The organism is Sphingopyxis sp., from assembly GCF_035944815.1.
In the GTDB taxonomy this organism is placed as follows: domain Bacteria; phylum Pseudomonadota; class Alphaproteobacteria; order Sphingomonadales; family Sphingomonadaceae; genus Sphingopyxis.
In genome coordinates this window covers 166,308-281,650 of sequence record NZ_DASZAU010000002.1, presented here as the reverse complement: position 1 = coordinate 281,650, position 115,343 = coordinate 166,308, and the positions used below count along the sequence as shown (strand labels likewise).

Below are 115,343 nucleotides of genomic sequence, written 5' to 3'. Positions count from 1 at the left end.
CTTGTCGCGGAATTGTCCGACGGGACGCATATCGGGCGCGGCGAGGGCGCCGGGGTCTATTATCTCGGCGACGATATCGAACATATGCTCGCCGAGGCGACGAGCGTCCGCGAGCATATCGAGCGCGGTGCGCTGCGCGAGGATTTGCAGCATCTGCTTCCCCCCGGCGGCGCGCGCAACGCGCTCGACTGCGCCTTCTGGGATCTCGAGGCGCGGCAGGCAGGGTGTCCGGTCTGGCAATTGGCGGGCCTCGAACCACCGAAGCCGCTGCGATCGACGCTGACGCTCGGCGCCGACGGCGCGGACGTCATGGCAAAGGCGGCGCGGGCGATCGACCCGGACGCGCCGATCAAGGTCAAGCTGACCGGCGACCTTGTCGACGACGTCGCACGCGTCGAGGCAATCCGATCCGCGCGTCCCGGCGCATGGATCGGCGTCGACGCCAACCAGGGTTATGATATCGGCACGCTCGCCGAATTGCTGCCGGTGCTGGTGTCGGCCGGCGTGGCGCAACTCGAGCAGCCGCTGAAACGCGGCTGCGAGGCCGATCTCGACGGCTTGAAGCGCCCCCTGCCTTTCGCTGCCGACGAAAGCGCGCTTTCGCTCGCCGATACCGCCTCGCTCGTCGGGCGCTTCGATATCGTCAATATCAAGCTCGACAAGTGCGGCGGCCTGACCGAAGGTCTCGCGATCGCGCGGCAGGCAAAGAAGCTCGGCCTCGATGTAATGGTCGGCAACATGATGGGGACCAGCCTTTCGATGGCGCCGTCCTTCGTCCTCGGCCAACTCTGCGACATCGTCGATCTCGATGGCCCGACCTTCCTCGCGCGCGATCGCTCGCCCGGCGTCCGATACGAAGGCGGGAAGATCCATTGCCCCGCGGAAATATGGGGTGGATGACAGTTTTGTGTCCTAAACGGGTTGACAATTTTCCGATTAGGACAATAGTCTGCAGATGAAACGATAAAAGGGAGCTTGGAATGACGGGGTCATTTCCAATGACGCGCCGCGCGGCACTCGCGGGCGCGATGGGGGCCGCTTTGTCCGCGCCGATGATCAATCGCGGCGCTTTTGCTTTCGCGGCCTCGCCGGCGAAATCCTATTCGCGCCGCGCGGTCGACCTTGTCGCCTCGTCGCTTGTCATCGACATGCTCGCGCCGCTGAAGATCACGCTCGATGCGAATTATGTCGCGCACCGGCTGACCGATGCCGAAGCCGCCGAGTTCAAGGCCAGCGGTATCACCGGCTTTCACAACGCCTACGGCCTTGGTGGACCCGACGCGAAACAGCAGGCGCTCGAATTCCTTGCCGGCTGGCAGGGGTTCGCGGGACGCAACAGCCATGTCTTCACGCTCGTCGACGGGGTCGCCGATCTCGATCGCGCGAAGGCGGAAAAGAAATGCGCCGTCATCATGGGCATCCAGAACGCCGAGCATTTCGAAAAGATCGAGGATGTGGCGTTGTTCCGGCGTCTTGGCCTTCGCTGTGCGCAGCTGACCTATAACAGTCAGAACCTGATCGGATCGGGCAGCACCGAGCGGGTCGACGGCGGCGTCAGCGATTATGGCGCGGCGATCATCGCCGAGATGGAAAAGCAGAAGATGCTGATCGACGTCTCGCACTGCGGCGACAAGACGACGTTGGACGCGATCGAGATCGCCAAGGGGCCGATCGCGATCACCCATAGCAACGCCCGCGCAATCGTCGATCATCCGCGCGTCAAGACCGACGCGGCGATCCGGGCGCTGGCGGCAAAGGGCGGGGTGATGGGCATCACCGGGGTGCGCATGTTCGTGCGCACGAGCGACCCGACCAATGTCGGGCATATGGCCGATCATATCGACCATGTCGCCAAGCTCGTCGGCATCGATCATGTCGGCATCGGATCGGACGCCGACCTGCACGGCTATGACGACATGAAACCCGACGAATATGCGCTGCTCAAGGGCAGCTACAAGGGCAGCTACGCCTTTCGCGACAAGATCGATATCGACGGTTTCGACCATCCGCTCAAGACCTTCGACCTCACCGAGGAACTCATTCGCCGGGGATATTCCGATGAAAACATCCGGGCGGTGCTCGGCGGCAATTTCCGCCGCTTGCTCGCCCAAGTCTGGGGGTAAGACGATGAATAAAGGACTTTTGATTGCCGGAAGCATGATCGCGTTTGCGGCAGCGATACCGGTGCAGGCGCAGGAAAGCAACGATACGTCGGATCGCGCCGTAGGGGGTGAGATTGTCGTGACGGCGCAGAAACGCGAACAGCGCCTGATCGACGTCCCTTCGGCGATCAGCGTCGTCGGGGCAGCGGATCTGGAGCAGTTCCAGGCTGCGTCGCTGACCGATATCGCGTCGAAGGTGCCCGGCTTGCAGGTCGACAGCGGTGGCACGCCTGGTCAGGCGACGGTGACCCTGCGCGGGATTGCGTCGCTTGGCGCGACGACGACGGTCGGCACCTATATCGACGAGGCGCCGATCGGCTCGAGTTCGATCTATGCCCGCAGCGCCGAGTTCGCGCCCGATCTTCTGCCCTATGACCTCGAACGGATCGAGGTACTGAAAGGGCCTCAGGGGACGCTTTATGGCGCCAGTTCGATCGGCGGTCTGCTGAAATATGTGACGCGTGACCCCGACCTCGACAAGATGGAATTGCGCGTCGGTGGCGATGTGTTCGACATCGCGAATTCGGGCGATCTCGGCTATTCGGGACGTATCGGGGGCAATCTGCCGATCGTCGAAGGCACACTGGCGGTCCGTGGAAGCTATTCCTATCGCTCCACGCCGGGCTTCGTCGACAACGTTGCCGACGGCGAAAAGGACATCAACGATTATTCGCAGCAGAGCGCCCGCATTGCGGTGCTGTGGCGGCCGAGCGATGGCTTCTCGCTCGACCTCGCGGGGTTGTGGCAAAAGGTCAAAGCCGAAGGATATGGCAGCACCCGTTTTCTGATTCCGGAGCCCTATCTGTCGGGTGGCGGCCGGATTCCGCCCGGTGCTCTTGTCCCGTTGGCTGACGGGCGATCGACCGATCTTGCCCTGCCGAACCTGTTCGACAACAAGATGCTGTATCTGACCGCGACGGCCAAGGTCGATCTGGGCTTTGCCGATTTCGTGTCTGCGACCAGCTATTCGGACAGCCGTACGTTCCAGTATGGCGACCAAACGGACGTTTATGGCCCGCTTATCCCGCTGCTCACCGGCGATCCGGGCTTGTCGGCTTTCTTCATCACACTGAACCTCGAGAAATTCACCCAGGAATTCCGGTTCAGCACCGCCGATGGCGAGGCGCCCTTTCAATGGCTCGTCGGTGGCTTCTACACGCATGAAAAAAGCGGCAATGAGCAGGTGGTTACGGCTCAGGATCTCGACGGGGCCCCGATTGCGGGTCTCAACCCGCTTGCTACCGCCGGGCTGCCTTCGACCTATAAGGAATATGCTGCTTTCGGACAGGCGAGTTACACCTTCGCCGACGTCTTCGAGGTCGGTGGCGGCATCCGCTGGGCGCGCAACGACCAGGATTTCCGGCAGATAAGCGACAGCGCCGCCGGCCTTGTCCCGACGGCAAACCAGCCCGGTTCGTCGTCGGAGGACGTGGTGACCTGGTCGGGCTTTGCCCGCTATGCCATCGCGCCGCGCGCGTCGCTCTATGCGCGCGTCGCCACCGGATATCGCCCCGGGGGACCGAACGTCATTCTGGCCAATGTTCCGCCGCAGGTTGGATCGGACCGGCTGACCAACTATGAGATCGGTTTGAAGGCCGACATTCTGGACAATAGCGCCACGATCGAGGCCGCGGTGTTCCAGATGGACTGGGATGACATCCAGCTCAGCGTGTCGCGCAACGGTGCCAGCTATTTCGACAATGCGGGCAGCGCGCGGGCACGCGGCTTGGAACTGGCCGCCAACATTCGCCCGGGCGAACGTCTTTCGATCGGTATCAACGCGGCCTATACAGATGCCAAGCTGCGCGACGATACGCCTAGCGGAAATGGCTTGGCCGGCGACCGGCTTCCGGCGGTGCCGAAATTCGCGGCCTCGATCACCCCGCAATATGACTTCCCGTTGACGGGCGACTGGAAAGCCTCGATCGCGGGCTCGATGCGGTTTGTCGGCGACCGCTACACCGCCACACCCAATTCCGCCGATGCTATCAAATTGCCGGATTACACCGCGTTCGACCTTTCTCTTCGGGCCAGCAACGAACGATGGACAGCGCAGATTTATGTGCGCAACCTGACCGACAGTCGGGGGCTCTTGTCCGCTGGCGTTTCGACCAGCGCTTTGGGGGGGCGCAATTACGTCAACGCAGTACCGCTTCAGCCGCGCACGATCGGTCTCGCCATCGACTTCAAATATTGAGATAAAAGGTGGAGGATGTTCTTGTGAGGGATGAGACCAAGGTCTCCGGTGGCGTGCTTTGGCTGCCGAGCCCCTATCTGCTTTTCCTCGGCGATACGACCGAGGCAAGCTATGCCAAGACGGCCTTCGGGCTGGCCGACTGGGCCGGCGACCGCTGCACCGGTGAGTGGGCGATCGGCGGCTGTACGGTCTCCACCGGCCTGCCGCGCCTGTCGCCCGCCGAAGCGCGCGCGGCAGGGGCGCGCTCGCTGGTGATCGGGGTCGCCAATCAGGGCGGCATCATCGGCGCGGCGTGGGTCGCCGTGCTCGTCGAGGCGATGGAGGCCGGGCTCGACATCGTCAGCGGGCTCCATACCAAGCTGACGAGCGTTCCGGCGCTCGTCGAGGCGGCGCGGCGGACGGGCCAGCGGCTGATCGACATCCGTACCCCGCCGCCGTCGATCCCGGTCGGGACCGGGCGCAAACGGACCGGCAAGCGGTTGCTCACCGTCGGCACCGACTGTGCGCTCGGCAAGAAATATACCGCGCTGGCGCTGCACCGCGCCCTTGTCGCGCGCGGGCTCGACGCCGATTTCCGCGCGACGGGCCAGACGGGCATCATGATCGCGGGTGGCGGCATGCCGATGGACGCGGTGGTATCGGATTTCGAAGCGGGCGCGGCCGAAATGCTCAGCCCCGACGCGCCCGGGGATCATTGGGACGTGATCGAGGGACAGGGGTCGATCTTCAATCCCGCCTATGCCCCGGTCTCGCTCGGCCTGCTCCACGGTAGCCAGCCCGACGTCTTCGTGGTGTGCCACGATCCGACGCGCAAGGTGATCCTCGGCATGGAAAGCTTTGCGCTGCCGTCGGTCGAGGATGTCATCGACATGACGATCCGCCTCGGCAGCCGGACCAATCCCGCGATCCGTTGCGGCGGTATCAGTCTCAACACGTCGAGTTACGACGCCGAAACTGCCGAAAAGCTGATGGCCGCGGAAAGCCGGCGGCTCGGGCTGCCGGTCGCCGACCCGATCCGCGGCGGCGCGGCGTTCGAGGCACTTGTCGAAAATAGTCTCGCATGAGTGTGGGCGAGACGGGCGGCAGGGCGAGCTGGTTCCAGCGCTTCCTGCTGCCCGGTTTCGCACTGAAGGCGGTGATCATCGGTGGCGGTTATGCCACCGGGCGCGAACTCGCCGAATATTTCGTGCCGTCGGGGCCATGGGGCGGGCTTGCCGCCATGTTGCTCGCGACGCTGATCTGGAGCGTCGTCGCCGCGTTGACCTTCGCGCTCGCGCGTCAGATGCACGCTTATGACTATCGCAGCTTCTTCGAAAAGCTGCTCGGTCCGGGATGGATCGCGTTCGAGATCGCCTATCTGATCTTCGTCGTCCTCATCCTCGCGGTGTTCGGCGCCGCGGCGGGCGCGATCGGCGCGGCGACCTTCGGCTGGCCTGAGCTGGCCGGGTCGGTGCTGCTTGCGGCCAGCATCGTCGCCTTCACCGCCTTTGGCGCCACGATCGTCGAGACATTGTTCAAATATGCCTCGATGCTGATCTACGCGGTCTACGCGCTGTTCCTCGTCTTTGCGCTTTCGAGTTTTGGCGGCCTGATCGGTGAGGGTTTTGCCAGTGCGCCGCCGCCATCGGGGAACTGGATGGCGGGCGGGATCACCTACGCCAGCTATAATATCGTCGGTGCGGTCGTCATCCTCCCGGTCCTCCGTCACCTCACCAGCCAGCGCGACGCGGTCGTCGCGGGGCTCATTGCGGGGCCGCTGACCATGCTGCCCGCGATCCTCTTCTTTGTTGCGATGATGGCCTTCTATCCGTCGATCGGAGCGGAAACGCTGCCTTCGGATTTCCTGCTGCGGCAGATGGCGGTCCCGGGTTTCCATATCCTGTTCCAGCTGATGATCTTCGCCGCGCTGCTCGAAAGCGGCGTCGGCGCGATCCACGCGATCAACGAGCGCGTGTCGGGTGTCGTCGAAGCGCGCGGGCGACCGGCGATCGGCATGCGCGCGCGCGCCCTGATTGGCACGGTGGTTCTTGTCGGCTGCATGTTCGTCGCGGCGCGCGTCGGCCTCGTCGATCTCATTGCCAGCGGATATCGCTTCCTCGCCTGGCTGTTCCTCGCGACCTTCGTTGTTCCGCTCATTACCATCGGTACCTGGCGCCTGCTGCGCCCGGCGACCGCTCGCCATATGGAGACCCTGCCATGAAACGCCTGCTCGCCCTGTCGCTGATGCTGTCGGTCGCCGTGCCCGCCTGGGCCGAACCCCCGGCCGATATCGGCGAGAGCGTCGAGGCGCTGCGCAAGAAAGTCGGCGCCGCCGGCGTGTCGATCGCGATCGTCGAGGATGGCAAGACGACGCTGTCGCGCGGCTGGGGCGTGCGCAAGATCGGCGAACGCGCGCCGGTCGATGGACAGACGATCTTCCAGACCGGATCGACCGGCAAGGCGATGACCGCCGCGGCGCTCGCGATCCTCGTCGACGAGAGCAAGATCGCGTGGGACGATCCCGTCATCAAGCATATGCCGTGGTTCCGCATGTATGACGCGTGGGTCACGCGCGAGATCACGATCCGCGACCTGCTCGTCCACAGGAGCGGGCTCGGGCTGGGGCAGGGCGACCTGATGTTCGTGCCGCGCACGCATCTGACACGCAAGCAGACGGTGGAACGCGTCGCTTACCTCAAGCCGCAGACGAGTTTCCGCTCGGCCTATGCCTATGACAACATCCTCTACGCTGTCGCCGGCCAGCTGATAGAGGAAGTCACCGGACAGACGTGGGAAGACTTCATTCGCGCCCGCGTGCTGCGTGCCGGCGGCATGAAGAATGCGACGAGCGACAGCGAGGATCGTTTCCGCATTGCCAACCGGTCGTGGCCGCATGCGCGGCTGTCGGGAGCGCTGCGCGGTCTCGGCCCGCAGGCGGCGCTCGACGAGCGCGACGAATTGGGGCGCAATGGCGCCCCGGCGGGCGGGCTCGCGCTCAGCGCCGACGACATGGCGGCGTGGCTCAAGATCCAGCTCGCGCACGGCGCGCTGCCGGGCGGTAAGCGGCTGTTCAGCGAGAAGCAGGCCGACGAGATGTGGGCGCCGGTGACGCCGATGCCGATCACGCCGCTGCCCGACAGCCTCAAGCCCGCGCAGCCGACGCAGCAGGCCTATGCGCTCGGCTGGCAGGTGCAGGATTATCGCGGCCACCGCATCATTCAGCACGGCGGCGGCGTTTTCGGGTCGATCACGCGCGTCGTGATGATCCCCGACAAAAATGTCGGCTTCGCGATCATGATGAACAGTGAGGACAGCGGCATGCTGCTCGGCCTCACCTACGACCTGCTCGACCATTATCTCGATCAGCCCGACTATGGCTGGATCGCGAAGTGGGAGGACTGGTACCAGTCGCGGCTTGCGGGCGGCGTCGAGTTTCTGAAGCAGTCCAAGGCATCGCCCGCGAAGTCGGGGCCGTCGCTCGCGCTCGCGGGCTATGCCGGGCGCTACCGCGATCCATGGTACGGGGACATCGTCATCGGATCGGGCACGGCCGGCCTGACGATCGATTTCACCTCCACCCCGCGGATGGCGGGGCGGCTCAAGCATTGGCAATATGACAGCTTCGTCACCGATTTCGACGATCCGGCAATCGAGCCTGCCTATGTGACCTTCGCGCTCGACGCCGAGGGCAAGATTACCGGCGTCACGATGAAGGCCGTCAGCAAGATCGCCGACTTCAGCTGGGATTATCACGATCTCGACCTGAAGCCCGTGGAGGACAAGAAGTGAAGCGCCTTGCCGTCCTGCTGGCTGCGAGCGCGCTTGCCAGCTGTTCGACGGGTGGCGACAAGCCGAAAGAGGCGGAGGCACCGCTGCACAGCCGAATGCTCGTGCTTGACACCCACCTCGACACGCCGCTCCATTTCGAGCGCGCGGGCTGGAGCTTTGCCGATCGTCACGGCCAAGCCGACGATATGGCGCAGCTCGACATCCCGCGGATGAAGGACGGCAATCTCGATGGTGGCTTCTTCGCGATTTACACCGATCAGGGACCGCTGACGCCGAAGGGCTATGCCGATGCACTGGCGTTTGCGCGGAAACGCTCGGACCTGATCGACAAGACGATTGCGGCGAATGCGGGTTCGATCGCACCGGCGCGGACCGCGGCCGATGCGGTGCGATTGAACAAGGAGGGCAAGCTGATTGCCTTCAAGTCGATGGAGAACAGCTATCCGCTCGGCGAGGACCTGTCGCTTCTCAAGGAATTCTACGACAAGGGCCTCCGCCTCGCGGGACCGGTGCATTCGAAGGATAACCAGTTCGCCGATAGCGCGACGGGTGAGGGACGCTGGAAGGGGCTGAGCCCGCTCGGCAAGCAATGGGTCGCCGAGATGAACCGCCTCGGCATCGTCATCGACGCGAGCCATTCGTCCGACGCGGCGTTCGACCAGCTATTGGCGCTGTCGAAATATCCGATCCTGCTCTCGCACTCGAGCCTGCGCTCGGCGTTCGACCATCCGCGCAATCTCGACGAGGGACGATTGAAGGCGCTCGCGGCAAAGGGCGGCGCTATGTGCATCTCGACCATCTTCATGTCGCCGATGAACATGTCGCCCGCGCGCGCCGAACTGTTCGGCAAATATGAGCGGATCGGCCAGATCACGTCCGCCGAGCAGGCCGATCTCAACCGCCAGTGGCGCGAGCTCGACAAGAAGGAGCAGATGTGGGCGGCCGATTTCGACGCCTATATGAAGATGGTGCTGCGCGCGATCGAGGTCGGCGGTGTCGACCATATCTGCTTCGGCGCCGACTGGGACGGCGGCGGCGGGCTGCCGGGCATCGAGGATATCTCGGCGCTGCCCAAGGTCACCGAACGGTTGAAGGCAGCGGGCTATTCGGATGCCGACATCGAAAAGATGTGGAGCGGCAACATCCTGCGCGTGCTGGCGGCGCAAGGCGGGAAATGATCCGCCACGCCCTGCTGGCGCTGGCTCTCGCGGTTCCCGCTGTCTCGTCCGCGCAGGAGGCGCCGCGCGCCGACCACCATATGCACATCCAGAGCAAGCTGATCACCGATCAGCTGCGCGCGATGCAGGCGGCCGAACCGGGCATATTCGATGGAATTTCGGGCGACCTGTTCGCCGAACGGAGCGGCGAGGACGCGCTGCGCGAACTCGATCGCGCCGGCATCGAGAAGGGCGTGCTGCTTTCCACCGGCTATATGTTCGGCTTTCCGGCGGTGCCGATGGAGCCTGCGCTCAGGGCCGAGAAGATGCGCGCCGAGAACCGGTATAATGTCGACGCCGCGCTCGCCTCGAACGGGCGGCTTGTCGCCTTCGTCGGGATCAACCCTTTTGCAGCCAACGCCTTCGACGAGCTCGAATATTGGTCGCGGCAGCGCGGTGCGACGGGGATCAAGCTGCACCTTGGCAACAGCGGCTTCGACGCCGCCGACGCCGTGCAGGTCGAAACGCTCGGCCGCTTCGTCGCCGCCGCGCGCGAGGCGAAATTGTCGCTGGTCATCCACCTCCGCGGTGCGGCGCCCTTTAGCGCGGCAAGCGTCAATATCTTTATCGACAAAATCTTGTCGCAGGCGGGCGACCTGCCGGTGCAGATCGCGCATGGCGGCGGCTATGCCGGCATCGACCAGCCGACGCTCGATGCACTCGCCGCCTATGGCGATGCTATCGGGCGAAAGGCACCGGGCACGGCCAACCTCGTCCTCGACATTTCGGCGGTGATGCAATTTGACCCCGCCTTGCTGCCCGATGCCAAAACGTCGACCGAAAAGCGCAGCTATGACGAAATGCGTGCCATCTATGTGGCCGGAATGCGCAAGATCGGCCTCGATCGCTTCGTGCTCGCGAGCGACTGGCCCGCACTGGGATCGCCCGCACAATATTTTGCGAAGGAGCGCGCGTCGCTTCCGGTAACCCCCGAAGAATGGGCGGTGCTTTGCAAAAATCTGGCGCCCTATCTGCGGCCAGACCGGCCTTCGCAATAGCGGCGGCTTACCCGGTCAGTTCCGCTGCCGGCGCGGATCGTCCTTTGCCGGACCTTCCTTCACCAATGCGTCGGCGGCCCATTCGTCGTCCGCGACGGCGGCTTCATACGCGGCGAGATGCGCGGGGCTGGTTTCGAGCCATGCGGACAGCTCGTCCCACGCGTCGAAAGCGGGGTCGACGACGCGCATCGCCCATAGCCGGGCGGCCTCGATGAGTTCGGTTTGATGCGTCGTCATGCCCTTCCCCTGTTATGCGGGGTCCTATGGCATGACGAAACCCGAACGGCTATTCCGTATTCAATTTTATCCGAAGTTCGGCGAGCGTCCGGTACGCCTTCTGCAGATCCTTTTCGACCGAGCTCAGGCTCATGCCGAGTTCGCTCGCGATGTCGGCCTGTCCGACACCATCGAGGCGATAGCGCCGAAACACATGGTCGACGCGCGATCCGAGCGCGGCAAGCGCGGCCTGCACCTGTTGCAATTGCTCGCGCGCGACCAGCACGCGCTCGCCCGCCGGCGCGTCTTCGGGGGCGTCACCCATGCCGTGCCAGTCGAACTGCCGTTTTTCGCGGCTGATCGTTGCGCGCCGGATGTCGCGCATATGATTTTCGGCCGCGCGAAAGAGGTAGGAGACCGGATCGGCGACGGGGCGCTCGGGCGCCGCGGCGATTTTCTGCCAGAGGTCGTGGAGCACATCCTCGGCCTCATGACCCGCACCGCGCGCCGCGAGGAAGCGCAGCAGCCGCCCGCGTTCGTTGAGCAGGGTCGCGTGCAGCCCGCTGGTGCCGGCGTGCGCTACCATTGCCGCGCGCCTGCGAGCCGGCCGGCGGTTGCAGACGCCCGGCGGCGTGCAAAGTCCGAGATGTGCGGCTTTGTATCGACGGTCGCCAGTCGTACCGGGGGCAGGGGCGAAGGCTTGCCAAGAAGCGGAGCCGGGTCGGTTGCCCGTCCGTTCAGGCGCACTTCGAAATGCAGGTGGCTGCCGGTCGAGCGTCCGGTCGATCCCATCAGCGCGATCGCCTGACTCTGGCCGACGGTATCGCCGGCCTGCACAAGCAGGCGCGACAAATGGGCATAGCGCGTGCGAAGGCCGCCGCCATGGTCGAGTTCGACCATCTGGCCATAGCTGCCGGCAGGGCCGGCGAAGGCGACAAGGCCGCCGCTCGACGCAAGGATGGGGGTGCCGAGCGGTCCCGGAATGTCGAGCCCATAGTGCATCCGGCCGCTGCCGCGGATCGGATCGCTCCGATAACCGAAATGCGACGAGAGTTTCGGCATGGCCGCGGGCTTCGCGCCTTTGTGCGGCAGGGTGAGCGTTGGTTCGGGATCGCGCGCCGACCCGTCGTTCATCCGGGCCCGAAAAGCCTCGCTGTCGCCGCCGGGAAGCGCCTCCTGCCCCGCTGCCGGGCCGATACCGGCCGTGCAGGCGCAGGTGAGCGCAAGCAACGGATAGAGGGCGGAGCGTACGGGCATGCGCTCATAAGACGGAGCCCTTTCGGCAGGCCCTTGGTGTTGTCCGCAAAAAAATAGCCGGGCGGAAATCCTTACGGAAACGCGGTCCTCCCTTCGTCTCTGACCATAGCACTAGCCTTTCTGCATCGAAGGAGACGGAAGATGAATTCCACGGAACGCCGCATGCTCGACATGCTCAAAAAGGGTCGGGATCATTATGGCGTGGTTGCCGTGAAGGCCGAATTCGAGGCCGAAGGCACGCGTCCCGATGAACTGCTTCGCCTGCTCGAACTCACCTGCCGCGCCGACCTGAAACTCGCGCTCAAGATCGGTGGCTGCGAAGCCGTTTCCGACCTTTATGCGTCGAAACTCTATGGCGCGGACTATATCATCGCGCCGATGGTCGAGACGCCCTATGCGCTGTCGAAGTTCATCGATGCGAGCGCCAAGGTCTATGGCGCCGAGCGCGACGGCACGCAGATGCTGTTCAATCTCGAAACCGAAACGACGCTGGCCAATCTCGACGCGATGCTGCCGCTCGCGGCGGGCGAGGTCGACGGCATCGTTTTCGGCCGCGTCGATTTCACCCTGTCGCGCGGTATGCAGCGTGGCGCGATCAACGATCGCGCGATCACCGACGCCGTGCTGCGTGTCGCACAGGCCTGCGCCGAGCGCGACCTCGAGCTCGTCGTCGGCGGCTCGGTTGCGGTCGAAGCGGCGCCTGCGCTCCGCGAAATCCGCGCAGTCCGGCTCGACCGCTTTGAAACGCGCAAGGTCGTCTTCGACGGCGCCGCGGTCGAAGGCGCGAATTTCGAAGCGGGGATCGCGAACGCCGCCGCCTTCGAACTCGACTGGCTGAAAAACAAGCGCGACTATTATAGCAGCATCGCCGACGAGGATCAGGCGCGGATCCGCATGATCGAGGAACGCAGCGCCGTCGCCAAGCGCGGCCATCTGGCACGCGTCGCCGCCTGATCCGATGTTCGGCGAACAGGTTTCGATATTGATGCGCGAGGTCGCGGCTGACGTGGTCATGCCGCGCTTCCGCTCGCTCGCGCCCGGCGAGGTCGCCGAGAAAACGCCGGGCGAGATCGTCACCATCGCCGATCGCGAAGCCGAGGAGCGGTTGTACGAGGGGCTCTCTGCGCTCGACATCGACGCCCGTATCCTCGGCGAAGAGGCGGTCAGTCGCGACCCGGGCCTGCTCGACGATATCGGCGAAGGGCGGGTCTGGTTGATCGACCCGCTCGACGGCACCGCCAATTTCGCCGCGGGGCGTTTCCCCTTCGGCATGATGATCGCGCTCGTCGAGGATGGCGAGCCGGTCGAAGGCTGGATATTCGATCCGACGAGCGGTCGCCTCTGTCACGCGCGGCGCGGGCAGGGGGCGAGCTGCGACGGCCAGCCGGTGCCCGTGTCGGGTCGCCGGGGCCGTCGCTCGCCGCCACGCGCAGCCATCGGGTCGCATTTCCTTGCCCCCGAACGCCGCGAGGCGTTGCACGCCTTCGCCGGGCGGACGCTTGACGTCCAGCCCGTCCCGCGCTGCGCCGCCGAAAGCTATGTCCGGCTGGTGCTGGGGCAGGACGATATCGCGCTGTTCCAGCGCATCCTGCCCTGGGACCATGCGGCCGGTGCGCTGTTCCTGACCGAGGCCGGCGGCAAGATCACCCATTGGGATGGTGCGCCCTATCGCATCGGCGGCCCCGGCAAGGGCGTGCTCGCCGCCGCCGACGCCGAATTGTGGCGTAGCGCGTCGGCGCTGATTTTCGACCCGGCCGCCGGCCTCGTCGATCTGGAGGACAGTTTTTGATGCGTAACGGTTCGATGCTGCTGGCGGCAGGATTGCTGGCGGCTTACCTGTTGCCGGCGGTGCCGTCCGCAGCGCAGCTTGCCCTGCCGGTCGACCCGGCCGCGCAGGGCGATGTAGCGCAGCGCCGCGCGGCCGAACAGATTGCGGTTCCGCCCGTCGACCTTCCCGCGATCGCGCCCGTCGTGCTCGACGGCGAAGCGCCGGCGCGCGCCGAGGCACGCGCAAATGTCGATCCCGGTAAAAAACCGGGCGATACACCGGCGCCGCCGCCCAGCGAATTCGAAACCTATGTGTCGACGCTCGCGGGCCAGCCGCTGCGTCGCTTCGGCTCCGAACTGCTTGTGCCGTCGGCGCGCGACTTCACCGCGCCGCCGACGACCGCGATCCCGCCCGATTATCGGATCAACCCGGGCGACGAACTGCTCCTCGGTATCACCGGGTCGGTGCAGGCGTCGGGCCTGCGGCTCGTCGTCGACAGCGAAGGGCGCATTTTTGTGCCGCGTGTCGGTGCGATCGCCGTCGGCGGCGTGCGCTATGGCGACCTGCACGGCGTGATCGAACGGCAGGTGTCGCGCCAATATCGGGGTTTCAGCCTCGAGGTCGCGATCGGGCGGCAGCACGGGGTCACCGTCTATGTCACCGGCTTCGCGGCGCGCCCCGGCTCCTATACCGCGAGCAGCCTGTCGACCCTCGTCAACGCGGTGCTCGCGGCGGGTGGCCCGGCGGCGGGGGGCAGCTTCCGATCGATCCAGCTCCGGCGCGGCGGAAAGCTGGTGTCGGATTTCGATCTCTACGACCTGCTCCTGAAAGGCGACAAGCGCGGCGACGCCGTGCTCCAGAACGGCGACGTCATCTATATCGCCCCCGCGGGCGAAGAGGTGGCTGTGATCGGCAGCGTCAACCGTCAGGCGATCTTTGAACTCGCCCCCGACGAAACGCTGACCGACGCGATCCTCTATGCCGGCGGCGTCAATACGGTGGCCGACAACAGCCGGCTGATGGTGCTGAACGGGATGAGCGGCGGCGATGCCGGCTGGCGCGAAGTGTCCGCGAGCGACGCGGGGACCACGAAGGCGCGGCGCGGCGACGTCGTTCGTGTCCTGTCGCACGTCGGCATCGCGCGGCCGCTGCGGCAACAGCCGGTGCTCGTGACGCTCAGCGGCGAAGTCGCGCGTCCCGGCCGCTATTACGTCCAGCCGGGGACGCGGATGGCCGACGTCGTCGCAGAGGCAGGCGGGCTGACGGCCGAAGCCTTTCCTTATGCCGGCGTCATCACGCGCGAGAGCGTCAAGCATCAGCAGCGGCTGAGCTACGATCGCGCGATCGACGATGTCGAACTGTTGCTCGCCGCGCAGCCCGTCACATCGGTCAACCGCGCGCAACTCGCACAGCCGGGCAATATCGCGCTGATCAACAGCATCGTCGACCAGCTTCGTCGCCGCGAACCCGACGGCCGGCTCGTCTTTGACCTGCCGGTCGATGCGGCGGCGCTGCCGGGCGACCTGATCCTCGAAAACAATGACGTGGTGCATATCCCGGCGCGGCCGGTGACGGTCGGCGTGTTCGGCGCGGTGCCCAGCCCGGCGTCCTTTGCCTGGCGTGACGGCGCGCTCGTCGGCGATTTCGTCAAAACGGCGGGCGGTGTCCAGAAGATCGGCGACAAGAGCGAAATCTTCGTCGTGCGCGCCAACGGTACCGTGCTCGCGGGCGGCAAGCGGGCGCTTCGCGCGCCGGCGCTTCCCGGCGACCTTGTTTATGTCCCGATCGATGCCGATCGCGGCGAGTTCTGGGCGCGGCTGCGCGATATCACGGGCACGCTGTTCAGCGGACTCGTCGGTGCGGCGTCGATCGCGGCGATCTCGAAATGAGCCGCGCCGACACGCTCCGCGGGCATGCTGCGGCTTTCGTCGCCGATCCGCGCATGCGCCGCCGTGCCTATGTGCTCGCCATGCTGGTCCTCGCGCTGCTGACCGTCTTTCCGCAGCCCTATGTCGCGCGCGCCAAGCTGTTGCCGCAGGACAATAACAGCATCGGCCTCGGATCGATGATGAACGCACTCGGCGGCCAGCTGCAGGGTTTCGCGTCGCTGTTCGGCGGCGCCAAGCAGCAGACCGACATGTATCTCGCGGTCGGCCGGAGCGGCGAAGTGAGCGGCGCGGTGATCCGCAAGCTCAAGCTTGTCGGTCCCGGCGGCTATTCGTCGGCGACCCGCGCCCGCGTCGCGCTCGCCCAAAAGGTCGATGTCCATTCGCTGACCGGCGGGATCATCGAAGTCGAGGTGCGGACGCGCGATGCCGGGGAGGCCGAGGCGCTGACCCGCGCCTATGTCGATGCGATCAGCGACCGCATCGTCGCGCTGGGCAAGGACCGCGTCGAGCGCAAGCGCGCCATCGTGTCGCAGCGGTTCAAGGAAGCCGCCGACCGCGTCGTCGCCACCGAAAAGGCGCTCAACGATTTTCGCCGCCGCAACCGCCTCGCCGAACCGCAGGCCGAACTCGGCGCCGCCTTGTCGGTGCGCGCGGGGCTCGAAGCGCGATTGCAGGCGAAACAGGTCGAACTGCAGACGCTGCAGAAGTTCCAGGGGCCGGAAAATCCGCAGCTGATGGCGGTCCAGTCCGAAGTCGCGGCGCTCCGTTCGCAGGTTGCGCGCAGCGCCGAGGCGGGCACGGGTCCTGCCGGTCCCAATGTCGCCGGGCTGGGCGAAGTGTCGGGCGAATATCTCGATCGCTACCGCGACTATCGTTTCGCGCAGGCGCTGTACGATGTGTACGCGCGCTCGTCCGAAGAGGTGGCGGTCGAAACGCTCGCCGGCGAGACGGCGGCGAATGTGCAGATACTGGAGGCGCCGCGCCTCGACGCCGACCGCAAATATAATGTCGCCGCCGCGGCGTTGCTCGCGCTCGCGATCCTCGCGGCGCTGTTCACCGAAATCTATGCCCCCGCGACCGGTATCCGCCTGTTCGCGGCGCGCGGCAAGGATGCGGCGGCGTGACCCCGGCGCATGACACACCCGAACTGTCCGTCGTCATTCCCTGCTTCAACGAAGCGCAGAATGTCGCGGCGATCTGCGCGGCGGTAACGGCCGAAGCGACCGGCCATGCCGAAAGCCATGAGATCATCCTGATCGACAACGGGTCGACCGACGGCACGCGGACGATCATGCGCAACCTGTGTGCCGCCGACCCGCGCATCCGGGTGATCCTCAACAACCGCAACTATGGCCAGATGCGCTCGCCGACCTACGGCCTGTACCAGGCCGAGGGGCGCGCGGTGATCGGCATGTGCGCCGATTTTCAGGACCCGCCGGCGCTGATCGGCGAGTTCCTGCGCAAATGGCGCGGCGGGGCGCAGGTCGTGCTGGGCCAGCGCCGGTCGGAAAAGGCGTCGCCGCTGCTGCGCGCCGTCCGCCATATCGGCTATGGCTTCCTCGCCCGCTTCGGCGACTATCCGGTGATCCCCGGCGCAACGGGTTTTGGGCTGTTCGACCGCGAGGTCGTCGACACGCTTGCCGCGTGGAACGAGCCCGAGCCCTTTTTTCGCGGCATGGTGGTCGAAAGCGGGTTCCGGCTGGCGCTCATACCTTTCGACCGGCCCGAACGCGCAGCGGGTGAGAGCAAGAACGGCATCGCCGCGCTCGCTTCCTTCGCGCTGTCGGGGCTCGCGGGGTCGGCCAAGTCGCTGCTGCGCCTGCCGCTGTTCCTGTCGCTCTACGTCGGCCTGCTCGCGCTGGCGCTCCTGATAGCGGCGCCGGTCGCGCTCATCGTCGATGGCCCGGTCTGGGTCTTGCTCGCGCTGGCGCTCTGCTTCGGGCTTTTCGCCATGCTCCTGCTCTTCCTCGGCCTGATCGGCGAACAGGTGCGGATGCTCGCCGAGCGTAGCCGCAACGTGCCGCTGGTGATCGAGCAGGAACGGATCAACTTCCCGGTCGATCGCGCGGGCCCCGCCGCGCGCACGCTCATCCGCCGCCCGTGACCGCGCCGCGCGCCCGTCTGCTGCCGCTTGCCGCGGAAGTGCTGCTCGCGCTCGGCGTGGTGGCCAGCCTTGGCTGGACGTTGCGCTTTTTCTTCGAGTTCGGTTACCTGCCGCAGCCCTTCGTGTTCGACACCAACGACACCTACATGGACTGGTTCAACACCGCCTATTGGGCGAACAATCGCGGCATCTACGACGTCTGGCGCAGCATCTATCCCCCGCTGTCCTTCGTCTTCCTCGATGCGACGAGCCTGCCGGGCTGCTATCTCCAGTCGCCCTTTCATGCGCGCGACTGCGACTGGCTGGCGCGGATGACGATATACGCCTTCTACCTCGTCGATGTCGTACTTGCGTGGGTCTGCTTCCGCCGGCTCGACCGCCGCACCGCGCCGATGCGTACGATCGCGATCGCGCTCGGCCTGCCGATGTTGTTCACGGTCGAGCGCGGCAACCTGATCCTCGTCGCCTTCGCCTTTTTCATGATCGCACACGGTCCTGTCACCGCGTCGAAGCCGTGGCGCTGGTTCGCCGCCGCGGTGACGATCAATTTCAAACCCTATCTGGTGCTGCCCATGCTCGCGCACGCGGTGAAGCGCGACTGGCGGCCGCTCGAGGCCGCGGGGATCGCGACGGTCGCGCTATATCTCGTCACGCTGGCGCTCGTTGGGTCGGGGACTCCGATGGAACTTGCGTCGAACACCGCCAACTGGGTCGTTTTCCAGGGCGCGCAGGTGTGGAACGAAGTCAATTATTCGACAAGCTACGCGCCCTTCATGATGTTTCGCACGCTCGAAATACCGCTTCTGCAATTCGTGCCGTCGCGCCTCGTCGAAACGATCGAGTTTCTCGTGCCGATCGTCATTCGCTCGACGCAGCTCGTCGCGCTGGCCGCGCTCGCCGCGGCGTGGCTCCAGCCCCGGGCGCTGCCCGCGCACCGCATCGCCGCGATCCTGCTCGGCGCCTATCTCGTCACCCAGTCGCCCGGCGGCTACACCCAATTGTTCCTGCTGTTTCTCGTGCTGATGGAGCCATGGAAGGGCGCCGGGCCGGCCATCGCCATCGCGGCGGCCTATCTGCTCTGCCTCGCCGGCGACTGGCCGCTCGCGACCGTGCTCGACGTCACAAGCAACAGCTGGCTGGGCGAGCGTACGGTCACCGCGAGTTTCGGGCTGACCGCGGGGCATTTCATCCGGCCGGGGTTCGTTGTGCTCATCGTCTGGGCGTTGTCGCTCGACAGTATCGTCCGCGTGGCGCGCGCGCATCGCATCCACCGTCCGTCGCTCGGGCTGGTGCCCGCATGATCCTCGCCGAAGATCTCGCCGCGATCGACCGGCAACTCGCGCCCCATTGGCGCCAGCTTGCCGGTGCGCGTATCCTCATGACCGGGGGCACCGGCTTCATCGGTCGCTGGATGCTAGAGGCGCTGGCGCGATCGGGGATCGATGCCGAGGTCCTGATCCTCAGCCGCGACCCTGCGGGTTTTGCCGCGCGCGCGCCGCATCTGGCGCAGCGCTTCGCGTTTCTCGCCGGCGATGTCGTCGATTTCGTGCCGCCGCCGGGGCGCTTCACGCATATTGTCCACGCGGCGACCGACGCGAGCGCGGCGCTCAATGCGAACGATCCGCGCCGCATGTTCGACACGATCGTTGCCGGCACCCGCCGCATTCTCGATCTGGCGGTCGAACGGGACGTGGGCCGGATGCTGTTCCTCAGCTCGGGCGCCGTCTACGGCGCCCAGCCGTGGGACGTCGGCCATGTCGCCGAGGACTGGATGGGCGGACCCGATCCGCGCGATCCCAAATCGGCCTATGGCGAGGGCAAGCGCGCTGCCGAAATGCTGTGCGCGATCTATGGCAAGCAGTTCGGGCTCGATATCGTGACGTCGCGCATCTTCGCCTTGCTGGGGCCGCTGCTGTCGCTCGACATCCATTTTGCGGCGGGCAACTTTATCCGCGACGCGATGGCCGGGCGGCCGATCCGGATCGAAAGCGCGGGCACTGCGGTGCGATCCTACCTCTACGCCGCCGATCTCACCGCCTGGTTGTGGCTCGTGCTGCTTCGTGCGCCGCCGGGCGCGACGTTCAACATGGGTTCGGAGGACGCGGTATCGATCACCGAACTCGCGCGGCGCACCGTCGCGGTCCTTGGCGGTCCGGGCGTCGAGGTCATGGGGCGCGCCGACGCCGGCTGGAACCCCGGCCGCTACGTCCCTTCGACCGCGCTGATCCGCAACACGCTCGGCGTCGCGCCGACCGTTTCCCTCGATGCGGCGATCCGCCGCACCGCAATCTTCAATGGATGGAAAAAATGAGCCAGATCAAGCTCTCCGACTGGGTCGCAGAGACCCTTGCCGACAAGGGCATCGCCGACATCTTCATGCTGACCGGCGGGGGGGCGATGCACCTCAACCATTCGCTCGGCACGCATCCGGCGCTCACGACGACCTTCACCCATCATGAGCAGGCGTTGTCGATGGCGGCGGAGGCCTATTATCGCCTGACCAATCGGCTCGCGGTGGTCAACGTCACCTCGGGGCCCGGCGGCACCAATGCGATCACCGGCGTTTACGGCGCCTTCGTCGATTCGATCGGCATGCTGGTGATTTCGGGGCAGGTGAAGACCGAGACGACGGTGCGCCACACCGGCCTGCCGCTCCGCCAATATGGCGATCAGGAACTCGATATCGAGGAACTGATCCGTCCGATCACCAAATATGCGGCGATGGTCACCGATCCGCGGTCGATCCGCTATCATCTGGAAAAGGCGATCTATCTGGCGACGAGCGGTCGGCCGGGTCCGGTGTGGCTCGACATCCCGCTCGACGTGCAGGCGGCAAAGATCGATCCCGACGACCTGCTCCCCGGCTTCGATCCTGCCGAACTCGACGAGCCGTGGAAAGCGACCGATGTCGATGCCGCGGCGTCCGAAATCCTCGCGCGGATCGCCAGGGCGGAGCGCCCGGTCGTCTTTGCCGGCAGCGGCGTCCGGTTGAGCGGTGCCCATGCAGGCTTCCTGACCCTGATCGAGCGGCTGGGTATTCCCGTGGTCACCGGCTGGAACGCGCACGACGCGCTGTGGACCGACCATGCGCTCAACTGCGGCAAGCCGGGCACGGTCGGCGATCGCGGCGGCAATATGGTAACGCAGAGCGCCGACCTTTTGCTCGTCCTCGGCAGCCGGCTCAACATCCGGCAGGTCAGCTATAATTGGCAGAGTTTTGCGCGCGCGGCGCACAAGATCTGGGTCGACATCGATCCGGTCGAACTTGCGAAGCCCAACGTCGTCCCCGACATGCCGGTGGTCGCCGACCTCGCCGACCTGATCCCCGCCTTGCTGGCGCAGGATTATGCGGGGCCGACCGCGGCGCACACCGAATGGCTCGGCTGGGCGCGCGAGCGGGTCCGGCGTTTCCCGGCCGTGCTTCCCGAATATCGCGAGCATGACCAGCTCGTGCATCCCTATGTCGCGATGGACGAACTGTTCGCGCAGCTCGGCGAGGATGACGTCGTCGTCACGGGCAACGGCAGCGCGTGCGTGATCGGGTTCCAGGCGGCGCATCTGCGCCCCGGACAGCGGCTCTGGACCAATTCGGGCTGCGCGACGATGGGCTATGACCTGCCCGCCGCGATCGGCGTCTGCACGGCAACCGGGGGCAAGCAGCGTGTGATCGCGATCGCCGGCGACGGCAGCATCATGATGAACCTGCAGGAAATGCAGACGATCGCGGGTTACGGCCTGCCGGTGAAGGTCATCCTGATCAACAACAGCGGCTATGTCTCGATCTTCCAGACGCAGCGCAATTTCTTCAACGGCGTCGAGGTCGGCGGTGGCCCGAAGAGTAACGTGACCTTCCCCGATTTCGCCAAGATCGCGGCGGCATTCGGCTTTGCCTATGTGCGGACCGACACGCACGCGGGCCTTGCCGATGCGATCGCGTCGACGCTGGCCGTCGACGGTCCCGCCTTCTGCGAAATCGTCGTCGACGAGCATGTGCCCTTTGCGCCGAAGCTGGGCGCGAAACAGCACCCCGACGGGCGTATCACATCGTCGGCGCTCGAGGATCTGTCGCCGTTCCTGCCGCGCGAGATTTTGGCAGAGAATATGCGCATCGCGCTGATCGACGAGGATTGATCCGATGCTTGGCCGCGTGGTTCCGCTCGGACGGCCGCTGCGCTTCCTCGTTGCGGGCGGCCTGAACACGCTGTTCGGGCTCGCCTTCTATCCTTTGCTGCTCTGGGCGGTACCCTATTTTCGCGCGCACTATATGATCGCGCTGGGGATCGCGCAGGCGATCTGTCTCTGCTTTTCCTTCGCGACCTACAAGCTCGGCGTATTCCGCACGCGCGGCAATATCCTGCGCGAATTTGCCGCCTTCGCGAGCTTCTACCTGTTCAACTATGCCGCGAACTGGGCGGCGCTGCCGCTGCTCGTCGAGGTCGGCGGTATCTCGCCGATCGTTGCACAGCTCGGCTTCACGATCGTCCTCGTGATCGGCAGCTGGTTCTGGCACAACCGCGTCACCTTTCGGGACCGCAGCGCGCCCTAGGCTGCGGCGCGCGCCGTCCCGTCCAGCCCCTGTCGTCGGACATAGCGGTCGATCTGCGCCAGCGTCGTTGCGCGCGCATCCGCGCCATCGTCGACCGCCTTGTGCCATTCGCTGATCCATTCCAGCGCGGTCGCCAGCGGCAGCACGGGGCGCCAGCCAAGTTCGGCGCGCGCCTTGGAACTATCGAGGCGCAGCAGCGTGGCCTCGTGCGGCTGCGGTCCGCTGTCGGCGAGCGCGGCCCGATGATTGCCCCATGCGGCCTGAAGGCGCTCGACGATCCAAGACACCGGCCGGGCATCCTCGTCGGACGGACCGAAATTCCAGCCGCCGGCAAAGGCCTTTTCACCCGCGAGCAGATATTCGGCGAGCATCAGATAGCCGTGGAGCGCCTCCAGCACATGCTGCCAGGGACGCACCGAAGCGGGCGACCGGATCAGCGGTGCGGTGCCCGATGCCAGCGCGCGGATCAGGTCGGGGATCAGTCGGTCGTCGGCCCAGTCGCCGCCGCCGATGACATTGCCGGCGCGCGCCGAGGCGAGGAGCGGGCCCGCGGTGCCGAAGAAGCTGCTGCGCCACGCCGACACGACGAGTTCGGCGCAGCCCTTGCTGTTGCTATAGGGGTCGTGGCCCCCCATCGGGTCGCTTTCACGATAGGGCCAGACCCATTCGCGGTTTTCATAGCATTTGTCGCTGGTGACGCAGACGATCGCCTGCACGCCCGCCACATGCCGCGCGGCGTCGAGCAGGTGGACCGTGCCCATGACATTGGTCGCATAGGTTTCGACCGGTTCGCGGTAGGAGAGGCGGACGAGCGGCTGTGCGGCGAGGTGAAATATGACTTCGGGCGCGCAGGCTTCGACGGTCCGGCGCAGCGCGTCGGCGTCGCGCACATCGCCCTCGACATGGTCGACCAGCTCGTCGATGCGCGCTGCCGCGAACAGGCTGGGCGCGGTCGGCGCGGGCAGGGCAAAGCCGGTGACATGGGCGCCCATATGGTGCAGCCACAGGCTGAGCCAGCTTCCCTTGAAGCCCGTGTGGCCGGTCACGAGCACGCGGCGCCCGGCCCACAGCGATGCCGATGCGGCGCTCACCAGCGTTTCCACGGCGCTGCGCCGTTGTTCCAGAGGTCTTCGAGGAAGAGCTTGTCGCGCAGCGTATCCATCGGCTGCCAGAAACCTTCGTGGCGATAACCCATCAATTCGCCGCCGCGCGCGAGCTGCTCGAGCGGGCCGCTTTCCCAGACCGTTTCGGGGCCGTCGACCAGATCGAGAACCGAGGGATCGGCGACGAAGAAGCCGCCGTTGATCCGGCCGCCGTCGCCCATCGGCTTTTCGCGGAAATCGGTGACGCGGTCGCCGTCGAAGGCGAGCGCGCCGAACCGTCCCGGCGGGGTGACCGACGTCACGGTGGCGCGCAGCCCGTGGGTGCGATGGAAATCGACGAGTTCGGAAATGTCGATATCGGCGACGCCGTCGCCATAGGTGAAGCAGAAAGGCTCGTCGGGGTCGAGATAGGGGCGGATCGCGGCGAGCCGCCCGCCGGTCATCGTCGTCGGCCCCGTTTCGACAAGCGTGATCCGCCAGGGTTCGCTGCGCGCGTGATGCACCTCCATGCCGTTGCCGTTGCGCAAGTCGATCGTGACGTCCGATGTATGGAGGAAATAATTGGCGAAAAATTCCTTGATCAAATAGCCTTTATAGCCGAGGCACACGACGAAATCGTTGAATCCGCTCGCGGAATAGATCTTCATAATATGCCACAGGATCGGCATCCCGCCGATCTCCACCATCGGCTTGGGCTTGATGGCGGTCTCTTCACCGAGGCGGCTGCCAAGGCCGCCGGCCAATATTACGGTTTGCATCGTCGCTCCACGTCTAGATCTCGACAGCATGACGGACCCGATGCCCACAGCCCGCAATTCGCCATGGAAGGTCCTGACCGGGCCGGCAGGACTGTGCCTGATCCTGCTCGTCGCGGCGCTGCTCCGCATCGACGGCGCCGGTTTCGGGCTGCCCGCACTCAACGATCCCGACGAGCCGCTGTTCATGGCGACGGCGCTCGAAATGCTGACAAAGCCGACGCTCAACCCTGGATGGTTCGGCCATCCGGGCACGATCACCTTCTATTCGCTGATGCTGGTCGTTTCGCTGGTCGGCGGCCTTGGCGTCCTCACCGGGCGCTTCGCCGATTTCGATGCCTTCGCCGCGGCGGTCTATGCCGATCCGGGCATCATCTTCCTGCCAGCGAGGTTGCTGATGGTGGCGTTCGGGGTCGCCTGCGTGTGGATGACCTGGCGGCTCGGCAAGCGGCTAGGCGGCGACCGGGTCGGGCTTGTCGCGGCTGCGATCCTTGCGGTCAACGCGGTCCATATCGAATATTCGCAGATCATCCGCACCGATGTGCAGGCCAGCCTGTTCATGCTGCTTTGCGTGCAGTCGGCGCTGGCGATCGCGCAGGACGGCCGCCGCCGCGATTATCTGTTCGCCGGACTGTTCGCCGGTCTCGCCTGTGCGACGAAATGGCCCGCGGCGGTCATCGGCGTCGCCATCATCGGCGCCGCCCTCTATCGCCGGCGGCATGGCGCGGCGCAATGGAGGCAGCTGGCACTCTCTGGCCTCGCGGCGATCGCGACATTGTTCCTGGTGTCGCCGTTCCTGCTCATCGACCATGCCACCCTTCTGCAGAATCTGTCGGGCGAAGCGCGGCCGCTTCATCCCGGTGCGACGGGCGGCGGGCTGTTCGCCAATCTCGGCTGGTATGTCGCCGGCCCGCTCTTTTCGTCGCTGGGGGTCGGCGGCCTGCTGCTCGCCGGAGCGGGGATGGCTTGGGGCGCAGGCGATCGCCGGCGCTGGACGTGGGTTATCCTGCCCTTCTGCCTGACCTTTCTGTTCGTCATCGCGGTCCAGTCGCTGCGGTGGGAGCGGTGGATCGTGCCATTGCTGCCCTTTGCCGCACTTGCGGCGGCGCGCGCGCTGTGCGCCATGGCCGACTGGCTGCCCGCGCCGCGCGCACGCGTTGCACTTCCTGCCGCGCTCGTGCTGCTGCTGATCCCGATGGTGGTGGCCGAGCGGATCGAGGCGGCGGGCCGGCGTCACGACACCCGCCAGCTCGCCTCGGCCTGGCTGCGCGAGCATGCGCCGCCGGGAAGCCGGATATTGATCGAGCATCCGGCGTTCGACCTTTTGCAGGAACCGTGGCGATTGCTGTTCCCGATGGGATCGGCGGGCTGCGTCGATGTCGATGACATGCTCGCCGGCCGCATCAGCCAGTCGGACGTCGAAGGTCGGCGGCAGGGCGGCGCGATCGTCGATATCGGGCATGTCGATATGGCGCTGCTCGGCAGCTGCCGGGCCGATTTTGCTGTCGTGACCAACCATCTGCGTTATCGCGCAGACCCCGCGCATTACCGCGAGGAATTGCGACGCTACGACGAATTGCTCGCGGGGGGGCGGCTACGCTTGACCGTGCGGCCGGTGCCGGGCGTGAGTTCGGGCCCCGAAGTGCATATTGTCGAATTCGCACCGGCAAAGCCCTCGGGGCAGATACGGACGATTGCCTATGATTGAGCGCCGAACTGGAGCGTCATCGCCAGTTCTTCGACGTCGAGATCGCGTTCGAGTTCGTGGAGCACCTCGTCCTCGATCATCCCCGCGCGGTGGATGCGAAGTAATTCCGCGCGCCCGGCCGCAATCGCCTGAAGTAGGACGTCGAAATGCGAGCGTAGCCCGTCCATCGCGGTGCTCGCATCGGCTTCATAACGTTCCATGAAGTTCATCCGCTTGCGATGTTCTTCGAGCATCATCGGATGGATCAGCGTTCCATTCTCGTCATAGGCGAGCCGTTCGATCACCGCGAACCGCGCGCGCGCCATCGCGGCTTCGGCGGCGGGCATGGCCATTTTGGCGGGCGGATCGGTGTCGACCGGCTTCACGGCGCGAATGAGCATGCCGAGGCTCGACCCCTGCACGACGACGGTGACGAAGATCACCGCGAAGGCGCAGATCAGCATCAGGTCACGGCCGGGCATGTCTATGGGGAGGGTCAGCGGCACCGCCAGCGTGACGACCCCGCGCATCCCCGCCCAGCTCAGCACCGTCGCCTGTCGCCAGCCCAGGGGGCGTGCGCGATCCAGTCCGAGCTTGCGCGCGGCGCCCAGGATCGCTTCCGATCCGAAGATCCAGACGAAGCGCGCAATCGCGACGGTGATCACGACGGCTGCAATCACGGCAACCCAGGCGACCGGCATCGCCTCGATCCCGCCGATCCGCTCGATCGCGCCGCGCAGCGAAAAACCGATCAGGATGAACACGAGGGCTTCGAGGACGAACACCATGATGAACCAGCCCGAATTGGCGCGGAGGCGGACGTCGGCGGACAATATTTCATGCTGGTACCAGCCCATCGCGAGGCCGGCGGTGACGGTCGCGATGACGCCCGACACATGCAAGGTTTCGCCGGCGATATAGGCGGCCCAGCAGAGCAGGATCGTGATCAGCATGACAAGCATGCGATCCTGCAGGCGCTTGGCGAGGAAAATCCAGCCCGCGGCAACCAGTGCGCCGACGATCACCCCACCGATCGCGACGAAGGCAAAGCTCCGGATCGCCTCGCCGGTGTGGAACACCCCGCTCAACGTTGCAGCGACGGCGAAGCGGAAGAGGATCAGGCCGGTTGCATCGTTGAGCAGGCTTTCGCCCTCGAGCAGCGCTTCGAGCCGCCGCGGCAAGTGGACGCCTTTCAGCACCGCGCGCGCCGACACCGCGTCGGGCGGCGACACGATCGCGCCGAGCGCGAAGCACGCCGCCCAGGGCAGTTCGGGGACGATCATGTGCACCACAACGCCGACGACGAGCGTCGTGAACACGACGGCGCCGACGGCCAGCGACAATATGCCGGGAAGGTGGCGGCGAAAACGGCCGAGTGCGGTAAAATAGGCGCCGTCCATCAACAGCGGCGGCAGGAAGAGGACGAGCGCGAGTTCGGGATCGAGCGATATCTCCGGCAACCCGGGGATGAACGCAAGCGCGCCGCCGCCGACGAGCAGCGCGGTCGCGGGCGGCCAGCGCAGCTTCTGCGCCAGCCAGTGCAGCCCGATGACGAGCGCGAGCAACCCGAGGACGAGCTCGAAGGTTTCGACGGCGTGCATCGGGCTCAGCTCCGATCCCGGCCGAGGTCGAACGGTGCTGTCATCTTGAGGCCCCTTGTTTCGTCCAATCCCACGAGGCCGTTTGTGACGGCGTTTGCCGCCGCGATCAATGCCGGAGATTGGGGGCGCTCAAAGTCGGGTGTGATCGAACCGACCTTTGCCCGTCGACGCGAACCATGGCGTGAAGCGGAACGCGAAAAGGGAGACCTTTATCCCCCGCCCGCCGCGCTCGGCAGCTGCGACGGGGGATGAGGTTCGTTGTGCACAAGAAGAACATTAAGAGAACAAAATCGGTCCGTCAACAGGTTTTTCGTGCCTTTTCCTTGTGACGGGCCATGCAGTTGACGTGAACGTCAATCGGGACCAAAGCTGAGAAAGCTAAGGAAGGAAAATGCGATGACGGAGCTACCGAAGTTCGACCTGACGGGACGCGTCGCGTTGGTGACCGGGGCGTCCTCGGGCCTCGGCGCGGGCTTTGCCAGGGCGCTGGCCGCATCGGGAGCAAAGGTCGTGCTCGCCGCGCGCCGCGCCGACAAGCTGGCGGAGCAGGTCGCCGCGATCGAAGCCGCGGGCGGACAGGCGATCGCCGTCAGCATGGACGTCACCGACGAGGCGTCGACGATCGCCGCCTATGACGCCGCCGAGGCGGCCTTCGGTACCGTCGACACGATCGTCGCCAACGCCGGCGTCGCGACCGAGAAGATGGCGATGGGCCTCTCGGTCGAAGACGTCGACTTCCTGCTCGCCGCCAATGTGCGCGGCGTCTTCCTGACCGCGACCGAGGGCGCGAAGCGGCTCGACAAGGCGGGCAGCCGCGAAAAGCAGCACGGCCGCATCGTGCTGATCGGATCGATCACTGCCGAGAAGATATTTCCGGCGACCTCGGTCTATGGCGCGACCAAGGCGGCGGTGCGCCACCTCGGCAAAGCGTTGGCGCGCGAATGGGCGCGGCGCGGGATCAGCGTCAATGTGATCCAGCCCGGCTATTTCGAATCCGAAATGACCGCCGAACTGTTCGATAGCGATGTCGGCGCGGCGATGGTGAAAAGCTTCCCGCGCCAGCGCATGCGGCCGCCGAGCGACCTGCACGCGCCGCTGCTGATGCTCTGTTCCGACGCCGCGCTCGGCATCACGGGCAGCGTGATCACGGTCGACGACGGGCAGACGCTGTGAGCGAGTTGCTGATCGAGACGCGCGGCGCGGTCGAAATCGCGACGCTCAACCGGCCCGAACGGCTCAATGCGCTGAACGAAGGACTGGTCGACGAACTCAATGCCTATTTCGGCGGGCTCGCCGAACGCCCCGACGTCCGCGTCGTCGTCCTGCGCGGCGCCGGGCGCGGTTTCTGCGCCGGGCTCGATATCCAGGAAGACCGGTCGAGCGACGAGACGCCGGTATTGCGTACGCTGCGCACACAGACCAGCATCGGCAATATCTATCGCAAGATGCGGGCGTGCCCACAGCCGATCATCGCGCTGGGGCACGGCGCCGCATGCGGCGGCGGCCTGTCGCTGCTGCTCGCGTCCGACGTGCGTTATGCCACGCCGTCGTTCAAGGCGAACGCCGCCTATATCCGCATCGGCCTTGGCGGCTGCGATATGGCGTCGAGCTATTTCCTGCCGCGCCTCGTCGGCGCCAGCCTCGCGTCCGAAATGATCCTGACCGGGCGCTTCATCGACGCCGAGCGGGCGCTGCGCGTCGGCCTCGTCAGCGAAATCGTCGACCAGGATGCGCTGCTGGCTCGCGGCCTCGCGCTTGCGGACGAGATGCTCGCGACCTCGCCCTATGGCCTGCGCCTTTCGAAGCAGGCGCTGAACCTCAACATCGACGCGCCGAGTCTCGACGCCGCGATGGCGATCGAGGATCGCCAGCAGGTGATCCTGTCGGCGACCGAGGACCATCGCGAAGCGCTCGCCGCCTTCCTCGAAAAACGCGCGCCGGAGTATCGCGAACGCTAAGGCCGCTCCCTGCATCGCCCCATTGACTCCCCAATATATTGACATAGTAAGTGTCACATCCCGAGGGGGTGGGAGTGATGGCAGTACGCAGGAGGACCACTAAATGCCGGGTCGCTTAGGCGGGTCCCGGCGTGCTGCCATCATCGCAATCGGCGCGCTGATCGCCCTGGCGCCCGCGCAGGCACAGCCGGTCGAACCGGCGCCGAAGCATCCCAATATCGTCATCCTGCTCGCCGACGACTGGGGCTTTTCCGACGTCGGTTCCTTCGGTTCCGAAATGGCGACGCCGCATATCGATGCGCTTGCGCAAGCGGGGATGCGCTTCTCGAACTTCCATGTCGCGGGATCCTGTTCGCCGACGCGCGCGATGCTCCAGACGGGGGTGATGAACCACCGCAACGGGCTCGGCAACATGCCCGAGACGATCCCCGACCAGCATCGCGGCAAGCCCGGTTACGACACGGTGATGAACTTGCGCGTCGTGACCATCGCGCAGTTGCTGAAGGCGGCGGGCTACCGCACCTACCTCACCGGCAAATGGCACCTTGGCAGCGATGCGAAGCGCCTGCCGCACGCGCGCGGCTACGACCGCGCCTACAGCCTTGCCGACGCCGGCGCCGACAATTTCGAGCAGCGCCCGATCGAGGGCATGTACGATAGCGCCGCCTGGACCGAGAATGGCAAGCCCGCGACCTTGCCCAAGGATTATTATTCGTCGCACTTCGTCGTGCAGCGGATGATCGACTATATCGAGGCCGACCGCAAAAGCGGCCAACCTTTCCTCGCCTCGATCAACTTCCTCGCCAACCATATACCGGTGCAGGCGCCCGACAGCGACATCGCGCGCTATTCGGCGATGTACCGCGATGGATGGACCGCGCTGCGCGAAGCGCGGGCGAAGCGCGCCGCGGCGCTCGGCATCGTCCCCGCGGGCAGGCCGATGGTGACGATGGCGACGACGCCCGACTGGAAGAAACTCGACACCGACGAGCGTGCGGCGGCGATCCGCGTGATGCAGGCCTATGGCGGCATGGCGACCGCGATGGACCGCGAGGTCGGCCGCCTCGTCGCGCATCTCAAGGCCACGGGCGATTATGAGAACACGATCTTCGTCTTCCTCTCGGACAATGGGGCGGAGCCGACCGATCCGTTCGGCAGCCTGCGCAACCGGCTGTTCCTCGACATGCAATATGACCTCGCGACCCCGAATATCGGTCGGCGCGGCAGTTTCGCCGCGATCGGCCCCGGTTGGGCGAGCGCGGCGGCGTCGCCGCTGTCGGGATACAAGTTCAGCGCGGCCGAGGGCGGGCTGCGCGTCCCGCTGATCATCGCCTGGCCGGGCCATGCGAACATCCGCGCCGGCGGCATCAGCGACGGCCTCGCGCATGTCACCGATATCCTCCCGACGCTGACCGAACTGGCAGGCGTGTCCGGTCATGGCGGAAGCTGGCAGGGCAAGGCGGTCGAGTCTGTCACCGGACGCAGCCTCGTTCCGATGCTGGAAGGCGCGGCGGGAAGCGTCCATGGCGACACCCCGCTCGGCTATGAGCTGTCGGGCAATGCGGCGCTGTTCCGCGGCGATTACAAGCTGGTGCGCAATCTTGCCCCGACCGGCGACGGCAAATGGCGGCTGTTCAACCTCAAGCTCGATCCGGGCGAGACGCGCGACCTCGCCGCGGCCGAACCCGATCGCTTCGCGGCGATGATGGCCGACTATCGCGCCTATGCGAAAGCCAATGGCGTGCTCGATATGCCCGCGGGATACACCGCCGACGAACAGATCAACCGATACGCGTTCGAGCAGCAGGGCAAGCCGCGGCTGATCCGCCTCGGGCTGTGGGTCGGCGGGATCGTCCTGCTGCTCTCAGCCCTTGCCTGGCGCTGGCGCCGCCGGCGCCGGGCGCGCCGTATCGATCAGGCGAAAGCCGATATGATCGGTGCCTAGGCTGCGTTCCTGGAACTGGCGCGCCGCGGGGCGGTACCGCGCGCAATAATTGGCGGCGCACAGGAAGCTGCCGCCCTTGATGACATTGCTCTCGCCGCCCGCCTTGCTTGTCGTCCATTCCCAGACATTGCCGATCAGGTCGTGGACGCCGTGCCGGTCGGCGGGGAAGCAGGCGACCGGTGCGCGCCCGGTGAAGCCGTCGGTGCCAAGGTCGCGCGCCGGAAAGGCGCCCTGATAATAGTTGGCGAGCGCTTTGCCCGCCCTGTCGACGGGCACATTGCGGTCGGCGCCGCCCGTCGCGGCAGCCAGTTCCCATTGCTCCTCGCTGGGCAGCGCCTTGCCCTTCCATTTGGCGTAGGCGAGCGCATCGTCATAACCGATCTGGACCACCGGATCGCGCTCGCGTCCGTCGATGTTCGTCGCGGGCCCGGCGGGGTGGCGCCACTCGGCGCCGACGACCCAGCGCCACCAGTTCGGATTGCCGTCGGTCGGTGCGGTGAACACCGCCGAGCCCGGGATCAGCATCTCGGGCGGCGCGCCGGGCAGCTTGGGCGGATCCTGTTCGGCGAGCGTCCTGTATCCGGTCGCCTTCACGAATTCGGCGAATTCGGCGTTGGTCACCTCGTGCGTCGCGATCCAGAATCCGGCGACGCTGATCTCGCGCGCCGGTCCTTCTTCGGGCAGGTGCGCGTCGGCGCCCATCGCGAAGGTGGCGCCGGGGATCCACACATAATCCTCGGCCGGCAGCGCCGGGCACGCGGGGGCTTTAGTCGTCGCCGTTTCGGTGTCGCCGGCTTCGCCGCAGGCCGCCAGCGCGCCGAGCAGCACGGCCGACAGGAATGCCCTGCCCATTCGCATCAGGGTCGTTTGCCGATCGTCGCGATCAGGGCATCGACCATGTGCAGCGTCACGGTTCCGGCCTCCTCGGCCGACAGGCCCTGATCGTGGCGCAGCGTTCGCCATGTCTGGAACGACAGGGTCGTGCATAGCGCCTCGACGTTGATCCGGTCGGTCAGCACCTCGCCGGGCAACAGGCGTAGGATCAGCTCGCGTTCGAGCATCACCACCTTGCTGTACTGGCCCATCAGGAAGGGCGACTGGTATCGCTTGATGTTCGCCGCGAGGCGGAACGGCAGCGTCGTCTCGAACACGCGAATGCGCCGCCGGACGAGTTCGCGGATATTCGCTTGCCACGCCTGGTCGGGATAGGGCGCCACGACGATCGGCATCACGCGTTCGGTGATCGTCGCGGTGATTTCGGCATAGAGCGAGTCCATGTCGTCGAAGTGCCGGAACACCGTGCGCAGGCCGATACCCGCCTCTTCGGCGACGCGCGCCGCGCTTGGCGACAGGTCGCCGCCGACGATCAACTCCATCATCGCCTCGACGATGCGCTTGTGGCTCGACCGGCCGCGCGCGCGCCGCCCGTCGACCCGCTCGGGCCCCAACTTTGCCTCGCTCGATTTGCGCACCCCCGTGGTCATGCTTCCTCCGCTGGCCCAGCTTGGCGCCGGGGTCAAACAATCTTGCATATCAACCAATATAATGACACATATAGTGTCAATAGTTTTCGGGCAAGCCGACGGGACCGGACAGGGGACGAAAATGAAGAAGCGGTGGGTTGCGCTGGGCGTTCTCGCGTTGGTCGGGGCGGGTGGATATTGGGCATTCGAGGCGAATAAATATCGCCTGCCCGGCGTCATCCAGGACTGGAACGACCCGGTGCAGCCGAACCGCGCGGTGGTTTGGCAGCAGGGTCCGGCCAAAGCGCCGCAAGGCAAGCGTCCGCCCAACATCATCCTGATCGTCGCCGACGACCTTGGTTATAACGACATCAGCCTGAACGGCGGCGGCGTCGCGGCCGGCGCCGTCAAGACGCCGAACATCGATGCGATCGCCCGCGAGGGCGTCGATTTCACCACCGCCTATGCTGCCAACGCAACCTGTTCGCCGTCGCGTGCGGCGATGATGACAGGGCGTTATCCGACGCGCTTCGGCTTCGAATATACCGCGGTGCCGGTCGAGTTCGCCGAGAATCTGGCGCATGGCGAGGGCGTCGGGCCGCACCGCGCGATCTTCCACAAGGAGCTCATCACCCCCGACATCCCCGCCTATCCCGACATGGGCGTCCCCGCGAGCGAGGTGACGATCGCCGAGGCGGTGAAGGCAGCGGGGTATCACACGCTCCACATCGGAAAATGGCATCTGGGCGAAGCGCCGAAGCTGCAGCCGCAGGCGCAGGGCTTCGACGAAAGCCTCGCGATCCTTGCCGGTGCGGCGATGTTCCTGCCCGAGGATGATCCCGATACGGTCAACGCCAAGCTGTCATGGGACCCGATCGACCGTTTCATCTGGGCGAATTTGCGCCATGCGGTGACGTTCAACGGTAGCAGGCGTTTCCATCCCAAGGGGCATATGACCGACTATTTCGCCGACGAGGCGATCAGGGCGATCGAGGCGAACAAGAACCGCCCCTTCTTCATGTATCTGGCGTTCAACGCCCCGCACACGCCCCTGCAGGCGACGAAGGCGGATTATGACAAATTGCAGCAAGTCAAAGATCACAAGACGCGCGTCTATGGCGCGATGATCGCACAGCTCGACCGCCGCATCGGCGACGTGATGGCCAAGCTCAAGGACGCGGGGATCGACGACAATACGCTCGTCATCTTCACCAGCGACAATGGCGGGGCCTGGTATAATGGCATGCCCGCGCTGAACGCGCCGTTTCGCGGCTGGAAAGCGACCTTCTTCGAAGGCGGCATCCGCACGCCCTTCTTCATGCGCTGGCCGGGTGCGATCGCACCGGGCACGCGGCGCGCCGACGTGACGGGCCATCTCGACATCTTCTCGACGATCGCCGCTGCGGCGGGCGCGACGCTGCCCGGCGACCGGACGATCGACAGCGAGGATATATTGGCGGGACCGGCGAAGCGTCCCGCGATGTTCTGGCGTTCGGGCGACTATCGCGCGGTGCGCGCGGGCGACTGGAAATTGCAGGTAACGAAGCGCCCCGAAAAGGCGCGCCTCTATAATCTTGCGACCGACCCGACCGAGCGCCACGACCTCGCGGCGAGCGATCCCGCGCGCGTCGCCGCGCTCCGCGCAATGATCGAGGCACAGAACAAGGGAATGGCGAAGCCGATCTGGCCGGGGCTTGTCGAGGGTCCGGTGCGGATCGACGTGCCGCTCGATGCGCCGTGGAAGGATGGACAGGATTATATCTACTGGACCAACTGATCCGCTTCGCGGCTTGTGAAACATCGCCGCCGCGCGGTAAGGGACTGCGATGGCAAATGGACCCGGTCCCGATGGCGGCGGCAATGCGCGCCCGACGATGGCGGACATCGCGCGGGAACTGGGCATCGCGAAAATCACCGTTTCGCGTGCGCTTTCGAACCATCCGACGGTCAAGGACAGCACGCGGCAGCTGATCCGCGAAACCGCCGAACGCATGGGCTATCGGCTCAATGTTTCGGCACGTAACCTGCGGCAGCAGCGAACGCGAACGATCGCGGTCGTCATCGAAATGACCCCGTCGCACGAACGGTTGATGAGCGAGCCCTATCCGTTGCTGCTCCTTGGCGGGATCCTGCAGGAACTGACCGCGGCGGGACAGAATATGGTACTCACGACCATCGATCTGTTTTCCGAAGCGCCGCCGTCCGCCGACGGGGTGATCCTGCTCGGGCAGGGCGTTCACGATGACGCGGCTGCGGTGATCGAGGCGACCGGGCTGCCCTATGTCGTGTGGGGCGCCGAACATGGCCCGCCCGGACGGATCGTCGTCGGCAGCGACAATCGCGAAGGCGGCCGACTTGCGGCCGAATATCTCCTCGACCGCGGGCGGCGGAGGCTCCTGTTCCTCGGCGATGCCGAACATGGCGAGGCCGAGGACCGGTTGACCGGCTTCGATACGGGGCTCGCCGGTTCGGATGCCAGGGTCGTCAGCAATATTCCCTGCGCCTTTACCGTCACGGCGGGACGCGACGCGGTGGCGCCGCTGCTCGACGGAAAGCGCCTCGATTTCGACGGGATATTCGCGAGCAGCGATGCGATCGCGATGGGCGCGATCGAGGCTTTGCAGGCGCGCGGGCATCGCGTCCCCGACGATGTGTCGGTCGTCGGCTTCGACGATTCGCCGGGGGCTGCGCTCTTTTCGCCGCGCCTCACGAGTATCCGGCAGGACTGGGCCGTCGGCGGCGAATTGCTTGCGCAAAAGGTGCTGGAAAAGGTCACCGGAAAGGCTGTGGCGTCGCGTGCGATGCCGGTGTCGCTGATCATTCGGGACAGTTAGCGGAAGTTTGCGAAAGTGCCGCGTAGCGCGACATGAATCGCAAAATGGTATCGATACCTTGACATCGATACCATTTTGCGGGAAACCGGCGTCGAGAACGCGCGGTGAGTGAAGTGCGTCGACAGGCGAGGATGACGGTGGCAATTTCCGAAACGGCTTCGGCAGCGATGCGGCTTGCTCGCGACGGCGCAGATGCGGCCGGCGATCAGGCGCATGCGCTGTTCGCGCTCGCCAACGGACTGGTCGGCGTCGAGGGCGTCGCCGACGAACGCGCCGATGCGCCCGCTTGCTATCTCCCCGATGCGTACGTCAGCCGGCCGATCGTCTATCACGAGAGCTTTCCCGGTTATGCAACCGCGACCGATACGCGCATCAAATGCCCGAGCCCGATGTTGCTGCGGCTGCATGTCGACGGCGCGCCCGTCGACTTTGCCGCCTGCGTGCCGGTCGAAAACCGCGTTGAGCTCGACCTGCAGAGCGGGCAATTGCTGCGGCGGACGCGCTGGCAACTGGTCGATGGCCGGCTGCTCGACATCCGCTCGCTGCGTATCGTCCCGCTCGACGGCGGCGCCTGCGTTACGTCGCGGATATCGATAGTCCCGGTCAATTTTGCGGCGGGCATCGAGGCCTTGCTCACCTATGGCACCGAAGTCGCGGTCGGAGAGGACGAGGCAGACGATCCGCGCATTTCGGGGCGTTTGCAATCGGACTGGACCGTGCTTCCGGCCGAAGCCGGGGACACGCCCGACATCACGCGGTTCGGGCAGGATGTCGTCGAACTCGCCTATCGCCAGCATGTCGCCAGCCCCGACGCGGAGGTTTCGGTCGTGCAGGCCGGGCACAGCGTTCGTCGCCATCTGAACGCGGGCGAGGCGCTCGTGATCGACCGGGTCGTGGCGCTAGCCTGCGCGCGCGGTGGACCGGCGGTTTCCGACCAGCCGACGCCATCCTTCGATGCGATTGCTGAAGCGCAACGCGCGGCGGTGGGGCGCCTCTGGGATCGTGCCGCGTTCGCGATCGACGGCGACGACGCGCTGACGCAGGCGCTGCGTTTCAACCTGTTCCAGCTCCACCAGTCGGCCAGCCGCACGTCGTCGCACAGCATCGCCGCAAAGGGGCTGTCGGGCGAGGGCTATGAAGGCCATTATTTCTGGGACGCCGAGGCCTTCATGCTGCCCGTCCTCGCGTTGCAGGCGCCCGACAGGGCACGGAACCTGCTCGCCTATCGCGCCGCGAAGCTCGATCGGGCGCGCGCGCATGCGGCGGCGCTTGGCCACCGGCGCGGCGCGCTCTATCCTTGGCGCACCATCGCGGGGGCCGAATGTTCGTCGCACTATCCGACGGGGTCGGCGCAATATCATATCAACGGCGACATCGCGCACGGCGTGCAGCTGTATGTCAACGCAACGGGCGACGATGCGTTTCGCGCCCAATGCGCCGAGATGCTGTTCGAAACCGCGCGCATGTGGCTGGAAATCGGCGCGTTCGATGCGCGGCGCGGCGGCGCTTTCTGCATCTATGGCGTGACGGGCCCCGACGAATATTCGGCGCTGGTCGACAATGATTTCTACACCAATGCGATCGCGCGGCACCATCTCGCCTATGCTGCCGAGACCGCCGACTGGCTCCGCGGCGAGGCGCCCGCCGACTATGCGATGCTGGCGGCGGCGATCGGCCTCGATGCGGCAGAAGTCGCCGAATGGCGTGCGGCGGCCGATACGATGTGGCTGCCCGTCGACGCGCTCGCGGCGGTCAATCCGCAGGACGATGCCTTTCTGGGCCGCCCGCAGCTTCCCGAACTGAAGCCCCTCGCCGAGCGCGGTCCCCTGCTGCTGGGGCTCCACCCGATGATCCTGTTCCGGCACCAGGTCAGCAAGCAGGGCAATGTCGTCCAGACGATGGCGATGGACCTTGTTTCGATGCCGCTGTCGCTGAAAGAACGAAATTTCGCTTATTATGAGCAGGTAACCGCGCATGATTCGACGCTGTCGTCGGTCGCTTTCGCGACGATGGCGGCGCGGCTCGGGCAGGCGGGCAAGGCGCTCGATTTCTACCGCGAATGCGCGTTCGTCGATCTCGAGGATCGCCACGGCAACACGTCGCACGGGCTCCATATGGCGGCGCTCGCGGGGAGCTGGCTCGTGCTGGCGCAGGGCTGGGGCGGGCTGGTGCTCGATGGTGGGGCTCCGTCGTTCCGACCCGTGATTCCCGCCGAATGGACGGGCTATTCCTTTCGCCTCTGCTGGCGCGGCAGCGTGATCGAACTCGGTGTCGACCGGGCCGGCTGCACCTATCGGCTGCTTTCGGGCGATCCCGTCGAAGTCGCCGACCATGGCCGCCCGCTGCGGGTCGGCGCCGATCCGGTTTTCATGCCCCGGCCGGACCTGAAGGGCGTGATCTTCGACCTCGACGGCGTGCTGACCGACACCGCCGAGGATCATTATCAGGCGTGGCAGATGTTGGCCGACCGGCACGGGCTCGCGTTCGACCGCGAAACCAATCACCGGCTGAAGGGCGTCGATCGCGCAGGCTCGCTGCGCCTGATCCTCGATCATGCCGGCGCGTCGGTCGATCCCGACCGCTTCGATGCGATGCTTGCCGAAAAGAACGACCTCTATCGCGCGCGGCTGGCGGCCTATTCGCCGGCGAACCTGTTCCCGGGGGTGCGCGAACTGTTCGTCGCCTGCCGCGCCGCGGGCCTGAAAATCGGCCTTGCGTCGGCGAGCCGGAATGCGCCCGACGTCGTGCGCCTGCTCGGCATCGCAGGCGAGTTCGACTTCGTCGCCGACGCGGGCGCGGTCGCGCATGCGAAGCCCGCGCCCGACATTTTTCTCGCCTGTGCCGCCGGCATGGGCGTGTCCCCGGACCGGTGCATCGGTGTCGAAGATGCACGGGCCGGAGTTTCGGCCATCCATGCGGCGGGCATGGTGGCTATCGGCATCGGGTCAGAAGAGGCGCTGCCCGAGGCCGACCTGCACATCCCCGCCATCGGCGATCTTTCGGTCGGCCGGATCCTGTCGTCAGAACGGGAAGCGGCGGCGCGTGGACGTCTTTCAACCAGACCAGGAAAAGTGGAGGAAATCTCATGTTGAAGCGGACTTATCTGCTGTCGTCGATCGCGCTCTTTGCGATGCCGATGACCGCTCACGCCCAGGAAGCGCCTCAGCCCGACGACGCGGCGGCGGCCAATGACGAGATCGTCGTCACCGGCACCGCCGGCGGCGGCATCAACCGGCAGGACGCGGCCTTCGCGATCACCAGCATCAATTCGGACGCGATCGAGCGCGCCGCGCCGAACAGCACCGCCGACCTGTTCAAGGTCATCCCCGGTGTGTCGGCCGAAAGCTCGGGCGGCCAGAATGGCGCGAACATCTTCGTTCGCGGCTATCCGTCGGGCGGCGACGCCGAATTCGTCACGCTGACGGTGCAGGGCGTTCCCTTCTTCTCGCCGCCGACGCTGTCCTTCCTCGAAAACACCCAGCTGATCCGCATCGATGAGACGATCGAGCGCGTCGAAGCGGTCCGCGGCGGCACCGGCGCGCTGTTCGGCAACGGCCAGCCCGGCCTCACGGTCAACTTCGTCCAGAAGGAAGGCGGGCGCGATTTCGAAGGCCTCGTGAAGGCGAGCATCACCGACTATGGCGACCTGCGCGGCGACATGCTGCTTTCGGGGCCGCTCGGTGAGAATACCAGCTTCATGGTCGGCGGCTATTATTCGAGCGGCGAGGGTATTCGCAGCCCCGGCTTCACCGCCGAAAAGGGCGGCCAGATCACCGCCAACATCCGCCACGATCTCGACAAGGGCTCGATCCTCATCTTTGCGCGCTACTTGAGCGATCGCGGCCAGTGGCTGCTGCCGATCCCGGTGATCCGCGACGGCGACAAGGTGCGCCAGTTCGGCAATATCGACCCCGGCACCGGCGTGCTCGCGGGCCCCGAAACGCGGCTCGCCGTGCTGCCCGACGGCACGCGCACTGACCTTGCCGACGGCCGCGGCGCGAAGCTCGTCAACTTCGGCACCAATTTCGACTACGAGATCGGCGAGGGCTTCCAGCTGCGCTATCGCGCGAGCTATCTCAATGGCGACGCCGACACGACGGGGCTCGTCCCCGCCAGCACCGCGATGACCGCGAACGCCTATGCCGCCTCGCTCGGCAGCACGATCGGCAGCCTGACCTATGTCAACGGCGGGCAGGCGGTGGCCGGCACCACGCAGGTGATCCGTGCGGGTACGTGGATCGTGCGCAAGCAGATCGAGGATTTCACCAACGACCTCGCGGTCGAATGGGAAAGCGGCAACAACAAGTTCACCGTCGGCGCCTATTATTCGGACTTCTCGTCGAACGATCAGTGGAATCTCGGCAACATCCACCTGCTGACCGCCGAAAACCACGGCCGCCTGCTCAACCTGACGCTCGCCAACGGCCAGGTCGCGACGAACAACGGTTATACGCAGGGGTCGTTTTTCAACGTCAACGCTGCCTATGACGGCCGCGAATATGCCTTTTATGCAGTCGACGAGTATCAGATCACGCCCGAACTGCGCTTCGACGCGGGCATCCGCTACCAGAATTACAAGGCGACGGGGACGATCGAGAACAACAGCTCGGTCGATATCGACGGCAATCCGGATACGCTTTACGACAATGGTACCGCGGTGCTCAACGGTACCTTCCGCAACATCGCGTACAAGAAGGGCGCCTGGTCGTGGACCGCGGGGCTCAACTACGACATTTCGTCGTCGGTGGGCGCCTATGTCCGCTACAATCGCGGCAACACCAATCCCTTCTTCGACAATCTGCGCGACGGGATTTTCGTGTCGCCGCGCGTCGACAATTTCGAGGGCGGGGTGAAGGTCCGCACCGATCTCGTCTCGCTCTATGCCACCCTGTTCCACACGAAGTTCAAGGGGCTGGTGACGACGGTGATCCAGAACGGCGCGCCGGTTGCCGACATCGGCGGCGCGCGCAGCACGGGGATCGAACTCGAAGGCCAGATCCGCCCGGTCGACAATTTCGCGATCGCCTTCTCGGGCACCTGGCTCGACGCGAAATACCGCGATTTCTTCGCGGGCGGCGGGACGATCGACCTCAGCGGCAACCGCGTGCAACGCCAGCCGAAATGGCAGTGGCGCGTGACCCCGTCGTACGACATCGAATTCGGCGACGACAGCAAGGTCTCGCTCTATTCGACCTTCTCCTATGTCGGCGACCGTTTCTCCGACACCACGAACACGCAGTCGCTGCCGCATTATTTCAAGATCGACGCGGGTGTGACGGTCGACGTCAACAAGGCGCTGAGCTTTGCGGTGACCGCCGACAATTTGACCGACAAGGTCGGGCTGACCGAAGGCGATCCGCGCACGCTGGGGCAGACCGGGGGCGAGGTCGTCAACGCGCGCCCGATCCTCGGCCGCTCGTTCCGTTTCAGCGCGGCGTATAAATTTTAGGGGATCATCCCTCCCTTGGGTGGCCGCGGCCTCTTCGCGGCCACCTCTTCTTTTTCTAAGGACAGCCGATGGCCCGCACCCGACTGATCGCCGCGCTGATCCTGACCTATGTCGCCTTTGCGATGCTGCTCAACAGCGTCGGCACGGTGATCCTCCAGTCGATCTCCAGTTTCGGCGTGACCAAGCCCGAGGCAAGCACGCTCGAGGGTTTCAAGGATATCACGATCGCGATCGTCTCCTTCGCGACCGCGAGCTATTTGCCGCGCCTTGGCCTGCGCAATTCGCTCTTCGCCGCGCTCGCGCTCGCGGTGCTTGCCTGTCTCGTCATGCCGCTCATCGGCAGCTTCGGCGCGGCGCAGCTGCATTTCGCGATGGTCGGCGCGGCGTTCGCGGTCGCCAAGGTGGTCGTCTATTCGATGATCGGGCTCGTCACCGCCGATGCGCGCCGGCACGCCAGCCTGACCAGCCTGATCGAGGGCATGTTCATGCTCGGCGTGCTCTCCTCCTATTGGGTGTTCAGCGCGTTCATCGACCCGGCGGGCCTGCGCTGGCTGAATGCCTATTGGGTGCTCGCCGCCGTGACCGCGCTGGCGCTCGCGCTGCTGCTGTCGGCACCCGTCGACGAAGCGCGCACGCACGAAGGCGACGCGGCCGCGGCGGCCGAAGGCCCCGCCTTTCTGGCGATGCTGCGTCTCGCCGCGCTGCCGCTCGTGCTCGTCTTCGTCGCCTGCGCCTTCCTGTTCGTACTGATCGAGCAGGGCATCCAGACCTGGTTGCCGACCTTTAACAACGAGGTGCTGCACCTTCCCGCACAAATGAGCGTGCAGGCGGCGAGCCTGTTCGCCGCGTGCCTCGCGATCGGCCGGTTCGGCGCCGGAGCGGTGATGGCGCGCTTCGACTGGTATCCGGTGCTCAACACCTGCCTCGCGATCCTCGCGGCGCTCATCATCCTCGTGCTGCCGCTGGCCGACGGGCTGTCGCCGCGGGCGATCCACGGCTGGGGCGACGCGCCCGTCGCCGCTTTCCTGTTCCCGCTGATCGGGATCGTCCTCGCGCCCGTCTATCCGACGATCATCTCGGTGATGCTGAGCGCGATGCCTCATCGGCAGCACCCGCCGCTGATGGGCCTCGTCGTCGTCTTTTCGGCGCTCGGCGGGACGACGGGATCGATCATCACCGGGGCGATCTTCGCGCATCTCGACGGCCGCACCGCCTTCACCCTGATGCTGGTGCCGACCGCGGTGCTTGCGGGCGGGCTGTTCCTGCTGCGCCGCCGGATCGCGCTCGCTTCCTGACCGGCAGGGCCTAGCGTTCGACCTTGGTCGCGAGGATCACCGACGTAGTCGTTCGTTCGACGCCGTCGAGCAGGCCGATTTCGTCGATCAGTTCGTTGAGCTGGACGCCGTCCTCGGCCTCGAGCATCGCGATGATGTCATATTCGCCGCTGATCGCGTGGATCGCCTGCACCAGCGACAGCGCCGCCAGCGCCTGCTCGACCTCGCGGTGGAAGCGCGGCAGCGTCTTGATCATCATATGCGCGCGCACGCGGCTCGCGGCGAAGGCGTGGCCGAGCCGCACCGTGTAGCCCGCGACGACCTTTTCCTCCTCCAGCCGCGCGAGCCGCGAATAGACGGTGCCGCGCGACAGGCCGAGTTCCTTGGCAAGCTGGGCGATCGTCTGCCGCGCGTCGTCGCGCAGCAGGGTGAGCAGGCGTTCGTCGATCTCGTCGAGATTGACGTTCGATTGCGGCATCAATCGGCCAACTTCTCGTCGGCGAAGATCGCCACCTGTGGAGTCCCCCCGGCGCTCATCTGCCCACGATACATGCCGAGGTCGTTGATGGCAAAGGCGGGGCGCCCGTCGGGGCCCATCGCGATCAGCCCGCCGTCGCCGCCGATCGCGCCGACCGCCATGATCGTGCCCTGTGCGGCGTCCTTCAGGCTCTCGCCCTTCCATGCGGCGCGGTCGCAGACCTGCCGCGCCGCACTCTCGCGGATGAAATATTCGCCCGATCCCGTCGCCGACACCGCGCATTGGCCGTTCTTGGCGTAGGTCCCCGCGCCGATGATCGGCGAATCGCCGATGCGTCCCCAGCGCTTTCCCGTCATCCCGCCGGTCGAGGTTGCGGCGGCAAGGTTGCCATCGGCGTCGAGCGCGACGGCGCCGACGGTGCCGAACAGATGCGTCGGATCGATCGCCGATACCTGTTTTTCGCGCCAGCGGAGCAATTGCTGCCAGCGCTCTTCGGTGCGGAACCAACTGGGGTCGACCTGTTCGAGCCCGCGCTCGACCGAAAAGCGATCGGCGCCGTCGCGTGCCAGCATGACATGCGGGCTCTTGTCCATCACCGCGCGCGCGAGGTCGATCGGGTGGCGCGTGCGCGTCACGCCCGCGACTGCGCCGGCTTTCAGCGTCTTGCCATCCATGATCGCGGCGTCGAGCTCATTCTTGCCCTCCGCCGTGAAGACCGCGCCGCGCCCGGCGTTGAACAGCGGATTGTCCTCGAGCACACGCACCGCCGCCGCGACGGCATCGAGCGCCGCACCGCCCTTGTCGAGCACCGCGCTGCCCGTTCGCAGCGCTTCGTCGAGCCCGGCGCGATACGCCTTTTCCTTTTCGGGCGAGAGCGTGCCGCGTTCGATCACGCCCGCGCCGCCGTGGATCGCGAGCGACCAGCGCGGGACTTCGGCAATCTCGCCCGCGCGCACCGCATAATTGCGCACGAACACCGGTGCATCGACACGGCCCGAAGGTAGGTGGAGCACCGACCCCGGACCGACGCCGGTTACCTTGACGCGTGGCGCATCGAGGGGGCCACGCTGCGACAGGTCCCGAAGGCCCGTGCCGTCGACCACCCACGCATAGCCGTCGGGTTCGGTGGCATAGATGCGGGCGCGGCCGTCGGGCTCGACCGCGAGCGCGGCACTTTCGTCGACGCCGAGGCCGAGCATCGCGGGCGCGTCGGCGGGACGGCCGGCCTGCGCCTTGGCGACGAAGGCGAAGAGGCGGCCGAGCCGTTCGCGCTCCTTGAAATGCGTGTCGGTGACGATGCCCTTCAATAGCGCGAAGTGCAGGAAGTCGCCTTCGATCGTGTTGGCGGGGCCGAACGGATCGGCGAGTGCCTCCGGGCTGCGGATGCTGCCGTCGTCCATCGCGCCGTACAGCTTCTCGCCCTGGATCGCGAGGCCGGCGCTGGTTCCCGCGAGCGGCTTGCCTGCCGCGACATGTGCGTTGAGGATGTCGCCGACCGGGGTGCCGCGCCAGTAGCGGACATAACGCGCCTGATCGCCGCCCGCGATGAAGATGCCGTCGGCCTTTTTCAGCCGGTCGAGGATTTTCCTGTTCGTCGCCTGCGACCGGGCGTGGAAGACGAAGATTTCGGTCGACTGGATGCCGCCGATGTCGTGGAAGAATTCCTGGCCGATTTCCTTGCCATAGGATGCGCTGATCACGACGATATGGCCGTTTCCGGCTTTGCCGAAAAACCATTTCATCGCATCGATATTGCGGTCGCCGCCGCCCATCAGCAGCAGCCCGCCCGACACCGGCCCCGGCGTCGGCGTGTTCAATTTGCCGAAGACATAATGTTCGTACGGCTTTTCCCTGGCCTCTTTTGCCGCCGCGGGTGCGAGCGAAAGCCCGGCCACCGCGATCAACAGCCAAAACCCCCGTACGATCAATCGCAACATCCCGCGTCCCTTCGTCCATCCCGCAAAGGCCGGATGTTACATAATGACCACGGGAAAAGACAATATGATTTCCCATTATGTCATAGTGATTGAAATTATCGACGGTTTCTGGTCGAGTATACGAAACAGCGAGGGCCGGACACGCGGGGTTTGATTCGCGCCCGGATCAAAACAGGGGCTAGAAGATGGTGAATTTCGGGAAGCGGTCGTTTCGGGTTTTTCTGACGATCAGTGCCTGCGTGCCCGCCTTGGCATCGCCGGCGATGGCGCAGGACGGCGGTGAAGAGGAGATCATCGTCACCGGCTCGCGCATCCCGACGATCAAGGATCAGGGTCCGTCGCCGGTCACGACGATCGACTCCGACGCGATCCGCGCCAACGGCTATACGAGCGTTCCCGAACTGCTCGCCGCGATGACGCAGAACAGCGGCGAAACGCAAAGCCCGCAGTCGGGCAGCAGCGCCGACTTCACCCCCGGCGCGCAGCAGGTCGACCTGCGCGGGCTTGGTCCCAACCACACGCTCGTGCTGGTCAATGGCCGCCGCATCGCCGACTTTCCGCTGCCCTATATCGGGCGCAGCAATTTCACCGACATTTCGAACATCCCCGTCAGCCTGATCGACAAGGTCGAAATCCTGAGCGGCGCGGCGTCGGCCATCTATGGTTCGGACGCGATCGCCGGCGTCGTCAATTTCAAGATGAAGGAAAAGCTCGACGGCATCACGCTCGATTATCGCCACGGTCGCACCCAGCATGGCGGCGGCCTGTCGCATCGCTTCACCGCGACCGGCGGCTGGTCGTCGGATCGCTTCAACATCGTCGGCGGTGTCGAATATCTCGACCAGCGGCCGCTCTGGGGTTTCCAGCGCAAGATCCAGGACAGCACCGACGACAGCCCTGTCCCTTCGACCGCGATCGCGCGCCGCACATTCTATCGCGCCGACTATAATGACGATTATATCACCCCCGACGACGGGACGTGCGAGCGGCTGTCGAACCTCAATTTCGGTTCGGTCGCGCTTTATAATCGTCCGCGTTACGGCGATTTCTGCGGCAGCAAGGAATCGATCGGCTACGGCACGATCGTCTCGGGCCGCAAGGGCTTCAACAGCTTTGCGTCGGCATCCTACGAATTGTCGGACAATGCCAAGCTGTTCGTCGACGCGCAGTTCGGGATCAGCAAGGTCCGGCTGATGTACGACGTGACGAGCTGGGCCTTCGAACAAACGTCGAGCAGCTCGGACAATTATTTCTACAACAGCTTCACGGGGCAGATCGAGGATTGGGGCCGCCAGTTCACGCCGGAGGAAACCGGCGGGTTCGAAATGCAGCGAGCCAAGCAGACGACGTACAGCATCACGCCCGGCATTCGCGGCCGCCTTGGCAAGAGCTGGGACTATGAGGCCTCGTTCAACTACAGCCGTTACCAGTCGATCGTCCGCTGGCCGCAGATCATCAACCAGAAGGCCAAGGATTTTTTCCTCGGCGCGCAGAACGGCGTCGGCGACGACGATTATCCCTCGTTCAACGCCAACCCGGCGAACCTTTATCGCCAGCTGACCCCTGCCGAATATGACAGCATCTCGGCCGACACCGTCTATCGGCCGTACAGCTGGACCAGCAACGCGCAGGTGACGCTGACCAACGGCGAATTGTTCCAGCTGCCCGCCGGCGCGGTCGGCGTCGCGCTCGTCGCCGAATATGGCAAGCAGGGTTATAATCTCCGCCCCGATCCGCTGGCGCTCACCGACTATTATTACAGCTGGAAGGACAGCGACGGGTCGGGCAAGCGCAGCCATGCCGCGATCGGCGGCGAAGTGCGCGTGCCGGTGCTCGAATTCGTCACGCTGACCGGCGCCGGCCGCTACGACCGCTTCGGCTATGCCGGACGCAATGCCGATAAATTCACCTATAATGGCGGCATCGAGGTGCGTCCGATGGACAGCCTGCTGTTCCGCGCCGCTTATGGCACGGCATTCCGCGCGCCCGACCTCCATTATCTGTTCACCGGCCCCGGCAATGTCGAAAGCAGCGTGATCGACTATTATACCTGCCGCCAGGATACGCCGGGCGCAGGGATCAGCGATTGCGAGGATTATGACGTCGATATCGTCGCGCAGCGCAGCGGCAACCGCGACCTCAAGGCCGAAACCGGCAAGACGCTGACCGCGGGCCTCGTCTTCGCACCGTCGCGGCGTATCAGCCTGTCGGTCGACTATTTCCGCGTGTCGCTCGACAATCAGGTCAACGACCTGCGCGCCGGCGACCTTGTCCGCGACGAGGCCGATTGCCGCCCCGACGGCGCCGGTAACACCACGCTCGATCCGAACTCACCGACGTGTCAGGCTGCGCTCGCGCGCATCAAACGCTTCGCCAGCGGCGCGCTCGTGAACCAGATTGAATCGATCTCGATCAACCCGATCAACGTCGCGCGCGAAAAGACGAGCGGGATCGACGTCGCCTTCCGTGGCACGTTGCCGACGAGCTTTGGCGACTTCACCCTGTCGCTCGCGCACAGCCATGTCTTCAAACACACGTTAATCCAGTACACGGGCGACCCGGTCGAGAACAAGCTCGCCGCCGACAGCGGCTTTTATCTGCCGCGCGACAAGTCGAACGGCAGCCTGACCTGGGCCCTCGACGGCGTGCAGTTCACTTTCTCGGGCACGCGCCTCGGCAAGCTGCCCAACTATGACGAAGATGCCTTCATCAAGGCGAGCTATCTGTTCAACGCCACGCTGCAATATGATTTCACCGATCATATGCGCGGATCGCTGACGGTGCGGAACGTCTTCGACACGAACCCGGTGAAGGATCCGACCTGGTCGGGCTACCCCTATTACAACACCAGCTGGTTCGACAGCATCGGCCGCAGCGTGTTCATGCAGCTGACCTATAAATTGGGCGGCGCCGGCCTTTGACGACTGGCTAGGGATGATGAGCGCGAGCAGTGCGGCTCGCGCTCATCATCCGTAAAATATCATCCCGGGGCCTTCATCCTTCCGGCGCTCCACGCCGCGAGGGTCAGGAGGATGAAAGCTGACGCGGCAAAGGCCAGCGCGGCGTCGATCGACCAGAATCCGACGGCGATACCGGCGAGCGACGGAAGCAGCGCCGCGCCGCCGAGCTGGAACGCAGTAAGATAGAGGACGGCGCGCCGGCCGGGATCGATCTCGATAAGCCAGCCCGCAAAGAAGGGCAGGGTGAACAGCCAGACGAAGCCGAAGGCGATGCTGACGATGATGATCGCCGCCGCGTTGCCGCGCGCGAGATAGAAGGCGCCGACCAGTGCCGCGGCGGTCATTGCGCAGGCGACGATGGTCGGGCGACTGGGCAGGCCTTCGCCAAAGCGCGCCGCGGCGAGCGCGCCGACGACCTGCGCCACGAGGCAGAGCGAGACGGCGGTCCCTTCGAAGGTCGGCGGATAGCCATAGTGGATGAGCCAGAGGCCGAAATAGCCCCAGACCGACACGATCGCGCCGAGGAACAGGCCGGCGCAGGTGAGGGCGGTCAGGCTGGCGGGCGTCAGAGCGCCGCGTTCGCCATCGGGCTCGGTCGGACGGAGCGCGGCCGGGAGCGCCAGCGCGGCGGCCGCAGCGATCACGCCGGCGACCGCGAGCGCGATCAGCGCCGCGTCGACACGCGACCCGGCGATGGTGATCGCGGGCAGGGCGGCCGCCACGACCGCCTGCATCAGCGTCTGGACCGCGAGGAAGATCGCGCTGGCGCGCTCGACGCGCATCACGCGCGATATGGCGACCAGCGCGACCGCGACGAGGACGCCCTCGCTGAATCCCGCGATGGCGCGGGCGAACGACAGGATCGTCATGCCCGCCTGGCCCAGCAGGACGATATTGATCGCCGCCATCGCGAGGCCTGCCGCAATCGCGACGACGCGCGCGCCGACGCGGCGGAGCAAGGCGATGCCGGCAAGCGAACCGGGAACGATGGCAAGCATCTCGATCGTCACCAGATTGCCGACCTGTGCGTCGGCAAGGCGTCCTTCCTGCACCAGCGCACCGAGCAGAACGGGGTGCACGCCGAGCACGAGCAGCGCGCAGGAGCCGATCAGGATCGCAAGGGCGAGCGTGCGGCCGCTGACGACCGAGCCCTCGGCGATCACGCGGGCTGGTCCTTTGCGCGAAGCGGCAGATATTCGGGCAGGAAGGTCCGCGAATAGGCGATACGCGCGCGACGGGCCTGTTCCTCCATCTCGTCGGTGATGTGGCCGTGGCGATGGATCGACAGCGCCCAGATCGCATCGTTGATGACAATGACCTCGACCAGCCGGTCGTGCAGGTCGGGAATCTCGGGCATCACGAACATCTGCGTCATCAATTCGATGCTGCGGCCTGCGGTGACGAAATTGCTGTCGAGATCCTGCAGACGAATGTCCGACGACCAGGCGGGGCCTTCGAGCAGCACCTGCCGCGCGGCGGGATGTTCGTTGAACCATTTCCGGCCGGCGCGATACTGGAGCGTCTGGAGGTCCTGCCAGCTTTCGACGCCCTCGGGCACTTCGGTCAGTACGCCTTCCTCGAAGCGCTTGAGATAGCGTTCGGCGAGCGCGCTGAACACGAGCTGCGGTTCGGGGAAGAAATGATAGATCGACGGCGGCGAGATGCCGACCTCGGTCGCGATCGCCGGGATGCTGATCGCCGCGGGGGGCAGCCTGTCGAGCAGCCGTTCGGCGCCGTCGAGAATCGCCTCGAAACGCGCCCGGCTCCGCTTCTGCGCGGGGCGCCTGATCTCGGCCCGGGCCACCTCATTCTTCGTCATGCGCGCTCCTGTCATAGCGCCATCTTTGGGAAAATCGCGCATAAATCAACAAAAATTCCGAATTTGGCGCGCAGTTTTGAAATTTTCTTGACAGATTGGCGGATTCGCATTCACAAAATCAGAAAATATTCCGATATGGAGAAGGGGACGTCGATGACACGCGGTTTTGCAATGCTTTCGGTCTCGCTGCTGGCGCTCGCACCGTCGACGGTCTTTGCGCAGGATGCGGACGCATCGACGCAGGCCGCGGCGGCCGACGACGGGATCGGCGAGATCGTCGTCACCGCGCAGCGGCGCGAGCAGAATATCCAGGACGTCCCGATCAGCATCACCGCGATCAGCGGCGATGCGCTGACCGAGGTCGGTATCCGCGATCCGCGCGACCTGTCGATCCTTGTCCCCGGCCTGTCGTCGCAAGCGGGCACGTCGGCAACGACGACCTCGCTGTTCCTGCGCGGTGTCGGCATCGGCGACTTCAACTCGAACACCACCGGCGCGGTCGGCGTCTATGTCGACGACGTCTTCCTCGGCGCCAATGCGGGCAAGCTGTTCAATGTCTTCGACAGCGACGGCATCGAGGTGCTGAAGGGGCCGCAAGGTACGCTTTATGGCCGCAACACCACGGCGGGCGCGATCCGCTTTTCGTCACGCAAGCCGACCGATGAATTCAGCGCCAATGCCGCCATCTCCTACGGCCGCTATAACGAGGTTCAGGTCGAGGGCGGGGTCGGCGGTCCGATCGCGGGCGATGTGCTGAAGGCGCGCGTCGCGGGCACGTACCTCCGCCGCGATGGCTGGCTGCTCAACCGCGTGACCGGAAACAAGCTCAACGATCTCGATATGTGGGCGGGGCGCGCGATCGTCGATTTCACGCCGAGTCCGGATATCCTGATCCGCGCGATCGTCCATGGCGGGCAGAACCGCGGCGGGGCGCGCCAGTTCCAGCACCGCGGATCGGGGGTCGACTTCGCCGGCAACCCGAATTTCGCCGACGGCGTGCCGCTCGACGGCCTCGGCTATGCCGACACCGACGGCGACCTTAACGCCGGCGATTACGACATCGAGGGGCAGGAGCGCGTCAATGTGTTCGGTGGTTCGCTGACCGCGAGCATCGACATGGGCGGCGTCTCGCTGACCTCGATCAGCGCCTATGAACAGGTCCGTCGCAGCACGGTGGAGGATACCGACGCCAGCCCGAACAATGTGCTGACCGCGACCTATATCGACCGGCCGAAGCAGTTCAGCCAGGAAATCCGCCTTCAGTCGAAGGGGGACAATGCGGTCAACTGGATCGTTGGCGGCTATTATTTCCACGACAAGCTGGTCACCGAAAGCGCGTTCGACATCCTGCGCGTGTTCCGCGATCCCGACGACCTGCTCGGCACGCTCGACCCGGTCAATTCGATCGGCAATTTCGCCTATCCCTATACGCAGAAGACCGAAAGCTGGGCCGCATTCGCGCAGGCCGACGTCAAGCTGACCGACCGGCTGACGCTGACCGGGGGGCTGCGCTATTCGAGCGACAGCATCGATTTCGATTTCCACAGCTTCTTCGACGATGTGATCACCGTGCCGGTGCTCGACTTCACCGGGTCGAAGACCTTCAAGGATCTGTCTTGGCGTGCGGCGCTGTCGTTCCAGGCGACCGACAACCTGCTCTTCTACGCCTCGTCGTCGAAGGGCTATAACAGCGGCGGTTTCGCGGGCGGCTCGTCGAGCGATCCGGCACAGCTCCAGCCCTTCCGTTCGGAAAAGCTCTATGCCTATGAGGCGGGGTTCAAGAGCGACCTGCTCGATCGCAAGCTGCGCTTCAACGCCGCGGCCTTCTATTATGATTATCGCGACCTGCAGGTGTTCGTGTTCGACACGTCGGGCGTGCTGCCGGTCCAGCGCAAGCTCAACGCGGGTAACGCCGAACTTTACGGGCTCGAGATCGAATTGCAGGCGCAGCCGTCGCGCAACTTCAACGCCTTCGTCAACGCCAGCCTGCTGCATGCGCGCTACAAGGATTTCACCGCGCTCGCGGCGGAGGATTATTCGGGCAACAAGTTGGTCAATGCGCCCGACGTCGCGATCTCGGCGGGCTTTTCGCTGACCCAGCCGCTGCCGGGCGATAGTTCGGTGCGCCTGCGCGTCGATGGCAGCCTGCAGTCGGAGACATTCCTTACGCCCGACAATCTGCAGGCCAATCGCGTCAAGCCCTATGGCGTCGCCAACGCCCGTCTGTCGTGGCTGTCGCCGGGCGAGGATATCGAGGTCGCGCTGTGGGCGAAGAATTTCACCGGCACGCGCTACATCACCTACATCTCGCCCGTCGTGACGATGGACCAGCTCAATTACAACGACCCCGCGACCTACGGCCTCCAGGCCGTCCTGAAATTCTGATCAGCAAGCGAGATGGATATGAGCCGAGTACAGGATGCGGCGCTGCGCGCGCGCGCGCTGAAAGTGATCCCGAACGGGATGTACGGACATGAATCGGTGCGGATGCTGCCCGCCAGCTTCCCGCAATTTTTCAGCAAGGCCGAGGGCGCCTATATCTGGGATGCCGACGGCAACCGCTATCTCGATTTCATGTGCGCCTATGGTCCCAGCCTGCTCGGCTACCGCGACGAACGCGTCGAGGCTGCGGCGCGCGCGCAGGCGGAACTGGGCGACACGCTGACCGGGCCGTCGCCGCTGATGGTCGATCTCGCCGAGACTATGGTGTCGATGGTCGAGCATGCCGACTGGGCGATGTTCTGCAAGAACGGCACCGACGCGACGACGATGGCGATGAGCAGCGCGCGAGCGCAGACGGGCAAGCGCATCGTGTTGGTGGCGAAGGGTGCGTATCACGGTGCCGCGCCCTGGTGCACGCCGATCCCCGCGGGCACGGTCGCCGAAGACCGCGCGCATGTCCGCACCTATGCCTACAATGACGTCGCGAGCCTCGAGGCGGCGGTGTCCGACGCAGGCGACGACCTCGCCGCGATCTTCGCCTCGCCCTTCCGCCACGACGCCTTCATCGATCAGGAAGCGCCGGAGCCCGCCTATGCCCGACGCGCGCGCGAACTGTGCGACCAGACGGGCGCGATGCTGATCGTCGACGAGGTTCGCGCGGGCTTCCGCCTTGCGCGCGGCAGCAGCTGGAGTGAACTGGGCGTCCAGCCCGACCTTTCCGCTTGGGGCAAATGCTTTGCCAACGGCCACCCGATTTCGGCGCTGCTCGGATCGGACCGCTGCCGCGACGGCGCGGGCGCGATCTATGCGACCGGCTCCTTCTGGCTGTCGGCGGTGCCGATGGCGGCGGCGATCGAGACGCTCCGGATCATCCGAGAGAGCGACTATATTGAGCACACAGTTGCGCTCGGCGAACGGCTGCGTGTCGGACTCGACGCGGCGGCGAACAAGCATGGCTTTACGCTGCGCCAGACCGGCCCGGTCCAGATGCCGCAGATCATGTTCGCGGACGACCCCGATTTTCGCGTCGGCTACGGCTGGGCCGAAGAGATGCTGGCACGCGGCATTTATATGCACCCATGGCACAATATGTTCCTGTGCGCGGCGATGACCGAGGCCGACATCGACGCCACGCTGGCGGCCGCCGATGCAGCCTTTGCCGCGGTCGCGGCGCGCCGCGCGACGCTCGAGCCGCACCCGATCCTCGTCATGCTCGCGGCGGCGCAGGCCGAGCACGGCTGACCGTGACCAAGCCGCTCGACCTGCTCGCGATCGGGCTGACGACGCTCGACATCACCGTCCATCCGGTCGCCTCGCTGCCCGAGGGTGAGGGCGGACAGCTTGTCGAGACGATCGCGCTGTCGCCCGCCGGAACCGCCGGCGGGACCGCGCTCGTCGCACGGACGCTCGGTCTCGACGTCGCCATCGCCTCGGCGGTCGGCGCCGACCCGCAGGGCCAGCTGGTGCGGTCGATGTTCGATGCCGCGGGGGTCGATACCGGCCTGCTGGAAACCGACCGCGAGCGGCCTACCTCGACGACGGTCTTGCCGATCCGCCCGAACGGCGACCGGCCCAACTGGCACATGATGGGCGCGAGCATCTTTGCGCCGGTTACCGATGCCGTCGCCGCCGCCAGCCGCCGCGCCGCCTCGGTTCATTGGGGTGCGGTCGGCTTTCCCGGCGTCGCGGGGCAGGGCGCCGGCTTGCTGCGCGACGCGCGCGCGGGCGGCGCCTTCACATCGTGTGACCTCATCGCGCCGAGCGAGGCGGCGCAGGCCGATCTCGACGCGCTGTTGCCGCACGTCGACCTGTTCATGCCGAGCCTTGCCGAGGTACGCGCGATGGCGGGAACTGACGATCCGGTCGCGGGGGCACGGCATTTCATGGCGCGCGGTGCGGGCGGCTGTCTGATCAAGATGGGCGCCGAGGGCGCGCTGCTGGTATTGCCCGGGCGGCAGGTCCACGCTGCTGCGCATCGCATCGTGCCGGTCGACACGACGAGCTGCGGCGACAGCCTGTGCGCGGGATTTCTTGCCGGGCGGCGACGTGGCATGGAGGTCGACGCCGCGCTCCGCTTCGCGGTGGCGACCGCGGCGCAGGTCGCGCTCGGCGTCGGCACATTGGGCCGGCTCGAAGGCTATGACGGCACGCTGGCGTTCATGGATTCGACGCCGACAGGGGGTGATGCACGATGACGGAGGATGAAGCCCGCCAGCAACTGGTCGACGCGATGCGCGCGCTCGATGCGCGCGGGCTCAACCGCGGCACCTCGGGCAATCTCTCAGTGCGTTTCGGCGCGGGGATGTTCGTTACACCGTCGGGGGTGACCCCCGACCAGCTGACCGCCGAAGCGATGGTGTTCGTCAAGGCCGACGGCAGCGTGGCGCCGGGCGCCGCAAGGCCTTCGAGCGAATGGCGGATGCACATGGGACTCTACCAGCGCCGCGCCGATGCACAGGCGATCGTCCATTGCCACGCGCGCCATTCGACGATCCTCGCGTGCGCACACCGCGAAATCCCGCCGCTCCACTATATGGTCGCGGTCGGCGGGGGGGCGAGCGTGCCCGTCGCGCCCTATGCGACCTTCGGCAGCGACGAGCTGGCGGGTAATGTCGCCGCGACGCTCGATGGCCGCCGCGCCTGCCTGATGGCCAACCACGGCCTGATCGCGCTCGGACCCAGCCTGCCCGTCGCCATGGCGATTGCCGAGGAAATCGAGGAACAGGCGGCCGTTTACTGCGGCACGCTCGCGATCGGCGGCCCGAAGCTGCTCGGCGATGATGAAATGGCGCGGATCATCACGGCGTTCGGCCGCTACGGGCAGCGCGATACAAGCGGCTGACGCGCCGCATTCTCGTCGAAGCGGCAGGCGTCGATTGCAGTGCAACATCGCGGAGTTCGTCCGGGGACGCAGCGCGTCTGTACGGCATGTCTCTGCATCATATCGGCGCCCGGGAACGCCGCCATTCAAGCCGACAATTGAGCGCCATAATCTGGCTATGATGGTGCGGTCGAGAAGACTCGAACTTCCACGGCCTTTCGGCCACAACGACCTCAACGTTGCGCGTCTACCAGTTCCGCCACGACCGCACATCATGATGGTCCGGATCGGGTCCGGCACCAGGTAGGAGCGGGCGCCTAGCAAAGCTTTTCGGGCGATGCAAGCGAGCATGGTCCGATTTATTTTTGCAGGTGCGAACTGCGGCGCCAGCGGCCGCTGCCGCGCGGCGCCGCCCTTGTCACCAAATCGACTCAAAAGAGTCATGCAACTGTCACCGCTCTGGCGTCAGACCGTCATCGAATCACCCTAGTGGCGGCGTCACCGGGGGCGAGGCGGCATTCTCTTCTCGTTCGCCGGTGATTTTTCATCAGGGGCGTCCGCGGGGCGCAAACCCGGAACGGAGATTTTCATGGCGGCTTTCGCACGCATTCGTTTGGTCATGCTCAGCGGCGTGGCCTGTTCCATTCTCGCGGCCTGCGGTGCCGATGGCGTCGCTTCGCCCGGCGAGGGCGTCATTGTCATCCCGACGCCGACCCCGACTCCGACCCCCACGCCGACTCCGACCCCGACTCCGCCGGCCACCGTTACGCCGGCCGCCAACTGCCCGACGATCGCCGGTGCCGACCAGCTTTCGAACCTCGGCACGATTTCGGGCCCCGGCGGCGAATGGCGCAACTGCGGCTTCCCGACGCGCTTCAACTCGACCACCGCGATCCCGAAGGTCGCGGGTGTCATCTATTCGCTGCCCGGCCGCGTCGACGTCGGCACCGATCAGGGCGCGACGAGCACCAACAATGTCGTCACGCTGACGATCGACCCGGGAGTCACCGTCTTCGGCGCGACGGGCGTGTCCTTCCTTGCCGTCAACCGCGGCAACCGCATCGATGCGGTCGGCACCCCGACCCAGCCGATCATCTTCACCGGCCGCGGCAACGTTGTCGGTTCGGCGGGTGACCAGACCTCGCAGCTGTGGGGCGGCGTCGTCCTGCTCGGCCGCGCGCCGATCACCGACTGCCTTGCTCCGGGCGCGACGCCGGGCACCGCCGCCTGCGAACGCGACACCGAAGGTACGTCGAACGCGCTTTATGGCGGCGCGCAGCCGGCCGACAATTCGGGCCGCCTGTCCTATGTCCAGATACGCTATTCGGGCTTCATCCTGTCGGCGGCCAGCGAACTTCAGGGCCTGACCCCGTCGGGCGTCGGTTCGGGCACGCAGCTCGATCATATCCAGATCCACAACAGCTCGGACGACGGCATCGAAATCTTCGGCGGCCGCCCCAACCTCAAGCATCTGGTGATCACCGGCGCCGAAGATGACGGCCTCGACACCGACGTCGGTTACAAGGGCAATATCCAATATGTCATCGGCGTGCAGCGCGAAGGCGGAGCGGTCGGCGACTCGATGATGGAAATCGACTCGAACGGCAATGAAGACACGACGCCGCGCCAGAATGTGAATATTTCGAACTTCACCTATATCCATCGCAACAATGCGGCGGGTAACGGCGTGTCGATCCTCGTTCGCGGCGGCGCCGACTATACCTTCGCCAACGGCCTGATCGTGGCGCCGGGCTTCCGCTGCCTCGGCCTCAACAGCGCGACGACGGTCAACCCGGCGAATCCGGCACTCGACGAAGCCGGTCCGCCGCGCTTCTTCTCGGTCTCGCTGCAGTGCAACGCTTCGCCGTTCCGCGGCACCAGCGGCGTCACCGACGCGCAGGTCCAGACGATCTTCGAAGCCGGCACGAACAACCGTTCGAACTATGTCCCGTCGCTGACCAACCTGTTCGTCAACGGCGCGACCGAAACCGGCTTCGCGGCTTTCGATGCGAAGACGCTGAACGCCTTCTTCGACACCACCGCCTATGTCGGCGCCGTACGCGACGCCAACGACACTTGGTACCAGGGTTGGACCTGTAACTCGACGACCGCCAACTTCGGCACGTCGAGCGGCAGCTGCAGCGCCATCCCGACGACCTGATCGCTCGCGATCCAATCGGGGAGCGGGCACGCCTGACGGGCTGGCCCGCTCCCTTCCTGCATATCCTTGGGGACTTTTCCATCATGACCAAGCGGCCGATCTTCGCCAGCCTGCTCCTCCTCAGTTCCGCCCTCGTGGCGCCCGCAGCGCTCGCGCAGGACGCCGCCGGCGAGCCCGCGGCCGATGCGCCCGCACCTGCCGAAACGCCTGCCGACGACGCGGCAGCGGATGACGAGCAGAGCGACGTTTCGATCCCGGGCGGCGCCGATCAGGAAATCGTCGTCACCGGTCGCTATACCCCCAACGTCGTCCGCGCGACGCCCGAAGTCGTGTCGGTCCTGTCCTCGGCCGATATCGCGCGCACCGGCGAAGGCGATATTTCGGGTTCGCTCCAGCGCGTCACCGGCCTCAGCGTCGTCGGCGGCGGCTTCGTCTATGTCCGCGGCCTTGGCGACCGTTACTCGCTCGCACTGCTCAACGGTTCGCCGCTGCCCAGCCCCGAACCGCTGAAGCGCGTCGTCCCGCTCGATATCTTCCCCTCGAACGTCATCGATTCGACGCTCGTCCAGAAAAGCTATTCGGCGAACTTCCCCGGCGAATTCGGCGGCGGCGTGATCAACCTCACGACCAAGGCGATTCCGCGCGAGAGCTTCCTGACGCTCAGCGGCGGGATCGGCTGGGACAGCGAGACGACGAACGAGCTTGGCTATACCTATTATGGCAGCGACAGCGACTGGACGGGCTTCGACGACGGCACCCGCGACGTTCCGAACCTGCTGAAGGCGGCGTTCGCGAGCGGCAAGCCGATCCTCGAAGGCGCCGACTTCACGCAGGACCAGCTCGAAGCGATCCAGATGGAACTGGTCAACGCGCCGACGACGTTGCTGCAGCAGAACAACCATATTCCGGTCAACTGGTCGGCGGGCATCACCGGCGGCACGAACATCGCGCTTGCCGACGGCGAGCTTGGCATCATCGCGACCGCGGGGATCAGCAACAAGTGGCGCACACGCGACACGTTGCAGCAAAGCTCGGTCGAACAGGATCTGTCGGGCGACCCGCAGACCAGCTACAACCGTGTCGTCACCGACAACCGCGTCGTCGTGAACGGCCTGCTCGGTTTCGGTCTCGAAATCGGCGAGCACAAGCTGCGCTGGACCAACCTCTATATCCGCGACACGCTGAAACAGGCGCGCCTCGCGCTCGGCACCGACGCGAACCAGGTCGGCCGCGATATCATGAAGCAGGACACCGCCTGGTACGAACGCCAGCTGATCAATACGCAGTTCGTCGGCGAATTCCATTTCGACCGGCTGAAGCTCGACCTGCGCGGCGCCTATGCCAATTCGCAGCGCGAAGCACCCTATGAGCGCGGCTTCACCTATGTCCGCACCAACCTGCCGACCGAACAGGATCCGACCGGCGACAAGTTCGTCAACGATCTTGGCGGCAACCGCGGCGACGCGACGATCGCCTTCTCGGACCTCAACGAGGATCTGTGGTCGGGCGGCGTCGACCTGACGTACGAGATCGCGCCGCGCATCTCGGCGACGATCGGCTATGCCTATAGCGATACCCAGCGGACCTCGATTCGCCGCGCCTTCCAGTTCCGCGCCTCGGGCCTGCCGGTCGCGGTCACGCAGCTGCGCCCCGACTATCTGCTCTCGGACGCGACGATCCAGCTCTATGACATCACGCTGGTCGAAACCTCGGCGCAGGACGGCACCGCGGCATTCGAAGCGGCGCTGAAGACGCATGCTGGCTATGCGCAACTCCAGGCCGAGCTGGTTTCGGGCGTCAACATCAATGCCGGCGTGCGGTACGAGGACGGCAAGCAGACGGTCGACCCCGTCGATCTCTTCGGCACCGGCGGTGGCGCGATCACGTCGACGAACCTCAACAATGATTATTGGCTGCCGGCCGTCACGCTGACCTGGGAGCTGGCGCCCGATATGCAGCTGCGCCTCAACGGGTCCAAGACGATCGCGCGGCCGCAGTTCCGCGAACTCGTCGCGCAAATCTACACCGACCCCGATTCGAACCGCAACTTCCGCGGCAACCCGTCGCTCACCGACAGCGAGCTGTGGAACGCCGAACTGCGGTACGAATGGTATTTCGGCAAGGACCAGCGTCTGACCGCTGCCGGCTTCTACAAGTCGATCGATCGCCCGATCGAAGCCTATACTTCGCTGACCGATTCGATCGGCAACACCAGCTATGCGAACGCGCCGAAAGCGACGCTCTATGGCGGCGAGATCGAACTGCAGAAATATTTCGCGCTCGACAGCCTGTCGGACTCGCCTTTCTGGGCCAGCCGCCGTCTCGTGCTGATCGGCAACTATACCTTCACCAAGTCGGAAATCAAAGTGGGCGCCGACGACACGACGGTGATCAACGGCGTGGTGCAGGATGCGAGCAACTTCTTCTTCGACGGCGCGCCGCTGACCGGCCAGTCGGACCATCTGGTCAACTTCCAGCTTGGGCTCGAAGATCAGGACAAGCTGTCGCAGCAGACCTTGCTCATCACCTATGCCAGCCCGCGCGTGACCAGCCGCGGCCCGTCGGGCCAGCCGGACATTCGCGAAAAGCCCGGCATCCAGATCGACTTCGTCGCGCGGCAGGGGATCAACCTGCTGAACAAGGAAATCGAGCTGAAGTTCGAGGCACGCAACCTCACGGGCCGCACCTACAAGGAATTGCAGGAATTCGGCGACAACCGCATCTACTTCAACCGCTACAAGCTGGGCCGGACTTTCTCGCTCAGCGCGTCGCTGAAGTTCTGACGCCTTCCTCCTCCCCGTCGCCGCGCGGCGGGGAGGATCGTCTCCGGCCACCGCACCGGACTCGCCCGTCCGTCAAAAAACTGTAATCTTCCGGTCAACTGATTGTCACCAATCGCCCCTAGGCGATTCGCGAACACGGCCTTTCAGTTGGGGGACAGGGAAGAATTCATGGCAACGCTGATGTCCGGATCGGCCGTTCGGTTGCCGCGTGCGCTGCCCGCGTGGTTGCGCGGCGGAAAGCGCGGTCCGCGCGAAATCTGGCCCATGCTGCTCGTCGGCCTGCTTGGCGCGTTGCTGATCTGGCAATGCGTTCGGCTGCTCTGGACCCTGCTCACCCCGCTGTCGCCGCTCGGCGCCTGGCAGCCGCAGGCGGCGGTGATTGCGTCGCCCGCCGAACGCCGCGCGCTGTTCACCAGCCTCGATCCCTTTTTCCGCACCAATGTACAGGGGCCGGCTTCGGCCACCGTCACCGCGCTTGGCCTCACCCTCTTCGGCATCAATATCAACGAAGCGACCGGCAGCGGGTCGGCGATCATCGCGGGCGAGGACGGGGTGCAGAACAGCTATGCCGTCGGCGACGAGATCGCGCCGGGGGTGAAGCTCGCCGGCGTCGCCTTCGACCATGTCCTGCTCGACCGCGGCGGGGCGCGCGAGAGCCTGTTCCTCGACCAGAGCGGCGATGCCGCCGCGGTCGCCACGCCCGCGACGCCGCTGCCCGCGCCGACACCCGAAATCGGTGCGGCGCAGGCGGGGGCGTCCGCCAGCGGCGAAATGAGCCCCGCCGCCATCAAGGCCGGGGTGGGCTTCGCGCCGCGCACCGAAAATGGCCGCGTGACCGGCATCGTCGTCCAGCCGCAGGGCGACGGCGCCGCCTTCCGCGCCGCGGGCCTGCGTCCCGGCGACGTGATCCGCTCGATCGGCGGCCGGCCGATCGGCTCGGCGAGCGACGCCGCCGCGCTCGCCAACCAGTTCGCGCCGGGTGCGCGCATCGCGCTCGAGGTCGAGCGCGGCGCCAGCGTCGTCCCCGTCGCCATCTTCCTTTCGAAGCAATAGGTCTTATGCGTCTCAAACTTTCCCTGATGCTCGCCGCCGCGCTGGTTTCCGCCGCCCCGATCGCGGCGCAGGCGCAATATACGCTCAACGTCCGCGACGCCGACATCCGCGCCTTCATCCAGGACGCCGCGCGCATCACCGGGCGGACCTTCGTCATCGACGGGCGCGTCAACGGCAAGGTGTCGGTCGTCACCGACCGGCCGCTGTCGCGCAGCGAATATTTCGAGATATTCCTCGCGACGCTGCGTTCGAACGGCCTTGTCGCGGTGCCCGGCCCGAACGGCAGCTACCGTGTCCAGCCGATCGACGGCGCCGCGGCGCAGCCCGGCCGTATCGGCAGCAGCGGCGCGGCGCAGAACCAGTTCGTCACCGAAATCGTCCGCCTCCGCCATATCGACGCCGTCGCGGCGGTCGAAACGCTGCGCCCGCTCGTCAGCCCGCAGGGATCGCTGACCGCGAACCGCAACGCCAACAGCCTCGTCGTCGCGGACTTCGCCGACAATATCCGCCGCATCCGCGCGCTCGCGGCGAGCATCGACCGCGACACGTCGACCAGCCAGATCGTCACGCTGAAAAATGCCGGCGCGCGCGAAATCGCCGCCGCGCTGCAGGCGCTGGTCCCGGCGGCGGGCGAGGGGGCGCAGGCCCCCGTCGCGATCGTGCCGATCGACAGCAGCAACGCGATTGCCCTCAGGGGTGACCAGGCGCTCGTCGCGCGTTTCGTCGCGATGGCGACCGACCTCGATGCGAAGGCGGCGGGCGGCACCGAATTGCGCGTCTATTGGCTCGAACATGCCAATGCCGAAACGCTGCTGCCGACGATCCAGCAGCTCGTCGGCGGCGGCAGCGACCCGGCGCAAAAGGCGGGCCTCCCGCCGGCCTCGTCGGCGTCTTCGTCCTCGTCGTCTGGCACCGCGGCGGCAGCGCCCGCCGCCGCACCCGCAGCGCCGACCACGGTCGGCGGCTCGGGCGGCAGCATCGCGACGCGCGGCCCCGCCATCGTCACGCGCTACGAAGGCGCGAACGCGATCATCGTCGCGGCGAACAGCGACGTGCAGCGCATGCTCGGCGAGCTGATCCGCCAGCTCGACAGCCGCCGGCAACAGGTTCTGGTCGAAGCGATCGTCGTCGAAATCGGTGACGATGCGGCGAAGCGGCTCGGCGTCCAGTTCCTGCTCGGCGGCAAGAATATCCCGTTCGTCGCGACGAGCTACAGCAATGCCCAACCCAACATCCTGACGCTCGGCGGCGCCTATGCGGCGAACCAGCTCTCGCAGCAGACGACGACGGTGAACGGCAATACCACGGTCACGCAGACGAACAGCTCGCTCGGCAATAGCCTGCAGGAAGCTGCGGCCGCCTCGCTACTCACCGCGACTGGCGGCTTTGCGGGCTTTGCGGGCGATATCGGCAAAAATACAGTGTTCGGCGCGATCATCAACGCGGTGAAGTCCGACACGACGTCGAACCTGCTCGCGACCCCGCATATCGTCACGCTCGACAACCAGGCGGCGAAATTCCTCGTCGGACAGGAAGTGCCGATCACGACGGGCGAGGCGCTTTCGGACAATTTCGACAACGCCTTCCGCACCGTCCAGCGCGAGGAGGTCGGCATCAAGCTCGACGTGACGCCGCAGGTCAACGGCGCGGGCGAGGTCAAGCTGTTCCTGCGGCAGGAAGTCTCGAGCGTCGCCGGGCCCGTCTCGTCGCGCAACAGTGACCTTATCCTCAACAAGCGCTCGTTCGAAACCGTGCTGACCGTCGACGACGGCGAAATCCTCGCGATCGGTGGCCTGCTCAACGACGACGAGCGCCGGACGATCGAACGCATCCCGCTTTTGAGCGATATTCCTTTGCTCGGCGAGCTGTTCAAATCGCGCAGTCGGACGCGCTCGAAGACCAATTTGATGGTCTTCATCCGCCCGACGATCCTTCGCAATCGCGAGGATAATGCCGCGCTCACTGCGCGTCGCTACGGCTATGTCCGCGACTTCCAGCTCCAACGGAACCCCGGCGAGGAGCCTGCGATCGACACGCTGGTCCGCGACTATCTGGGCACCGTGCCGCCCGTCCCGAGCGAGCCGACGGCGGCCGACGTGACCGTCGGCCCAGCCGCCGCATCGGGAACGCCGGGCGCACCAGGCGCAGGCGGCAGCATCGCGCCCGTCGACGTCCCGCCGTCGGTTTCGCAGGCCCCGGCGCCTCCCACCGGAGAATATCCGTGAGCGACATCGAACCGGCCGTGCCGCTCCCGGCGCCGGTCGATATTCCCTACGGTTTTGCGCGCGCGCACGGCGTGGTCATCGCGCCCGGCGAAAATGGCGTCTGGCTTGCGACATTGCGCGAGGGCAGCGATCCGGCGGTGTTGATCGAGGTGAAGCGCTATCTCGCGCAGCCGCTGCGCGTGGCGACGGCGAATGTCGCCGATTTCGACCGGCTGCTGTCGGATCATTATGCCGTCGATGCCTCGGCCGCCGCGATGGCGGGGTCGCTCGACGGCAGCGATCTCGATCTCGGCATCCCGAGCGCCGAGGATCTGCTCGACAGCGCCGACGACGCCCCCGCGATCCGCCTGATCAACGCGATCATCGCCGAAGCGGTGCGGCAGGGTGTCAGCGATATCCATATCGAGCCCTATGAAAGCGGGCTCGTCGTCCGTATGCGCGCCGATGGCGTGCTGCGCGAGCACCTCCGCATGCCGCCGCATGTCGCGCCCGTCGTCGTCAGCCGCATCAAGGTGATGGCGCGCCTTGACATCGCCGAGCGCCGCGTGCCGCAGGACGGGCGTATCGGGCTGACGCTCGCGGGAAAGGCGGTCGACGTCCGTGTCTCGACACTGCCCAGCCGCGCGGGCGAACGCGTCGTGATGCGTATCCTCGACAAGGATGCGGCGGGGATCGATTTCGACGTCCTCGGCCTGTCGGGCGAAGCTGACCGGATTTTGCGGGAAGCGCTCGCCGAACCCAATGGCATCATCCTCGTCACCGGCCCGACCGGCTCGGGCAAGACGACGACGCTCTATGCCGCGTTGAAACAGCTCAACGACGGCCAGCGCAATATCCTGACCGTCGAGGATCCGGTCGAATATGCCGTCGACGGCGTCGGCCAGACGCAGGTGAATGCCAAGGTCGGGCTTGATTTCGCCGCCGGGCTCCGCGCGATCCTGCGCCAAGACCCCGACGTCGTTATGGTCGGCGAAATCCGCGACCGCGAAACTGCCGACATCGCGGTGCAGGCGTCGCTCACGGGCCACCTCGTCCTCTCGACCGTCCATACCAATGATGCGGTGGGCGCGATCACGCGCCTGAAAGACCTCAAGGTCGAACCCTTCCTGCTCGCGTCGACGCTGCGCGCCGTCCTCGCGCAGCGGCTCGTACGCAAACTCTGCGATCATTGCCGCGAGCCGGTGCAGGCCGACAACAGCGTTGCCGCCATCCTCGGGCTCGACATCGGCACGGTGATCTGGCGCCCGAAGGGCTGCGACCAGTGCGGCGGCACCGGGTTCAAGGGGCGGATCGGCGTGTTCGAGGCGATCAAGGTCGACGAAACCGTCCGCCGCTATATCTATGCCGGCGGCGACGAGGCGATGATTGCGAAGCATGCCTTCCTGAAATCGCCGACGCTCGCCTCGGCGGCGCGTTCGATGGTTGCCAAGGGGCTGACGACCGCCGAGGAGGCGATCCGCATTGCGCGGCGCGAGGATGTCGATGCCTGATTATCGCTATGTGGCGATCGACAGCCAGGGCCGCGAACGCAAGGGACGGCTGAGCGCCGCGAACGACGACGCGGCGCGCGCCGACCTGATCGCCCGCAAATTCCATATCGTCGCGGTCGAAGCGGCGGGCGCGAAACCCGCGGGCCGTTCGCTTCTCTCTTTCCGCAAGAACAGGCTGTCGGCCAAGGAACTGGCGCTCTTCACGCGCCAGCTCGCGACGCTCGCCGAGGTCGCGCCGCTCGAAGAGGCGCTGCGCACGCTGACGCGGCAGAGCGAAGCCGAAAGTGCGCGCGCCATCGTCGGCGACGTCCATGCCGGCCTGCTCGAAGGGCGCCGCCTCGCCGATGCGATGGCGCGCCAGCCGGCCAGCTTTCCGCCGCTCTATCGCGCGATGGTCGCGGCCGGGGAGACGACCGGCAGCCTCACGACCATCCTCGCGCGTCTCGCCGACCTGCTCGAACGGCAGGCCGAGGTGCGCGGCAAGCTGATCGCTGCGCTCGCCTATCCGATCGTGCTCGCGGTCGTGGCGATCGGCGTCGTTACCGCGCTGATGATCTTCGTCGTTCCGCGCGTCGTCGAACAATTTACCGACACCGGCCAGCAACTGCCCTTCCTGACCCGCGCGGTGATTGCGATTTCGGGCTTCGCCGCGAACTGGTGGTGGCTGATTGCGCTGCTCATTGCTGCTGCAGCCTTCGGCTGGGTATCGGCGATGCGTCGCCCCGCGTTCAAGGCGGCGGTCGATGCGCGCCTGCTGCGCCTGCCGCTGTTCGGCCGCCTGCTTCGCGACCTTTACGCCGCGCGTTTTGCGCGGACGCTGTCGACGATGGTATCGAGCCGGCTGCCGCTCGTCGAAGGGCTCAAACTGACGGTGCCGACGATCCGCAACGCTGCGCTGGCCGGCGCGACGGCGAATATCGTCGATCAGGTGCGCGCGGGCGGGGGGCTGTCCGCCGCGCTGCGCGATGCCGGGGTCTTTCCGCCCCTGCTTGTCTATATGACCGCCAGCGGCGAAAGCGCGGGCCGGCTCGAAGTCATGCTCGAGCGCGCCGCCGATTATCTCGAGCGCGAATTCGACCGGTTTACGGCCGCGTCGATGGCGCTTCTCGAACCTGTCATAATTGTCGTTATGGGGTCGTGTGTCGCCCTCATCATCCTCGCCATCCTGCTGCCGATCCTTCAGTTGCAGAACCTAGCCGGACTATGAAAATGTCGCTGATGAAGCTAATCTTCCGCCTGATGATCGATACATCCACCCCCGATCGCGGTCGCTTGGCCGCGCGGCGCCGCAAGACCGACGAGCGCGGCTTCACGCTCACCGAATTGATGGTCGTGATCTTCATCATCGGGTTGCTCGCCACGGTCGTGATGGTCAACGTCCTGCCCAGCCAGGACAGGGCGATGGTGACGAAGGCAAGGGCCGATATCGCGACCCTCGAAGGCGCGCTCGAACAATATCGCCTCGACAACCTCACCTATCCGGCCTCGACCGACGGGCTGAACGCGCTGGTTACCGCACCACCCGCGCTCGCGCAGCCCGAACGCTATCGCCGCGGCGGCTATATCAAGAAACTGCCCGCCGATCCGTGGGGGCGCCCCTATAATTATCAGGCGCCCGGGCCGAACGGAAAGGCGTTCGACGTCTGGTCGCTCGGCGCCGACGGCGCGCCCGGCGGGACCGACGACAATGCGGATATTCGCACCGACGGTTGAGGCGCGCGCGCGTCCCGACGCCAACGGTTTCACGCTTGTCGAACTGATGATCGTGCTTGCGATCATGGCGTTTGCCGCGACCGCCGTCGTCCTCACCATTCCGGGCGAAGAACGCACCGTGCGCAGCGAGGCCGACCGCCTCGCTGCGCGCCTCGCCGCCGCGCGCGACGTCGCGGTGATCGAGGGGCGCAGCGTCGCGGTCAATTTTGCGCCCTCGGGTTATGGCTTCGAACGGCGCATGTCGGGCGAATGGCAACCGCTTCCCGGCCGCGCGTTCGAACGTCGGAACTGGCCCGGCGACGTGCGTTTCACTGCGGGCAATGGGCAGGGCGCGGCGCGCATCCTGTTCGACCGCGTCGGGATCAGCCCGACGCCGCAAGCCATCGTCCTCACCGGCGGCGACGCGCGCGAGGTCGTACGCGTATCGGCGACGGGGGAGGTCGGCCGTGATCGATAGCGCCGGCCCCGTTTCGCCGTCGGGCGACCGCGGCTTCACCTTGCTCGAAATGCTCGTCGCGCTCAGCATCATCAGTATCGCCGCGCTCACGCTCGTGCGGCTCGATGCCTATGCCGTGCGCTCGGCCGGCGATCTCGACGAAACGACGATGGCGGGTATCGTCGCGCAGAACCGCGCGGTCGAACTCTGGACCGACCCCGCGCCGCCGACGATCGGCAACAGCGCCACCATGATCGCCAACGCCGGTCGCAACTGGCGCGTCGAACAGCGCGTTGCGAAGACCGCCGACGATGCCCTGCTGCGCATCGACCTGCTCGTCCGTCCCGAAAGCGGCAACGGGCAGGCGGCACTCACGATCATCCGGCCGTCGCGATGAAGGGCGAACGCGGTTTCACCCTCGTCGAGATGCTCGTCGCGCTCTCGATCTTCGCCGCGATCGCCGCGATGGGCGTCGGCCTGCTCCGCAATAGCGTCGATACGCAGGACGCGGTGCAGGGACGTCTGAAGGCGATGGGCGGGATCAACCGGCTGCGCGCCGTGATGGCGAATGATCTGGCGCAGGCGGTCCAGCGCCCGACGCGCGGCCCGGCGGGTGAGGCCATCCCGGCATTCGTCGGATCCTCGACCGGCTTTGCTTTCGTTCACGGCGGCGCAGCGGCGCTCGACGGCGGCCCGCGTCCGAATGTCGAGCGTGTCGGCTATGCGCTGGTCGGCGGCGAATGGCGGCGCGCGACGCAGCCGATGCTCGACGGCACCGCGCTCGGCGATGGCGACCGGCTGGTCGCCGACGTCGCCGGGGTTGCGGTGCGCTACCGCGACGAACGCGGAAACTGGAGTGAAAGCTGGACCTCCGAGCCCGGCGACCGCTTGCCCCGCGCGGTCGAGGTGCGGCTGACGCGCACCGGCCGCGAGGCGCTCACCATGTTGTTCCTGACCGCGCCGACGCTGCCGCCGCCGCCCGCAGCAGGGATACCGGCGCCATGAGGTCGCGGAAGAAGGACGAGCGCGGGGCCGCGCTTTTGACCGTGTTGCTGCTCGTCGCGGTGATGGCGGTGATCGCGGCGACCGCGCTCGACCGGTTGACGCTTGCGACGCGGATCGCGGGCAGCGCCGCGACGGTCGATCAGGGCCGCGCCTATGCCTTTGCCGCCGAACAGATCGCGCTGCGTCGCGTCGCCGATCTTGTCGGGCGCGATCCGGCGAAACTGACGCTCGCGGGCAATTGGCTCGGGCGCGATTTCACGCTGCCGCTGCCGGGTGGCGAGGGGCGGGCAAAGCTGACCGACGCGAACAATTGCTTCAATCTCAACAGCCTTGTCGCCGAAACCACCCCCGGGCGTTTCAGTCAGCGGTCGGGGTCGATGCGCCAGTTCGGCGAGCTGATGAAATTGCTCGGTATCGATCCCGGGCAGGCGCAGGCGATCGCCGGCGCCGCAGCCGACTGGATCGACAGCGACAGCAACGAAGGGCCGCTGGGCGCAGAGGATAATGCCTATCGTTCGATGCAGGGTGCCTATCTGCCCGCCAACCGCAAGATGGCCGATATCAGCGAGCTGCGCGCGGTGCGCGGCGTCACGCCGAAAATCTACGCGCGGCTCAAACCGTGGATTTGCGTGTTGCCGGCGACCGATCCGGTGCGGCTCAACGTCAACACGCTGGGCCCCGAACAGGCGCCGCTGGTGGCGATGCTGCTGCCCGGCGAAATCACCGTCGCCGATGCGCGGGCGGCGCTGGCGGCGCGGCCCGCGGGCGGCTATGGCAGCAGCGTACGATTCTGGGAGGCGGGTCCTTTTGCCGGGCGCAAGCCGCCGACCGACGTGGCCGAACAGGCGGGGGTGAACAGCCGCTGGCTGGCGCTGACGACGAATGTGACGATAGGGGACGGTTTCTTGACCGCAGTTTCGCTGATCGATGCCAATGGTGGCGCGCCGTCTGCCGGCGCCGCCGCTCCGACGATCGTGCGCCGCGACTGGGGCGAGGCCGACTGAGATGACGCGCACGCTGGTGATCTGGCTGCCGCCGCTGGCGGCGCTCGATGAAGGAACGGCCGCCGACGCCGCCTGGCTGCGCGTCGATGACGGCGTGATCGTCGACAGCGGCCAGGACGACAATTGGGTCGCGGCCTGGGAAAAACCGAGCGACAACGCTCCCGACGACCAGCTTGTCGCGCTGGCGCCTGCCGCCGACGTACCCCTGCGCTGGCTCCACTATCCCGATGCCGCGCCGGCACAGGCGGCCGCTGTGGCGCGCATCGACGCACTGAAGGCCAGTCTGGGCGATTCGTCCGCGCTGCATGTCGTCGCGGGCGAGCCCGCCGACGCGGGGCAAGCGGTTCCGGTCGCCGTGACGACGCACGCCGCGATGACGGCGTGGACCGACTGGCTGAAGGCGCGCGAACTGACGCCCGCTGCGATCATCCCGGCGGCCGCGGCCGTGCCGCCGCCCGAGTCCGAGGCCTTGTGGACGGCCGAGGTCGGGAACGAACGGATCGTTCGTGCCGCCGACCGGGCCTGGCTATCCGATCCCGAACTCGACCCGCTGATCGCGGGTAATCATGACATTGCGCCGCTCGATGCCGACCGGATGCGGGAGGCGCTGTTGCTGACGCTCGCGGTGCCGCCGCTCGACTTGCTCAGCGGTGGATGGAAACCGAAGCGCAGCTGGTCGGTCGACCCGGCGATGCTGCGGCGCGCGAAATGGCTTGCGATCGCGCTCGCCGTCGTCAGCTTGCTCGTCCCTATTGTCCACGCGTTGCGGCTTGCTTCGGACACGGGGCGAGCCGACGATGCTGTCGTGGCGATGGCAAAGAAGGCCGGGGTGACGGCGCCCGATGCGACGGGGGCCGAAGCCGAACTCGACCGCCGTATCGCCGCAGCCGGTGGTGGCCCGCTCGCTTTCTCGGTTCCCGCATCGGCGCTGTATGACGCGATGGGCGACGCGCCGGGCGTCACGCTCAAGACGCTGTCGCACCGGACCGATGGCACGACGACGACGACGCTCGCGGCGCCGCGCGTCGAGGATATAAACAAGGTGCTGCTCGCGCTGCAGGCGCGCGGCTACCGTATCACCGCGCAGCCGATGGCGGGCAGCGATGGGCAGCAGATGGCCAATATCACGATCCGGGCGGTACCATGACCGAGCGACTGCAAAACTGGTGGGTCGGCCTGTCCCAACGCGAACGCTGGCTTGTCGGTATCGCGGGCCTGCTCGCGCTGGGCGTCGTCATTTGGGGTCTCGGCCGCCCGGCGGTTGCGGCATTTATCGATCTCGAGAGCCGGCATCGCGCGGCCATCGAGCGCGAAGGCCGGGTGGCGGCCAAGGTGCAGTTGCTGGCCGATCGCCCCGCCAGACCGGTTGCCGTGGCGGCCGACGCGGTTGCGATCGACCAGTATCTTGCGCAATCGGCGGGCGAAATCGGCCTGACGCTCGACCGCAACGAGGCGCGGGGCAGCGGGCAGGCGACGATTGCCATCGCTACCGCAAAGGCGCCCGTCCTGACCGACTGGCTCGCGTCGCTCGAGGGGCAGGGCTTCATCGTCGACCAGCTGACGATCACCCCTGCCGCCGACGGCACCGTCGGCTTGACCGCCGAGCTCCGAAAGGGCGGCCAGTGAGTGTGGGCCGGCGCTGGATTGTCGCGGCGGCGCTGCTCGCGCTGCTGCTGCTTGTCGCGACCTTCCCGATGCGGCTCGCACTTGCATGGTCGGGCGCGACCGACGCGGGCATCACCGCGCGCGACGTGCGCGGTTCGGTCTGGTCGGGCGAGCTGATCGAGGCGCGGCTCGGTGCCTTGCCGCTCGGCACGGTGCGCGCCAGCCTGTCGCCGCTCGCCCTGCTCGGGGGCAGCGTCGAACTGGCCTTTTCGCGCGCGGACGAACGGCTCGGCGCACTAGCCGGGCGGCTGCATGGGAGCGACCCGCGCGGCGTGTCGGACGTCAGCGGAACGACCTCGATGTCGGGCGGGCTCGGCATGATCCCCGTCGATACTATCCGTTTCGAGGGCGCGACCGTGCAGTTCGATGGAGCGGGCAAATGCGTCAGCGCCGCGGGCCGCGTCCAGCTTGCCGTGTCGGCGCCGATCGCGGGGCTCGACCTGTCGCGCGGGCTGTCGGGACCGCTGACCTGCGCGAACGGACGCGCACAGGCGGCGCTCGCGAGCCAGTCGGGGATGGAACGGCTGACGCTGTCCTTCGACGGCAGCGGCGCGTATCGCGCGCAGTTCGCGATCAACGTCGACCGCGACCCGGCAATGGCGGCGGCGCTATCGGCGCTGGGCTTCAAGGCGGGTCCAGGCGGGTTCGTGCTGGCGACTTCGGGCCGCTTCTGACGTGACCGCCCTCGATGCCTTGCCGTTCGGCGCGGGCGTCGCTTTTGCCGCGCTGACCGGACTGATCCTCGGCAGCTTTATCGCGACGCTGGTGCTGCGCTGGCCTGCGGGGCGTTCGGTATTCGGGCGGTCGCAATGCGACGGTTGCGGGCGGGTGCTGGGGGCGCTCGATCTCGTTCCTTTGCTATCGCCCCTTGCGTCGCACGGGCGTTGCAGGACGTGCGATACGGCGATCGATCCGTTTCACTGGCGCGTCGAGCTGGGCGCGGCGCTGATCGGCGGAATGGCGCTGGCGATCGTGCCGGGAACGGCAGGCTGGATATGGGCGATTTTCGGCTGGATGTTGCTGCCGCTGGCTTTGCTCGATGCGCGCCATTTCTGGCTGCCTGACCGGCTGAACGCCATACTTGCCGTCGCGGGGCTGCTGCTGGCGGGGCCGATGCTCGGGACGTCGCTGACCGATCGCTGGGTCGGCGCGCTGGCGGGCGGCGGACTGTTCGCGCTGATCGCCTGGGCCTATCGGCGATCGCGCGGGAGCGAGGGCATGGGCGGCGGCGATCCGAAACTCGTCGCGGCGATCGGGGCGTGGCTCGGCTGGCAAGCGTTGCCGCTGATGGTGTTGCTCGCAAGTCTCGGCGGGATTGCCTGGGCGCTTGGCGCACAGCAAAAAGGGGACCCGTCACTTGGAAAGCGACGGATCCCCTTCGGTGTTTTTGCCGGCACCGCCGCCTTTGTGGCGGTGCCGTTGTGGCCGCTGCTCAGCGCCCGATAACGACGGTCACCGCACGGCGGTTCTTGGCATAGGCTTCTTCGGTCGAGCCGAGTTCGGCCGGGCGTTCCTTGCCATAGCTGATGACGCTGATGCGCGACGGGTCGATACCCAGCGACGCGAGATAGTTTTTCGCGGCGTTGGCGCGGCGCTCGCCGAGCGCAATATTATAGTCGCGGGTGCCGCGTTCGTCGGCATGGCCTTCGAGCGTGACGCGAACGGCAGGGTTGCGCTGCAGCCACTGCGACTGGGTCTGCAGCGTCGCCTGGTCCTGCGCGTCGACATTATATTGGTCGAAACCGAAGAAGATGCGGTCGCCTTCGAGGCCGACGCTGGCGAGGAAATCTTCCTGCGAACCCGGAACGACGCCGGTGCCGGTGTTGCCGCCGGTATCGCCGCCGGTGCCTTCGGGAACGGGGGGAAGCGTCTCGGGTGCCTTTTTGGCGCAGGCACCTACAGCAAGCATGGTGATCGCCGCGATCATCGCGGTGCTTTTCCGTATCGTCATGTCTTCTGTCCTCTTGTTGTTGTTGGAGATTCTGTTCTTGCGGGCCCAAAAGCCCGTTCAGGACGCGATATTGGAACCCCAGGACCTCCCTTTGGTTCCGCCATCGTCAGGGTAGTACCGGGCCCCAGCTGGGGTCGGACCCGTCCTGCGGGGTCGGCAGGCGGCGCATGTTCACGCCGGTCAGGTCGACCTGCCACAGGCTCGATTTGCCTTCGCGGCCGGGCGAGGTGCGGAAGAATTGCAGCACGCGGCCGTTCGGCGACCAGGTCGGCGCCTCGTCCTGCCAGCTGTTCGTCAGCATCCGGACATTGCCGCCCGACGGCGTCATCACCCCGATGCGGAATTCGCCGCCGCCCATGCGGGTAAAGGCGATCAGGTCGCCGCGCGGCGACCATTCGGGCGTCGCGGCGCGGCCGCCGCCAAAGCTGATCCGCTGCTGGTTCGATCCGTCGATATTCATCGTATAGACCTGCTGGCCGCCCGACCGGTCGCTTTCGAACACGATCTTCTTGCCGTCGGGCGAGAAGCTGCCGCCGACGTCGATACCCGGCGTGTTGGTCAGCCGCACCGGCGTGCCGCCATTGGCCGAGATACGGTAGATATCGGTGTTGCCGTTGACCGCCATCGAATAGAGGATCTGCGTGCCGTCGGGCGACCAGCGCGGCGCGAAGGTTGCGTTCGAACTTTCGGTCACCAGCTTCTGCGACCCCGACGCGACGTCGTAGATGAAGACGCGGACGCGGTTGTTCAGATAGGAGACGTAGACGATCTTCTTGTAATCGGGTGAAAAGCGCGGGCTGATCGCAAGCGCCTGGCCGTTGGTGATGAAGCGGTGGTTGCCGCCGTCCGAATCCATGATTGCAAGCCGCTTGATGCGATTCCCCTTGGGCCCGCTCTCGGCGATATAGGCGACACGGCTGTCGAAGAAGGGCGCCTCGCCCGACAGGCGCGAATAGATGGCATCGGCGCATTTATGCGCGGCGCGGCGCCAGTCGGCGGGCTGGATCTCGAACCCCTTGCGGACGAGTTCGCTGCCGAGCGCGGTGTCGTAGAGATAGCAGCCGACGATGAGGCTGCCGTTCGACCCCGCATCGACGAAGCCGTGGACGACATTTTCGGCATTGCGCGCCTGCCATTCGGCGAAGCGCGGCGCCTGGACCTCCGACCGCGCGATCGCGCGCACGCCGCTGGGGCCGATCGGTTCGTAAAGGCCGCTGCGTTCAAGGTCGGCTGCGATGACTTCGGCGATCTGGCGGCCAAGGCTGTCGGTGCGCAGACCCGCGACGGTCTGGACCGAGGAGGTCGCCAGCGCGGGGACGCCGATGACGGTGCGTTCCTGCGACAACGTCCCCTCGATGGTTTCGCGCGGCTCGGTCACGGTGACGGCGGGCGGCGTCGGGGCGGTCTGCGCGAGCACCGGCGCGGTGGTCAGCAGCAGGGCGAGCGATAGGCTGATCGGACGGAGGAGCATCTCTCTTACCTCTTGATGAAATCGAGCGTGTAATTCTGCCAGAAGCTGTAATTTTCTTCGGGCAGGTCGAATGGCGCGGCGAGTTCGACCGCGCGTTTGGCGCATTCCTGATGGCGCTGGACCTGGAACTTGTTGCTTTCATTGTCGCCGGTCGTGGTGACGCTGGTGAAGCCGGCGAGCGCGCCCGACGTCGTCAGGCGGAATTTGACCACCGTCTTCAGCTGGTCGACGTCGACCCCGCTGACGCGGCAGCTGTCCCAGCGCGGGCGGATCGCCGCCTTGATGCTGACGTCGATCGACCGGCGGACTTCGGCCGCGGTTTTCGACGCCGGGGCGCCCTTGTTCGGCGGCGCCTTGGTCTGTTCGCGGCCGAGCCCGTCGGTGATCCCGTCGAGCCGCCCCGTCGGACGCGTCTGTGCCTTTTTCGCCGGCGCCGATTTCGGCGCGGCCTTGGGCGGTGCCTTTTTCACTGCGGGCGGCTGCTTCTTCGGCGGGGTCGGAACCGGGCGCGCTACCTGCTTGGGGGTCGGCGCCGGCGTCGGGCGAACGACCGGTTCGGGGAGCGGCGGCGCCGGTACCGGTTCGGGGGCGGCAATATCGACCGCGTCTTCCTCGCCCAGCCGGGCCGAAGGCGGCGCTTCGGTGATGATTGGCGCGCTCGATTCCACCGCGGTCTCGGCGACGAGGTCGACTTCCATCGGGGGGTTGTCGAAGCGGCGGTCGCCCGCGGTCCACTGGACCGAGAGCAGGCCGATGATCAGGACATGCGCTGCCACCGCGATGGCAAAGCCGCGTCCTTCATTCCCCCTCACTGCCCGTATTTCGGCCATTTCTCGACCCTATTGCCCGGTTTCTGAACCGTCGGTGACCGTGGCTTCATTCGCCGGCGCCTCGTTCGCGCCCGTCGTCACCAGCGCGATGCGCGTCAGGCCCGCGCGGTTGAGCTCGCCCATGATGCGCATGACGCGGCCATAATCGAGCCCCTTGTCGGCGCGGAGCATGATCTGGCGCGGTTTGTCCTTGCCTTCATTCTCGCGCACGATCGCGTCGAGCCGCGCCGGCAGTTCGGCCTCGGGCACGACCTCGTCGCCGATATAGATGGTGTCGTCGGCATTGATCGACAGCTGCACCGGCTCCTGCTCCTCGGTCTCGACCGGCTTGGCGCGGCTTTCGGGCAGGTCGATCGGCACCGCCGAGGCGAGCAGGGGCGCGGTGATCATGAAGATGATCAGCAGCACGAGCATCACGTCGACGAGCGGGGTAACGTTGATCTCCGCCATCGGCGCACGGCGGTTGCCGCGGCCGCGCCGGCCGCCGACGCCGCCCGAAGGTCCCGACATCGCCATCAGGCTTCGACCTCGAGTTCGCGGCTAAAGGTCGCGTGCAGCCCGTCGGCAAAGCGACCGAGGCGCGATTCAAGGCGGTTCAGGCGCTGCGAGAAGGCATTGTAGGCGATGACCGCGGGGATGGCGGCGAACAGGCCGATCGCGGTCGCGAACAACGCCTCCGCGATGCCGGGGGCGACGACGGCGAGGCTGCTGTTATTCTCGGCCGCGATCGCGGTGAAGCTGCGCATGATGCCCCACACGGTACCGAACAGGCCGACGAAGGGCGCGACCGAACCGATCGTCGCGAGCGTGCCGATCTTTTCGGCGAGGCGGTCGACTTCGCCCGCAACCGCCGAATTCATCGCGATGCCAAGGCGTTCGCGCGTCCCGTCGCGGTCGATCGTCTTGCCCTTGGTCGACCGGCGCCACTCGCTGATCCCCGCCGAAAGCACTTTCGCGCTCGGCAGTTCCTCGCCGCTGTTCTTGTCGAAAAATTTGTCGATATTGTCCGCGCGCCAGAAATCGCGCTCGAACTGGTCCGATGCGCGCATCAGCTTGCCGACCCCACGCCCGTGGGTGAAGATCACTGCCCAGACGTAAATCGACGCGAGCAGCAGCCCGATCATCACCGCCTTCACGATGATATCGGCCTGCAGGAACAGCGCGACGGGGGACAGGGTCGCCGCGTCGGCGGCCAGCGAGATATTGTCTAGCAAGGGAAAGTCTCTCCATTCATGATGGCGGTAAATCGGTCGGCCCACCCCGCAGGCTGGCGGCGCGGCCGGCCTTGGGGCGACAGGAAGGCGGCGGTCACTTGCCCGTCGGTCAATGTCTCGCCGCTTAACGTGTCAGTTCCGCGAAGGATGCGCTGCGAAATAATCACGCTGGCGCCGCGCACCGCCCTGACCGTGCTGACGACGAGCAGATCGTCGTCGAGCTTTGCCGGGCTGCGATATTTTATGGTCAGATCGGTCACGGCCCAGGCGCCTTCGCCCGCCTCCATCGCCGCGCGCTGATCGATGTCGGCAAGCCGCAACATGTCCGACCGCGCACGCTCCATATAGCGCAGGTAATTGGCGTGATAGACGATGCCGCTGAGGTCGGTGTCCTCGAAATAGACGCGCGCCCGGAAATGATGTTCGGCCCCGACGAAGGCGCCGGGGATGAAGGGAGGCGGGGCGTTTACCATTATCCCAACCGATAGCCTCGCAACGACTCGTCGCAAACCCCTCTTGAACGGTTCGTCGCAGATCGGAGCCGGTTGGTAGAATGAAAGCCGCGGGAATCCGCCTATTTTGCCTGATCGAAAAGCCCGTCCTGCGACCCCGCGGGCGGATTGAGCCCGAGATGCTTCCATGCGCTCGCATTGAGCATGCGCCCGCGCGCGGTGCGGGCGATGAGGCCGACCTGGAGCAGATAGGGTTCGATGACATCCTCGATCGTGTCGCGCGGTTCGCTGAGGCCCGCCGCGAGCGTTTCGACGCCGACCGGTCCGCCGCGATAGATATCGGCGATCATGGTCAGGTAGCGGCGGTCCATCGCATCGAGGCCGAGTGCGTCAACTTCAAGCCGGTTGAGCGCGGCATCGGCCGCCTTGGCATCGACGACCGCATGGCCGGCGACGGTCGCGAAATCGCGCACGCGGCGCAGCAGTCGTCCTGCGATACGCGGCGTCCCGCGCGAGCGTTTGGCGATTTCGAGCGCGCCGTCGGATGCGATCGGCAAAGCCAGCAGCCGCGCGGCGCGCGAGATCACCTGTTCGAGTTCGCCATGCGTATAGAAGTTGAGCCGCACCGGAATGCCGAAGCGGTCGCGCAGCGGCGTCGTGAGCAGGCCCTGCCGCGTGGTTGCGCCGACCAGCGTGAATTTGGGCAAATCGATCCGCACCGACCGCGCCGACGGTCCTTCGCCGATCATGATGTCGAGCGCACGGTCCTCCATCGCAGGGTAGAGGATTTCCTCGACCGCGGGCGACAGGCGATGGATCTCGTCGATGAACAGGACATCGCCGTCCTCGAGGTTGGTGAGCAGCGCGGCAAGGTCGCCCGCCTTCGCGATCACCGGGCCGCTGGTCGAGCGAAAGCCGACGCCGAGTTCCTTCGCGACGATCTGCGCCAGTGTCGTCTTGCCGAGCCCCGGCGGGCCATAGAAAAGCACATGGTCGAGCGCATCGGAGCGCGCCTTTGCCGCCTCGATGAAGATGCGCAGATTCTCGCGCGCCGCCGCTTGCCCGACGAATTCGGCGAGCGATTTGGGCCGCAGCGCGGCGTCGGCATCCTCGGGGGTGCGTTGGGGGGTGGTGAGGGCGGGCTCAGTCATAACGCTCTATTGCCTCGCCGAGGATGCAAACCCAAGGTAACTGACGATCCTCATAGACTGAAAATTGCGGCTCGAAGTCATGGTCTGGTTCGAAATTGCCGATCGGCACGGCATAGCTGTCGAGCTCCGGGTGATTGAGGAACCACAGTGTAGAGCCGCAATTGCCACAAAAATAGAAGTCCGCGAGCGTGCCGCTCCCGCCCGGATGTTGGTAGAGCTTCGCGTCGCCTTCGGTGCGAACCTGATCGGCGGGGAAGCGCGCCTGTGCGGCAAAGGCGCTGCCGCTCCGCGCCTTGCAATTGCGACAGTGGCAGACCGAGACGCGGATCGGCTCGCCGGTGCAGGCGATCCGGAGCTGGCCGCAGCGGCAGGCGGCGTTACGGGTGCGCTCGGTCACTTGGCTGCCTTTTTGAGCGCCGCGCGAACGAGCGCGTCGAGGCTGGCGCCCGCACCCAGTTCCTCGCTCGCGGCCGCGACCGCCGCGCTCGCCTCGCCGGGCTTGAAACCGAGGCCGGTGAGCGCGGTGACGGCGTCGCCGAGCGGGCCTGCGGTTGCCGCGAGGGACGGCCCTGAACCGGCAATCCCGCCCAGCGCTCCCGCCTTGTCCTTCAGTTCATGCGTGATCCGTTGCGCCAATTTCGGCCCGACGCCGTTCGCGCGCGCGATCATTGCGCTGTCGCCGCTGGCGAGCGCGCGCTGGAGGTCGCCGATCTCGAGTGCTGAGAGGATCGCCAGCGCGACCTTCGCGCCGACGCCCTGCACGCTGGTGAGCAGGCGGAACCAGTCGCGTTCCTCGGCCTTGGCGAAGCCGAGCAGGCGGAGGAAATCCTCGCCGACGAGCATTTCGGTATGGATGGTGACGTCGCCGCCGACCGCGCCGAGTGCGTCCAATGTGCGCGCCGACGCCTCGACCAGATAGCCGACGCCGCCGACGTCGATCACCGCATGGCCTGCGCCGCTGGAATCGAGCCGTCCGGTGAGTTTCGCGATCATCGCCCGTGCCTAGCGCGAGGAGAACGAAAAGGGAATCAATTTCCCTTCCTCGTCATGCCGGACTTGATGCGGGCCGACGAAGTTTAATGACGCGGCCGGTGGTTCGCATGGCAGATCGCGACCGCAAGCGCATCGGCCGCGTCGGCGCCCGCGACCTTGGCACCGGGGAGCAGCACGCGCAGCATCGCCTGCACCTGTTCCTTCGCCGCGCCGCCGGTGCCGACGATCGCCTTCTTGACGAGGCGCGGCGCATATTCGGTGACCATGAGCCCGCCGCGCGCGCAGCCGAGGAGAACGACGCCGCGCGCATGCGCGAGTTTCAGCGTCGATTGCGGATTGTCGTTGACGAAGACCTCCTCGACCGCCGCGCACGCCGGCGCGTGATCGGCGATCACGGTGGCGAGCATCGTGTCGAGATAGGCGAGCCGGTCGGGCAGGGACGCCTTGGCGTCGGTCTTCACCTGCCCGTTGGCGATGTGGCCGATCCGGCTGCCCTCGACGCGGATGACGCCCCAGCCGGTGCAGCTGAGCGAGGGGTCGAGACCGAGGATGATCAGCCGAGCTTCTCCATCACCGCGTCGGGGATCTCGTAATTGCCCCACACGGTCTGGACATCGTCGTCGTCGTCGAGCGTGTCGATCAGCTTGAACAAGGTCTGCGCGACGGCTTCGTCGGCGACTTCGCTCTTGATCGTCGGTTTCCACGCGAGCTTGACGCCCTCGGCCTCGCCGAGCTTCGCTTCGAGCGCCTTCGCGACTTCGTGCAGGCTATCGACGCTGGTCCAGATGTCGTGGCCGTCCTCGGACGATTCGACGTCGTCGGCGCCCGCGTCGAGCGCGGCCTCGAACACCGTGTCGGCGTCGCCGGCCCCTGCGCCATAGCTGATCATGCCGAGCCGGTCGAAGCCGTGGCTGACGCTGCCCGAGGTGCCGAGGTTGCCGCCATTCTTGCTGAACGCGGTACGGACGTTGGTCGCGGTGCGGTTGCGGTTGTCGGTCAGCGCCTCGACGATCAGCGACACGCCGCCGGGACCGTAGCCTTCGTAGCGGATCTCTTCGTAATTATCGCCGTCGTTGCCCGCGGCCTTGTCGATCGCGCGCTGGATATTGTCCTTCGGCATCGACTGCGCCTTGGCGGCATTGACCGCGGCGCGCAGGCGCGCGTTCGCGTCGGGATCGGGCAGGCCCATCTTCGCCGCAACGGTGATTTCGCGGCTCAGCTTCGAAAAGAGGCTGCTGCGCTTTTTGTCCTGCGCACCCTTGCGGTGCATGATGTTCTTGAATTTACTATGGCCGGCCATGGGTCTTCCGCAAATGCTATGAGAAACTGTGCGACCCCTTAGGTCAGAGCGCCGCCGGGTTCAATCGCCGTCGCGATGCGCGAACCACGATCCTCGTTCGGCGAGCATCGGCCGCAGTCGCTCGGAAGGCGGCGCGAAGGGCTTTCCTCGCCCATAGCCCGCCTCGCGCAGGAAAAAGGGGCCGACCAAGGGCAGCACACATTCGAGAAGTTGAGAATAGCGTCCCGGATAATGGTCGTTCACGTTGCGATGGGCCTGCGCGAAGCTGATCCGGTGGCGATTCGACGCCTTGTCGAACTCAATGCCGAACTCCAGAAAAGCGCGTTCGCGGAGCGGCCATGCATCGGCCTTGGGATGGCCTGGTGCCGGCTGCACCGAGACGGTGAACTCATATTCGGGCCACTGATGCAGTCTTATAAGCAACCCGTTGGCATCGTCGATCAGCTGGCGGCCTTCTTCGCGAAAGGCGAAGGGCGGTGCGTCAAACGACAACCGCCGTCCCGCTGGCCGAGACCATCAGCATCGAGCCGTTCTGGCCGAGCACTTCATAGTCGAGGTCGACGCCGACCACCGCATTGCCGCCAAGGCGCGCGGCTTCGGCTTCCATCTCGGCGATCGCTTCCTTACGCGCGCGGGCAAGGACATCCTCATATTTGCCCGAGCGGCCGCCGACGATGTCGGTGATCGATGCGAACAGGTCGCGGAACAAATTTGCGCCGACGATCACCTCGCCGGTGACGATGCCCAGATATTCGCGGACCGGACGGCCCTCGATATTGTTGGTCGTGGTGCTGAACATCGTCACTCTCCTCGATCTATTGGTGGTTGGCTGTTAGTCGATGCCGAGCGCCGATTTATAGACGTCGAGGATCGCTTCCATTTCCTTGCGGTCGTGGACCGGCAATTTGCGCAGGCGTACGATCTGGCGCATGATCTTCGGGTCGTAGCCGTTGCTCTTGGCTTCGTTATAGGTGTCGCGGATATCGTCGGCGATGCCCTTTTTCTCTTCTTCCAGACGCTCGATGCGCTCGATGAAAAGACGCAGCTGTTCGTCGGACACGGTGGCTTCGCTCATTTTATACTCCGCTGGATTGGATGATCATGTGGCGAGAATCGCCCTCGGCGCGTCCCTAATGGCCGCGAGGATTTTTGGCCATGCTTTCTTCCATCCGCGCGAGCTGTTCGGGGGTGGCGGCGACGTGGTGCCGCGCTTTCCATTCTGCAGTCGGCATGCCGTGGACGATCGCGCGGCCGGCTTCCTTGTCCATGCCCCCCGCTTCGGCGATCCAGTCGCCCAGGCAGTTGCGGCAGAAACCGGCGAGCCCCATCAGGTCGATGTTCGCCGCGTCGCTACGATGCTGGAGCAAGCGAGCGAGACGGCGAAAGGCCGCGGCGGCGACGGCGTCGTCGAGATTGTCGAGGGCATCGTTGCCGGTCGTCTGGTCGTCGCTGCAGGACATGCTTCCTCCTTCAATGATTGAATAGCTATACGGTTGTTGCCTAGACAGCGGCAAGGCGGCATTGCCCTAACGTTCCCGACCCTAACCTATTCCAGTCATCGGAGCATTTGTGGTTCAGAGCTTTACCCCCCGTCAGCGCAAGGTCCGTATCCTCGCGACCCTTGGCCCCGCCAGCGCGAATGCGGAGATGATCGCCGAACTGCACCGCGCGGGCGCCGACGCCTTTCGCGTCAATATGAGCCATGGCGATCACGCCGGGCATGCGAAGGTGATCGCCGCGATCCGCGCGCTCGAAAAGGATACGGGCCGCCCGACGACGATCCTTGTCGACCTGCAAGGCCCGAAGCTGCGCGTCGGGACCTTCAAGGACGGCCCGGTCGAACTGGTGAAGGGCCAGCCGTTCGTGCTCGACGCCGACAAGGCGCCGGGCGACGCGACGCGCGTTCATCTGCCGCACCCCGAATTGTTCGCTGCGGCCGAACCCGAGACGCGCCTGCTCGTCGATGACGGCAAGCTGGTGCTCCGCGTCAAGAGCGTGTCGCCGGACCGGCTCGAGACGGTGGTCGAGGTCGGCGGCAAGATTTCGGACCGCAAGGGGGTCAATGTCCCCGACGTCGTCGTGCCGCTCGCGGCGCTCACCGAAAAGGATCGCAAGGACCTGACCTTCGCGCTCGAACAGCATGTAGACTGGATCGCGCTGTCGTTCGTCCAGCGGCCGGAGGATGTCGCCGAGGCGCGGCGCCTGATCGGCGGCAAGGCGGCCTTGCTCGTGAAGTTCGAAAAGCCGTCGGGCGTGCAGCGGATCGAGGAAATCCTGGAGCTTGCCGACGCGGCGATGGTGGCGCGCGGCGACCTGGGTGTCGAACTGCCGCCCGAGGCGGTGCCGCCGCTGCAAAAACGGATCGTCGCGACCGCACGCCGCATGGGCAAGCCCGTCGTCGTGGCGACGCAGATGCTCGAATCGATGATTGTCTCGCCCTCGCCGACGCGTGCGGAAGTAAGCGACGTAGCCACGGCGGTGTACGACGGGGCGGACGCGATCATGCTGTCGGCAGAGACTGCAGCGGGCGCCTGGCCCGTCGAGGCTGTCACGATGATGGATTCGATCGCGCGCTCGGTCGAAAGCGATCCCGATTATTATCGCCGCCTGCATTTCACCGAGACCGCGCCCGACGCGACGACCGCCGACGCGCTCGCCGAGGCGGCGGGCACGATCATCCAGACGATCGCGGCCGATGCGATCATCTGTTTCACCGCGTCGGGTTCGACCGCGCGACGTGTCGCGCGCGAGCGGCCGGGCGCGCCGCTGCTGGTGCTGACGCCGAAGCGCGAGGCGGCGCGGCGCATGGGCCTGCTCTGGGGCGCGCATGCCGTGCCGACCAAGGACATTGGCAGCTTCGAAGAGATGATCGCCAAGGGCAAGCGCATGGCGCTGCGCCACGGCATCTGCAAGGCGGGCGCGAAGCTGGTGATGATGGCGGGCGTGCCGTTCGGCACGCCGGGGTCGACCAATGTGCTTCATGTCGCAACGCTGACCGGCGACGAACTGCGCGGGTACAGCTGAGGGCGACAACGGACCTCATCTCATTTCGTCATTCCGGCGTGCGTCGGGATGGCGATCAAAAGAGCCCAATCTGCATTTTTGATTCAGTCCGGCACAAAAGTTACCGGGCGATTCACAAAATTTTCCCGTTGATTCAGAACGGGACGGACTAAAATGGTAAATGCGCTTTGCACCATTGACGGCGCGCGGCATAGTTGGTGCAAGTAACGCGTCGGACCCGCGTCGGGGGGCTCCGCATCGCCAGTCCGGAGGTTTTTTCCGCGTGTCCGCACCGTTCCGTTTTCCGCGCTTTTTCGTGACGAGTCCCGCGCCTTGTCCCTATCTTGCGGGCAAGACCGAGCGGAAGGTTTTCACCGAACTCAGCGGCAACACCGCGAACGAACTCAACGATGCGCTCGGTCGCATCGGTTTCCGGCGCAGCCAGTCGGTCGCCTATCGTCCGAGCTGCGCCGATTGTTCGGCGTGCGTATCGGTGCGGGTGTGCGCTGCCGAATTTACGCCGAGCAATTCGCAGAAGCGCAACTTGCGCCGCAACGGCGACCTTGTCGCGACCGCGTGCAAGCCCTGGGCGACCGAGGAGCAATATGCGCTGCTGCGCTGCTACCTCGCCTCGCGCCATCCCGACGGCGGCATGGCCGACATGGACGAGCAGGATTTTGCCGACATGGTCGAACAGACCCCGGTCGACAGCTATATGATCGAATATCGCGAACCGACCGACGACGGCAGCAAGGGCCGCCTCGTCGGCTGTTGCCTGACCGACCGGCAGGGCGACGGGCTGTCGATGATCTACAGCTTTTTCGACGCGCACCATCCGATGCGCGAGGGGCTCGGCACCTATATCATCGCCGACCATGTCCAGCGCGCGGCGCGCGCCGGGCTGGCCTATGTCTATCTCGGCTACTGGATCGAAGGGTCGGCGCGCATGGCGTACAAGGCGCGCTTCCGCCCGCTCGAAAAGCTCGGCCCCGACGGCTGGTCGCGCTTCGAGCCGACGCAGTCGGAGCGCATCGCGGCGATGTTCGAACTGGCCTGACCGCGCGCCGGCGTTCGCCGGTTGACGCGACTGTTTTTGCAGGTCATTGAACGGCAAGGGGATTTTCGAGGCGGGGAACAAAGGAGACGACCTTGTTCCAATCTCGCGGCGCTTTGAAGTTCCTGTTTCCTGCCTTTGCAACGAGCCTTGCGCTGGTCGCCGCGCCGCTGGCGGCGCAGCTGCGCCAAGGCACGGGAACGCGCGACGGTGCGTCGATCAACGGTGTCGATCAGGCGAACGAGGTCGATTGCGGCGGTCGCCCCGCCGAAGTGTCGGGTTCGGGAAACCGGATCAACTTTGTCGGCGATTGCCCCAGCCTGACGGTCAACGGCGTCGACAACGAGATCCATATCATCCTGCCTCCGGGTGCGGAGCTTCGTGTGTCGGGCGTGGAGAACGTCGTGACCTGGCAGGTTCGCGGCAAGGGCAAGCCCCGTGTTTCGGTGCAGGGCGTCGACAATCAGGTGCGGCCGTTGCGCTGAGCCGTTTGGTCACACCCTCCATCCTGTCGACCGGCCTAGTTGCGAACGTCTCGCAGCTTTGCCTCTCCGGTTGACCTTTTCCCGCTATCAAGGGCATAGCTCGGTGCCGAGGACAGAATAGTCCGGGTCGCATCCATGATTATGTCGCTTAGGGGTAAGCGATAAGGGGGAATGGGATGCCCGTGCATGCGTTCGCCAGTATCTTGATCGCGCGTCTTCGCCATGGCTGCGGAGGCGTGGCCGCATGAGCGAGCCGGTCAAGGTTGCGATCATCGGTTCGGGCCCCGCGGGGCTCAGCGCGGCGTCGCGCGCGGGGCAGCTCGGGCTCAGCCATGTCCTGCTCGAAAAGACCGACCATCTCTCCGACACCATCTTCAAATATCAGAAGGGCAAGCGCGTCCTCGCGACTCCCGAACGGCTCGACCTCAGATCCGACTGCCGTTTTGCCGAAGGCGCGCGCGAATATATCCTCGGCAACTGGGACGAGGACGCCGCGCACAACAAGGTGAACGTCGTCAAGCATGCCGACGTCACCGAGGTGACGGGAGCGAAGGGCGCCTTCGCGATCAAGACCGCGAAGGGCGATGTTTTTCACGCCGAGAATATCGTGCTGGCGATCGGCACGCAGGGCAATCCGAACCGGATGCGCTGCGAGGGCGCCGACATGCCGCACATCATCTATCAGGTCGACGACCCCGAGGATTTCAAGGACAAGCATATCACCGTCGTCGGATCGGGCGATGCTGGAATCGAAAACGCGCTGGGCGTTGCCGAGGAAGCGCTTGAAAACACCGTCACCATTTTGAACCGATCGAAGGATTTCGCGCGCGCGAAGGCCAAGAATGTCTCCGACATGATGGAGGCGGGCGAGAACGGCCTGATGAGCATCCGCACCGAGACGCAGCCGAAAAAGGTCGAGCCCGGCTGGCTGACGCTTGAGACGCCCGATGGTGACGAGAAGATCGCGTGCGACGTCATCGTCGCGCGGCTGGGATCGGTCGCGCCGCGCGGTTTCGTCGAATCGATGGGGATCGAATTTACCGGTCCCGACCGCGAGGCCTTTCCGAAGCTGTCGCCGACTTTTGAATCGACCGTGCCCGGTATCTTCGTGATCGGCGCGCTCGCGGGCTATCCGCTGATCAAGCATTGCATGAACCAGGGCTATGACGTCGTCGAGTTCATCAATGGTAACACCGGCCTGACCCCGGCCGACGAAAAGGATCTGGCGGCGATCTTTGCCGACCTGCCCGACAAGAAATCGGTCAGCGAATGGCTCGACTATCTGCGCACGCGCGTCAGCATCTTCGCCGATGTGTCGCCGCTCCAGATGCGCGAATTCATGCTCGATTCGAAGGTCGCCTTCTACCGCAAAGGCGATGTCGTGTTCGAAAAGGGCGAGCCCGGATCGTCGCTGTTCGCGATCGCCGATGGCTTTGCCGAGGTCGAGGTCGGCCCCGATTTCACCGTGCCGATCGAACAGGGATCGATATTCGGCGAGGTCGGCCTGATTTCGGGCCGCAAGCGCGGGGCGACGATCCGCGCCGGCGCCGACGGGATTTTCGTCGAAGTGTCGCGTACCGCGGCGCTCAAGCTGATGGCGTCGGTTCCCGGTGCGAAGCGCGCGATCAACCGCATCTCGCTCGAACGCCAGCTGCTGCAGATCTTCAAGGGCGGGCTGACGGTCGACGACCTCGGCCCCGTCGTCGACACCGCCGAAGTCGAGCGCGTACCCGCTGGCAAGACCGTGCTGACCGAGGGCGAGCAGGGCGACGATGTCTATGTCATCCGCTCGGGATCGATGGTCGTCGAGAAGGATATCGGCGGCAAACCGATCTTCCTCCGCTACCTGCCCGCCGGCAGCTTCTTCGGCGAAATGGGCGTGCTCAGCGGGCAGCCCAGAAATGCCACGGTGAAGGCGGCGGTCGGCAGCGAGGTGATCAAGCTGACCGGCGAAAGCTTCCGCAAGATGCTCGCCGCGCGGCCGCAGGTGCGCGAAGCGACCGAAGCGGCGGTCGCCGAACGCGCGCAGATGAACAGTTTCATCGAATCGCGCAAAGCGACCTATTCGAGCGCGGTGGACCTCTATTCGGACACCGCGAGCTTCATCATGAAGGAGGGGCTCGGCGAGGCGACCGACGCGTTGCTGATCGACGAGAATCTGTGCGTCGGCTGCGACAATTGCGAAAAGGCGTGCGCCGACAGCCATGAAGGGCTGTCGCGGCTCGACCGCGAGGCGGGCAAGACCTTTGCGCACCTGCATGTGCCGACGAGCTGCCGCCACTGCGAACACCCGCACTGTATGGCCGACTGCCCGCCGAACGTGATCCACCGCGGCCCCGACGGCGAGGTGTTCATGGAGCCCGGCTGCATCGGCTGCGGCAATTGCATGCGCAACTGCCCCTATGGCGTGATCCGCATGGAGGCGGCGCCGCCCGAGAAGCCGAGCCTGCTGCGCTGGCTGCTCACCGGCTTCGGTCCCGGGCCCGGCGAACCGTCGCCCAAATGGACCAAGAAGAAACTGGGTGACGAGAAGCCCAAGAAGATCGCGGTCAAATGCGACATGTGCAAAGGCATTTCGGGTGGCCCGGCGTGCGTGCGCGCCTGCCCGACGGGCGCCGCGATCCGCGTCTCGCCCGAAGAATTCCTGTCGATCGCGCGGCTCGACGAGGACACCGACTGATGGCGAGCCTGTTTCCCAGAAGGCTCTTGGGCCGCCGCAACAAGGCAACACAGGTCGAGCGCGTCCGCGAACGGCGGCACGAGGGCTTCCTGCGTTATGCGGGGTTCCGCTGGGCGAAGATTTCGGGCGGGCTCTGCCTGCTCATCATCGTGAGCTATGCGCTGATCGACGTGACGCCGCGGCACAATGGCGGCAGCTGGTACGGCTATACGCTGGGGACGATAGGCGCGGCGCTGATCCTGTGGCTCACCGCATTGGGCTATCGCAAGCGCAAGATGACGAGCGATCACTGGTCGCTGAAGGCATGGACCTCGGCGCATGTCTATCTGGGGCTCAGCCTGATCGTCGTCGGCACTTGGCACACGGGGTTCCAGCTCGGCTGGAACGTCCACACGCTGGCGTGGGTGCTGATGATGCTCGTGATCCTGTCGGGGCTCTATGGCGTGATCGTCTATGCGACGCTGCCGCAGGCGCTGTCGAACAACCGCGAGCAGATGACGCAGATGCAGATGCTCGAGGCGATCCGCGCCTTCGACCGCCAGCTTCACACCGCCGCGCAGCCGCTGACGCCCGAGGATACGGCGCCGGTGCTCGCCGCGCTCGACGAGGACCCGTTCGCGGGCGGGATCGCCGCGCGCCTGTCGGGCCGCTACCCCAATTGTGCGACATCGGCGGCGCTGCGCACGCTCACCCTGTCGCGCAGCAGCGATGCCGAGGCGCGCGAAAAGGTCGTCGGCCTGCTCAAGCAGAAGGAAGCGGCGCTGGCGCGGCTGCGCCAGCATCTCAGGATCCGCGGACTGCTCGAAATCTGGCTCTATGTGCATGTGCCGCTGACCTTTGCGCTGATCGCGGCGCTGTCGGCGCACATCATCAGCGTCTTCTTCTACTGGTGAGGCGGGGACGATGAGCTTCATCCTGCGTCGCATCGCGACGACCAAGACGGGCAAGCAGATCATCCGCGACGCGGCGCTGCCCGGCGACACGATCACGCTGGGCCGCGATGCCGGCAATACGATCCATGTCGCGGACCTGGCGGTGAACCCGCATCATGCGACGATCGGCAGCGCTGACGGGCGGACGGTCCGCGTTACGGCGAGCGAAGGACTGGGCTTCGACCTGAATGGGCGGACCGAGACCATCGCCGATATCGACAGTGCCGCAGGCGGCGAGCTGCGTTTCGGCGGCCACCGGCTGACGATCGCGCGCGAGGATGAAAAGATCATCCTGCTCGTCGAGCGGATCGACGAACTCTCGCAATCGTCGAAGGATGTCGACGAGGCCAAGGCCTTTTCGCTGCAGGGTGTCATGCTCGGCAAGCGCATGGGGGCGTGGCTGTTCGCGGCGGTGATGCTGCTTGCCTTTCTGATCGGGCCGATCTGGGCGTGGTACAGCTACAAGAATGTCAACGAGCGCCCCGACGGTTATCACGCCGACAGCGCCTGGCTGTCGGGGCCGCTGTCAAGCGCGCACGCCAGCCTGAAGAACGACTGCCAGTCGTGCCACGTCGAGCCGTTCGTCGCGGTCACCGACAAGGCGTGCGTCAATTGCCACACCGGCGAGCATAAGGCGATGAGCATGGCGCACGCCAATGCCCCGACCGCGATGCTGCTCGCCGCGCGCCATCCGCCGGGGGTGGGTGAGCGCATCCTCGACGGCTTTGCCAAGACCTTCAACAAGCCGCAGGGGCGCTGTGTCGAGTGCCATACCGAGCATGAGGGTGCGGGGCCGATGCCCGCGACGCCGCAGAAATTCTGCGCCGATTGCCATGACGGCATGTCGGCGCGGCTCAAGACGGCGGGTCATCCGACGACGCTGGCCGATGCGGCCGATTTCGGCACGAGCCATCCCGAATTCCGCCCGCTCGTGCGGCCGGGGCCGGGCGGTAAGCTGGTGCGCACCACGCTGGCCAAAGGCATCGTCGACTATAATGGCCTCAAATTCCCGCACGACATGCATTTGCAGGCGACCGGCGGCGTCGCGCGTATGGCGGCGAGCTTCCGCGGGCGTTACGATTTCGGCAAGAAGCTCGAGTGCGAAAATTGCCACCGTGTCGAGGCCGACGGGGTGCGCGTGAAGCCGGTCGAGATGGAGCGCGACTGCGCGATGTGCCACAGCCTTGCGTTCGAGACCGTCGGCGGCGTGACGCGGACGCTGCGCCATGGCGAGCCCGATCAGGTCGTTGCGGATCTGACCGCCTATTATCGCTCGACCCCGCCGGCGCGGCCGCTCCAGCTTGGCGGGATGCAGCGGCGGCGTCCCGGCGCCTATGCCGAGGGGCAGGTCTACAACATCTATTTCAACGAGGTCGCGACGCGGCCGAGCCGCGCGCAGGATGCGGTGCGCGCGGTCTTTTCGAAGGGCGGGGCCTGTTACGACTGCCACACGATCTTTGCGCCGCAGACCGGGAACGGCTGGCGCGTCGCGGCGGTGAGCCAGACGCCGCGCTACCTGCAGAAAGGGTGGTTCGACCATGACGCGCACAAGGAGACGGCGTGCGCCGACTGTCACACCGCCGCGCCCGCGTCGAAAGCGTCGACCGACCTGCTCGTCCCGGGCCTCCGCCAGTGCCGCGACTGCCATGTCGGCGAGGGCGGCGCGCGTGTCGTGAAGGTCGAAACTGCGACCGAATCGCCCTGCGCGATGTGCCACGAATATCATTCGGACGGCGGCAAACCATGGATGCCGCCGCGCGGAGCCAGGAAAAATACCGCTGCAATCACAAATAAACCCCTTGCCGCTAGCTATGGTGTGAGCCTGATCACAGGAACCGGGGGGCGGGGCCTTTACGAAGTGACATGGCGCACACCTGCCTTGCACGCGGCAAGGCGGGGCGGGTAGGTTTTGGGTCGCCGGGGCGAACCGGCGGAAGCAGGGGACGGATATGCTGATCGCGCAGATCACAGATATCCATATCGGGTTCGATCTGGACAATCCGGCCGAATATAACCGCAAGCGCCTCGACGAGGTGCTCGACGTGCTGATCGAGGGGCCGAACCGGCCCGACCTGCTGCTCGCCACCGGCGACATCACCGATCGCGGCGACGACGACAGCTACCGCCGCCTGGTCACCGCCTTTTCGCGCTGTCCCTTCCCGGTCTGGCCGAGCGTCGGCAATCATGACCTGCGCGACAATTTCCACGCGCGCTTTCCGGGGTTCGACGACGGCAACGGGTTCGTCCAGTACACGATCGACCTGCCCGCACTGCGGCTGGTGACGGTCGACACGCTCGAGGAAGGGCGCCACGGCGGCGCCTTTTGCGAACGGCGCGCCGCCTGGCTCGATGCCGAACTGGCGAAGGACAGCGCCAAGCCCACCTATATCGTGATGCACCACCCGCCGGTCGAAAGCGGGATCGAGTGGATGAACACCGACCCCGACGAACCGTGGGTCGCGACCTTCACCGATGTCGTTCGCCGCCACCCGCAGGTTCGCGGCCTGATCTGCGGGCATCTGCACCGCAGCGTCACCGTCGCGTGGGAAGGGCGCACGATCGCGATCTGCTCGTCGACCGCGCCACAGGTGTCGCTCGACCTTCGGCCGATCGACGAGAACAGGCCCGATGACCGCCCGATGATCGTCGCCGAAGACCCGGCCTATGCGCTCCACCGCTGGAACGGGCGCGAACTGGTCAGCTTCTACGACCATGCGGGCGCGCATACGATGCTCGCCAAATATGACGAGCGGTTGCAGCCGCTCGTGCGCGAATTGAAGGCCGAGCGTCCGTCCTGACCGTTTTCAGCGATTGCTCATGATTTGCTCATGACGTTCATCCGGCGTGCCGACACGCCGGGCGCCTCACATAGGGAGGCATAGCATGGACACGGATATCGGGAGTGACGGGAAAAAAGCCATCAACTGGCGCATCGTGGGATGGAGCGGCGCAGCGCTGCTGCTTACCGTTCCCCTGATCGCGATGCAGTATAGCGACGAGGTCGTCTGGACGGGATCGGACTTCCTCTTTGCAGGGACGATGTTCCTTGTCGCGGGCATATTGTTCGAACTGGGCGTGCGCGCCAGTGGCAGCCTTGCCTATCGTTTCGGCGTCGCGGTGGCGATTGCTGCCGGCTTCCTGACCATCTGGGTCAATGCCGCGGTGGCGATCTTTGCCGACGAGGGGCCGCATAATCTGATCTTTTTCATCGTCGTCCTGATTGCCCTCGCGGCGTCGGCTGTCGCGCGCTTTCGCGCGGCGGGGATGGCGCGCGCGATGGTCGTCGCGGCCTTTGCGCAGGCGGTCGCGGCTGTCGGCGGATGGGCGGCCGGTTTCGCGTCGCCGGGTACCGAAGGCGTGCGCGAGCTTTGTCTGGCGATCGGCCTGTTCGGCGGGCTATGGCTGCTGTCGGCGTTGCTGTTCCGCAAGGCCGCTGCCTGACCGGTCGAGTGCGCGCCGGGCGAGCGTCATCGCGCCGACGATGCACGCGCCGAACAGCGCGCCTTCGAGTATCCCCGTGCCGATCTGGCCGAGGGGGCCGAAGCCCCCTTCTCCGAACAGGCTGCCGATCGCGTCGAGACGCAGGCGCGATGCGGGGAAGTGCCGCGCGATGAGGTCGAGGCTGCCGGCCCACAACCGCCCGCCCGAAAGGATCGCGGCGACCCCGCCGAGCCCGCCCGCCAGTGCCGCCGCGAAAAGGATGCTGCGCAGCCGCCGGCGATGACTTGCAAGCCAGGCGCCGAATCCGACGCCGCCGCCGAGCAGGGCTCCCTCGGGCGCGCCGGTGATGTCGCCCGGCGTCTGGCCGAACAGCAGGCCAAAGGCATCGAGCCCGATCAGCTTGACCAGCGCGCCGACGATCAGGCCGCCGGCCGCGCCCCCGGCGACGATCCAGAGGCTGCGGCGGCCGGCGGCAAAGCCCGACGCCGCGATGCCGAAGGCGACGCCGGCTCCGCCGATGAGGGCGATCGCGGTGGTCAGCGCGAGCAGGACGAGAAAGACCGACAGGGCGCCCGTCGATGGCGGAAGCGGCTGCGACGCTGCCGCGAAGCCGTAAAGCAGGCCGCCGATCAACCCGGCGACGCCGCCGCCGAGCGTCCCGGCGCCGCCGAGGAAGGCATATTGGCGCAGGTCGAACGACCCCGGCGTGGACGGGCTTCCGGCCTTACCCGTGGCACCCTCGATCGCGACCGGCGCGATGAAGCGATAGCCGTGCTTGGGAATAGTTTCGATGAAGCGCGGGCGCGCGGCGTCGTCGCCAAGCTGGCGCCGCAGCGTGCGAATGCACTGGGTCAGGGCTTCGTCGGTGACGGGGACGCCGCGCCAGACATCGGCAAGAAAACGCTCTTTCGACACCAGCTTGCCCGCCTCGCGGACGAGCAGCGCCAGCGCGTCGAGATAGCGGGCATTGAGGTCGACGGGCGTGTCATCGCGCCGCAGGCTGCGCTCGCCCGGATCGAGCATGAAATTGTCGAAAAGGAAGCGTTCGGCGACCATGGGGCAGATCACCCCAGCTGCGGCGCCGGGTCAATAGCCGAGCGACAGGTCCACGCGGGGTTCGACCGCTTCGCCCTTGTGCCAGCGCTCCAGATTTTCGAGGAAACGCTGCGCCGAGCGGACGAACATCTTGTCCTGGGCACGGCCCGACAGATGCATCGTGATATGTGCATTGTCGAGGCTCCAGAGCGGGTCGTCCGCGGGGAGGGGTTCGGGCGTCGTGACGTCGAGGAAGGCCGACGCGATCCGCTGCGCGTCGAGCGCGGCGACGAGGGCATCCTGATCGACGACGCTGCCGCGCGCGATGTTGATCAGCGTCGCGGTCGGTTTCATCGCCGCGAGTTCGGCCGCGCTAATCATGCCGTCGGTTTCGGGGGTCGCCGGGACCGCGAGGATCACCCAGTCGAAATCGCCGAGCCGCGCGCGCCACTGGTCGGGGGTGAGCGTGTTCTCTCCCGGCGAGCGGCGCACCACCGTTACGTCGACGGCGAAGGCCTTCAGCCGTTCCTCGATCAGCTTGCCGATCGCGCCATAGCCGAGGAGCAGCGCCTTCGACCCGAACAGCTCGACCTTGCCCGGCGAGTCCATAAGCCATTCCCGCCGCTCCTGCGCGCGCACAACCTCGCGGTAACCCTTGGCGACGGTGAGCATGCCCATCACGACATATTCGGCGATGGTGATCGCGTTGATGCCAGCGCCGTTGGTGACGATCGTCCCGCGTTCGGCGAGCAGATCGAGCGGCATGCCGTCGACTCCCGCATAGATCGAGTTCAGCCATTTGAGGCTCGTCGCCGCGGCGATCACCGCCGCCATGTCCTTCTTGTCGTACACGTCGAACCACCCGATTTCGGCGTGCGGTGCGAGTTCGAGCGCCTCTTCCTTCGACTGGAAGAAGCGGGGTTCGACCCAGCCCGGCAGGCGGTTTTCGACGAGCGGGCGGATCAGGCCCGAAAGGACGGTGACGGTCTTGGTCATGATGTTCCTACTGCTGGAAAGCGTGCCAGCCTGCCCAGGCCAGCGGGATGAGACCGATCAGGTCGACGAGAGCGATGGTGGCGAGCGGTGCGGGGCGCCCGTAGGATTGATAGAGAAAGAGAAAGCCGAGCATCGAGATGGCGGCGAGCAGCGTCGCGATCTTGCGCCCGCCGGGGTCGAAGGTGGCCCAGGCGCAGGCGACGAGCACCGCGAAGAAGAGCGCGGCGCGGTGGTGCATCAGCAGGAAGAGCGGGCTGTCGGGCTGGACGCCATAGAGCCGCGTGATCAACGCCGGCCGGAACAAGGCCAGCGCGGGGATCAGATGGACAAGACCGACAAGCAGCCAGCAGATCAGTTGCGACATGCAACGAAGCTAGCAGGCTGCAACGCGGGGGCAAGCCTCAATCGGCGTTAAGCCGCCAGTCCCAGCCGAGCGGGTCGCCGTCCATTACCTCGACGCCCGCGGCGACGAGTTCGTCGCGCAACGCATCGGAGGCAGCGAAATCCTTCGCGGCGCGGGCTTCCTTGCGGCGCGTGAGGATCGCCTCGATTTCGGCTTCGGTAATGGTCGCAGCCTTGGGCCGGACGCGCAGGTCGGCGCGCGACAAGGACAGAAGTTGGAGACCCAGTACGTCATCAATGGCTGCGAGCGTATTTAACCGATCAGATGCCGATTGCTTTTTCGCGCCGGGACCGAGAACCAGCTCAATTTCTAACATTGCGCTCTGCGCCCCGAGATCATTGGAAATCTCGCGGTCGAACTGGAGAAGGTTGTTCGCCTCGATCGAACCAGAGGGCATCGCATCCTTAAATTTCTGCAGTGTCCACTCGCCTGCGGGATAGGCGGGTGACCATTGTGATGAACTGGCCTCGAGATGTTGGGCTTTCAGCCGCTCGACACCCATCACCATCCGCTTCAACCGCGTCAGCGCGGCGCCCAGACCCTCCCACGAAAACTCGAGCTCGCTGCGATAATGCGCCTGCAGGCACATCAGGCGATAGGCGAGGGGATGGTAGCCCTTGTCGATCAGAAGCTGCACGCGCAGGAACTCGCCGCTCGACTTCGACATCTTGCCCGAGCGTTCGACGAGGAAATTATTGTGCATCCAGATGCGCGCGCCGCTGGCGTCGCTGCAACTGTGCGCCTGGTTTTGCGCGATCTCGTTCGGATGGTGGATCTCGCGGTGGTCGATGCCGCCGGTGTGAATGTCGAACGGAAAGCCGAGCAGCGCTTCGGACATCACCGAGCATTCGAGGTGCCAGCCCGGCGCGCCCATGCCCCACGGAGAAGGCCATTCCATCTGGCGCGTCTCGGTCGGCGGTGTCTTGCGCCAGATGGCGAAGTCAGCGGGATGACGCTTGCCATCGACAGGGTCTATCCTGCTTTCGCCCTCTGCGCGCTCAAGGAACTTACCGAACCTCTCGGTCAGCTTCATGAAATCATTCGTGAAGTCCGGTGACGCGGGTTCGGGTAGTTTGCGTAGGATGTCAAGGAGCTCGGAGTGGAGGCGCTTCGCGGGTGAGGTTTCCCTAATTTCTTCAACCGTTTCAATAAAATCCTGCACCGCGGAGTAGAAATAAGTTTTCAACTCTGCATCGCTTAGATCGGAAGGTACATTTCTAAGTCGGTCGGAAATTTGAAGGGCAATCTTCAGGAGCGCTGGATCATGACCCGCAAGGCGGCCGTAGTCGGCGACCGTCGTGGTGTCGAAATAGAGGCCGCTATCAAGCTCGTAGCAGTGCCTGTCGGCGATCGCTTTTGCGAACTCGATCATTTGCGGCACATAGTCGGTGGCGATCGACCAGTGCGCGGGCTGGCGGATATTGAGCGCCTTCACATCGGCCCAATAGGCCTCGGTATAGTGGCGCGCGATGTCCCAGATCGACTGGGCTTTCTCGGCGGCCGCCTTTTCCAGCTTGTCCTCGCCCGCGTCGGCGTCGTCGGTCAGGTGGCCGACGTCGGTGATATTGATGACATGGGTGAGCTTGTAGCCCTTGTACGACAGCGTGCGGCCGAGCGTATCGGCGAAGACATAGGCGCGCATATTGCCGATATGCGGGTAATTATAGACCGTCGGCCCGCAGCTGTAGACGCGCGCCTCCGCCGGCTTCGCCGGATCGCCAGGAACGCCGGGGTGGACAGGCTCGAAGACTTCGAGGCTGCGCGTCAGGCTATTGAACAGCTTGAGCGGGAGGGCAGGGGCGTCGGTCATCCTCGCGCCCATGCCCCGTCCGGCGGGTCAGCGTCAACCGAAACGCTATGGTCGGGACCCTAGCCCGCGCTCACTCCGCCGCGGGGCAGGTTCCGCCCGATGCGCTCCCCGGATCGCAGCTGTCGAGTTCGGGCGTCCACAGATCGTCGTTGCCCGCGCCGGTCACCGGATCGTCGAGCAGCGGCTCGCCGCTCAGCGGATCGAGGTCGCGCATCGTGATCAGCGGCTGGGGCAGGTTGTTGCCGTCGCCCTTGTCGCCTTCGCTTTCTTCCTCGATCACGTCCTGGACCGGGAAACTGTTCCCGGTCGGCGCGTTACAGGCGGCCGCGCCGGTGATCAGGCACCCGTTGAAGGTCGACCGCGGATCGAAGCTGCCGGGAGCCGGCACGCTGCCCGCGATCGTCAGCAGCGGGATGGTGTCGAGCCCGGTGACCTGTCCGTTCGGGCCGAGATGGACGCCGTTGATGACGATCCGCGACGGTCCTTCGGTGAGCACATCGAGCCCGCCGGCGCCAAAGGTCATCCCGCGGCGTTCGGCGAAGCGGGTCCCGGCGCCGCTGTTCTGGACATAGAAACCGCCGACGACCTCGGCACGGATGCCGCGGGCGAAGAGCGCGCCTTCGTCGAGGAGGACGCCGTCATTCTGGGCGAGGCGTGTTTCGATCGCGTCGGTGGTCGTCGCGGCGCCGACATCGGCGATCGCATCGGCGGTCGCGACGATGATGTCGTCGGACGCCATGTTGAGCTGACCGGCGGGCGCGTTGCCGCTGATCAGGCGGACGCTGCCCTGGCCCAGGATTACTTCCAGCGCGTCATCGGCGAGCAGGTTCAGCGCATTGGCGTCGGTCAGTCCGGTCAGCTGGACATTGCCGATCACGCGCATCTTGCCCGGGGTACGGATGGTGAGCTGGCCGCTGGCGCCGAGGTTCGACCCCGATGCGCCGCCGGTCATGGTGAAGCTGTCGACGATGACGTCGGGCGGCGCCGCCGACCCGACCGATCCGCCGCTCGCGGCTTGCACCTCGGGCGCGAAAATCTCGACGTCGCTGCCGAAGACGCGGGTCAGCTCATTTGCGTCGATATGATAGCCGTTCGGCGTGCCGGTGCCGCCGACGAAGGTCTGGTTGTCCGGATTATTGTTGGCGATCGACACCTCGCCGGTCGCCCCTGCGGTGCCGACGCGGCCGGTCGATGCGATGTCGATATTGGCCGACGCGAGCGAGATCGACTGGCCGGTGACGACGCCGGTGATCCCGAGCGAGGTCCGCGCTGTGGCCGACAGCGCGCCGCTGACATCCACATTGTCGAGCGTCATGAAGCCGCCGCTTGCTTCGAGCGCGGCGCTCTGCGCGGTCAGCGTGGTGACGCCGAGCCGCTCGCCGCTGCTCGAAAATTCGGCGCGTCCGGCGATATTGCCGTTGATGATGAACAGGTCGCCGCCGCGCACGATCGCATCGCCGACATCGGTGACGATGTTCGAGAAGATCATGCTGCCGCCGTTGATAACGATCGAATCGGCGGTTGCATCGACGTTGCCCGACGACACCAGCGTGTTCAGCGCGATCGCGCCATTGTCGCTGTTCAGCGTCGTCGTGCCGACCGCGAACAGTTGATCGGCGGTGATGCCCGTTGCGCCATCGACTGCGACATTGTTGCCGAAGATACCGGCGACCTCGATCGCGCCGCCGCTGGTGAGCGTGATATCGCCGATCGCGTTGATGCGCCCGCCGCTGATGTCGTCCGCTGCCGCGACAGTGATGTTGCGGCCCGCCGCCAGCGTATCGACCACGTTGCCGCCGGGCGTCGCCAGCGTCGCAAGGTTCACGGCGCCGGCGGTGATCGCGATATCGCGATCCGCGACGATCGCGCCGTCGACACTCGTCGTCCCCGATGTCGTCACCAGCACATCGTCGGCCGAATTGAGGCCCGCGAGTGTCGCGTCGGCCGCTTGGACGCTGATATTACTGCTGCCGCCGGTGACGCCAAGGCCGAGTGTCGTCGCGCCGCTCAGCGTCGCATTGCCGCCGGTGGCGACCAGCGAAATATCGTCGCCTGCCGACAGCGTGGTGGCGTCGATCGAGCCGTTGGTCGAGGCGATGCGGACATCCGACCCATCGACTGACGACGTGCCTTCGCCCTGCATGATGGTGAAGCCGCTGCCGGGCATATAGCTCAGCAATCGCGTGTCGGCGCCGGTGCCGGTTGCGCTGACATTGTTTGCGGTCACATTGCCGCCGGCGCGAATATCGACATCGTCGCCCGCGGTGACATTGGTCAGCGACGCCGTGGTGCCGGCGCGGACGAGCAGATCCTCGCCCGCCGTGCCGCCGGTGATTGCTGCCGAGCCGCCGGCGTTGACCCCGAACATGCGCGCCGCGGTGCTGTTCGCCAGCACGACATTGCCGCCCGCATCGATGAAGAGATTGCCGTCGGCGGTGGTGCCGCGGGCTATGGCCGACGCATTGACGTTCGCATCCGATGTCAGGCTGACATTACCGTCGGCCGCATAGCTGCCCGACAGGTTGCCGGCGGCCGATACGGCGATATTGCCGGCGAGATCGGCTTGGTTGATCGCGGCGGTGCCGCCCGTCGCGTTGGCAAAGAGCGATGCGCCGCCGTCGACCGTACCGGTGAGGGCGATGCTGTTTCCGCTGAGGTTGATATCGCCGCCGGCGCTGATGTCGACGCCGCGGATGCCTTCGGCGCCGGCGGTCGTGCCCGATGCCGACACGTCGACCGTGGTTCCGGCGTCGATGGCATTGAAGATGACATTGCGGCCATTGATGCTCGTTGCCTGACCCGACTGGAGGGTTCCGCTAGCCGTAATCGCGCCCGCTGCGACGAGGGTCAGATTGTCGAACGCATCCATTGCGCCGCCGCCGATATTGCCCGTCGATGCCGTCAACGCGATATTCGACTGGTCGGCGGCCGAGGTGGTGATCTGCAGCGCGTCGATGCCTGCGGACAGGGGGCCGTAAATCACGCTGCGGCCGTCGGGGCCGGTACCCGTCGTCGTCAGGCCGTTCGCCGTGATGCCGCCGCCCGCCGTCGCGGTCAGATCGTCGCCGGCGGTGATGTTCGCGAGCGTCGCATTGGTGCCCGCCGTCACGAACACATCCTCGCCCGCCGTTGCATTGCTGACCGACGCTGCCTGCCCGGCGCGAACCCCGAGCATCGTGGCGGCGCTGCTGTTCGTCAGCGTGACATTGCCGTCGGCATCGGCGAACACATAGCCTTCGCTGATCCCGTTGGGACCGACATAGCCGCCATTGGCGACCGCAGTGGCTGTGATATTCCCGTCCGAATTCAGGGTGATATTGCCACCGGCCACATAATTGCCGGTCAGGTCACCGCCCGCGGTCACGGAAATATCGCCGGCGATATCGGTCTGGTCGATCGCGACGCTGCTGCCGCCAAAGGCGAACAGCCCGGCGTCGCCGGTCACCGGGCCGGTGACCGCGATGCGGTTCGCCGACAGGATGATGTCGCCGCCCGCGTCGATGCTGCCGCCGCTGATTTCCGGCGTGGCGCCGAACGTCCCGCTGGCGCTGAGACTGACGGTGCTTCCGGCGACGATGCTGTTGAAAGCGATCGTCTCGCCGCCGACCGAGACGAGGCCCCCGGCACTCGAATTGCCAAGGTCGACGCCGCTCCCCGACGTGATGACGATGTCGCCGCCGGTGATGATCGAATTGAGCCCGGTGGTGAAGCGGCCGACGCTGGCGGTGAAATCATTGTCGGCCTCGGCATGGTCGACGCGGGTTATCGCCGCCGCGAGCACGATATTGCTGCCGTCGCCTTCATCGTCTGTCCCGGTGCCGCGGCTATAGGCATTGCCGATCGTCAGGTCGTTTCCGATGCCGATGCGGATATCGTCGCCCGCGTCGAGGCCGGCGACATTGACCGCGCCGACGGCGCTGATGTCGATATCGTTGCCGGCGGTCAGCGTGCCGGTAGCGGCGAAATCGTCATTGCTGGCGGTGATCGCGATGTCGGTCCCGGCGGTGATCGCCGCAAGAGCGAGGCCGCTACCGGTGAGGGTCGTCGCCTGTCCCGATTGCAGCAAGCCGGTCGACGTGACCGAACCGCCGGCGGTGGCGGTCAGATTGCCCGACGCATTGGCGCTGTTTACGGCGATGCTGCTTCCGACCGCCGTCAGGCTGATGTTCGACCCGTCGGGGGCCGAGCCGGTGACGAGGAATTCGCCGCCCACGGCGGGGCTGCCTTCATAGACCAGCGTCTGGCCGTCGGGACCGGCGCCGGTCGTCGCGAGACCCGACGCGATGATGTTGCCGTCGGCGAGGACGGTCAGGTCGTCGCCCGCGCTAAGGTTGGTCAGCGTCGTGGTGTTGGCGCTGCGGACGAAGATATCCTCGCCCGCCGTGACGCCGGTGAGCGTCGCCGACCCGCCGGCATTGACGCCGAACATGCCCGACGCGCTGCTGTTGGTGAGCACGACATTTTCCGCCGCATCGGCGAACACGCTCGCCGCGATCGGCGGGCCGCTGCTCGAGCTTTGCGAGCCGATGGCGTTGGCGGTGGCGTTGATGCCCGCCCCCGAATTGAGGCGAATGTCGCTGCCCGAATTATAGGTGCCGGTGATATTGCCCGCGGACGAGACAAAGATGCTGTCGTCGAAATCGGCGAGGTTGATCGCGATCGGGCCGGCATAGCTGTTCGCCGAGAAGGTACCGGTACCGCTGACCGTCCCGGTGATCGCGATGCGCGGGGCGTTGAGGTCGACATCGCCGCCCGAATCGATCGAGCCGCCGCTGATACCCGTCGCGCCCGGCAGGTCGTCGTTGGCGCTGAGCGAGACCGAGCCGCCGGCGTCGATCATGGTGAACGCAATCGACTGGCCGGTGACCGAGACGAAGCCGCCTGCGGTCGAATTGCCCATGTCGACCGCGCCGGCCGAAGTCACGATGATATCGCCGCCGGTGATGATCGAATCGAGCCCGGTCGTGAAGCTGCCGACGTCGGCAATGAAATCATTGTCGGATTCGGCGTGGGTGACGTCGGTGTCGCCCGCCGACAGCACGATGTTGCTGCCGTCGCCCTCATTGTCGGCCCCGGTGCCATAGCTGTAGGCGCCGCCGATGGTGAGCGCGCCGCCCGCGTTGACGCGAATATCGTCGCCCGCGTCGAATTCGGACACATCGACCGCACCCGCCGCCGTGATGGTGACGTCGTGGCCGGCGGCGATCGCGCCGGTTGCGCCTATGCCGTCGCTGCTCGCGGTAAGGGTGATGTCGGTCCCCGCCGTGATCGCGGCGAGCGTAAGGTCGCTGCCGCTGATCGTCGTCGCGAGGCCCGAGCGGATCAGCCCGCCCGCCGTGACGGCGCCGCCCGCCGTGGCGGTGAAATTATCGAACGCGGTGACGTCGGTCGCATTGATCGTCGATGTCGGCGCGAGCAGCGTGACGTTGGACAGGTCGGCCGTGCTCGTCTGGACTTGCAGGAAGGGCGTCGGGTTCGAGCAGCAGGCCTGATAGACGATGCTGCGGCCGTCGGGTCCGGTACCGGTCGTCTGCGACGCCTGGATGGTGACCCCGCCGTCGGCCCGGACATAAAGGTCGTCGCCCGCCGTGACATTTGCCAGATTTGCGGTCGTGCCCGCCAGTACGAACACATCCTCGCCCGCCGTGACGGTGTCGAGCGTGGCCGATCCGCCGGTACGCACGCCGAACATCGTCGCGGCGCTGCCGGTCACATTCGCATTGCCGTCGGCATCGGCGAAGGCGGTGCCTTCCGAAACGAAGCCGGTCGACGAATCGATATAGCCGCCGGTCGCGTTCGCGGTGGCGGTTATATCGGCGGTCGAGCGCAGGTTGATGTTGCCGCCCGAGTTGAAGGCCCCGAACACATTGCCGTTCGCCGAGACGCTGATGTTGCCGTCGGCCGTGACCGCGGTGAGCGTCGCCGGACCATTGCTGGCGCTGGCCGAAAGCGATCCTGTCGTCTGGATATCGTCGACGGTGATCCCCTGGCCGGTCAGCGCGATATTGCCGCCGGCAACGATGCTGTCGCCGTTGACGCCGTCAATCGGGCCGAAACCCTGCGCGCGCAGCGTTACCACCGTGCCGGCATCGATCGCGGTGAAGGCGATCGACTGACCCTCGGCAAAGACCGAGCCACCCGCCGTCGAATTACCGAGATCGATAGTCCCCGGCGAGGTGACCGAAATGTCGCCGCCAGTGATGATCGAGTTGAGCCCGGTGCGGAAACTGGTGCCGGTCGCGGTGAAATCATTGTCCGCTTCGGCATGTTCGACCGACGCCGCGCCCGCGGCGTCGATCACGATATCCACGGCGTCGAGTCCGCCGACCCCGACGGCGCCGAGCGTCGATGTCAGCGACAGCGTGCCGCCCGAGGCCAGCAGGCTTCCGGGCCCGCCGCTGATGCCGCCCGCGGTCGCGGTCAGCTCGTCGCCGGCGCGGATCGTCGGCGCCGCGCCTTCGCGGAAGTCGTGCCGGATATCGATCTGGTCCACCGCATTGATGGTCAGCGTCCCGTTGACGTCGAAGGTGCCGTCGGACTGCGCATAGGCGCCGAACGAGCTGCCCGTGGTCAGCGACGCATCGCCCTGACTGCTGATCGTCCCGCCGTTCATCGCGAAGAAAATGCCCGCAGGCGCGACGTCGGTGTCGTTGTTCGTGGGAAGCGCAAAGCCCGCGGCTTCGGCGTCGAGCCCGGCAAAGCTGATATTGCCCTCGGCGCGCAGTTCGATGCGCCCTGCAGTCTCGCCGTTCGCATTGATTTCGGTATTGCCGAGCGTGATCGCGCCCGGTCCGGTCAGGCTGTTTAGCGCCTCGATCGCGACGCGCCCGCCGGCGGTGCCGAACGAGCCGCCGTTGGCGCCCGTGGTGCCCCCGCCATTGCCGGTGCCGCCCAAGCCGCCGGTGCCCGAAACGCCGCCGACATCGATGGCGACCGATTCGCCGTTCGAGCTGATCGTTCCGCCGTTGGTGACGAGGCGAACCGTACCGCCGGTACCGCCGCCACCGACGCCGCCGTCGCCCGCGACGCCATTGGGATCGAATACGCTGCCCGAACCATTGCCGCCATTGCCGCCGGTGCCGGTGCTGCCGAGGGCGATGGTATCGCCGACGACGAGGCCCAGCGTCACCGTCCCGCCGCCATTGGCGGCGACTTCGAGCGTGCCGCCGCGGCCATCGCCACCATTGCCGCCCGACGGCGCGGCGAGCGTGAAGGAGCCGAAGCCGAGCTGGCCGTTGCCGCCGTTGCCGCCGGTGCCATTGGTGATGAAATTGGTTTCGACCGCGGTCAGGGTCGCGTCGCCTTCGGCCGCGAGGCGCGACACGCCGCCGCCGCCGCCACCGCCGTTGCCGCCCGCACCGTCGCGGCCATCGCCGCCATTGCCGCCGGTGCCCGACGAATCGAGCGTCACGGCAAGCTGCCCGGCGTCGAAATTGGTAACGATGGCCTGTGCGAGTCCGCCAAAGCCTTCGCCGCCGGCGCCGCCGACATTATGATTGCCGCCGGCGCCGCCGGTGCCCTGCGCGATGCTGCTCGTGCTGCCGACCCCGGCAACGGCCGATTCCAGCGCGATCGTCGCGGTGCCGCCCTGGCCTGTGCCACCCTGACCGCCAACGCCGATACCCGTTGCGCCGCCGCTGCTGCTCGAAAAGAAGCTGTTGCCGCCGGCGCCGCCGAAGCCCGACGCATCGGCGATCATGCCGCTTGCAGTCGTGGTGCCGCCGGTGACGTTGACCGTGGCGCTGCCGCCGGTCCCGCCGCCGCCATTGCCCGGTGTGCCCGGCGAACCGCCGAAGCTCGATGCATTGAAGAATTCGCCGCCCGTGCCGCCGGTCCCCGCAGCATTGGCAAGGATGACGCTGGCGTCGACGACGGCGGTTCCGCCGATATTGATCGTCGCCTCGCCGCCTTGCCCCGCGCCGCCAAGGCCGCCCGGGGTGATATTGGCGGGGTCGTTGTCATTGCCCGTCGATCCGTCGCCGCCAAGCCCGTTGGCGGTGGCGACGATATCGGCCGCGGTGATCGTTCCGCCACTGAGGTCGATTATCGCGGTACCGCCCTGACCGGCGCCCGACTGTCCCGGAGCAGTGCCGCCGAACCCGTCGGCGCTGATCGTCATGTCGCCGACGTTCGTCGTGCCGCCCGTCTGGGTAAAGCTTGCGAAGCCTCCCGATCCCAGCGCGCCGCCCGCACCGCCCGCGGTGCTGCCGCCAAAGCCGTTCGCCGACGCGTTGATCGACGCGGTGGTCAGCGTGCCGCCCTGCACGTCGATGCGGATGTCGCCCCCCTGACCGCTGCCGGCGGTTTCGTCGGGAATTGACGGAGATCCTTCGATGTCGACCGCCGTCGCGCCATTCGCGGCGGCATTGAAATCGCCGAGGGTGATCGCGCTGGTGCCGGTCGGCTCGGCGACGAGCTGGACAAGGATCGTGCCCCCGCGTCCGACGGGATTATTGGGTCCGGGGTTTATCGCGCCGCCCGATACGCCGCCCGCGGCAAGGGTCGAGCCAGTGGCCATATTGATCGCGCCGCCATTGGCAATGAACTGGATCGTGCCGCCGGTCGCCGAACTGCCCGCGGCGCTGACGCCGGTGAACGCGCTCGTGTCGAAGACATTGCTGCTGCCGCTGCTGCCGGTCGTGAGGATCTGGCCGCCGGTCGAGGCGGAGACATCGATCGTGCCACCCTGTGCGGCACCGCTGGCACCGCTGACGTTGACGACGCCGGCGCCGGCATTGACGACATAACCATTGGCGCGGATCGCGCCGCCGCCGACCGAGGTCAGATCGACGTCGCCGCCCGTGCCGCTGCCCGCGCTTTGGGCAAAGACCGCAGAGCCGAAACTGCCGCCCGCTGCGTCGACGATCAGCGCGCTGCCGATATTGATATTGCTGGCCTGGATCGTCGAGACGGTGACGTTGCCGCCCGTTCCGCTGCCGACATTTTCGCCGGATGCCGTGATTCCGGTGACATCGAGCAAGGCGTTCGTATTGACCGCGATCGTTGACCCGCCGGCCGTCCCGAGTTCGATCGACCCGCCCTGGGCATCGCCCGAGGATGCCGTCTGTCCGCTGAGCGACGCGGCATTGCCGCTGTTGCCCGCGGCCGTGGCGGTGAGCTCATCGAACTGGAAGGTGCCGCCGCCGTTTGCCGTGATGATGGCGCTGCCGCCGCGGCCGTCGCCGCCCATCGCATTGTCGCCGCCCGCCGATCCGCCCGAACCGCTGGCATCGATGCCCGTGGCGCCGAAGTCGACCGTCGCCGTTGCGTCGGCGATCATGATGATCCGGGCGATTCCGCCCCGACCATTCCCGCCGGCGAGCGTGTCGAACGTGCCGAGCGTCGGATCGGATATGCTGGTGCCGCCGATGCCGGCCGCATTGAGCAGCGTTTGGGGCGATTGCAGGCTGGTCCCCGGGTCTGTGACGGTGATCCATGCCAGGCCGCCTTGACCGTCGCCCGACTGGACGGTGCCGATCTGGCCGGCGCCCGCTGCGACGGCGCCAATGGCGGTGCTGGCGCTAAGGCTGCCGCCATTCTCGGCAATGATCAGCGACGTTCCGCCAAATCCGCTTCCGCCATTGTCCGCGACAATGACCGGCCCCGAGGATGAGAGTCCACCGCCGACCCCGACGGTCGACGCGACGATGGCCGATCCGAGCAGCACGCTTCCGGTGCCTGAGACCTGGATCGTCGCACTGCCGCCGGTTCCGTCACCGCCGTTGCCGGTAGCATCAAAGCCGGCAATCGCGTTGGCCGACACCGTGATGTTTCCGGTGACGGTGGCGAGGCCGCCACTGTTTACGTTCAGCGTGGCTGTGCCGCCCGTCGCATCGCCCGTGACGGCATCGGCCTGCCCGTTGGCGCTGACGACCAGATTTCCGCCGGCGCCGAACTGGCCGCCGTTGACGTTGACCGCCGCGCTGCCGGAGGCGCCGTTCGCGCCGCCCGACTGAACGGTGAAGTTGCCCGTCGCGCCGACTGCGCGGCCGGCATTGACGTTGAACGTCGCGCTGGCGTCGCCGATGAAGGTGCCATTGCCCTGGACGACGATGCGGCCCTGCTGCGGCGGCGGGGCAAAGGGCAGGACGGGCGGAGGCAAGACCTGAACCGGCTGTCCGACCAGCGCGCCGCTGGAGCGCGCGACGGTGTCGCTGCGAAACAGCGTGTCGTTGATCGTGATGTTCGCGGCGGTCGCATTGACCGGCGCGCTGTCGAGTTCGCCGCCGGTGATATTATAGCCCGCCGACAGGCGCACTGCGCCGTCGGGGTCGACCTGTGCCGACAGCGCATCGTCATAACCGATCTGCCCCGACACGAGCATCGTGACCGCGTCATTCTTGGGGATCGCGACCATATAGATGCGGTTCTGGTCGACATCGCCCTGCTGATGCGCGGGGCCGCTGGTGCTGCCCGTATGCGTGATGACGTCGCCGCCTTCGGCGCCCACCGTCACATTGATGTCGAACAGGCCGTTGTTGATGCGGATGTCCGCCTGTTCGGCGGCGACATAGGCGGCCGATCCGTCGACGCGCACGGCGCCTGCCTGCACGACGCGCGGTGCGACCAGTGCGACATAGCTGCTGCCCGGATTGCCGACATTGTTCGCATTGATCGCGCCGAGGACGCTGACCGATGCGGTGCTTCCCGGCGCGCCGCGAAAGCGGATCGTGTTGCCGGGGCCGAGCAGGCCGCCCGTCGTGTCGATATCGTTCGATGTCAGCACGAGGCTGCCGACGTTGATGACGCCGCTGCTGCCGATCAGGACGCCGCCCGCATTCTGGAACCAGATGTTGCCGCCGCGCGGACCGGTGGTCGCCCCGACCGTGCTGTTCACCGTCCCGTTGAGCGCGATCTGGTCGGTGATCGACGCGCCCGATGCCGAGGTGAAACGGTTGAGGACGATATAGCCCGGCGTATTGCCGACGAAATTCAGCGTGTTGCCCGTGGGCAGGAAATCGATCACCCCGTCGACCGGCGCGTTGGACGGAGTCCAGGTGACGATATTCTGCGATCCGTTGACGGTCACCGTCGACGGGTTCACCCCGGTGCCGTTCGTCGTGCCCGCGGGCAGGTTGGTGACCGTCCCCGATCCCGCTACTTGCGCGAGAGCCGGCCCCCCATAGGCCAGCGCCATCATCCCCGCGGCGATCGCGCAGCTTTCGAACAGACGCCGCTTTCCATTGCGGTTCGGCGAGGGAGTGGCGGTGGCACGCATGTCGGTCGTCCTCGATGCAGGGTCTTGGGCAAAGGTCATGATCAGCGCGCCCGCACGCCGAACTGGGTGGTCAGCGATACGAGCAGCCGCGGATCGGGCAGCTCGGTCAGGAAACCGCCGCGATTGAGCGGAACTGCCAGCGTCACGTCGAGCCGGCCGAGGTCGCCATAGGCGACGCGCACGCCGCCACCCGCCGAATAGAGCTTCTGCGGATTGAGCCCGTTGAAGGCATTGTCCTTGTTCCACACCCATGCGGCGTCGAAAAAGGCGAAGGGCTGAAGGGCAAAGCTCTTGGTATTCGCGGGGACGAACGAGCCGTAACGCGCTTCGAGCGATACGCCGACGCCGTTGTCGCCGATCACGGTGCCGGGGTCGAACCCGCGCCCGACGGTGAAATTGCCGCCCGAAAATTCCTCATAGGCGAGCAGCGGGTCGCTGGCCCATTGCGCACGCGGCGCAGCCGACAGGGTGAACAGCTTTGCCGGCCGCCATTCGGCCAGCGCGCTTGCACGGACAAGGAAGGCGTCGGGCTTGCCTTCGACGCGCGTCAACGGCACCGCGCCGGGCAGGAAGCAGGCAGCGCCGGTCGGGCCGCAGTCGTCGCTTGCGCCGAGGAAGTTGACGCCCTGCCGCAATTCGAACGAGGTCGAATAGGACCAGCGCGGCTCGGACGGGCTGAACCCGCTGCGCCCCGATACCGATGCGGGGTCGATCCAGCTGCCGTCGGCGCGCAGGTTGAACACGCGCAGCCGGTCGCGGTTGATCGGGACGCCGCCCAGCCCGATATCCTGGTCGATGAAGTCGAGCCCACCGCCGATCGTGATCCGCTCCGCCTGAGTCAGCGTGACGGGATAGGATGCGAACAGGCTGACGATCTGCGTTTTCGACTTGATCGGGAAGGCCGCGATGTCGGGGCGCGTCCAGGCATGGGTATAGCTGGCACCGAACCGCAGTCCTTCGCCGCCGACGCGGAACTCGTGCGCGAGCTGGACGACATTCTGCTCGTCGAAATCGGGGGTCGTGTAGAAGCTCGCGGTCGTGAGGTCGCCCATGCCGGTCAGCCCGGCGAAACGGACGCGCGCGGTGCCGCCCCAGCGGCCGACGTCGCGCGACCCGAAATTCTGCGCATTGAAGTCGAAGATCACGGGGGTACGCGCGACGGTCACTTCGCCGACGACTTCGCCGGGCGCGCTGCCGGGGCGCAGGGTCAGCCGCGCGTCCATCCCTGGAATATCGCGCGCGAGCAGCAGATAGCGTTCGGCATCGACGATGTTGAACACCGGCTGGTCGTCGAGCCGCGACAGATAGCGTTGCAGGAGCCGTTCGTTCGCGCCGGCATCGCCGCGCACTTCGATACGCGTCATGCGCGCGGCGAGGATGTCGAGCCGGACGATGCCGTCGCCGATCGTCTGCGCCGGCACGCGGACCGCCGCGAGATAGCCGCGCGATCGCAGCATCGTCGCGGCGCGGTCGCGAATGTCGCAGACGGTCGCGATCGGCAGCTCCTGCCCGACCCGGTCCGACCAGCTCGGCGCGAGCATCGCCGTATCGATGCCCTCGACGTTCGAAAACTCGACGCCGCGCAGCGTGAAGCGGATATTGGCAAATTCGGGGTTGGCGAGCGGGCAGGGCGCGCGCTCGATGCTGTCGTCGGTGGAAACCACCTGTTCGTTCGGCTGCGTCACCGGCGCCAGCACCGGCTGCTGGATTTCCTCGCGCGTCGGGATCTGCGGTGTCGCCTGCGCCCACGCGGCGGCGGGCAGTGCCGCCGCCAGCAGCGTTGCCGAACCGATCAACGCCCGGCGAATGGCTGCCCGGTCGGGCCGCGCCATTGCAATATGTCCCACTTCCCCCGTGATCATCACCACCCCTTGCGTACGCCGGGCGCCGCCATGCTGCGGCGCGCCAATTCAAACGGCTCTGCCGGAAACCGGCAGCGCGAATTTCGACCCAAGGAAAGGTTCCGCCAGCAAGTAGCGGCTTTTCTTCTGATTGTTATCAGATGGACCGGATGGGTTCAATGCCCGCCCGCCCCGTTCAACCTTGCCCTGCTTCAGCCTCCGACACCGTGTCCACGAGACGGTTGAGCTGCGGCGAGCAGCCCTTGACCATCAGCATGTCGACCGATCCCTCGACCGTGTCGGGTATATTGTCCATCGCCGCGAAGCGAACCGTCACCGGCTGGGCGAGCCCGCCGCCCGACAGCCGATAGTCGGTGCCATATTGCACCGGCATGACATCGACCGGCCATTTGCGGAAATTGGCGCCGTCGACCAGGGCCACCGTCGCCTTTTTCCCCGCGCTTTCGATCTCGAGCGCGGTGTCGCCTTCCATGTTCGGCCGCCACAGCATCAGCGTCGCGGGGTCTGCCACGCAGAAGGTGCCGCCTTCGCGATAGTCGAGCAGCCAGAGATTGGGCGCGCGCAGATCCGCCGGCTGGGGCGTCCCTGCGTCGCGCGAAAATCCGCCGCGCGACCGCATCGTCGGCCCCTTGGCCAGCATGCGCGTCACATTGCCGCCCAGCGACTGGCTGGCCTGCACCGTGCCGGTCGCGCCGAAGGTGCCGGGTCCCGACAGCGTGCGCGTCTTGCCCGCCTGCATCAGCACGATCTTGTCACCGGCGACAAGGGTCAGCTTGTCGGTCGATTTCAGCTTGGCGCCGGTCGGATATTTGCCCGCCGACGGCCCGGTCGAACGGACGACCATCGATTGCGCGGCGGCGGTGCCGACCATCGCGACCGCCATGACGGCGGCGGCGGTCAGGCCGAGGCGCTGCATCGGCAAGTCAGGAAAGGACATAGCTTTCTCCTATTTCGGTCTCGTTCAGGCGTTCTATCAGGAACATGATGGATGCATCCTGACCAAATTCGCCCGCCAGCGCTGTGGCGCCGGTCACATAGGCATTTTTATCGCCCGCGGCGTGCGCCGCGACAAGCGCCGCGATGCGGGCGCGCCGTTCCGGGACAAGATCGGGGCGCGGCGTGAAAACATCGACGGGCTGGGCCCGGCCGCGAAGCGTCACGCGGCCCATCGGTACGAGGTCGTCGCGCTCCGATCGCGCCGCCGCCTCGGCGGAGATCAGCACGCCGGTCTTCAGCCCCTTGTTCGCGGCCTCGAGCCGCGATGCCGTGTTCATGCTGTCGCCGAGCGCGGTGTACTGGATGCGCCCTTCGCCGCCGAAATTGCCGACGATCGCATCGCCGACGTGCAGCCCGACGCGCGTCATGCCGATCGGCGGCACATCCTCGGCGGCAAGGTCGGTGCGATATTTCTCGCCGGCTTCATACATCGCCAGCGCTGCCGCTGCCGCTTGCGGCCCGTCGTCGGGGCGGCTGAGGGGCGCACCCCAGAAGGCGACGATCGCGTCGCCGACGAATTTGTCGATCGTTCCGCCATGCGCGAGCACGATGTCCGACAGGCGGTCGAGATATTCGTTGAGCAGTCGCGCGACGGTTTCTGGCGTCACCGCATGGCTGAGCTTCGTAAAGCCTTCGAGGTCGGTGAAGACGCAGAAGATATTGCGCCGTTCGCCGTGGAGCGAGAGCTGATCGGGATCGCGCATGATCTGCGCCGCGACATCGGCGGGGAGATATTTGCCAAGCGCCGATTGTGCGAAGGCGCGCTGGCGCGACCCGACCGTGCGCGCCGCGGTGCCGACCGCGGCGTAACCGAACAGCCAGCCGATCGCCCAGCCGAAGGTGGGAAGCGTGGTCGTGTCGACGCCGCGGCCTTGCAGCCAGAATGGGAAGGCGATGAAGAAGGCCATCTGCCCGAGAAAGGCGAGCGCGACCCAGCGTGCGCGCAGGTCGATCAGGCTGGTGAGCCCGCCGGCAAAGACGACAAGGATCGCGAGCGCCCACAGCGCCGGGCCCGCGATCGGTCGGGTCCAGGCTCCGTCGAGCTGCTGCGCGAGCATATGCGCGTGGACCTCGAGCCCGATCATCGTCTCGTGCTGCCCCGTGATCGCGTCGGGAAACCGGCTGAGCGGAGTATTGAACTGGTCGTTGTCGATGATGTCGCCGCCGATCAGGACATAGCGGTCCTTGACGAGTTCGGAGAAGCCGGCGCGCATGTCGGCATCCATCGGCAGCGCGAAGGTATCGATCGGGATATTGGCGAAAACAGGCTCTTCCTGTCCCTCCGCCGCGCGTGCGGGCACCAGGAAACGGATATTGCCCTGGAAATTCGCGTGCGCCGGATCGACCGGAGCCAAGGCGTTCGACATCAGCGGCGGCAAATTCTTCGGCCGGTCGGGCCAGTTGCGGATCACGCTGTCGTCGTCGGTGCGGAACAGCACGCTCGTCGGTTTCGTCTTGTCGGTCGTGACGTCGGCGATGAAGGATTCGAGGAACTTCTGCTGTTCGTAAAAGATCGTGTTCGGATTGCTCGCCTGCTCGGCATAGGCAAGCCAGGTCGGCGTCTTCATCGCGCGCAGTTGCGTCTTCAGCAGGTCGTCGTCGGGGCGCGGCGAGTCGAACGCGATATCGATTCCGATCGCCTTCGCCCCCATCTGGTCGAGATTGCCAAGCGCATTGGCGAGCAGGGTGCGGTCGAGCGGCGAGCGGATGCCGGTGTTGAACAAAGTTTCGTCATTATAGGTGATCATGACGATCCGCTTGTCCTGCTCGACATGCGGCGCCATCAGCGTCGCGCGCGCATCGTAAAGCGCGCGCTCGGCGGCATCGACCAGCGGCATCTGCCAGCTCAGCCGTGCGATCAGTACCGCGACGGCGAGGAACAGGATCGTTGCCGCCATGCGCGACGGGCCGAGCTGCATGACCAGCCGGCGCACCCTTTTGCGCAGCGGCACGGCCGCCGGCGGGCCGTCGGGCGCAGCAGGGCTCGCTTCGGAAGAGATGGTTTCGGCTGTCGTCATTATATCAGCGGGCGGCGCGGCCGGCAGCCTCCCCGACAGGGGCGGCTGCGGTCGCGGTGCCGCCGTGGAGCAGCGCTTGGCCGCCATCGCCGATGATTGCAAAACCCGCCCAATAATAGGGATGCGAGGTCTGCTTGTCGTCCATCAGCCGCGTCTGCGTCCCCCACAGCGCGTCGGCGACGCTCGTCCCCTGATTGGCCGCGAACAGGCCGCCGATCAGCCGCTTGGTCGCGTCGAAATCGTCGGGTGCGGGCCAATGGCTTGCGATCACCGACCGCCCGCCGGCACCGATGAAGCTGCGGACCAGTCCGTCGAGTGCATTGCCGCCGCCCGACAGGCCGGCCTCGCGCGTCGCGGCAACCGACGCAGCGCCCGCCGTGTCGCACGCCGAAAGGATGACGAGGTCGGCGTTGATCTTGAGATCGAAGATTTCCTGGAAGGTCAAAAGCCCGTCCGAATCGGTCCCGCCGAACGAGGTCACGAGCGCCGGGCGCGCCGGGCACGCCGGGCGCGGCGCGGTGACGAGGCCGTGCGTCGCGAAATGGATGATGCGATAATCGCCAAGGTCGGTGCGGTTCTTGACCGCCGTGTCGGTGAAGGCGCCGCCGGTCAGCAGCGTTGCCGCCTCGCGGCCCATCGCATTGCGCGCGGTGACGAGTTCGTCGGCTGAAATCGGACGCGCCCACAGCGACGTGTCCCACTGGCAATCGCCATCGATGCTGCCGCCCGCCGTGCCGCGGGTGCCGAGCGACGGCAGCGCGCCGCTGATCGGCTGGTTCTGCCCGAGCCCGAAATATTGCTGGCTCGCGGTCGAGGGCGCCGCCTGCCGTGCATTTCGGAAGGCGAGGGTGGAGACGGCGGTGCTTGGGCGCGTCGTCCGTCCGAGCCAGGCGATCTGGCGCATGTCGAACGGGTCGGCGTCGGGATCGAGCAGCCGTTGTTCATAGGCGGCGAGCCCGGTATCGGCGGTGATCAGCAGGTTGACCGGCAGCCGCAGCATGCCGCCGTCGGGTTCGAAGATCAGGTGCGGCACCGCGGGCAGTCGCGCCGCGACGGGGCCGAACAGCTGGCCATAAAGCTTGTACGCGGTCGCGGCGTCGAAAGGATAGGTGACGCGGCGGCCGTTCTCGACGATCGAGATGGTCGACCGGATCGTGTCGACCGCGGTGTCGAGCCCCAACGCGCTGATGTCCGATTTCCAGAGTTGCGCGCCGCCCTGTTCGATCAGCATCGCATAAACGGCGTCGCCGACGACGAGCATCTTGAGATAGGCTTCGTCCGCGCGCAGCACCTGCTGCAATTCGGGGAGGTCGAGCTTGCCCGGCGCGACGACGCGATATTGCGGAAAGGCCGACAGCGCGACGATCGTTTCGGCCTGCTGGAAACCGAGATTGTCGAGCTGGGTCTTGATGTCGGCGCGCAGCGCGTTGACCTCGGGCGATTCCGGCAGCTGGGCAAGGCGGGCATCCTCGATCCGCGCGCGTTCGATGTCGCGGTTCAGTGTCGTCGCCTGGCGGAACAGCCGCGCGCCTTCGTCGCTGCCGCTCGACAGTTCGCGGGCAAGCACCGCCTGCGTGTCGGCGACGCCGGGGCGGACCTGCAACTGGCTGGCGACGAAGAAATCGCCGACCGCCGCCGGATCGGTCGCCGCGCGGCCGGCGAGCAGGCGATAATAGGGCGCCATCATATTCGCCATGCCGGTCGTCGAACGTTGCGATCCCGCGAGCGCGGTGACGACTTCGCGATAAATGCCGAGCGCCTTGTCGTCCTGTCCGCGGCGGGTCAGGAAGGCGGCGTAGCGCGCGCGGGCCGAAGCGAGCGCGTTGGTTTCGGGATATTCGATCGCCAGCGCATTGATCGATTCGAGGAAGCGTGCGTCGGCGGCGCTATTGTCACCGAGCGCTTCCTCGGCGAGTGCGAGTTCGCCCAGCATCTGCGACCGCAGGCGGATGATCGATGTCACGCGGCCTTCGCGAACGGCCAGCGCGTCCGACAATCCCTTGATCTGCGCGGCCTTGGCCGCGCGGGCGTCGCCGCGCAGCCGTTCGACGGTGCCGAGCAGGTGAACCGCCTGCGCGTCGATGATCTGCGCGCGTTCGAGCGGGGTGAGCCGTTCGCGGTCCGACGTCTGGCGGATTGCGCGCGCGCTGCTGCCGCTGTTCACGCCGGCGACGATTTCGGGGGTCAGCGTGACCGCATCGCCGGCAACGCTCACCGCACCCGTCAGCGGCGGGATCGGCCGTCGGAGCAGTTCGGCGGCGCCGTCGTAATCGCGCTGGTTCAGCGCATGGATCGCGCGGAAATTGCGGCGGAGGCGCAATTGGACCGGATCGCTCGTCGGGGTCGCCTCGACCTCGGTAAACAGCCGTTCGGCTTCGGAAAATTCGCCGAGGTTCGATTCCTGCAGCGCGCGGTTGAGCGTGAATTCGGTCGGATCGAGGTCGGCCGCGGCCTGCTCTTCGGAGGCGCGGCGCGACAGCGCCTCGAAAAATTCGGCCGCTTCGGCATAATCGCCGCTGTGGTTGCGCCGATACCCTTCGGCCAGTGCCTTGTCGACGTCGATCGTCCCTGCGAGCGTGCGCGCGAAGCCGTCGTTGCTCCCGACCGATGTCGTCGCGACCTTGATGACGCCCGGGACGACCTTGCGCTGGCGGATCGATTCGAGCGCGATATTGAGCGCGTCGCCATAAGCGGCGAACCCCTCTACGCTATAGGCATTGTTTCCCGCGGCTTCGATCCGCGTCGTCCAGGCGACATTGCTGCCCTGCACGGTGCAGGCGCCCTCGGCGGTGCAGGCGATGGTGCCGGCGCGGCCCTGATCGATCCGCGCCTGCGTCTCGGCGGGGGTTGCGCGGAGCAGGCGGACGGTGCCGACCGGCTGGCTCGCATCGCGGCAGATGATCGTCCAGGCGCGGTCGAACATTCCCTTGATGACGCCGTCGCGGACCGTCGCCTGCACTTCGCAGAGCGATCCACCCTGGTCGCCGATCGAAAAACTGTCGCGCAGCGTGGGGTCGCCGCCCTGCGCGAGCGCGCTTCCGGGCGCGGCCAAAGCCAGCAGCGCCAGAATCGGCACAAAATGCGGACGTCGAGCGGTCATCACCAATCCCCCAAACACAAGCGTAGAAACGCCGTGCCGACGCTATGCCGGCAAGGCGCAGTCTTTTATTGCTGCGGTACGACCCATTCCCTGACGTCGGACCCTAAACCCTTCGTAAGCGAAAGGGAAGTGATCTGCGGCACAGGCCGCTTGCGCCACCGCGGCCCGCAACCTATCTGCGGGGGGACATTCCATTCCGGTGAGGACAAGATGAGCGGATTCGACGATCGTGAACGGGCTTTTGAGGCAGAATTTGCACGCGACCAGGAGGTGCAGTTCCGCATCACCGCGCGGCGCAACCGTCTCGTCGGCGAATGGGCGGCCGAACGCATGGGCCTGACCCCCGAGGAAACCGACGCCTATGCCAAAGCCGTCGTTCAGGCCGATTTCGAGGAAGCGGGCGACGAGGATGTCATCCGCAAGCTCGCGGGCGACCTGACCGCGGCGGCGGTCGAAATCAGCGATGCCGAAATCCGCGCGGTGCTGAACGACAAGACCGCCGAGGCGCGCCGCCAGTTCATCGACAGCCAGAACTGAGACGTTCGCCATGGGCATGCGCGAAGATGATCTGCGGGCGATGATCGTCGCGGCGTTTCCCGACGCGGAGGTCGCGATCACCGACCTCGCGGGCGACAACGACCATTATGCGGCGCATGTCGTCAGCGAATCCTTTCGCGGGATGACGCGCGTGGCGCAGCACAAGGCGGTCTATGCGGCGCTCGGCGGCCGGATGGGCGGCGAACTTCATGCCTTGCAATTGACCAC

92 protein-coding genes and 1 tRNA gene (2 of these 93 cut by a window edge) are annotated in these 115,343 nt (G+C 66.2%); 56 read left to right on the top strand and 37 right to left on the bottom strand.

The window, feature by feature from the left end; all coding sequences use genetic code 11:
• From VGU00_RS02265 to VGU00_RS02230, 8 genes are all read left to right on the top strand, one after another.
• On the top strand, nt 1-900 hold the 3' portion of the coding sequence (locus VGU00_RS02265; protein ID WP_327465061.1) for a dipeptide epimerase. Its footprint begins 108 nt before the window's first position; only the last 900 of its 1,008 coding nucleotides appear in the window; its start codon lies off the left edge, out of view; the stop codon is at nt 898-900.
• A gap of 80 nt (nt 901-980) precedes the next feature.
• On the top strand, nt 981-2,123 hold the full coding sequence (locus VGU00_RS02260; RefSeq protein WP_327465059.1) for a dipeptidase: 1,143 nt from the start codon (nt 981-983) through the stop codon (nt 2,121-2,123).
• A gap of 34 nt (nt 2,124-2,157) precedes the next feature.
• The gene (locus tag VGU00_RS02255) at nt 2,158-4,359 is read left to right on the top strand and encodes a TonB-dependent receptor (RefSeq protein WP_327465058.1); all 2,202 of its coding nucleotides are present in this window, start codon (nt 2,158-2,160) and stop codon (nt 4,357-4,359) included.
• A gap of 23 nt (nt 4,360-4,382) precedes the next feature.
• Nucleotides 4,383-5,423 carry a DUF1611 domain-containing protein gene (locus tag VGU00_RS02250; RefSeq protein WP_327465056.1) on the top strand — a complete coding sequence of 347 codons (1,041 nt, stop codon included), beginning with the start codon at nt 4,383-4,385 and terminating at the stop codon, nt 5,421-5,423.
• Nucleotides 5,420-6,559 carry a hypothetical protein gene (locus VGU00_RS02245; protein WP_327465054.1) on the top strand — a complete coding sequence of 380 codons (1,140 nt, stop codon included), beginning with the start codon at nt 5,420-5,422 and terminating at the stop codon, nt 6,557-6,559. Before VGU00_RS02250 ends, VGU00_RS02245 begins: the two co-directional genes overlap by 4 nt.
• Nucleotides 6,556-8,127: a serine hydrolase gene (locus VGU00_RS02240; protein ID WP_327465052.1), complete on the top strand. Its 1,572-nt coding sequence runs from the start codon at nt 6,556-6,558 to the stop codon at nt 8,125-8,127. The genes VGU00_RS02245 and VGU00_RS02240 overlap by 4 nt, the downstream gene beginning before the upstream one ends.
• Nucleotides 8,124-9,305, top strand: a complete 1,182-nt coding sequence (locus VGU00_RS02235) for a dipeptidase (protein WP_327465050.1) — start codon at nt 8,124-8,126, stop codon at nt 9,303-9,305. Before VGU00_RS02240 ends, VGU00_RS02235 begins: the two co-directional genes overlap by 4 nt.
• Nucleotides 9,302-10,342 (top strand): amidohydrolase family protein, encoded by a 1,041-nt coding sequence (locus tag VGU00_RS02230; protein ID WP_327465048.1) that lies wholly within the window; start codon nt 9,302-9,304, stop codon nt 10,340-10,342. Before VGU00_RS02235 ends, VGU00_RS02230 begins: the two co-directional genes overlap by 4 nt.
• A 15-nt stretch (nt 10,343-10,357) precedes the next feature.
• Here the strand turns inward: VGU00_RS02230 and VGU00_RS02225 are convergent, their stop codons facing one another.
• The 3 genes from VGU00_RS02225 to VGU00_RS02215 are packed head-to-tail and all read right to left on the bottom strand — an operon-like array spanning nt 10,358 to nt 11,815.
• Nucleotides 10,358-10,579, bottom strand: coding sequence for a hypothetical protein (locus tag VGU00_RS02225; RefSeq protein WP_327465046.1), 222 nt, complete (start codon nt 10,577-10,579; stop codon nt 10,358-10,360).
• 49 nt (nt 10,580-10,628) lie between these two features.
• On the bottom strand, nt 10,629-11,144 hold the full coding sequence (locus tag VGU00_RS02220) for a sigma-70 family RNA polymerase sigma factor (RefSeq protein ID WP_327465044.1): 516 nt from the start codon (nt 11,142-11,144) through the stop codon (nt 10,629-10,631).
• Nucleotides 11,138-11,815 (bottom strand): M23 family metallopeptidase, encoded by a 678-nt coding sequence (locus tag VGU00_RS02215; RefSeq protein WP_327465042.1) that lies wholly within the window; start codon nt 11,813-11,815, stop codon nt 11,138-11,140. The genes VGU00_RS02220 and VGU00_RS02215 overlap by 7 nt, the downstream gene beginning before the upstream one ends.
• Nucleotides 11,816-11,956: 141 nt before the next feature.
• On the opposite strand from VGU00_RS02215, the gene VGU00_RS02210 reads away from it, so the two are divergent.
• Genes VGU00_RS02210 through VGU00_RS02170 form a run of 9 tightly spaced genes read left to right on the top strand, consistent with a single transcriptional unit; the run spans nt 11,957 to nt 22,122 of the window.
• Nucleotides 11,957-12,769 carry an aldolase/citrate lyase family protein gene (locus VGU00_RS02210; protein ID WP_327465040.1) on the top strand — a complete coding sequence of 271 codons (813 nt, stop codon included), beginning with the start codon at nt 11,957-11,959 and terminating at the stop codon, nt 12,767-12,769.
• Between the two features lie 4 nt (nt 12,770-12,773).
• Nucleotides 12,774-13,604, top strand: coding sequence for an inositol monophosphatase family protein (locus VGU00_RS02205; RefSeq protein WP_327465038.1), 831 nt, complete (start codon nt 12,774-12,776; stop codon nt 13,602-13,604).
• Nucleotides 13,604-15,472 (top strand): polysaccharide biosynthesis/export family protein, encoded by a 1,869-nt coding sequence (locus VGU00_RS02200; protein ID WP_327465036.1) that lies wholly within the window; start codon nt 13,604-13,606, stop codon nt 15,470-15,472. Before VGU00_RS02205 ends, VGU00_RS02200 begins: the two co-directional genes overlap by 1 nt.
• Nucleotides 15,469-16,596 (top strand): capsule biosynthesis protein, encoded by a 1,128-nt coding sequence (locus VGU00_RS02195; RefSeq protein WP_327465034.1) that lies wholly within the window; start codon nt 15,469-15,471, stop codon nt 16,594-16,596. Before VGU00_RS02200 ends, VGU00_RS02195 begins: the two co-directional genes overlap by 4 nt.
• Complete coding sequence (locus tag VGU00_RS02190; protein ID WP_327465032.1) at nt 16,593-17,576, top strand: glycosyltransferase family 2 protein; 984 nt, start codon at nt 16,593-16,595, stop codon at nt 17,574-17,576. Before VGU00_RS02195 ends, VGU00_RS02190 begins: the two co-directional genes overlap by 4 nt.
• The gene (locus VGU00_RS02185; RefSeq protein ID WP_327465030.1) at nt 17,573-18,877 is read left to right on the top strand and encodes a hypothetical protein; all 1,305 of its coding nucleotides are present in this window, start codon (nt 17,573-17,575) and stop codon (nt 18,875-18,877) included. Before VGU00_RS02190 ends, VGU00_RS02185 begins: the two co-directional genes overlap by 4 nt.
• Nucleotides 18,874-19,887, top strand: coding sequence for an NAD-dependent epimerase/dehydratase family protein (locus tag VGU00_RS02180; protein WP_327465028.1), 1,014 nt, complete (start codon nt 18,874-18,876; stop codon nt 19,885-19,887). Before VGU00_RS02185 ends, VGU00_RS02180 begins: the two co-directional genes overlap by 4 nt.
• Complete coding sequence (locus VGU00_RS02175) at nt 19,884-21,707, top strand: thiamine pyrophosphate-binding protein (RefSeq protein WP_327465026.1); 1,824 nt, start codon at nt 19,884-19,886, stop codon at nt 21,705-21,707. Before VGU00_RS02180 ends, VGU00_RS02175 begins: the two co-directional genes overlap by 4 nt.
• A gap of 4 nt (nt 21,708-21,711) precedes the next feature.
• Nucleotides 21,712-22,122, top strand: coding sequence for a GtrA family protein (locus tag VGU00_RS02170; protein WP_327465024.1), 411 nt, complete (start codon nt 21,712-21,714; stop codon nt 22,120-22,122).
• Here the strand turns inward: VGU00_RS02170 and rfbG are convergent.
• The gene (gene rfbG, locus VGU00_RS02165; protein WP_327465022.1) at nt 22,119-23,213 is read right to left on the bottom strand and encodes a CDP-glucose 4,6-dehydratase; all 1,095 of its coding nucleotides are present in this window, start codon (nt 23,211-23,213) and stop codon (nt 22,119-22,121) included. The two genes, VGU00_RS02170 and rfbG, sit on opposite strands and share 4 nt — an antisense overlap.
• Nucleotides 23,210-23,983 carry a glucose-1-phosphate cytidylyltransferase gene (gene rfbF, locus VGU00_RS02160; RefSeq protein ID WP_327465021.1) on the bottom strand — a complete coding sequence of 258 codons (774 nt, stop codon included), beginning with the start codon at nt 23,981-23,983 and terminating at the stop codon, nt 23,210-23,212. The genes rfbG and rfbF overlap by 4 nt, the downstream gene beginning before the upstream one ends.
• 28 nt (nt 23,984-24,011) lie before the next feature.
• Between rfbF and VGU00_RS02155 the strand changes: the two genes are divergently transcribed.
• Nucleotides 24,012-25,688 (top strand): ArnT family glycosyltransferase, encoded by a 1,677-nt coding sequence (locus tag VGU00_RS02155; protein WP_327465019.1) that lies wholly within the window; start codon nt 24,012-24,014, stop codon nt 25,686-25,688.
• On the opposite strand, the gene VGU00_RS02150 is transcribed toward VGU00_RS02155, so the two are convergent.
• Entirely contained in the window at nt 25,679-27,268 is a 1,590-nt protein-coding gene (locus tag VGU00_RS02150) for a Na+/H+ antiporter (protein WP_327465017.1), read from the bottom strand. The genes VGU00_RS02155 and VGU00_RS02150 overlap by 10 nt on opposite strands.
• Nucleotides 27,269-27,664: 396 nt before the next feature.
• Between VGU00_RS02150 and VGU00_RS02145 the strand changes: the two genes are divergently transcribed.
• From VGU00_RS02145 to VGU00_RS02135, 3 genes are all read left to right on the top strand, one after another.
• On the top strand, nt 27,665-28,441 hold the full coding sequence (locus VGU00_RS02145) for an SDR family NAD(P)-dependent oxidoreductase (RefSeq protein ID WP_327465016.1): 777 nt from the start codon (nt 27,665-27,667) through the stop codon (nt 28,439-28,441).
• Nucleotides 28,438-29,226, top strand: a complete 789-nt coding sequence (locus tag VGU00_RS02140; protein WP_327465014.1) for an enoyl-CoA hydratase/isomerase family protein — start codon at nt 28,438-28,440, stop codon at nt 29,224-29,226. The genes VGU00_RS02145 and VGU00_RS02140 overlap by 4 nt, the downstream gene beginning before the upstream one ends.
• A 103-nt stretch (nt 29,227-29,329) precedes the next feature.
• The gene (locus VGU00_RS02135) at nt 29,330-31,171 is read left to right on the top strand and encodes an arylsulfatase (RefSeq protein ID WP_327465012.1); all 1,842 of its coding nucleotides are present in this window, start codon (nt 29,330-29,332) and stop codon (nt 31,169-31,171) included.
• On the opposite strand, the gene VGU00_RS02130 is transcribed toward VGU00_RS02135, so the two are convergent.
• Both VGU00_RS02130 and VGU00_RS02125 read right to left on the bottom strand, forming a co-directional pair.
• A complete protein-coding gene (locus VGU00_RS02130) occupies nt 31,091-32,029 on the bottom strand; it encodes a formylglycine-generating enzyme family protein (RefSeq protein WP_327465010.1) in 939 nt (312 codons plus the stop codon). The genes VGU00_RS02135 and VGU00_RS02130 overlap by 81 nt on opposite strands.
• Complete coding sequence (locus VGU00_RS02125) at nt 32,029-32,655, bottom strand: TetR/AcrR family transcriptional regulator (protein ID WP_327465008.1); 627 nt, start codon at nt 32,653-32,655, stop codon at nt 32,029-32,031. The genes VGU00_RS02130 and VGU00_RS02125 overlap by 1 nt, the downstream gene beginning before the upstream one ends.
• 121 nt (nt 32,656-32,776) lie before the next feature.
• On the opposite strand from VGU00_RS02125, the gene VGU00_RS02120 reads away from it, so the two are divergent.
• The 5 genes from VGU00_RS02120 (at nt 32,777) to VGU00_RS02100 (ending at nt 42,212) form a co-directional block, all read left to right on the top strand.
• Nucleotides 32,777-34,411: a sulfatase-like hydrolase/transferase gene (locus VGU00_RS02120; RefSeq protein WP_327465006.1), complete on the top strand. Its 1,635-nt coding sequence runs from the start codon at nt 32,777-32,779 to the stop codon at nt 34,409-34,411.
• 49 nt (nt 34,412-34,460) lie between these two features.
• Nucleotides 34,461-35,468: a substrate-binding domain-containing protein gene (locus tag VGU00_RS02115; protein WP_327465004.1), complete on the top strand. Its 1,008-nt coding sequence runs from the start codon at nt 34,461-34,463 to the stop codon at nt 35,466-35,468.
• Nucleotides 35,469-35,599: 131 nt separating this feature from the next.
• A complete protein-coding gene (pgmB, locus tag VGU00_RS02110) occupies nt 35,600-38,560 on the top strand; it encodes a beta-phosphoglucomutase (protein ID WP_327465002.1) in 2,961 nt (986 codons plus the stop codon).
• Nucleotides 38,554-40,917 (top strand): TonB-dependent siderophore receptor, encoded by a 2,364-nt coding sequence (locus tag VGU00_RS02105; protein WP_327464999.1) that lies wholly within the window; start codon nt 38,554-38,556, stop codon nt 40,915-40,917. The genes pgmB and VGU00_RS02105 overlap by 7 nt, the downstream gene beginning before the upstream one ends.
• A gap of 68 nt (nt 40,918-40,985) precedes the next feature.
• Entirely contained in the window at nt 40,986-42,212 is a 1,227-nt protein-coding gene (locus tag VGU00_RS02100; protein WP_327464997.1) for an MFS transporter, read from the top strand.
• 10 nt (nt 42,213-42,222) lie between these two features.
• On the opposite strand, the gene VGU00_RS02095 is transcribed toward VGU00_RS02100, so the two are convergent.
• Entirely contained in the window at nt 42,223-42,669 is a 447-nt protein-coding gene (locus VGU00_RS02095; protein ID WP_327464995.1) for an Lrp/AsnC family transcriptional regulator, read from the bottom strand.
• Nucleotides 42,669-44,606: an isoaspartyl peptidase/L-asparaginase gene (locus VGU00_RS02090; RefSeq protein ID WP_327464993.1), complete on the bottom strand. Its 1,938-nt coding sequence runs from the start codon at nt 44,604-44,606 to the stop codon at nt 42,669-42,671. Before VGU00_RS02090 ends, VGU00_RS02095 begins: the two co-directional genes overlap by 1 nt.
• Before the next feature lie 185 nt (nt 44,607-44,791).
• On the opposite strand from VGU00_RS02090, the gene VGU00_RS02085 reads away from it, so the two are divergent.
• Complete coding sequence (locus VGU00_RS02085) at nt 44,792-47,527, top strand: TonB-dependent receptor plug domain-containing protein (protein ID WP_327464991.1); 2,736 nt, start codon at nt 44,792-44,794, stop codon at nt 47,525-47,527.
• A 59-nt stretch (nt 47,528-47,586) separates the two neighbouring features.
• Here the strand turns inward: VGU00_RS02085 and VGU00_RS02080 are convergent, their stop codons facing one another.
• Both VGU00_RS02080 and VGU00_RS02075 read right to left on the bottom strand, forming a co-directional pair.
• On the bottom strand, nt 47,587-48,729 hold the full coding sequence (locus VGU00_RS02080; protein WP_327464989.1) for an MFS transporter: 1,143 nt from the start codon (nt 48,727-48,729) through the stop codon (nt 47,587-47,589).
• Entirely contained in the window at nt 48,726-49,385 is a 660-nt protein-coding gene (locus tag VGU00_RS02075) for a TetR/AcrR family transcriptional regulator (protein WP_327464987.1), read from the bottom strand. The genes VGU00_RS02080 and VGU00_RS02075 overlap by 4 nt, the downstream gene beginning before the upstream one ends.
• A gap of 153 nt (nt 49,386-49,538) precedes the next feature.
• Here VGU00_RS02075 and VGU00_RS02070 point away from each other — a divergent pair, with 153 nt between their 5' ends.
• From VGU00_RS02070 to VGU00_RS02055, 4 genes are read left to right on the top strand one after another with little or no spacing between them, the layout of a single operon-like run.
• Nucleotides 49,539-51,770 (top strand): TonB-dependent receptor, encoded by a 2,232-nt coding sequence (locus tag VGU00_RS02070; RefSeq protein WP_327464985.1) that lies wholly within the window; start codon nt 49,539-49,541, stop codon nt 51,768-51,770.
• An 18-nt stretch (nt 51,771-51,788) separates the two neighbouring features.
• Nucleotides 51,789-53,069, top strand: coding sequence for an aminotransferase class III-fold pyridoxal phosphate-dependent enzyme (locus tag VGU00_RS02065; protein WP_327464983.1), 1,281 nt, complete (start codon nt 51,789-51,791; stop codon nt 53,067-53,069).
• A 2-nt stretch (nt 53,070-53,071) separates the two neighbouring features.
• Nucleotides 53,072-54,022, top strand: a complete 951-nt coding sequence (locus VGU00_RS02060) for a carbohydrate kinase family protein (RefSeq protein ID WP_327464981.1) — start codon at nt 53,072-53,074, stop codon at nt 54,020-54,022.
• Complete coding sequence (locus tag VGU00_RS02055; RefSeq protein ID WP_327464979.1) at nt 54,019-54,669, top strand: class II aldolase/adducin family protein; 651 nt, start codon at nt 54,019-54,021, stop codon at nt 54,667-54,669. The genes VGU00_RS02060 and VGU00_RS02055 overlap by 4 nt, the downstream gene beginning before the upstream one ends.
• A 161-nt stretch (nt 54,670-54,830) precedes the next feature.
• Here VGU00_RS02055 and VGU00_RS02050 read toward each other — a convergent pair.
• Nucleotides 54,831-54,917 (bottom strand) — tRNA-Leu (locus tag VGU00_RS02050).
• Nucleotides 54,918-55,237: 320 nt separating this feature from the next.
• Here VGU00_RS02050 and VGU00_RS02045 point away from each other — a divergent pair.
• From VGU00_RS02045 to VGU00_RS01975, 15 genes are all read left to right on the top strand, one after another.
• Entirely contained in the window at nt 55,238-56,809 is a 1,572-nt protein-coding gene (locus VGU00_RS02045; RefSeq protein ID WP_327464977.1) for a hypothetical protein, read from the top strand.
• Between the two features lie 83 nt (nt 56,810-56,892).
• Nucleotides 56,893-59,592 (top strand): TonB-dependent receptor domain-containing protein, encoded by a 2,700-nt coding sequence (locus tag VGU00_RS02040; RefSeq protein WP_327464975.1) that lies wholly within the window; start codon nt 56,893-56,895, stop codon nt 59,590-59,592.
• 168 nt (nt 59,593-59,760) lie between these two features.
• Nucleotides 59,761-60,645: a type II secretion system protein N gene (locus VGU00_RS02035; RefSeq protein ID WP_327464972.1), complete on the top strand. Its 885-nt coding sequence runs from the start codon at nt 59,761-59,763 to the stop codon at nt 60,643-60,645.
• Between the two features lie 5 nt (nt 60,646-60,650).
• Nucleotides 60,651-62,870, top strand: coding sequence for a type II secretion system secretin GspD (gene gspD / locus VGU00_RS02030; protein ID WP_327464970.1), 2,220 nt, complete (start codon nt 60,651-60,653; stop codon nt 62,868-62,870).
• Complete coding sequence (locus VGU00_RS02025; protein ID WP_327464968.1) at nt 62,867-64,360, top strand: GspE/PulE family protein; 1,494 nt, start codon at nt 62,867-62,869, stop codon at nt 64,358-64,360. Before gspD ends, VGU00_RS02025 begins: the two co-directional genes overlap by 4 nt.
• Nucleotides 64,353-65,567 (top strand): type II secretion system inner membrane protein GspF, encoded by a 1,215-nt coding sequence (gspF, locus tag VGU00_RS02020; protein WP_327464966.1) that lies wholly within the window; start codon nt 64,353-64,355, stop codon nt 65,565-65,567. Before VGU00_RS02025 ends, gspF begins: the two co-directional genes overlap by 8 nt.
• 2 nt (nt 65,568-65,569) lie before the next feature.
• A complete protein-coding gene (gene gspG / locus VGU00_RS02015) occupies nt 65,570-66,073 on the top strand; it encodes a type II secretion system major pseudopilin GspG (RefSeq protein ID WP_327464965.1) in 504 nt (167 codons plus the stop codon).
• Complete coding sequence (locus VGU00_RS02010; protein WP_327464964.1) at nt 66,048-66,530, top strand: GspH/FimT family pseudopilin; 483 nt, start codon at nt 66,048-66,050, stop codon at nt 66,528-66,530. Before gspG ends, VGU00_RS02010 begins: the two co-directional genes overlap by 26 nt.
• The gene (gene gspI, locus VGU00_RS02005) at nt 66,520-66,906 is read left to right on the top strand and encodes a type II secretion system minor pseudopilin GspI (protein ID WP_327464962.1); all 387 of its coding nucleotides are present in this window, start codon (nt 66,520-66,522) and stop codon (nt 66,904-66,906) included. The genes VGU00_RS02010 and gspI overlap by 11 nt, the downstream gene beginning before the upstream one ends.
• Nucleotides 66,903-67,514 carry a type II secretion system minor pseudopilin GspJ gene (gene gspJ, locus VGU00_RS02000; RefSeq protein ID WP_327464960.1) on the top strand — a complete coding sequence of 204 codons (612 nt, stop codon included), beginning with the start codon at nt 66,903-66,905 and terminating at the stop codon, nt 67,512-67,514. Before gspI ends, gspJ begins: the two co-directional genes overlap by 4 nt.
• Nucleotides 67,511-68,518 carry a type II secretion system minor pseudopilin GspK gene (gspK, locus tag VGU00_RS01995; RefSeq protein WP_327464958.1) on the top strand — a complete coding sequence of 336 codons (1,008 nt, stop codon included), beginning with the start codon at nt 67,511-67,513 and terminating at the stop codon, nt 68,516-68,518. The genes gspJ and gspK overlap by 4 nt, the downstream gene beginning before the upstream one ends.
• A gap of 1 nt (nt 68,519) precedes the next feature.
• Complete coding sequence (gspL, locus tag VGU00_RS01990) at nt 68,520-69,665, top strand: type II secretion system protein GspL (RefSeq protein WP_327464956.1); 1,146 nt, start codon at nt 68,520-68,522, stop codon at nt 69,663-69,665.
• Nucleotides 69,662-70,144 (top strand): type II secretion system protein GspM, encoded by a 483-nt coding sequence (gene gspM, locus VGU00_RS01985; protein WP_327464954.1) that lies wholly within the window; start codon nt 69,662-69,664, stop codon nt 70,142-70,144. Before gspL ends, gspM begins: the two co-directional genes overlap by 4 nt.
• Nucleotides 70,141-70,857, top strand: a complete 717-nt coding sequence (locus tag VGU00_RS01980; protein WP_327464952.1) for a type II secretion system protein N — start codon at nt 70,141-70,143, stop codon at nt 70,855-70,857. The genes gspM and VGU00_RS01980 overlap by 4 nt, the downstream gene beginning before the upstream one ends.
• Before the next feature lies 1 nt (nt 70,858).
• Complete coding sequence (locus VGU00_RS01975; protein ID WP_327464950.1) at nt 70,859-71,629, top strand: A24 family peptidase; 771 nt, start codon at nt 70,859-70,861, stop codon at nt 71,627-71,629.
• Here the strand turns inward: VGU00_RS01975 and pal are convergent.
• The 15 genes from pal to VGU00_RS01900 form a co-directional block, all read right to left on the bottom strand.
• Nucleotides 71,616-72,134, bottom strand: a complete 519-nt coding sequence (gene pal / locus VGU00_RS01970; protein WP_414713480.1) for a peptidoglycan-associated lipoprotein Pal — start codon at nt 72,132-72,134, stop codon at nt 71,616-71,618. The two genes, VGU00_RS01975 and pal, sit on opposite strands and share 14 nt — an antisense overlap.
• Before the next feature lie 106 nt (nt 72,135-72,240).
• Nucleotides 72,241-73,605, bottom strand: a complete 1,365-nt coding sequence (gene tolB, locus VGU00_RS01965) for a Tol-Pal system beta propeller repeat protein TolB (protein WP_327464948.1) — start codon at nt 73,603-73,605, stop codon at nt 72,241-72,243.
• Between the two features lie 5 nt (nt 73,606-73,610).
• A complete protein-coding gene (locus tag VGU00_RS01960; protein ID WP_327464946.1) occupies nt 73,611-74,417 on the bottom strand; it encodes a hypothetical protein in 807 nt (268 codons plus the stop codon).
• A gap of 27 nt (nt 74,418-74,444) precedes the next feature.
• On the bottom strand, nt 74,445-74,951 hold the full coding sequence (gene tolR, locus VGU00_RS01955; protein ID WP_327464944.1) for a protein TolR: 507 nt from the start codon (nt 74,949-74,951) through the stop codon (nt 74,445-74,447).
• On the bottom strand, nt 74,951-75,649 hold the full coding sequence (gene tolQ / locus VGU00_RS01950) for a protein TolQ (RefSeq protein WP_327464942.1): 699 nt from the start codon (nt 75,647-75,649) through the stop codon (nt 74,951-74,953). Before tolQ ends, tolR begins: the two co-directional genes overlap by 1 nt.
• The gene (locus tag VGU00_RS01945) at nt 75,643-76,122 is read right to left on the bottom strand and encodes a YbgC/FadM family acyl-CoA thioesterase (protein WP_327464940.1); all 480 of its coding nucleotides are present in this window, start codon (nt 76,120-76,122) and stop codon (nt 75,643-75,645) included. The genes tolQ and VGU00_RS01945 overlap by 7 nt, the downstream gene beginning before the upstream one ends.
• Nucleotides 76,123-76,223: 101 nt before the next feature.
• The gene (gene ruvB, locus VGU00_RS01940; RefSeq protein ID WP_327464938.1) at nt 76,224-77,252 is read right to left on the bottom strand and encodes a Holliday junction branch migration DNA helicase RuvB; all 1,029 of its coding nucleotides are present in this window, start codon (nt 77,250-77,252) and stop codon (nt 76,224-76,226) included.
• Nucleotides 77,245-77,649 (bottom strand): GFA family protein, encoded by a 405-nt coding sequence (locus VGU00_RS01935; RefSeq protein WP_327464936.1) that lies wholly within the window; start codon nt 77,647-77,649, stop codon nt 77,245-77,247. Before VGU00_RS01935 ends, ruvB begins: the two co-directional genes overlap by 8 nt.
• Complete coding sequence (gene ruvA / locus VGU00_RS01930; protein ID WP_327464934.1) at nt 77,646-78,245, bottom strand: Holliday junction branch migration protein RuvA; 600 nt, start codon at nt 78,243-78,245, stop codon at nt 77,646-77,648. Before ruvA ends, VGU00_RS01935 begins: the two co-directional genes overlap by 4 nt.
• An 83-nt stretch (nt 78,246-78,328) precedes the next feature.
• On the bottom strand, nt 78,329-78,802 hold the full coding sequence (gene ruvC / locus VGU00_RS01925; protein ID WP_327465761.1) for a crossover junction endodeoxyribonuclease RuvC: 474 nt from the start codon (nt 78,800-78,802) through the stop codon (nt 78,329-78,331).
• On the bottom strand, nt 78,799-79,545 hold the full coding sequence (locus tag VGU00_RS01920; protein ID WP_327464932.1) for a YebC/PmpR family DNA-binding transcriptional regulator: 747 nt from the start codon (nt 79,543-79,545) through the stop codon (nt 78,799-78,801). The genes ruvC and VGU00_RS01920 overlap by 4 nt, the downstream gene beginning before the upstream one ends.
• A 60-nt stretch (nt 79,546-79,605) precedes the next feature.
• Nucleotides 79,606-80,037 carry a hypothetical protein gene (locus VGU00_RS01915; protein WP_327464930.1) on the bottom strand — a complete coding sequence of 144 codons (432 nt, stop codon included), beginning with the start codon at nt 80,035-80,037 and terminating at the stop codon, nt 79,606-79,608.
• Nucleotides 80,027-80,344, bottom strand: coding sequence for a heavy metal-binding domain-containing protein (locus tag VGU00_RS01910; protein WP_327464928.1), 318 nt, complete (start codon nt 80,342-80,344; stop codon nt 80,027-80,029). Before VGU00_RS01910 ends, VGU00_RS01915 begins: the two co-directional genes overlap by 11 nt.
• Before the next feature lie 33 nt (nt 80,345-80,377).
• Nucleotides 80,378-80,620, bottom strand: a complete 243-nt coding sequence (locus VGU00_RS01905) for a DUF2312 domain-containing protein (RefSeq protein WP_192648455.1) — start codon at nt 80,618-80,620, stop codon at nt 80,378-80,380.
• A gap of 55 nt (nt 80,621-80,675) precedes the next feature.
• Nucleotides 80,676-81,005, bottom strand: a complete 330-nt coding sequence (locus tag VGU00_RS01900; protein WP_327464926.1) for a DUF1244 domain-containing protein — start codon at nt 81,003-81,005, stop codon at nt 80,676-80,678.
• 109 nt (nt 81,006-81,114) lie between these two features.
• On the opposite strand from VGU00_RS01900, the gene pyk reads away from it, so the two are divergent.
• The 8 genes from pyk (at nt 81,115) to VGU00_RS01860 (ending at nt 91,140) form a co-directional block, all read left to right on the top strand.
• Nucleotides 81,115-82,569: a pyruvate kinase gene (gene pyk / locus VGU00_RS01895; protein WP_327464924.1), complete on the top strand. Its 1,455-nt coding sequence runs from the start codon at nt 81,115-81,117 to the stop codon at nt 82,567-82,569.
• Nucleotides 82,570-82,831: 262 nt separating this feature from the next.
• Nucleotides 82,832-83,605 (top strand): arginyltransferase, encoded by a 774-nt coding sequence (locus tag VGU00_RS01890; protein WP_327464922.1) that lies wholly within the window; start codon nt 82,832-82,834, stop codon nt 83,603-83,605.
• Nucleotides 83,606-83,697: 92 nt separating this feature from the next.
• The gene (locus VGU00_RS01885) at nt 83,698-84,087 is read left to right on the top strand and encodes a DUF3060 domain-containing protein (protein ID WP_327464920.1); all 390 of its coding nucleotides are present in this window, start codon (nt 83,698-83,700) and stop codon (nt 84,085-84,087) included.
• 244 nt (nt 84,088-84,331) lie between these two features.
• Nucleotides 84,332-86,767 (top strand): NAD(P)-binding domain-containing protein, encoded by a 2,436-nt coding sequence (locus VGU00_RS01880; RefSeq protein ID WP_327464918.1) that lies wholly within the window; start codon nt 84,332-84,334, stop codon nt 86,765-86,767.
• A complete protein-coding gene (locus tag VGU00_RS01875) occupies nt 86,767-87,660 on the top strand; it encodes a hypothetical protein (RefSeq protein WP_327464916.1) in 894 nt (297 codons plus the stop codon). Before VGU00_RS01880 ends, VGU00_RS01875 begins: the two co-directional genes overlap by 1 nt.
• A gap of 10 nt (nt 87,661-87,670) precedes the next feature.
• Entirely contained in the window at nt 87,671-89,605 is a 1,935-nt protein-coding gene (locus VGU00_RS01870) for a cytochrome C (protein ID WP_327464914.1), read from the top strand.
• 43 nt (nt 89,606-89,648) lie between these two features.
• Nucleotides 89,649-90,497 carry a metallophosphoesterase gene (locus VGU00_RS01865; protein WP_327464912.1) on the top strand — a complete coding sequence of 283 codons (849 nt, stop codon included), beginning with the start codon at nt 89,649-89,651 and terminating at the stop codon, nt 90,495-90,497.
• 85 nt (nt 90,498-90,582) lie between these two features.
• Nucleotides 90,583-91,140 carry a hypothetical protein gene (locus tag VGU00_RS01860; protein WP_327464910.1) on the top strand — a complete coding sequence of 186 codons (558 nt, stop codon included), beginning with the start codon at nt 90,583-90,585 and terminating at the stop codon, nt 91,138-91,140.
• On the opposite strand, the gene VGU00_RS01855 is transcribed toward VGU00_RS01860, so the two are convergent.
• From VGU00_RS01855 to VGU00_RS01815, 9 genes are all read right to left on the bottom strand, one after another.
• Nucleotides 91,096-92,196 (bottom strand): transcriptional regulator, encoded by a 1,101-nt coding sequence (locus VGU00_RS01855; RefSeq protein WP_327464908.1) that lies wholly within the window; start codon nt 92,194-92,196, stop codon nt 91,096-91,098. The genes VGU00_RS01860 and VGU00_RS01855 overlap by 45 nt on opposite strands.
• Nucleotides 92,197-92,226: 30 nt before the next feature.
• The gene (locus VGU00_RS01850) at nt 92,227-93,171 is read right to left on the bottom strand and encodes a D-2-hydroxyacid dehydrogenase (RefSeq protein WP_327464906.1); all 945 of its coding nucleotides are present in this window, start codon (nt 93,169-93,171) and stop codon (nt 92,227-92,229) included.
• Nucleotides 93,172-93,178: 7 nt separating this feature from the next.
• Nucleotides 93,179-93,535, bottom strand: coding sequence for a hypothetical protein (locus VGU00_RS01845; protein WP_327464904.1), 357 nt, complete (start codon nt 93,533-93,535; stop codon nt 93,179-93,181).
• A 37-nt stretch (nt 93,536-93,572) separates the two neighbouring features.
• Nucleotides 93,573-95,384: a CysS/YqeB C-terminal domain-containing protein gene (locus VGU00_RS01840; RefSeq protein ID WP_327464902.1), complete on the bottom strand. Its 1,812-nt coding sequence runs from the start codon at nt 95,382-95,384 to the stop codon at nt 93,573-93,575.
• A 70-nt stretch (nt 95,385-95,454) separates the two neighbouring features.
• The gene (locus VGU00_RS01835) at nt 95,455-106,602 is read right to left on the bottom strand and encodes a hypothetical protein (RefSeq protein WP_327464900.1); all 11,148 of its coding nucleotides are present in this window, start codon (nt 106,600-106,602) and stop codon (nt 95,455-95,457) included.
• A 41-nt stretch (nt 106,603-106,643) separates the two neighbouring features.
• Nucleotides 106,644-108,464, bottom strand: a complete 1,821-nt coding sequence (locus tag VGU00_RS01830; protein WP_327464898.1) for a ShlB/FhaC/HecB family hemolysin secretion/activation protein — start codon at nt 108,462-108,464, stop codon at nt 106,644-106,646.
• 175 nt (nt 108,465-108,639) lie between these two features.
• The gene (locus VGU00_RS01825) at nt 108,640-109,401 is read right to left on the bottom strand and encodes a hypothetical protein (protein ID WP_327464896.1); all 762 of its coding nucleotides are present in this window, start codon (nt 109,399-109,401) and stop codon (nt 108,640-108,642) included.
• Nucleotides 109,388-111,478, bottom strand: a complete 2,091-nt coding sequence (locus tag VGU00_RS01820) for an adenylate/guanylate cyclase domain-containing protein (RefSeq protein ID WP_327464894.1) — start codon at nt 111,476-111,478, stop codon at nt 109,388-109,390. Before VGU00_RS01820 ends, VGU00_RS01825 begins: the two co-directional genes overlap by 14 nt.
• A 4-nt stretch (nt 111,479-111,482) precedes the next feature.
• Nucleotides 111,483-114,578 (bottom strand): CHAT domain-containing protein, encoded by a 3,096-nt coding sequence (locus VGU00_RS01815; RefSeq protein WP_327464892.1) that lies wholly within the window; start codon nt 114,576-114,578, stop codon nt 111,483-111,485.
• A 210-nt stretch (nt 114,579-114,788) separates the two neighbouring features.
• Here VGU00_RS01815 and VGU00_RS01810 point away from each other — a divergent pair, with 210 nt between their 5' ends.
• Together VGU00_RS01810 and VGU00_RS01805 are read left to right on the top strand one after the other, a co-directional pair.
• The gene (locus VGU00_RS01810) at nt 114,789-115,115 is read left to right on the top strand and encodes a DUF1476 domain-containing protein (protein ID WP_327464890.1); all 327 of its coding nucleotides are present in this window, start codon (nt 114,789-114,791) and stop codon (nt 115,113-115,115) included.
• 10 nt (nt 115,116-115,125) lie between these two features.
• Nucleotides 115,126-115,343 carry the 5' portion of a BolA family transcriptional regulator gene (locus VGU00_RS01805; RefSeq protein ID WP_324072343.1) on the top strand. The gene runs 16 nt beyond the window's last position, so the window shows 218 of its 234 coding nt (coding positions 1-218); the start codon lies at nt 115,126-115,128; its stop codon lies off the right edge, out of view.

What these genes read in the sequence shown, in the direction of transcription:
- VGU00_RS01875 (WP_327464916.1), top strand. Translation starts at nt 86,767, where the DNA reads ATGGCGAGCCTGTTTCCCAGAAGGCTCTTGGGCCGCCGCAACAAGGCA.
- VGU00_RS02100 (WP_327464997.1), top strand. Translation starts at nt 40,986, where the DNA reads ATGGCCCGCACCCGACTGATCGCCGCGCTGATCCTGACCTATGTCGCC.
- gspG (WP_327464965.1), top strand. Translation starts at nt 65,570, where the DNA reads ATGTCGCTGATGAAGCTAATCTTCCGCCTGATGATCGATACATCCACC.
- gspM (WP_327464954.1), top strand. Translation starts at nt 69,662, where the DNA reads ATGACCGAGCGACTGCAAAACTGGTGGGTCGGCCTGTCCCAACGCGAA.
- VGU00_RS02055 (WP_327464979.1), top strand. Translation starts at nt 54,019, where the DNA reads ATGACGGAGGATGAAGCCCGCCAGCAACTGGTCGACGCGATGCGCGCG.
- VGU00_RS02135 (WP_327465012.1), top strand. Translation starts at nt 29,330, where the DNA reads ATGCCGGGTCGCTTAGGCGGGTCCCGGCGTGCTGCCATCATCGCAATC.
- VGU00_RS01810 (WP_327464890.1), top strand. Translation starts at nt 114,789, where the DNA reads ATGAGCGGATTCGACGATCGTGAACGGGCTTTTGAGGCAGAATTTGCA.
- VGU00_RS01870 (WP_327464914.1), top strand. Translation starts at nt 87,671, where the DNA reads ATGAGCTTCATCCTGCGTCGCATCGCGACGACCAAGACGGGCAAGCAG.
- VGU00_RS01880 (WP_327464918.1), top strand. Translation starts at nt 84,332, where the DNA reads ATGAGCGAGCCGGTCAAGGTTGCGATCATCGGTTCGGGCCCCGCGGGG.
- VGU00_RS02240 (WP_327465052.1), top strand. Translation starts at nt 6,556, where the DNA reads ATGAAACGCCTGCTCGCCCTGTCGCTGATGCTGTCGGTCGCCGTGCCC.
- tolB (WP_327464948.1), bottom strand. Translation starts at nt 73,605, where the DNA reads ATGCTCCTCCGTCCGATCAGCCTATCGCTCGCCCTGCTGCTGACCACC.
- VGU00_RS01865 (WP_327464912.1), top strand. Translation starts at nt 89,649, where the DNA reads ATGCTGATCGCGCAGATCACAGATATCCATATCGGGTTCGATCTGGAC.
- VGU00_RS02075 (WP_327464987.1), bottom strand. Translation starts at nt 49,385, where the DNA reads ATGACGAAGAATGAGGTGGCCCGGGCCGAGATCAGGCGCCCCGCGCAG.
- rfbF (WP_327465021.1), bottom strand. Translation starts at nt 23,983, where the DNA reads ATGCAAACCGTAATATTGGCCGGCGGCCTTGGCAGCCGCCTCGGTGAA.
- VGU00_RS02230 (WP_327465048.1), top strand. Translation starts at nt 9,302, where the DNA reads ATGATCCGCCACGCCCTGCTGGCGCTGGCTCTCGCGGTTCCCGCTGTC.
- VGU00_RS02070 (WP_327464985.1), top strand. Translation starts at nt 49,539, where the DNA reads ATGACACGCGGTTTTGCAATGCTTTCGGTCTCGCTGCTGGCGCTCGCA.
- VGU00_RS01835 (WP_327464900.1), bottom strand. Translation starts at nt 106,602, where the DNA reads ATGCGTGCCACCGCCACTCCCTCGCCGAACCGCAATGGAAAGCGGCGT.
- VGU00_RS01855 (WP_327464908.1), bottom strand. Translation starts at nt 92,196, where the DNA reads ATGGTCGCCGAACGCTTCCTTTTCGACAATTTCATGCTCGATCCGGGC.
- gspL (WP_327464956.1), top strand. Translation starts at nt 68,520, where the DNA reads ATGACGCGCACGCTGGTGATCTGGCTGCCGCCGCTGGCGGCGCTCGAT.
- VGU00_RS01945 (WP_327464940.1), bottom strand. Translation starts at nt 76,122, where the DNA reads ATGGTAAACGCCCCGCCTCCCTTCATCCCCGGCGCCTTCGTCGGGGCC.
- VGU00_RS02085 (WP_327464991.1), top strand. Translation starts at nt 44,792, where the DNA reads ATGGTGAATTTCGGGAAGCGGTCGTTTCGGGTTTTTCTGACGATCAGT.
- VGU00_RS02175 (WP_327465026.1), top strand. Translation starts at nt 19,884, where the DNA reads ATGAGCCAGATCAAGCTCTCCGACTGGGTCGCAGAGACCCTTGCCGAC.
- VGU00_RS01910 (WP_327464928.1), bottom strand. Translation starts at nt 80,344, where the DNA reads ATGTTCAGCACCACGACCAACAATATCGAGGGCCGTCCGGTCCGCGAA.
- tolR (WP_327464944.1), bottom strand. Translation starts at nt 74,951, where the DNA reads ATGGCGATGTCGGGACCTTCGGGCGGCGTCGGCGGCCGGCGCGGCCGC.
- VGU00_RS02150 (WP_327465017.1), bottom strand. Translation starts at nt 27,268, where the DNA reads ATGCACGCCGTCGAAACCTTCGAGCTCGTCCTCGGGTTGCTCGCGCTC.
- VGU00_RS02090 (WP_327464993.1), bottom strand. Translation starts at nt 44,606, where the DNA reads ATGTTGCGATTGATCGTACGGGGGTTTTGGCTGTTGATCGCGGTGGCC.
- VGU00_RS02210 (WP_327465040.1), top strand. Translation starts at nt 11,957, where the DNA reads ATGAATTCCACGGAACGCCGCATGCTCGACATGCTCAAAAAGGGTCGG.
- pgmB (WP_327465002.1), top strand. Translation starts at nt 35,600, where the DNA reads ATGACGGTGGCAATTTCCGAAACGGCTTCGGCAGCGATGCGGCTTGCT.
- gspJ (WP_327464960.1), top strand. Translation starts at nt 66,903, where the DNA reads ATGAAGGGCGAACGCGGTTTCACCCTCGTCGAGATGCTCGTCGCGCTC.
- VGU00_RS02095 (WP_327464995.1), bottom strand. Translation starts at nt 42,669, where the DNA reads ATGCCGCAATCGAACGTCAATCTCGACGAGATCGACGAACGCCTGCTC.
- VGU00_RS02260 (WP_327465059.1), top strand. Translation starts at nt 981, where the DNA reads ATGACGGGGTCATTTCCAATGACGCGCCGCGCGGCACTCGCGGGCGCG.
- VGU00_RS02220 (WP_327465044.1), bottom strand. Translation starts at nt 11,144, where the DNA reads ATGGTAGCGCACGCCGGCACCAGCGGGCTGCACGCGACCCTGCTCAAC.
- VGU00_RS02195 (WP_327465034.1), top strand. Translation starts at nt 15,469, where the DNA reads ATGAGCCGCGCCGACACGCTCCGCGGGCATGCTGCGGCTTTCGTCGCC.
- VGU00_RS02205 (WP_327465038.1), top strand. Translation starts at nt 12,774, where the DNA reads ATGTTCGGCGAACAGGTTTCGATATTGATGCGCGAGGTCGCGGCTGAC.
- VGU00_RS02035 (WP_327464972.1), top strand. Translation starts at nt 59,761, where the DNA reads ATGGCAACGCTGATGTCCGGATCGGCCGTTCGGTTGCCGCGTGCGCTG.
- VGU00_RS02010 (WP_327464964.1), top strand. Translation starts at nt 66,048, where the DNA reads ATGCGGATATTCGCACCGACGGTTGAGGCGCGCGCGCGTCCCGACGCC.
- VGU00_RS01815 (WP_327464892.1), bottom strand. Translation starts at nt 114,578, where the DNA reads ATGACCGCTCGACGTCCGCATTTTGTGCCGATTCTGGCGCTGCTGGCT.
- ruvB (WP_327464938.1), bottom strand. Translation starts at nt 77,252, where the DNA reads ATGACTGAGCCCGCCCTCACCACCCCCCAACGCACCCCCGAGGATGCC.
- VGU00_RS02170 (WP_327465024.1), top strand. Translation starts at nt 21,712, where the DNA reads ATGCTTGGCCGCGTGGTTCCGCTCGGACGGCCGCTGCGCTTCCTCGTT.
- VGU00_RS02065 (WP_327464983.1), top strand. Translation starts at nt 51,789, where the DNA reads ATGAGCCGAGTACAGGATGCGGCGCTGCGCGCGCGCGCGCTGAAAGTG.
- VGU00_RS01830 (WP_327464898.1), bottom strand. Translation starts at nt 108,464, where the DNA reads ATGATCACGGGGGAAGTGGGACATATTGCAATGGCGCGGCCCGACCGG.
- VGU00_RS01840 (WP_327464902.1), bottom strand. Translation starts at nt 95,384, where the DNA reads ATGACCGACGCCCCTGCCCTCCCGCTCAAGCTGTTCAATAGCCTGACG.
- VGU00_RS02120 (WP_327465006.1), top strand. Translation starts at nt 32,777, where the DNA reads ATGAAGAAGCGGTGGGTTGCGCTGGGCGTTCTCGCGTTGGTCGGGGCG.
- gspD (WP_327464970.1), top strand. Translation starts at nt 60,651, where the DNA reads ATGCGTCTCAAACTTTCCCTGATGCTCGCCGCCGCGCTGGTTTCCGCC.
- VGU00_RS02105 (WP_327464999.1), top strand. Translation starts at nt 38,554, where the DNA reads ATGTTGAAGCGGACTTATCTGCTGTCGTCGATCGCGCTCTTTGCGATG.
- ruvA (WP_327464934.1), bottom strand. Translation starts at nt 78,245, where the DNA reads ATGATCGCGAAACTCACCGGACGGCTCGATTCCAGCGGCGCAGGCCAT.
- VGU00_RS02200 (WP_327465036.1), top strand. Translation starts at nt 13,604, where the DNA reads ATGCGTAACGGTTCGATGCTGCTGGCGGCAGGATTGCTGGCGGCTTAC.
- gspF (WP_327464966.1), top strand. Translation starts at nt 64,353, where the DNA reads ATGCCTGATTATCGCTATGTGGCGATCGACAGCCAGGGCCGCGAACGC.
- VGU00_RS02125 (WP_327465008.1), bottom strand. Translation starts at nt 32,655, where the DNA reads ATGACCACGGGGGTGCGCAAATCGAGCGAGGCAAAGTTGGGGCCCGAG.
- VGU00_RS02180 (WP_327465028.1), top strand. Translation starts at nt 18,874, where the DNA reads ATGATCCTCGCCGAAGATCTCGCCGCGATCGACCGGCAACTCGCGCCC.
- VGU00_RS01860 (WP_327464910.1), top strand. Translation starts at nt 90,583, where the DNA reads ATGGACACGGATATCGGGAGTGACGGGAAAAAAGCCATCAACTGGCGC.
- VGU00_RS02115 (WP_327465004.1), top strand. Translation starts at nt 34,461, where the DNA reads ATGGCAAATGGACCCGGTCCCGATGGCGGCGGCAATGCGCGCCCGACG.
- VGU00_RS02145 (WP_327465016.1), top strand. Translation starts at nt 27,665, where the DNA reads ATGACGGAGCTACCGAAGTTCGACCTGACGGGACGCGTCGCGTTGGTG.
- pal (WP_414713480.1), bottom strand. Translation starts at nt 72,134, where the DNA reads ATGACGATACGGAAAAGCACCGCGATGATCGCGGCGATCACCATGCTT.
- VGU00_RS02045 (WP_327464977.1), top strand. Translation starts at nt 55,238, where the DNA reads ATGGCGGCTTTCGCACGCATTCGTTTGGTCATGCTCAGCGGCGTGGCC.
- VGU00_RS01825 (WP_327464896.1), bottom strand. Translation starts at nt 109,401, where the DNA reads ATGTCCTTTCCTGACTTGCCGATGCAGCGCCTCGGCCTGACCGCCGCC.
- VGU00_RS01820 (WP_327464894.1), bottom strand. Translation starts at nt 111,478, where the DNA reads ATGACGACAGCCGAAACCATCTCTTCCGAAGCGAGCCCTGCTGCGCCC.
- VGU00_RS02255 (WP_327465058.1), top strand. Translation starts at nt 2,158, where the DNA reads ATGATCGCGTTTGCGGCAGCGATACCGGTGCAGGCGCAGGAAAGCAAC.
- VGU00_RS01845 (WP_327464904.1), bottom strand. Translation starts at nt 93,535, where the DNA reads ATGTCGCAACTGATCTGCTGGCTGCTTGTCGGTCTTGTCCATCTGATC.
- VGU00_RS02245 (WP_327465054.1), top strand. Translation starts at nt 5,420, where the DNA reads ATGAGTGTGGGCGAGACGGGCGGCAGGGCGAGCTGGTTCCAGCGCTTC.
- VGU00_RS02215 (WP_327465042.1), bottom strand. Translation starts at nt 11,815, where the DNA reads ATGCCCGTACGCTCCGCCCTCTATCCGTTGCTTGCGCTCACCTGCGCC.
- VGU00_RS01920 (WP_327464932.1), bottom strand. Translation starts at nt 79,545, where the DNA reads ATGGCCGGCCATAGTAAATTCAAGAACATCATGCACCGCAAGGGTGCG.
- VGU00_RS02225 (WP_327465046.1), bottom strand. Translation starts at nt 10,579, where the DNA reads ATGACGACGCATCAAACCGAACTCATCGAGGCCGCCCGGCTATGGGCG.
- VGU00_RS01850 (WP_327464906.1), bottom strand. Translation starts at nt 93,171, where the DNA reads ATGACCAAGACCGTCACCGTCCTTTCGGGCCTGATCCGCCCGCTCGTC.
- VGU00_RS01905 (WP_192648455.1), bottom strand. Translation starts at nt 80,620, where the DNA reads ATGAGCGAAGCCACCGTGTCCGACGAACAGCTGCGTCTTTTCATCGAG.
- gspK (WP_327464958.1), top strand. Translation starts at nt 67,511, where the DNA reads ATGAGGTCGCGGAAGAAGGACGAGCGCGGGGCCGCGCTTTTGACCGTG.
- VGU00_RS02040 (WP_327464975.1), top strand. Translation starts at nt 56,893, where the DNA reads ATGACCAAGCGGCCGATCTTCGCCAGCCTGCTCCTCCTCAGTTCCGCC.
- VGU00_RS02155 (WP_327465019.1), top strand. Translation starts at nt 24,012, where the DNA reads ATGACGGACCCGATGCCCACAGCCCGCAATTCGCCATGGAAGGTCCTG.
- VGU00_RS02130 (WP_327465010.1), bottom strand. Translation starts at nt 32,029, where the DNA reads ATGCGAATGGGCAGGGCATTCCTGTCGGCCGTGCTGCTCGGCGCGCTG.
- VGU00_RS01900 (WP_327464926.1), bottom strand. Translation starts at nt 81,005, where the DNA reads ATGTCCTGCAGCGACGACCAGACGACCGGCAACGATGCCCTCGACAAT.